Below are 115,343 nucleotides of genomic sequence, written 5' to 3' on the forward strand. Positions count from 1 at the left end.
CCGCCGCCCGTGCCAAGCCGATCATGGTGATCAAGGTCGGTCGGCATCCGTCCGGCTCGCGCGCCGCGCATTCGCACACCGGCTCCATCGTCGGCGAGGATGTGGTCTTCGACGCGGCCCTGCGACGTGCCGGCGTGATCCGGCTGAAGTACCTGACACAGATGTTTGCCGCCACGCAGGCGCTGTTTACCCGCTTCCGGCCGCGCGGCAACCGGCTGGCGATCATCACCAACGGTGGCGGCCCTGGCGTGATGGCCGCCGACCGCGCAGGTGACCTCGGCATCCCGCTGGCAGAGCTGTCGCCGCAGACGGTCGCGGCGCTCAACCGCGACCTGCCGCGCGCCTGGTCACACGACAACCCGATCGACATGGTCGGCGACGCAGACCCGGACCGTTACGCACGCACCCTCGAAACGGTGCTCGCCGACCCCGGCGTCGATGGCGTGCTGGCGATCCTCACGCCGCAGGCGATGACCAAACCGCTCGAAGTCGCGCAACGCGTCGTCGAGATCGACAAAAAGGCCGAGAAGCCGGTGCTCTGCTGCTGGATGGGCGAAGCCCTCGTCGCCTCGGCACGCGAACTCTTCGTTGCCAACGGGATCCCGAGCTACCGCACGCCGGAACCGGCGATCGACCTGTTTTCGCAGATCTCCGCCTACTACCAGAACCAGAAGCTGCTGACGCAGGTGCCTGCACCGCTCTCCAGCCTGGATCCGCCCAATGTCGACGCAGCCAAGCAAATCATCGATCGCGCCATCGATGATGGGCGCAACACCCTGACGCGCGAGGAAGCGCGCCAGGTGCTGGCCGCCTTCCATATCCCAGTTCGCCGCACGCTGGTGGCACATACCGCCGCGCAGGCGGTAACGATGTCGTACGAACTGGGCTTTCCGGTGACGATGCGCCCGAACGCGATGCTGCACCAGCGCGTGAGCACCGGGCCGAAGCGCTACCCGGCAAGCGCCGTGGCGGCCCATCTGGCCTTCGAAGAACTGATGGACGATCTGCGCAATCGCGACGAAGACAGCACCCATCATGGCGTTGCGATCGAACCGCGGATCGAGATCGCGACCGCGCGCGGCCTGCTGCTCGCGGTGTCGCGCGATCCGGTGTTCGGGCCGGTGATCTCGTTCGGCGAACACGGCGTCGACGCCGAGGGACTGGACGGCCGCACGGTCGCGCTGCCGCCACTCAACGACTTCCTTGCGAAGGATCTGATCCGCTCGCACCGCATCGCCAATCGCCTCGGTGCCTGGCGCGGACTCCCGGCCGTCGCGATGGAACGGCTCGAATTCGTGCTGCTGCGGCTCTCGGAAATGGTCTGCGAACTGCCCTGGGTGCGCTCGGTCGATATCCAGCCGCTGGTGGCCGATGAAAATGACGTCATCGCGGTGGATGTGCGCATCGTCGTCGGCCGTGTGCCGAAGAGCGCCGGTCGCTACGACCACATGGCGATCCACCCCTACCCCGGGAATCTGGTGCACCACATCGAATTGTTCGACGGACGCGAGGTGCTGGTGCGGCCGATCATGCCGGAGGACGCCACGCTGGAGCAGGAATTCGTGCGACGCCTCTCGCCGGAGACCAAGTACTACCGCTTCATGAGCGCGCTCTCCGAACTGCCGCCGCAGATGCTCGCCAAGCTCACCCAGATCGATTACGACCGCGAGATGGCCTTCGTGGCGACGATCGATCGCGACGGGATCGAGTACGAATTGGGCGTCTGCCGCTACGCCGCCAACCCCGACGGCAAGAGCTGCGAGTTCGCCATCGTCGTGTCGGACGATGCCAAGGGCACCGGCCTTGCGCAGAACATGATGGATATCCTGATCCTGTGCGCGAAGGAACGCGGGCTGCTCGAAATGAAGGGCATGTTCCTCACCGACAACGACCGCATGCTCAGATTCGTGCGCAAGATCGGCTTCGTGCTGACTAACGACCCGGAAGACAACTCGATTAAACTCGGCTCCCTCGACATTCAAGCCTACAAACCTGTCGGAGCACGCGGATGAGCAAGCCACCCATTCACGTCATCACCCTGGCGGAAGTGGTACCCCAACACGAAGCGGAAGTGGTGCGTGTTCTGCGCCAGGTCGCGGAGCTGACTCGCCAGGAAGAAGGCTGTCTGCGCTACGACCTGTACCGCGACAGCGGCACGCCGATGCGCATCAACACGATTGAAGTATGGGCCGATGAGGCCTCGCTCAACCGACACATGAACGCCCCGCACGTCAAGACTGCAATCATGGCGCTGATCGGCAAGCTCGCCGGGATTCCGCAGTTCCGCGTGCTGCAGGCGATCGACGAGTTCGAAGTCTCCTGAACATGTGTGGTCCCCTCACACGGTGCCACTGGGTCACGCAGGATCCTGAATACCTCGACTACCACGACACCGAATGGGGCGTGCCGGTCACCGATGAGCACAGCCTGTTCGAATGTCTGACGCTGGAAGGTGCTCAGGCGGGCCTTTCATGGCTGACGATCCTTCGCAAGCGCGAAGGCTACCGGCGTGCGTTTGCCGCTTTCGACCCCGCGCGCGTTGCGCGATTCGACAGCGCCGACGTCGAACGACTGGTGGGCGACGCCGCAATCGTACGGCACCGCGGCAAGATCGAAGCGACGATCGGTAACGCGCGCGCCTGGCTGGCACTTCACGAACGCGGCATTGATCCGGTAGTGTGGCTTTGGTCGTTTGTGGATGGCTATCCGCGCCAGGCAACAGGCCCCACACAAAGCAGCACAGCGGCATCTGAACAGATGAGCCGCGCCCTGCAACGCGCCGGCTTCCGTTTCGTCGGCAGCACCACCTGCCACGCTTTCATGCAGGCGACGGGCATGGTCAATGACCATGCCGAAGCTTGTTTCCGCCGCGCCCAGGTCGCACAATCCGCGGCCAGCTTCAGTCTCAGGAAATCCGCGCCATGAGCGACGCAGTCCAGCACCTCGACTTCAACGGCCTGCCGGCCATCCGAATCACCGCGCCGAACGGCGCACAGGCGACCATCCTGCAACATGGCGCCCAGGTGGTCAGCTGGATTCCCGCGGGCGGCGAGGAGCGGCTGTTCCTCAGCGAACGTGCCCGCTTTGAACCGGGCGTACCGGTGCGCGGCGGCATCCCGATCTGTTTCCCCCAATTCGGCTCGCGCGGCCCCCTGCCCAAACACGGTTTCGTCCGCACCGTCAGCTGGGACATTGAAAGTGCCCGCGCGGGCAGCGACTTCGCCACTGCCACCCTCGTCCTGAACGATGACGATGTGTCCCGCGCGATCTGGCCGCACGCGTTCCGCGCCGAGTTGACGGTGCTCATCTCTGGTCAGCGCATGGACGTCGAACTCGGCGTCAGCAATCCGGGCGATGAGCCGCTGCGGTTTACCTGCGCACTTCACAGCTATCTGGCCACGCGTGAGGTCGAAGAGGCGCGCGTTGAAGGCCTGCGCGGCCTGCGCTACCTCGATGCGGTGCGCGGCACCGAGCACAAGGAATCCGGCACCGAACTGATGATCGAAGCCGAAACCGATCGCATCTACTTCGAGGCCGCCAAGCCGATCATGCTGGCGGAACCCCGGCGCGCGCTCGGCATTTCCGGCGAGAACCTGCCTGACGTGGTGGTCTGGAACCCTTGGGAACACCTGTCGGCAACCTTGCCGGACATGACACCCCTCGGCTTTCGCCGCATGCTCTGTATCGAGCACGGTGCAATCGGCCGCCCGGTCGAACTGGCGCCTGGCGCAGAGTGGTGGGGCCGTCAGAGTCTGGTCGTTCTCTGACCCGCGCAGCGGGTCGTGTGGTCGCGAATGCTAGAATTCGCGGTTTATCCGACCCGTCGCGTCGATGCCTGACACTCTAGCGCCCGCCCGGCGCGACAAGCTCGCCTATCACCTCCTCGTCTGGGGCCCCGCAGCAGTGCTGCTGGCCTGCGCCGTTGCGGTCGCGCTGACAGATACCAACGCCTCGTTCTTCATTGCGTTGAACCACGCTGCCGGAACGCTGCCGGAGGTCTTCTGGTCGTCGGCAACGGCCCTGGGCACAGGGGCCTGCGCCTTTGCGCTGGTCGCTCCGACCTTGCGTGCTGCGCCGCGCCTGCTGGCGGCAGCCCTCATCACTGGCGTGTTCGGTGGCCTCTATACCCATGCCCTCAAACCGCTGGTGGATTCGGCCAGGCCGGCCGGCGTGCTCGCGGCCGAACAGATCCATATCATCGGCGAGAAGCTGACCAGCCACTCCTTCCCTTCCGGGCACTCGGTCACCGCCTTTGCGCTTGCCGCCACCATCGTTTTCTTTTGCCGTCAGCGCGCACGCGCTGCCGCGCTGCTTTTGCCACTCGCAGCGCTGGTTGCGTTTTCGCGCATCGCCGTCGGTGCGCACTGGCCGCTCGATGTGCTGGCCGGGTCGGCCGGCGGCTGGCTATGCGGTGCGGCCGGCGAAGCGCTGTCGCGGCGCTGGCTCGTCTGGCAGAAACCGTCTGCGCAGATGGCGATGGCGGTGGCTCTAATAGTGATGGGCGCGACGCTGGCCGGCACCGATCTGGGCTACCCGCAAGCCGACCCGCTCAAATGGCTGCTCGCCGGCGTCGCCTGCTTTGGTGGCTTGCTGGCGCTGCACGCGAAGTGGCTGGCGAGGGAGCACGCACAGTGAAACGCGTTCTCGCGCTCGTCATCTCGCTCGCGCTGCTCGGCTGGCTCGCCGCGAGCGGCAACTGGCGCGACGTCGGCGCCCGCCTTGCTGCGATCCCGCCGACCACGTTGCTGGCCGCGCTGGGGGGTTTCCTGCTCAGCTACCTGCTGCGTGCCGCGCGCATCCGCGATGAGTTTGCGGACGTGGCGCGCGGCCATTTCTGGGCCATGGCACGGGTCACCACCGCCCATAACGCTGCCATCAACGTGGTCCCCTTTCGCGGCGGTGAAATCGCTTTGCCGGTGCTGCTGCAGCGGGAGTTCGGGGTGCCGATGGGCCGCGCGCTTGTCTCGCTGCTTTGGTTGCGCATGCAGGACGCCTTCGTCGTGATGTTGCTCGCGGCCTGGGTCTGGCCGGGTCTGCCGCTGTGGTTGCGCAGCCTCTGGAGCCTCGGTGTGCTGTTCGCGGCCTGGGCGATCCCGGCCTGGGCGCGTAGCCACCCTGTCGGCGCCGAAGCGCCCGCGGGCTGGCAGGGCAAGCTGTTCAAGGTGCGCGCCGCTTTGGCCCATTCGACTCGCGGCGCCGTCAAGAGCTGGGCATGGACCCTGTCGAACTGGATCGTCAAACTCACGGCGCAGACGCTGCTGCTCGGCGCGCTGATCGGCCAGGCCGGCTTGCTCGCCAGCGCCGGCGTGCTCGGCGGCGAACTCGCGGCGATTCTGCCGGTACAGGGTGTCGCCGGATTCGGCACCTACGAAGCCGGCGTCGCTGCCGCGCTGACGCCGCATGGCATTACACTCGCGAGCGGGCTGCAAGCCGCGCTTGCACTGCATCTGGTCATTATTGCGGCTGCGGTAAGCGCCGGCGCGCTGGCGTTCGTCGCGCTGCCCGCCGGGCCCAAAGCCAAGGGAAACACACCATGAACTCAGTCGTACCTTCGTCCGCTAACGCGGTCATTCCAGCGATGCCGCCGCATCGCCTGTCGGTCGTCGTACCAATGTACAACGAGGCCGAAAACGTCGAACCACTGGCCAAGCGGGTGCACGAAGCGCTGAGCGACTATCCGCACCCCTGGGAGTTGCTGCTGGTCGATGACGGCAGTTCCGACGACACACCGCTTGCGCTCGAAGCCGCCACGAAACACTACGGCCCGCATGTGCGGGTGGTCTCGCTGATGCGCAACTTCAAGCAGACCGCGGCAATGCAGGCGGGCGTCGATGCGGCGCGCGGCGACGTCATCGTGACCATGGACGGCGACCTGCAGAACGACCCGATCGACATTCCGCGTCTGGTGGGCCGCCTGCTCAACGAGAATCTCGATCTGGTCGCCGGCTGGCGCAAGGACCGCAAGGACGGCATGGTGTTGCGCAAGATCCCCTCGCGCATCGCCAATCGCCTGATCGCACGTATCACTGGCGTGAAGCTCAACGATTACGGCTGCAGTCTCAAGGCCTTCCGCGCCGACGTGATCAAGAACGTGCGCCTTTACGGTGAGATGCACCGCTTCATTCCGGCGTGGCTCGCCACCGTCACGACTCCGCGCCGAATCGCCGAAGAAGTGGTGACGCACCATGCGCGCCAGTTCGGCCAGAGCAAGTACGGCATCTCGCGCACCTTCCGCGTGATCCTCGACCTGATTTCGGTGTTCTTCTTCATGCGCTACCGGGCCCGCCCGGGCCACTTCTTCGGTGGTCTGGGCCTGATCTTCGGCGTGATCGGCAGCCTGATCCTCACCTGGCTCGGCGCCCTCAAACTGTTCACCGGCGCTTCGATCGGACAGCGGCCGCTGCTGCAATTGGGCTTCTTCCTGATCATCGCGTCCTTCCAGTTCATCTCCACCGGTGTGCTCGCCGAAACCCTGGCGCGCATCTACTTCGAATCCGGCGCTGCGTCGCAGTACCGGGTGCGCAACCCGGACGAACCCGGCGACAGCGACTCCTGGCACCAGCCGGGACAGGCCACCGGCGCATGATCGGGAGCGGCGCCACGCCCAGCCTGCGGGAACGCCTGGTACTGTTCCTGGTACCGGCAGTCCTGCTCCTGCTGAATCTCGGCGGCGCACCGCTGTTCGACGTCGACGAAGGGGCCTTCTCGGAAGCCACGCGCGAGATGTTCGAGCGCCACGACTTCCTGTCGACCTGGCTCAACGGCGAACCGCGCTTCGACAAGCCGATCATGATCTACTGGCTGCAGGCGATTCCGGTCGGGCTGTTCGGTGTATCGGAGTGGGCCTTCCGCTTGCCCTCGGCGCTCGCTGCGGCGCTGTGGTGCTTCGTGATCGGCAATTTCGCCTGGCCACGTTTTGGCCGTGAAGCCGCCCAACTGGCGACCCTTGTCGCAGCCACCAGCCTGGGCGTATTCGTGATCGGGCGCGCGGCTACAGCCGATGCGCTGCTCAACCTGCTGCTCGCGCTGGCGCTCACCGATGCGTGGCGGCATCTGGAATCGGGCAATCGATCGGCGCTTCGGCGCATGTACCTGTGGATCGCGCTTGGCGTGCTGACCAAGGGCCCGATCGCGCTGGCGATACCCGGCGCGGTGACGCTCGCGTATTGCGCCAGCCGCCGCAATTTCGGCGCCTGGCTGCGCGCGGCCTTCGACCCGATCGGTTGGTTGATCCTGATCGCCGTCGCCGCTCCATGGTACGCAGCCGCCTTGTCGATCCACGGCCAAGCCTTCATCGACGGCTTCATCATGAAGCACAACGTCGGCCGCTTCTCCGGCCCGATGGAAGGCCATGGCGGCAGCCTGTTCTACTACCTGATCATCGTGCCGGTACTGCTGCTGCCCTGGATGGCGGTGCTGTTCCGTGCGGTTGGCCAGGCGCGGCAGGATAGCCACGACCCTCTGCGACGTTTCCTCTGGATCTGGTTCGGCTTCGTGCTGGTGTTCTTCTCGCTCTCCGGCACCAAGCTGCCGCACTACGCGCTCTACGGCTGCAGCCCGCTCTTCCTGCTCGTCGCGCTGCACCGCGAGCGCTTGAGAACTGCTGCGCTGGGCACCCTGCCCGCGTTGCTCGCGCTCGCGTTCTATGTCGGTCTGCCACTACTCGTCGATATGCTGGTTGCGCAGGGTCGGGTCGGTGATCCCTATTACGCGGCTCAGCTTGCACGTGCGAGCCAAGCCGCCGGTATCGGCTACTACGCCGTGACGATTGGCGCCTTTGTTGTTGCGATGGCACTCGTGATGCTGTGGCGGGTCCCGCCGTGGCGACGCCTGTCGGCGATTGCGGCGCTGCAAGGCGTGGTGCTGGCCGCGGTTGTTGCACCCTACGTCGGCGACTTGTTGCAGGGCCCGGTGAAGCGTGCGGCGCTGGTCGCCAAGGCGCGGCCCGAACCCGGCGTGCAGTGGAACTTCTTCCAGCCAAGCTTCGCGGTGTATCGCGAGCAGCAGGCGCCCGTGCGCGCCCCGAAATCCGGTGAAATCGCCCTGACCCGCGAAGACCGCATACCGGCCGACGCGCAGATCGACATCCTCTACAGCGAAGGCGGCGTCCGCCTCGTCCGGCAACGATGAGCGAACGCCGCATCTTCTCCGCCTCGTCACCGCGCGAACCCGCCGCCGGCGCGTGGCTGATCCTGCTCGGCGTGATCGCGCTGCTCACGCTCTGGCGCGTATGGGTGATCCAGCATTCAGGGATCAGCCTCTATGTGGATGAGGCCTACTACTGGACCTGGGCACACGCCCTCGATTGGGGTTACTTCTCCAAACCGCCGATGGTCGCGGCCGTCATCGCGGCAACCACCCAACTGTTCGGCGACGGGCTGGTCGGCGTCAAGGCCGGTTCGCTGATCCTCTACCCGGCGACCGCGATGCTTTTGTTCGGACTGGGGCGCCGGCTCTACGACAATCGCACCGGGCTGCTCGCTGCGATCGCCTTCCTCACGCTGCCGATCACCTCGGCATTGGGCATCTTCATTTCCACCGATGCGCTGTTGCTGTTCTTCTGGACGGCTTCGCTGTGGCTATTGCAGCGCGCGATGACGCGCGACCGGGTTGGCGACTGGCTGCTGCTTGGCCTGACATGCGGTCTCGGACTGATGTCCAAGTACACCATGGCCGCCTTTGCCTTGACGCCGGCACTGCTCCTGCTCAGCAGCCCGGAGGGCCGGCGCATGCTGGTGCGTCCGGGGCCGTGGCTGTGTGCGCTGGTTGCACTCGTGGTGCTGGCGCCGAACCTGTGGTGGAACTGGGCCAACGATTTCCCGACCTTCCGCCACACTGCCGAAATCACGCAGGAACGAGAGCGTTCGAACCTGCTCGAATTCATCGGCGCACAAATCGGCTCGATCGGTCCGCTGCTGGCGCTCGGCCTCGGCGGGGCCCTGCTGCAGTTGCGCAGCGCCTGGCGGGAACCGGCCGACCGCCTGCTTATCGCCGGGACGCTCCCGCTACTCTGTCTGGTGATCGTGCAGGCCAGCATCCACGAGGCAAACGCCAACTGGGCGGGCCCGATCTTCACCGCGGGCACCCTGCTCGCCACCGCCTGGCTCTGCCGCACGCAAGCTCGCCGACGCTGGCTGGCCGCAGGGCTGGCGCTCAACCTGGCGATCACGGTGCTGGTCTATCAATGGCCGCAAATCCTCTCGCTGGTCGGCCGGCCACTCACCGCGAAGATCGATCCGCTCAAGCGCATGAAGGGTTGGGATAGCCTCGCCGCGGGGGTCGCACCGTGGGTCGCCCAGCATCCCGACGCCTACCTCGTTAACGACGAGCGCACGCTCCTCGCGCAGATGGCCTACGGTCTGCGCGACCTGCATCCGCGTATCGCCAGCTGGAATCCCGATCACGCAGTGCGTGACCAGTACAACCTGACGCATTCGCTGCCCAACACACCCGGGATCGACATCCTTTACATCAGCAGCGACGGCTCGGCGCCGAGCTCACGCTTTACGTCGGCGCAGAAGCTCGGCGAAGTGAGCGTCGCCACGCATCCGGATGCCGCGCTGCACGCCACTGTCTGGCTGCTCAAGGGGTTCAAGGGCTACTGATGCCGGGCCGCATCGAACGCATCATTGTTGCGCTGGTGTTCGCGATCGCCGCACTGCTGTTCAGCCTGTGGCCACAACTGGATACCTCGCTCAGTGCGATGTTCTATTCCCCCGGCGAGGGTTTCGCGCTCGATCATCTTGCCATCGTGCAGGCGGTGTATTGGGGCGTCTGGTATGGCTCACGCATCGCGATCATCAGCGTCGTGCTGCTGTGGCTCGCAGGTTTCGCGATGCGTGGCGGCTGGCTGGAGTCGCGCCGTCGCTGGTTCGGCTTTCTAGCGCTGGCGATTGCGATCGGACCCGGTCTGATCACCGATGCCGGGCTCAAGAACCACTGGGGACGCGCCCGCCCCAATCAGATCCAGGCCTTCGGTGGAGACAAGCAATTCACGCCGGCCTTGTTGCCCTCTGACCAGTGCGATCGCAACTGCTCCTTCGTTAGCGGGCATGCCACCGGCGCGTTCGCGATCATGGCCTTCGGCTGGCTGGCCGCCCCGCGCCGCCGCGCGCGCTGGCTGGCAGGCGCAACCCTTGCTGGTGCGCTCGTCGGCTTGGTGCGGATCGTCCAGGGCGGGCATTTCCTCAGTGATGTGATCTTCGCGTTTCTCGCAGTGTGGCTGGGCTGCTGGCTCGCGGCCGCAATCCTGAACCGCTTCGGGCTGCTGCCAAGGTCCGATCAGCTGCCTGTAGCGCTACGTTGAAGCGGTTTTCCCGATCGATCCGCCCTGCTCGCCGCACCCGCCCCAGCCATACCGATTCGGCGCCTTGAGCAGAATCATTCGCCGCGTGCCGGTCGCATCGCTAGACTTGCTACGTGTAGCACCGATGCACGCTGACTGAACCGCGAGCCAATGAACGCCCGACCGCCCACTTCGATCATCCCGATCCAGCCCATCGCCAGCGCCGCGGCAGCACCGCTGCCTGTCGACGACGGTGCGACTCCAGCGGGCGATCGCCTAGGCCGGACGATGCACGACCTGCGTATATCCGTGACCGATCGCTGCAATTTCCGCTGCACCTACTGCATGCCGAAGGACGTGTTCGATCGTGACCACGCCTTCCTGCCGCGCTCGGAACTGCTCTCCTTCGAAGAAATCGTGCGCATCGCTCGTCTGTTCGTCGAACAGGGGGTACGCAAGATCCGAATTACCGGCGGCGAGCCACTGCTGCGCAAACAGCTCGAACGCCTGATCGAACAACTGGCCCGCCTCGACGTCGAGATCACGCTGACCACCAATGGCGCGCTGCTGGCGCAGCAGGCACGCAAGCTCGCCGATGCCGGCTTGCGCCGCGTCACCGTCAGCCTTGATGCGCTGGACGATGCGGTCTTCCAGCGCATGAACGACGTCGGCTTCCCGGTCGGCCGCGTGCTCGAAGGCATCGCGGCGGCTGCGGACGCCGGGCTTGGGCCTGTCAAGGTGAACTGCGTGGTCAAGCGCGGCGTCAACGATGGCGAGATCCTGCCCCTCGCGCGCCATTTCCGTGGCAGTCCGCACATCCTGCGTTTCATCGAATTCATGGACGTCGGCAGCCACAACGGCTGGAACCTGGATGCGGTGCTGGCCTCGCGCGAGGTCATTGCGCGCATCTCAGACGCCTTTCCGCTCGACCCCATCGAGCCGGGCTACCGCGGCGAGGTGGCCGAGCGCTGGCGGTACCGCGACGGGCAGGGCGAGATCGGTGTGATCTCCTCGGTCACCCACGCCTTCTGCCGCGACTGCACCCGCATGCGCCTCTCGCCGGAAGGCCAACTCTTCACCTGCCTGTTCGCCGATCGTGGCCACGACCTGCGCGGCACCCTGCGCGGCGGCAGCGATGATGCCGCACTCACCTCGCTGATCCGCGCGATCTGGCGCAATCGCGATGACCGCTATTCGGAACTGCGTGGCGAGGCAACGCGCGCGGCCAAGGTCGAGATGTCCTACATCGGCGGATGAGCGGCGACACTATTACCGGTCTGATTCTCGCCGGCGGCGCTGGCAGCCGGGTCGGCGGCGTGGACAAGGGCTGGATCGAATGGCAGGGGCGACCGCTGATCGAATGGGTGATCGATGCGATCGCGCCGCAGGTCGGCCCTATCATCATCAGCGCCAACCGCAACCTCGATCGCTATCGCGCGCTTGGTTTTCCGGTCGTGACAGATCTGCGTCCCGGTTTCGCCGGCCCCCTGGCCGGTGTCGAAGCGGGACTCGCAGTTGCGACGACACCCGATGTGCTTGTCGTGCCGTGTGACGGGCCCACACTACCGACGAACCTCGTCGAACGTTTGCACAACACCCGTGGCGAGGCCCGCGCCGCGACCGTATCGCTCGACGGCCGCCTCAACCCGCTGCATTCATTGCTGGAACGCGCACTCGTCGCGAACCTCAGCGCCTGGCTCGACACTGGCGAACGCAAGGTTGCCACCTGGCTCGCTGCGATCGGCAGCGTACCGGTCCCATTCGATGACCCGTCGCAGTTCCAGAATCTGAACCACGGTGTCGATGTCAAACAGGGGCAGTCGCGTGTTTGACCCAGCACGCCACCTGAAGACCTGGGCGCGAATTGCACTGCTCGCTGTGCTGATGGCGGCGACGGCGCCGACCATTTCGCGCGCCCTCGCCTCGCTCGACCCCCGCTTTGATGCGGCATCTCTGTGCCGTGTCGCGAGCGACCGTAAAGGCGAATCCTCGCCCGCGTCGGACCAGGCAGCCTGTCCCTACTGTCTGGTCGCGAATCTCGGCCACGCGCTCGGCAGCCCGCCACCCACGCTGCCCGTCCCGACCACGCGGCATGGTGTCCCGCAGGCGGCGACCGCTGCGCCGCAAACCTCCAGCGCCCCGCATTGGGGCGACGCCCGCGCACCACCCATCCTGACTCTCTAAACCGCCGAGCGGCGCCAAGCCGCATCTGACAGCAGTCGTCCTCGCTTGGCCGGATGACTGCCGCCCCAATTACAGAGACAGGTTTTCACATGACACGATCCGCATTGCATCGCGTGCGCCGTCACGCCCTCTTTCGTCACGCCCCATTCCGGCATGCGCTGGTTCTGCCTGCGATCATCGCTTCGCACGCGGCCCTCGCATCCTGCGGCGGTGCTTTCTGCACCTTGCTGACCGACGACTTCGCGCCCGGCGCCTGGACGCACACCGGCTGGCGCGGCGAACTGCGCCTGGAGTATCTCGACCAGAAAACGCTGCGCTCAGGCACGCATTCACCCGATCCGGAAGCACTTTCGCAAGAAGAGGCAATCGAACGCGAATCGCGCAGCACCAATCTGATCGGCAGTCTGGACTACCGCTTCAACCCGAAATGGTCGGTCGCGCTGCAATTGCCGCTGATCAACCGCGCCCACAGCCACGACCTGCGAGCAGAAGGGTCGGATTCGGCCACGACGCCGGAATCCTGGGCCTACACGCGTATGGGCGATGCCAGGGTGCTGGCGCGCTATCAGCACATACCGTCAGACGACGCATCAACGCTTTTCGGCCTGGTCGCCGGCTTCAAGCTTCCGACCGGCAGCACCTCGGTCACCAATGCCGACGGCGCAGCCGCCGAGCGCACGCTGCAACCCGGCACCGGAACGCTCGATCTGATCCTCGGCGCGAACGCCCGTGCCGTCCTGACGCCTTCAGACGCGATGTTCGGCGCCTTCACCACCGCCGTCGCGACCAACAGCCACGACGACTACAAGCCCGGCAATCGCGTCGAACTGTCGGGCGGCTGGTCGCATGCCGTGTCGCCGAGTTGGGGCACCGCACTGCAACTCAACTACCTGCACAAGGGCCGCGACTCGGGCGAACAGGCCGAGCCGGACAACAGTGGCCTCGATACCGTGCAGTTGAGCCCCGGGCTGACGGTTGCACTGAGCGACAACACCAGCGCATACGGTTTCGTGCAACTGCCGCTGTACCAGCATGTCAATGGAATCCAGCTGGTACAGAAGTGGAGTCTCGCACTCGGACTGAGCAGTCACTTCTAGGCTGCAAACGCCGCACCATCACTGGCTCGCTCGCCGCGAGCCAGTGATGGCTGACTATTTCGCCGGCTTGGGCTCCGGCGGATTCAGCATGTCCTTCGCGGCGATGCCAAGCAGTTCTTCGGGCTTTTTCTTCGCCTCGGCGATGCCCTTGAGTGCGAGCGTAAATGACGTCCAGAACCGCCCCATTTCCGGGTTGGACGGCATCGGACGTCCGAAGGTGACGCCATCCATCGAGATGCGGATCTTCTCGTCGCTCATCAGCGCCCAGAAGAGTTTCTTGTTCAGCGGCACGCCGATCGGCTTGTCGGCATTCACCGTCTTCAAGCCTTCTTCGGTCATCAGGAATTCCTCGATGAACTTCACCGCGAGGTCCTTGTTGGGCGAGTTCGCGACGATCATCGCGCCGAGTACGCCGACAAACGGGCGCGCCGGCTTGCCCTGCAGGGTCGGCAGCGGTGCCACGCCGAAATCGATGCCGGCCTTGCGCAAAGCGTCCCACGCCCAGGGGCCGTTGATCCACATCGCCTGCTTGCCGCTCGTCATGGCCTTTTCCGCGTCACCGTAGGGCAGCCCGCCTTTGGGCAACACGCCGGCGGCGATGTAGTCGGCGAGCAGCTTGCCGCCAGCCAGGGCGCCCGGCGTCGCGACGCCGACCTCGGCCGCGTTGTAGCTGCCATTGCTTTCGCGCTTGAAAACATAGCCACCGTTGGCGGCCATCAAAGGCCAGGTGAAATAGGAATTGGTGTAGTCCCAGCCGATTGCCTTCACGTCCTTGGCGGCAAGTTCCTTGTCGAGGGCAATGATTTCCTCAAAGGTGGCCGGCGGCTTGGGCACCAGCTTCTTGTTGTAGAGCAGCATGATCGCCTCGGCCCCGACCGGGTAGCCCCACACCTTGCCGTTCACGGTGAAGGCATCCCAACCGACCGACACCAGCTCCTTGCGCAGTGCTTCCGGGGGGGTGACTTCGCTGATCAGGCCCTTGCTGATCCAGTCGCCGATGCGGTCGTGCGCCCACAGGAATACGTCGGGTCCGTCGTTTCCTTTCGCTGATTCCTCGAACTTCTTGGTCGGGTCTTCCGGGTGTTCCACCTTGGCGGCGACGCCGTACTTCTTGCCGAAGGCATCGGCAACCTGCTGCAGGCCTGTGTAGCCCTTGTCCCCGTTGATCCAGATGAGCAGCTTGCCCTTCTCGCCGGCACACGCCGGCGCCGCGAGGAACACTGCGAGCACTGCGGTGACGATCTGCGTACGCATGGCAGGCTCCTCAGTAGCGGTAACGGGAAATCGCGCCGACCATCTTCTCGGCCAGCGCGTTGAGGTCGGACGCCGCCGACGCGGTATGCCGCGCGCTGGCAGTGGATTCCTCGGTCATCGTGGCGATGCGCTCGACCTGCTGCGCAATCGCGTTGCTGGCCGCACTTTGCTCGCGGATCGAATCGGTGATGTCGCTGACCATATCGACCGCCTGATCCGACGAACCCTTGATCGTGTGGATCGCCTCGCCCGCCGCAACCGCTTCGCTCGCGCCCTCCTTCACCGTTGCCACGGTTTGTTGCATGCGCTGCACCACCTGCTGCGCGCCGGACTGGATGCGCCCGACCAGTTGCGTGATTTCGCTGGTGGACTTGGCGGTGCGCTCGGCGAGTCCGCGCACTTCGTCGGCAACCACCGCAAAGCCACGCCCCTGCTCGCCTGCCCGCGCCGCTTCGATCGCGGCGTTCAAGGCCAGCAAGTTGGTCTGCTCCGCCACTTCGCGGATCACGCCGACCACCGACGAGATCCGCGCCGTTTCGCTCTGCAGGGCGTCGAGGCTCGCGGCGGTCTGGTCGACTTCGGTCGCAATCGTGCTGAAGCGTTGCACCGTAGCGCCCACCACCTGCGCGCCCGAACCCGCGCTGCGACTGGCGTCAGCGGAAAGCGTCGCCGCTTCCTGCGCGCGGTCGGCAACGTGATTGATGCTGACCGTCACCTCTTCCACCGCTGCGGCCATCGCCGAGGCGGAATCGGCCTGCACCCCTGCGCTCTGGGCAAGCTGCTGCGAGGTGTGCTGCATGCCGCGCGCCGCTTCGCCGACACGGCCCGCGCTTTGCGCAAGTTCAGCGAACGAAGCCTGTACCGATTCGACCATGGTGTTGAAGGCAGCCACCGTCTGGCCGATTTCGTCGCGACCGCGCGAAGGGATGCGCCGCGTGAAATCGAGCGAGCTGCCGATCTCCACCACCGTATTGCGCAGCGAGGTCAAGGGTCGGGTGATCGAGGCCGCGAGCAGCCACCCCAGTACGACCATGGCTGCCATCGCGACCACGATCAGTGCCGCGAGCACGCCGAATGCGGTCTTGTAGGTCGATGCAGACGCCTCGCGGGTGCTCGCCACCCGGTCGCCGGCCTCCTTGGCGAGCGCACCCAGGATCTCGTCGCTGAGCACAGCGGCGTCTTCGATGAATGGGCTCACCGCAAGTTCCATTGCGGCTTCGGTCTGGTTCTGGCGTGAGCGTGTCAGCGCGGTCTCGCAGACCAGGAAATACGCCGCCACCGTCTTGCGGAATTCAGCGACGCGGGCCTTCGCGGCGGGGTCTTCGAGACGCGCCTCGAAGCGCTGCACATCCTGATCGAGCGCGCCGACCTTGGTCTTCAGCTCCGCGTCGATCGCCGATTTGCGTTGCAGATCGGGGTCGGCGATGTGGCGGAAGACCAGCGTGCGCAACTCGTGATAACGGGATTCGAAGCCCTTGATGGCCTCAAGGGCCGGGACTTCCTGCTCGGTCACCTGGCGCACCGAGGCATTCAGGCGCCCCAGCTGAACCAGTCCGATCGCGCCCACCACCAGCAACGCGAGAATGGCTCCGCCAATCAGGCTGGCGAGGCGCGCGGTTATCGTCATGTGACTTCTCCCCGATCGCCGCCCGCATCCGACGCAGGTGCGCCGGTGCCCAAAGGCACGATGGGAAAGCTAACGGCAGCGCGCGCGCCAACTTGAATCAAGCAGCCCGGGCAGCGAATCGCCGCCCGTCAGTCGTCACACGTCGCCGATGAAGTCCCGCTTGCCGATCGCAACGCCCTTGTGGCGCAGCAGGTCGTAGGCCGTGGTGTAGTGGAAGTAGAAATTCGGCAGCGCAAAGTCGACGAGGTAGGTCGCCCCATCCATCCGCAGCGTGCGATCGCGCAGCGGAATCACCACCGTGCGGGTATCGGCACCTACAAAATCGGCCTGAGCGAGGCTGCGCAGGAAGCCCATCGTCTTGTTGACCCGCACCCGCAGGTCTTCGAAGCTCTTCTCGTCGTCCTCGTATTTCGGCACTTCAACGCCGGCGAGACGCGCGCCGGTGCCCTTGGCGAAATCGCAGGCGATCTGCACCTGGCGCTTGAAGTCGAACATGTCCGGCGCCAGACGCGCGCTCAACAGCTCCTGGGGATCGACTGCATGCTCGGCGCAATGCGTCAGCGCACGGCTCAGCAGGGCGTCGATGTGTTCGAGGTGGCGCTGGAAGGTGCCGACCGAAAGGCGGTAGAGATCAATGGACATCGTCTGACTCCTCGTAGGAACAGGTTGAATTCAGCTTTCGTCGGATTCAATCAGCGCGCGCGGTACATCTTCAAGTTGCACCTGCTCGATCCGGGTGAAGTGGCCGGATATCTTCTTGCTTGATGTATGTACTTCCTGCACGTCTTCGTGCGCTTGCCGGATGTGGGTGGCGAGCTTCTGCATGCGTTCGTCAAAACGCGAGAAGTCTTTCGCCAGTTTGCCGAGTGCATCCTTGATCACATGGATCTGCTTGCGCGTCTCCACATCCTTGAGCACCGCGCGTGCGGTATTCAGCACCGCCATCAGCGTCGTCGGCGACACGATCCAGACCCGGCGCTCCTGCGCGAACTGCACGACTTCCGGGTGGTAGGCATGAATCTCGGCGAACACCGCCTCGGCCGGCACGAACATCACCGCACCATCCGAGGTTTCGCCGGCGATGATGTACTTGGAAGCGATCGCCTCGACATGGCGTTTGACGTCGGCGCGGAAGGCCGACTGGGCACCCTTGCGCTCGGCCTCGCCGGCCGACGCGTCGAACATGCGGTGGTAGTTCTCGAGCGGGAATTTGGCGTCGACGGCCACGCGGCCGGTCGGCTCCGGCAGGTTCAGCACGCAGTCAGCACGCACGCCGCTCGCAAGCTGTACCTGGAAGCCGTAGCCATCGGGCGGCAAGGCGTTCTTCACCAGCGCTTCGAGCTGCACTTCGCCAAAGGCGCCTCGCGAGCGTTTATCGCCCAGCAGTTCCTGCAGGCTGACCACATTGGTTGTGAGGCCGTCGATCTTCTTCTGCGCCTCGTCGATGGTCGCCAGCCGTGCCATCACGCTGGCAAAGGTCTCGTTGGTCTTCTTGAAGCCCTCGTCCAGGCGCTGATGCACGACGCCGGTGATTGCGTCCAGCCGCTCGCTTAGCACCCGCATCAAGGCTTCATTGCTGCCTGCCATCTGCAGCGACGCGGCCTTGAGCCCTTCCTGAAGCAATTCGCGGTCTGCCCGCGCCTGTTCCGCGACGCTCTTGAGCATCGCCTCGGTGAGCTGGCCCCGCAACTGTTCGTCACGGGTCGCCGCTGTCTGCGCAAGCCCGGTCAGGCGGGTCGCCAGATCCTCGCGCTGGGCGGCAACGCCCAGGTCCATGCAGCGCCGGGTCTCGGCGACGGCGTCATTGGTTGCCCTCAGCGCCTCGAAGACTTGAGCACGCAAGCGCTCGGCGCTGTCGGCCTGCGCGCCGGCCAGACGTTCTGCCTGGCGTTCGACACCCCCGGTGAGATCGTTCTCGGTCAGGCGAAGGGCCTGCACGATGGTGTTTTCGATCTGCTGCGCGCGCGCCTCTGCCGCGACCAGCGCCGCTGCCTGGTTCGACCGGATAGACAGTACCAACCAGAGCAGAACGCCGAGGTTCGTCACTCCAAGCAACACGGGAAGAAGCTGAGTCATGAGATTTCCTGAGTCCATGTAGCGAGTATACCGGCGACGCTTGCGCGGGCCGCCCCGCATCGACGCACGCAGTCAAAGCCGGATTTCTGCGCCAAGACCTGCGCCATGGCACTAAAGCTCGGTCCGGTTTGACCGTTAGCAGGCCATGAACCGCACGCCTTCGGATCCGGAAATGCCATCCGAACGGCCTCGCCTGCGCGACCGCGCCGCCTGGCCGTGGATCACTGCGCTCGTTCAAGCGATCGCAGTGATCAGCGTCGGCGAAGCCGGCGTACGCCTGGAACTGGCACGACAGGGCGAAGAACAAAGGGCGCTCGTCACCGCCCATGTCGCGGGCACGCGTGCCCGCCTCGAATCGGAACTCAACTCCACACTGTATTTGTCCAGCGGCCTGGTGGCGTTTGCGAGCAGCCGCGCCAGCCAGCTCGAAGAGTCGAACGTCAAGGATCTGCTCTCGACGCTCTACAAGACCGGGCGCAATGTACGCAACATCGTGGTGGCGCCGGGCAACCGCGTGAAGTGGGTCTACCCGCTGCAAGGCAATGAGCGTGTGCTCGGCTTGTACTACCCCGACAACCCGCAGCAATGGCCAGGCGTGAAGCGCGCCATGGAGCGGCGCCACACGATCGTGGTCGGGCCGGTGAACCTCGTGCAAGGTGGGCGCGGGCTGATTGCCCGGACGCCCGTGTTCGATACACATGGTGAGTACTGGGGCGTGGTCAGCCTGGTCGTCGATTGGGATGCCTTGCAACAAACCGCCAACCTGCAAGCGCGCACCTCGCAGTACAGGCTCGCCATCCGCGATGTCGAAGGCGATCGCGGGACGCCGATCTTCGGGGAATCTGCGGTGTTCGCCGAACGCCCGGTCACCGCTCGGCTCGATCTTCCGGGTGGAAGCTGGACGATCGGCGCAGTGCCTGCCGATGGTTGGGTGGCCCCGTCGAGCCGTATTCATGCCTTGCGCCTGCTCTATATCGCCGTGGCGGCCCTGATTGGAACACTTGCGTTTCGCCTGGTCACCGAAACGCAGCGCCGTCAGGCTGCGTTGAGGGACCTTGCGCGCCTCAACAGCGAACTCGAATCACGCATCGACGCCCGCACCCGTGAGCTGCGCAACGCCAACGACGAACTCGCGCGACTGGTCGAAACGCTGCGCAGAACCCAGGGCGAACTGGTGCGCAGCGAAAAGCTCTCTGCCCTCGGCGCGCTCGTTGCGGGTATCGCACATGAACTCAATACCCCCGTCGGCAACAGCCTGCTTGCCGCAAGCACGCTGGCCGACAAGCTGCGCACGCTGCTGCGTCCGGGCGTCGCGCTGCGGCGATCGGAATGGGAAGAGAGTCTCGCGCAGATGCACGAAGCCAGCGACATCATCACCCGCAGCCTCAGCCGCGCCGGCGAGTTGATCAGTAGCTTCAAACAGGTGGCGGCCGATCGCACTTCGGCACAACGCCGGCGCTTTGCGCTACAGCCGACACTCCACGATCTGGCCGTGACGATGCAGCCAAGCCTGAGGCACGCGGGGCTCACCATCGAAGAGGGCAGCATCCCGGAAGTGGAACTCGACAGCTATCCCGGCCCGCTGGATCAGGTCATGATGAACCTGATCCAGAACGTGGTGCAGCACGCCTATCCCGAGGGCGGGCCGGGCCGGATCAGGATTTCAGCGACAGCCGCCGGCGGTGAAGTGACGCTCGAAATCGCGGACTTCGGTGTGGGTATCCCCGCTGCGGATCTGCCGCGGATCTTCGACCCCTTCTTCACCACGCGGCTCGGTCAAGGCGGCACCGGACTCGGGCTGCATATCGTGCATAACATCGTCACCGGCACGCTGGGTGGAAAGATCGACGTCCAGTCAGAGCTGGGTGTCGGCACGCGTTTCATCATCTGCCTGCCGCTTCACGCGCCCAGACTGCCCGAAGACCCGGCCTGATCAACTGAATCAGGCAAGTGCGCGCAGGCTATCGAGCGGCGCTGCGCGCATGACCTTCCGGGTGCCGGCCCATCCGGTGATGACCACAGCACCTGCTGCGGCAAGGCCACCCGCAGCCAGCCCCAGCCAGCTGGGCTGGAAACCAAAACTGAAGACCTGGGTGGCCAGCGCCCAGGTGATCCCCACTGCACCGAGCAGGCCGAGCGCGCCGGCCACCAGACCGAGCGCCAGGAACTCCGCCAGCAAGGCACGACGCAACTGTGCATCGCGTGCCCCGAGGGTGCGCAGCAGCGCGAGTTCGTGCGCGCGCTCGTCATGGGTGGACTGCATTGCCGCGGCCATCACGACCAGGCCGGCGAGCAAGGCGAATCCGAAGACCAGCTTCACTGCGCCGATCAGGGTCTCCATGGTCTGCTGGAGTTGGCCGAGGATCGCCGACGCGTCGATCACCGTCAGGTTCGGAAAGGCGCGTGTCAGGCTCGCGCTGAATGTGGCGTGCCCGGGCGGCAAGTAAAAGCTGGTGATGTAGCTCGTGGGCTGGCCGGCCAGCATGGCGGGCGACCCGATGACGAAGAAGTTGACCCGCATCGAGTCCCACTCCAGCGCGCGCAGACTGGTCACCGGCGCTTCGACGCGGGTGCCGGCCACATCGAAAATCAGGCGGTCACCCACCTTCAAAGCCAGTGAGGTCGCGATGCCCTGCTCCACCGAAAACTCCGGCACTTTGCTGTTGCCATGCCAAGCACCGGCAACCACGCGGTTGCCCGCCTGCAGCCGGGCGCTGTGGCTGAGGTTGAACTCGCGTTCGACCAGCCGCTGCGCGCGGCTGTCGGCAAAGGACTGAGGCGCGATCGGACGGTCGTTGATCGCCACCAGACGGCCGCGGATCATCGGCAAGAGATCTGGCACCGGGAGTTTTTCGGCGACAAACAGCGCACGAATCGGCTCTAGCTGGTCGGGTTGCATGTTCAGCACGAAGCGGTTGGGCGCATCGGCGGGCAACTTGTGACGCCAGCCGTCGAGCAGGTCGGAATGTCCAACCGACAGCAAAAGCATCGCGGTAAGCCCCAGTGAGAGCGCCACCGCCTGGACGGTCGCACCGGCGGCGCGGCGCCCGAGAGCGGCGAGTCCGTACCGCCAGCCGGCACCCAGCGCGCCGGGAAAATGCCGCAGGCGTGCACAGACACCAATCAACACCCGCGCACAGGCGGCATACACCGCGATCGCCACCGCAAAACCGCCGGTCACCCAGGCGCCGAGCTTCATGTCCCCTGCCACCCACATCATCAGGGCGGCGAGGCCGATAGCCGCGGCCAGCCAGACCAGCCTGCCGCTCGTTTCCAAGCTCGCCCATTCGCGTCGCAGCACGCGCAATGTCGACACCTGCCCCAGCCGGAGAAGTTGCGGGAGAGCGAAGCCAATCAGCAGGATCAGACTTGCTGCGCCACCCTGCAGCGCCGGCCAGACCGATGGCAGCGGCAGCTCTGCCTCGATCAGCTTCGCGAGCATGGCCGCAAGCCCCAGATGCAGCAACAGGCCGAGCAGCGTCCCGAGCAGTGCTGCAAAGACACCCAGCAAGGCGAATTCGGTGAGGATCAGCCGCAGCAGGAAGCCTTGTGTCGCGCCGAAACAGCGCATGACCGCACAGGCATCGAGATGGCGCAGCACGAAGCGGCGCGTGGCAAGCCCGACCGCGACCGCCGACAGCACCACCGCCAGCAGCGCGGCCAGGCTCAGGAATCGGTGCGCACGGTCGAGCATGTCGCGCAACTCGGGGCGCGCGTTGCTGATCGATTCGACGGACTCGCCGCGCCCAAGGCGCGCCTTCACCGACGGCTCAACGTGCGCCACCGCGGCCGCATCACCCGCCAGGTGCAGCCTGTAGGTCACGCGGCTCCCCGGCTGCACGAGCCCGCTGGCTGCGACGTCGCCCAGATTCATCAACAGTCGTGGCGCAAGCGAAAAGAAATTGGCGCCGCGGTCCGGCTCATAGCTGAGGATTTCGGCAACCCGCAGCCGCAAGAGGCCGACACCGACCTGGTCGCCAACCCCCACGCCAAGCGCACCGGCCAAGCGCTCGTCGAGCCATGCTTCGCCGCGTGACGGCCCACCGCGGACAATGCGCTCCGGCCCGTCCATGCGATCCCGCACGCGCAGACTGCCGCGCAAGGGATACGCCGGGTCGGCGGCCTTCACACCGGCAAGTTCAGCCTGCTCGCCGGTGCTGATCATGCTTGAGAACAGCCAGGTCTCGGCGATTTGTAGCCCATGTTGGCGGGCTTCCTGAGCGAAGGACGGCGGCACAGGGTGATCAGCGGTAATCACCAGATCGCCGCCCAGCAACTGGTTGGCGTCGCGGTCAAGCGCGCGACCGATGCGGTCGGTCAGAAAGGCCACGCTGCACAAGCTGGCAACCGCGAGCACCAGTGCCAGCAGCAACAAGTTCAGTTCGCCGGCGCGCAGATCGCGACGCAGACTGGCCAGGGCCAGACGAAGGTCAGACATCCGGAAGTCCCGCAGAAGTATCGGTATGAGAGCCACAGACGGCAAAAACGTTCCGCCGCCGCGCCAAGCGTGACACACATCACGCTTGGCCGGGAGCGTCACAGGAATTAACAAGCCCGCAGCAAGGGGCTCACATAGCCTTGGCGGTGGAGCGCAAGCTCCAAGAACGGACAGGTGTCGCCCCCCCGCCTCAGGCGAACGACACCCGTCGGTTTCACACCAATCCGAGGAAACAAAACATGCAGAAGAAAATCGTTGCGGGCGTGCTGGCATTGTCAGCTGTCGCTTCGGGGAGCAGCTTTGCCGCCCCCATCAGCACGCTCCTGGGCAGTACCACCACTCCCCAGGTTCAAATGGGGCCCGAGTGGTTTAGCCGCTTTGATGCGTCGCTGATCACCAGCACGCAGTTCAACCAGCTCAAGACCAGCCCAAGCGTCAATCTGGGCCTTTACGCCACGTCCGACACGGTGAAGATCACCTACGTGGGAACCGGCGCATCGCGCGATTCAAACCTGTTCTTGGCCAGTGCTGGCGGCGCGCTCAACACCACCACCTTCTGGAATCCGATCTACGCCAGTGGTGGCACCAACAATCTGGGCACCTACAACCCGGTCAATGCCGCGAACGAACTCTTCGAAACCCGTGCGGGCTGCACCTACCCGACGGCGAAGGCCGGCAACACCTGTCTCGCGTCCCAGGTGGGCAAGTCGCGCGAAATCACAGGGCTGAGCACAGGCACACAACTGGTTTTCGGCCTGCAGACCATTCCGCTGGTGTACGACGGCATCAATCTGCCCAACGTCGAATACTTCTTCACCGGCCCCGGCACCAACAACGACGACCCCAAGGGCTGGAACGACGACGCCGTACACGCACATGTGTTCGCGCTGGACGCCTCGGCAAACAAGTTCCTCGTTGGCTTCGAGGACACCTGGCTGGGGCGCGGCAGCAAGAGCGACCGCGATTTCAACGACATGGTCTTCATTTTCGAAGGCGTGGCGGTTGATAACCCCGAGCCGGTTGATCACCCGGTGCCGGCACCTTCCACCGCCGCACTGGTCGCGCTGGGCCTCGGCCTGATGGGCTGGCGTCAGCGCAAGCAGCCGCGCTGAGCGCATTGAGTCGCCTTGATCCGACCCGGATCAAGGCGACCAGGTCGCATCCTGCCGACAATGCGCGGGATGCACGAACCTTTCCCCTCCCACCCCTTCGGCAAGCGCCGTTACAACGCCTACAACGACTGGGTTGCACGCAATTGCGGTGGCCGCATCCAGAAAGTGTCGGTCTCTGCGGGTTTCACCTGCCCCAATCGTGATGGCACGCTCGGCACCGGCGGCTGTACCTTTTGCAACAACGCGGGCTTCACGCCCGGTTACCTCGATCCGCGCGCCGATGTGCTCGCCCAGATCGACACCGGTATCGGTTTCCTTCGGCGTCGCTACCCGAACACCCGACGCTTCATCGCCTATTTCCAGGCCTACAGCAACACCTATGGCGAGCTCGACCGCCTGCGAGCCAGCTACGAAGCCGCGCTGTCGCATCCCGCGATTGACGGGCTGGCGATCGGCACCCGCCCGGATTGTCTGCCAGACGCGGTGCTGGACTATCTCGCCGAACTGGCACAGCACAAGCACATCGAGCTCGAGATCGGCATTGAATCGGTGTCGGATGCAGCGCTGGCGCGCGTCAATCGCGGCCATGACTTCGCCTGCAGCGCCGATGCAGTGTCGCGCGCCGCATCTCGTGGACTGTTCGTGACCGGGCACCTGATCCTCGGACTGCCCGGAGAAGCGCGGCAAGACCTGCTCGACGGCGCTTTTCGCCTTTCCGCCTTGCCACTGCGCGCGCTCAAATTCCATCAACTCCAGCTGGTACGCGGCACGGCGCTCGCGCGCGACTGGCAAAACGATCCGTCGGCGGTGCCGCTCTTCGACGAAGCCGGATACCTGGCCTTGTTGGCGGACTACATCGAACGCCTGACCCCCGACATCCTGATCCAGCGTCTCGGCAGCGAGGTCCCGCCGCGCCTGAAACTGGCGCCGCACTGGAACATGCGCCTTTCCGAACTGGCGCCTAAGCTTCAAGCCGAACTGGAAGCACGCGCGTCGTTCCAGGGGATGCGCTGGCAGAAGTCCTGAGCGCGCCAAAAGCACAAAAACCGACAAGACGGAAGGCTGGCTTGCGCCTACGGTTCTGCCCACACGAACAGAAGCGTTCCGCACACGACCGACGACAGGAACGCCGGGATTCACCTGACCCCTTGGTCAGGGTCCGCATCATCCAGGAGCAACAAACCCATGCGTAGTTCATTCCTCAAGCGCAAACCGCTCGCGCTCCTCCTCGCCTGCTTGCTAACAGCCTGTGGCGGCGGTGGTTCATCCGGCAGCGGCGCTGGCACCGGCGTAACGCCCGCGCCCACGCCTACACCGACGCCGGTGCCTCCGGTCGACAGTTCCATCGCCATCACCAGTGCCGCCGGCAGCGTCGAAAACCGCCTTGCGTGCAACAAGGGCGCGGTGGTTGCCGAGTGCGGCCTGCGCATCTACCAGGTGATGGTGGAATCCTTTGTCGACGGGAACCCTAGCGCCGACTACAACGCCGGTTATGGCACCAGCCAGCACAAGGGCGACTTGCAAGGCATCATCAATTCGCTGGACTACATCAAGAGCACAGGTTCGAACGCCTTGTGGCTGACGCCCGTGTTCGAGTCGACGCCGAAAGCGGGTCAGGACATCTGGACCACTCGCCTGGACGCAACCGGCTACTTCACCAGCAACTACTTCAACATCGACCCGAAGTTCGGCACCCTGGCGCAGGCCAAGACGCTGGTTGCTGAAGCGCACAAACGCGGCATCTACGTGTTCTTCGATGGCGTGTTCGGGCATCACAAGGACAACCTGGCCCCTTCCCCCACCGGAAAACTGCCGGTCACGACATCAACGTGTCTGAGCGATTCGGGCACCTACAAAGCGGGCTCCAATCAGCAGTGCGACGACTACTCAAGCACGGCGACGGTCGACTTCTACAAGGAAGTCGTGCGCTACTGGATCACGCAGGTTGGCATCGATGGCTGGCGCCTTGATCAGGCCTACCAGATCCCGACGAGCGCCTGGCAAACCCTGCGCGCTGAAGTCAAATCCGCCTCGCAGGCGGTGACCTATACGAACGCGGCCGGTACCTCGGTCAATCCGCTTGGCTACATGGTCGCCGAGGTCTGGAGCGGCGAGAGCACGATTCAGTCGAAGGCCTATGGTCCGACGTCGAGCCCGGCGCTCGCGTCAGCATTCGATTTCCCCGCCCGCTATCGTGTCGTCCAGACCCTTGCCGTTGAAGAAAGCGGCTACGGCAAGCAGCCGGCGACGAAACTCAAGGAGGTCTTCAGCACCCATTCGGTGTATGCAGACCACGCCATGCCGAACCTGATGCTGACCAACCACGATCTGGTTCGCTTCGGTGACCTGCTGCAGCGTGGCGGTATTGCGGAACCGACGAACGATGCCTACTGGGCGCGCCACAAGCTCGCGTTCTCGTTCATGGCAGCGTACAGCGGCCCAGTAACGCTGTACTACGGTGATGAAATCGGCCAGGAAGTCGCCAATTTCTCTACGCAGCAGTCCAGCAACACCTGCGCCGCAGCCGGCCTGTGCGACGACCACGTCAGCCGCAGCCCGGCGCTGGTCGAAGGGGTCGCAACCTCCTTCGGTGGCGCGGTCGGCGTACTCAATGCGCGCCAGGCGGATCTGAAGGCCTACGTCGCCAAACTCTGGGCATTGCGCGACGCCAACCCGGCGCTGGCCTACGGTTCGCGGACCCATGTCTACGCCGACTCGACCCTCTACGTCGACCGCAAGGATGCAGGCAGCAACCGCGTCCTGTTGATCATGAACACCGGAACCAGCGCTGCAAGCATCAAGCTTGACACGGCCGCGATCGGCGCCGACACCGGGCTGACCGATCTGGTTGCCGGCGACAGCATCGCCGCGGCGAGCGGCAGCTACGCAATCACGGTCCCCGCTCTGAGCGCCCGCTTCCTGAAGTTCTGATCGGGCAGGCGTCCCGAAGAAAAGGGCCGGTTCAGACCGGCCCTTTATCGTTCACACCTGCAGTGCGAGGTGCCGGCGCTCCCAGGCGCCCACTTCCGCCATGAAGGCATCGAACTCGGTTTGCTTGACGCCGCAGTAGGCGCGCACAAACCCGGCCCCCAACATCTCGGCCGCAGGCACGCTGGCGCCCAGGGTGAGCAAGGCCGCTTCAATTCCCAGCGGCAACTCACGCGGGAAGGTATAGCCCGAGCGGTCGCCGATCGACGGCCTGCGCGCGAGACCTTCCTCGATGCCGCGCAAGCCGCAGGCGAGCGAAGCCGCGATTGCGAGATACGGATTGGCATCACTGCCGGCAAGGCGGTTCTCGACACGCCGCGCCACCGGTCCCGAACTCGGCACGCGCAACGCCACGGTACGGTTGTCTTCCGCCCATTCCAGATTCACAGGGGCCTGCGAACCATGGACGTAACGTCGCCATGAATTGATGAAGGGCGCGAAGATCAGCATGAAATCCGGCATGTAGCGCTGCAACCCGCCGATGTAGGCAGAAAACGCCTCGGTGTCCGCACCACTGGCCGGATCGGCGAAGATGTTCCGGCCCGCCGCATCGACGACGCTCTGGTGCAGGTGCATGGAACTGCCCGGCTGCCCTGCAACCGGTTTGGCCATGAACACCGCCAAAAGGCCATGGCGCGCGGCGACTTCCCGCAGGGCCATCTTGAAGTAGATCACCTGGTCGGCGACGTCCAGCGGATCACCGTGCAAGAGGTTCAGTTCGTACTGCGACTGACCGACTTCATGCAGCCACGTATCGGTGCGCACGCCCAGCCCTTCCAGCGCAACGCCCAGCTCATCCCAGAAGGCTGCGTGCTCGTCGGCCGCCGCGAGGCTATAGCCGGCCGGGCTTTGCTCGATGACCCCACCGCGACCGCGCGGCGCTTCGAAGCCCGCTTCAATCCGATCGTTCCGTTCGAACAGGTAGAACTCGATCTCGGGCGCCACCACCGCATGCAAACCGCGCGCCTCGAATGCCTCCAGCACCCGCAACAAGACGGAACGCGCGGCGAAATCCGACGGGCGTCCATCGAAGTGAACGGCATCGTGTATCGCAATCGCCCTGCTCGGACGCCACGGCAGCAGGCGCAGACTGCGCAGATCCGGAACGAGCCGTACATCCTGATCGGAATCGCCGGTAATGTCGTCATCCGGGTAATTGCCGTCGACCGTGTGAAGCCCGATGGCCTCGGCAATCCGCAGTTCTGCACCGGCCTTGAAGTCACGCGCGGGCCGGATCTTGCCGCGCGGAATTGCGTTCACATCCGGGAACACGCAGGCCACGTCGCGCGCAGCAGATAGGTCCGTCACCGGGGTCCGGTACGACATGTCAGTATCCTCGACCGTCAGTGCGGTCATCGAAACAAACGCGCAAGGCTACGCGCCATTCGGCTCCAAATCGAGGTCCAATCCCGCCCGGCGCGCTAGTCCACTGGGTCGCCGGCCTCCGCGCCGACCACCAATAAAAACGGCCGGGGGATACCCGGCCGTTGCGCGCTGCGGTGTGCTTGGATCAGTCGAACTTGCGACGCGGACGCTCACTGCCGAAGGGCTTCGCGTCGCCCCATGACTTGCGCGGTGCATCCGGACGACGATCACCGAAACTACGTTCGCCTGTCGGGCGCGCATCGCGTTGCGGGCGGTCGCCATACGGTGCGGCGTCACGGGCGGGACGGTCGCCAAAGCTGCGCGGGGCGCTTTCATCGCGGCGGAAGCCCTCACGCACACCAAACCCTTCGCGATTGCCAGCGTTTTCGCGATTGCCGAAGGTTTCGCCACGCGGCGCACGGTCGCCAAAACTGCGCGGCTCGCTGGCAAACGGGCGGCGATCACCAAAACTGCGCTCACCCTGCGGGCGGCGGTCGCCAAAGCTGCGCTCGCCCTGCGGACGACGATCGCCGAAATTGCGATCGCCAAACGGGCGGCCTTCGCGGCGCTCGCCTTGCGGGCGACGCTCATCCCACTTGCGCGGCGCCGGGCGACGACCGTCACCACGGGCACCCGGCTTGAACTCGGCAACCATGCCTTCGACTTCGGTGATCTTCACCGGGCGACCGATGAAGCGTTCGATGCCGCGCAGCGCGCCGACGTCGTCACGACCCACGAAAGACACCGCGGTACCCGTGGCGCCAGCGCGGCCGGTACGGCCGATACGGTGCACGTAGTCTTCGGCAAACTTCGGCAGATCGAAGTTGAACACATGCGTGATGGCCGGCACGTCGATGCCGCGCGCGGCCACGTCGGTAGCCACCAGCACGCGCACTTCACCGCGGCGCAGCTGGTTGAGCATGCGGGTACGCTGACGCTGCTGCAGGTCGCCATGCAAGGCAGCCGTGGCATGGCCTTCAGCATCCAGTGCGGCGGCGAGTTCGTCAGCGCTGCGCTTGGTCGAGGTGAACACGACGGCCTGGCCGTTCGCCTCACCATTGAGCCAATGGCTCAGCAGGCGGCGCTTGTGGCCGAAGTTGTCGACGAAAACGATGTGCTGGTCGATCGCGTCAGTGCGAGCGACTTCGGCCTTCACTTCGATCGTCTGCGGATTCTTCTGCAGTTGCGACGACAGCGACATCACGGTGCGCGACATGGTGGCGGTGAAGCACACGGTCTGGCGATCGGTCGGCAGCTTGGCGGCAATCGCCATCACGTCGTCCGAGAACCCCATGTCGAGCATGCGGTCGGCTTCGTCGAGCACGAAGACTTCGATGCGCGAGAAGTCCAGACGGCCCGATTGCATCTGGTCCATCAGGCGGCCCGGCGTCGCGACGAGGATTTCGTGCGGCGTCGAGATGGCGCGGTTCTGTTCGCGGTAGGACTCACCACCCGTCACGCAGATCGTCTTGACGCGGTTGAGCTGGCGCGAGAACTGCTTCGCCGCGTTGGCAACCTGTTGCGCCAGTTCGCGGGTCGGTGTCAGCACGAGGACGCGCGGACCGATGCTCTTGGTCTTCGGGGGCTGGGTGAGGCGCGCCAGGGCGGGAAGCAGGAAGGCGGCAGTCTTGCCGGTTCCGGTCGGCGCAGACGCGATCAGGTCAGCGCCTTGCAGCAGCAGCGGGATGGCTTTCTGCTGCACGGGTGTCGGTTGGGTCAAGCCTTGCGAAGCAAGGGTGGACTCAAGGGTTTGGCCAAGGCCAAGGTCGGCGAAGCCGATATCGGACATTCAATTCTCCAGTTCGGGCAAACAAAAGCCGCCTCGGCGCATGAATCGAACATTCGATTCAGTGGCGCAGAGCCAATGAGGGCTTGCTTGGGAGCAACCCGGGATGGCGCATCGCAATAAACATCGATGCCAACCGGGTATGTCGAACGGGAAAGTCCGGAAACGACGGGAAGCTGGAAATCGATGCGTGCCGGACAAAAAACCAACCGGCAGCCGAGACGAAGGGGCGGATTATGCCACAACCCCCAAAAAACACCAGAAATGTTTTCGGACCGGGCCAAAAACCCCTGAAATCATCAACCCCCGCGAAGGCGCGTGGTTTGTCCGGGGAGCAGCCCGCGCAAGCCCGGGCTCTTGAGCTCGATTTCGCCACGCACGAAGACGTTGTCGCGCACAAGCTCGAAACCGAGCGCACGCGCGAGGGAAGTCATCGGTTGATTGGAGGCAAGGCAGCACAGTCGAACGCGCCGCACGCCCTGCGCGGCGAGCATGCGCATCAAACGCTCGCCGAGGCGCTTGGCCAACCCCTTGCGCTGGACACCCGGCAGCACAGAGAAGCTCAATTCCCACGCGCCGTCCCACTCTGGCGCTGCCTGAGCGAGACCGACAAGCAGGCCGTCGGGAGAGAAAGTGCCGCAGAAAAGATCCGACGAAAAATCCAGATCATCGGCGAAGCGGTCAAGTGTCGCATCGGGAAGGATGTGACCGAAACGGTTGTAGCGCAATCCCGCCGGCAATGCGCGCCAGTGCTCGGCGACGGCATCGACATCGTTGCGGGAGAGGCGACGCAGTTCCCAATCCCTGCGCGGAGGAGTCTGACCAGGCCAATTCATGGTGTCGTGGATCATGCGCCAAATCACCCCGCCTGGCCACCGGGGGATACCCGCGCTCTGACCCACGTCATGAGCCACGCAGTGCAACCGACCGCGACACGCGCCAAGCAGGTGGCCATACCGGGGTTGCTTGCGCTACGCTCGCCGACCTTGGGGAGGGGAAACCATGACAGCAATACCGACAACTGATGGCGGCGCTCGGGAAGTCGATCGCCTGCTCGCGCACTACGCCGAAAGCCACCGCAATCCGACCAACGAGAAGATTCACCTGGTCTGCATTCCGCTGATCCTGCTGAGTCTCGTGGGCATGTTGTGGGCGGCGTCCCCGTGGGTCGCACTCGGCTTCATAGGAGCAAGCCTCGTCTATTACGCCCGCTTGTCGCCGAGCTTTCTGGTCGCGATGGCGCTTGTCAGCGCGCTGATTCTGGGCTGCGTGGCGATGCTCGGAGCCCAGACGTTCCGGGTTTCTCTGGCTGTCTTCGTCGTGGCGTGGATCGGCCAATTCATCGGCCATAAGATCGAGGGCAAGAAGCCTTCGTTCTTCGAAGACATCCGCTACCTTTGGGTGGGCCCGCTGTTCTGCCTGACTTTTGCCTTCCGGGCGCTCAAGCTGCGCTGGTAGGCAGAACCCTTTGCGGCGCGCCATCCACAGAAGATGTGCGCGGGCTTGTGGATAAGCCCTGTACCGGCGCGCCAACTCACTGAATCATCGACTGAATTCAGGATTGCTCAATAAAGAGGCACGACTTCAGACCGCCAGCATCGGGATCTGTGCCATCCATGCCACGTAGTCCTCTGTCACCCAGCGCGCGCCAGAAGCCTGTGCAGCATCCGCCGACATTCCGCTGAGAATGGCCGCAACAGCAGCCCCCGCAGCAACGCCGGCCTTGATGCCCAATTGTGAGTCTTCATGCACCAGGGCTTCGCGCGGCGCCACGCCAAGTCGCCGGCAAGCCTCGATGAACGGGTCCGGATGCGGTTTGCCGCGCACGACGTCTTCGGCGCCGAGCGTGATGCCGAACGCGTCGATCAGCCCGAGCTCCTGCAGTGAAAAGTCGATGTTCATGCGCGGCGCGTTGGTCACCAGTGCGGTCGCGACCCCCTGCCCGGCGAGCCATTCGAGGTAGTCGCGCAAACCGTCGATCGGGCGCATCCGCCCGCGTGCGATCGCGTGAAAGCGTTGCTCCTTGTCGTCGTGCAGACGCTGCGCCTCATCGCCTTCGACATGCCTGCCGAGCACGGCTCGCACAACATCCAGCGTCCGACCGGGCACGAGTCTCGGGTCGCCCGGCGCAAGGCCGCTGCCAAGGTGTGCGCGTGCAAACGCATCCCAAGCCGCGTCATGCAGTGCAGTGCTGTCGGTGATGGTGCCATCCATGTCGAACAGCACCGCCTTGAAAGGGAAAGACATCGATCCTCCTATTGGCCGGCGACTTGCCAGCGCTCTGCGTTGGCACGATCGGTTGCAAGTTGGTCGAGCAAAGCCGCTTTCGACATGCCTGCGTCGTGCCAGAACAGTGCATCGAGTTGTGTCAGCGCATCGAAGTGCTTGCCTGCCGCTTCGATCAGCCAGTCCGTGCGCGCCAGTGTTCGGCGGGTACAAGTCTGGCCGCGAAGATCGTCGTCGAGGTCGAGCCGGTGCGACCGCCAGCCTTCCGCAAGATACAGGGCCGCCGGGTCGCTCGCCATCGCATTCCGCCAGCGCAATACGATGGCCGACAACCAGTCGAGCACATCCTGCGAGGCGCCGCGTGCCCGCAGGGTCGTCAGCAGGCGATCATAGGCATCAAGGGCGATCCGCTTTTCGAGCATGAAGGCCCGCAGCGCCTCGTCCTGCCCTGACGCGCGCTCCAGTTCCAGCAGCACTGCGAAGAAGTTGCGAGTTTCGAAGCGCTCGGCAGGATGGAACAACGGGGCCGCGAGACCATTCGAGTTGAGGTCGACCAGCGGATCAAAGCGGTACATGTAGCCGAAGTCGAACATCCAAAGGCGATCGCCGTCGTCGACAAGGTTCCCCGGCGACACATCCCATTCGAAGAAACCATGCAGATACAGATCAATCAGAAGATCGAACAGGCTTCCGAGGGTCCGTTCATTCCAAGTCTTCGCAACCGTTCCGGGGATCCAGTCAGACACGATCAACCCGCTGCGGAACGAGGCGTATCGGGTGCGTACGACACCGGCGGGGCAACTGTCGCCAAGCGCCTCCAGCTCGCAGCGGCGCTGAACTTCGTTGAGGAACGAAGTCTGGCCGTCAGGGTTCTGCACCAGACTCTGGCTCCGCGCGCGCTTGATGTTCCAGTCGCCACGGTCGTTACGCAGGCGGAACACGAAACCCGTAAGACCGCCGGTATGTGCCTCGACGACATCGGGATGCGATGCATCGAGGGCCAACAATTGGGCCAGCGGAAGCGGCAGTTCATCGACCGCGCCGCACGCGACCTCCTGACCACTTGCCACGAAGGCCAGCTGCGCAGCCTGTCGAAGTTCATCCCGTGTCATGGTGCACTCCTCCTCAAACTCGATGCCCGCATCCTCCGCCCTGCGCGTCACCAAGTCGTCAAACCCCAAGGTTGATTGTCGCGGTACGATGCCGCCCATGCAGATGGACACCTTCAGCCCCCCCGCCCCGTATCAACCCGATCAGGCACGACCTAGGGTAAGCGCGGCCTTGCATGCCGCCATGCAGCGCCCGCTGGTGGTGGTATTCGCCCCCGGCGGTTATGGCAAGACCTGCGCGCTGCGAGGCTTCTGGAACGCATGGCGCGGCGCCCGCGCCTGGGTCGATTGCGCTCTGTTCTCGGAAGGCTTCGCGCAAGTGTTGGCAGGTGCCATCGCGGCGGCAGGAGATGATGGTCTGCTGATCTTCGACGCGGTAGAACGCCTCGACAACGACGCGGCGCTCGCCCTTGCCGCGGTACTCGAACACATTCCGCGCAGCGTGCGAACGATACTGGCCGGGCGCAACGCCGGACACCTCCCCGTATCCTTATGGCGTTCGCAAGGCAGGCTCGCAGCCATCAACGCACACCATCTTGCCCTGTCACAGGACGAATGGCGCGAGGCCGGCCTTGATGGCACTGCAGACAGTTGGGCCGGCTGGTGGGGGGCCCGACAGGCTGCGCTGCATGCTGATGCACCCTGGGATGCGGAACTGGCAATTTGGCTGGATCTCGCCTGGCTCGATGCGCTCGGCGACGCGCAGATCGCCGAACTCGGCCGAGCGGCCCTGCTGCCCGAATCGCGCCCTGAATGGCTCATGGCGCTGGGCATAGGCGGGCGCGCGCAAGCCGATGCAGCGATCCTCGCGATCGCCACGCTCGCCGGCCCGCTCTGCGATGCCGGCGGCGGCGTGCGGCTCGCGACACGATTCCGGCCTTACCTCGTCGCCGCCTGGCGTCGACGCGATCCTTCCGCATGGGACTCGGCGCTGCATCAGGGGACCAAAGCCCTGTTGGCGCGAGGCGAACACGCCCCCGCCGCCCTGCTGGCCCTGGATGCCGGCGAGACATCACTGTGCCTTGAAGTCATTGCCACGGCCGGCTGGCGCATGCTGTTCGACCGTAACCGGACTCTTTTGCGCACACTCCTGGACGCGACAGCGACCGAGACCTCCCACGGAGGGCGAGCGGTACTTGAAGCAGCCTGGAAGGTGGAAGTTGCCAAGCTGCCCCACGAAGCCGACGCACAGGTTTCCTTGCTTTCCGAGCACGCCGATGCGGCCATTGCGGCGCAGGCGCTCGCGCTGGCAGCTTCGATCTCGTTCCAGTACGACGGATTTGAGTGCGCAGCAAAACACGCGGCCGATGCGATGCATGCCCTGGGCGAGGACCTTCACCCCGCCTACGCCCTTGCCGAGCATGTTGCCGCAGGATGCGCACTTGCCAACGGCGATCTGGATATTGGCGAGCAGCGTCTCGTGCATATGCTCGCCTGCGCCGACCGCGACCGGCTCGACTGGCTGCAGTTCGAAGCACTGCACCGCCGTGCATCGATTGCACTGGAACGCGGCGAACTGGACGTCGCCCTGCGCTGGTCGATCGAACGGCGCAAACGCATCCGCGCCGCGGGCCTCGAATCCGCTGCCGCGCTGGACCCCAGTGTCAGGCTCGAAGCGATAATCCACCTGCGTCGACTCGATCCTCAGTCGGCTCGGCGCCTGATCGAAGCCGGCACTGATGCCGCATGCACCTACGGCGAATACTGGAGCTTCACCTACGGGACCCTGCAAACGGTCTGCTCCCTGCTCGAAGGCGACGGCAACTCAACCTCGGAAGGCGTGCGCTGGCTCGAAACCCAGCTCGCGGAACGCTTTCTTTGCCTGAAGTGGCGCGCCGAGGCGCTGCTGCCACGCCTGTGGCACCGCGCCCGAGAAGCCGACAACGACGGTCTGCTCGAACTCGCGGCGCGCACCGAGGCAGAGACCTGGCCCGCCTGCATCTACCGGGATCGTCGCGACATTCTCTGTGTCGCAGCCCGCATGCTCACGGGCGAGTCGATCGATCCAGAGCCACTTGCCGCCATCATTGGCCGTCTGGAATCCGGCAACGCGCGCGACCTGGCCGCGCTGGGCAAGCGCGTGCTGGCCTTGCACAGCGCCGATCCGCAGGATCTGCTCGCTGCCGTGCGGGTTTCAGCGGCGCAGCAGGACCGGCTCGACTGGATGTGGCTGGCGCCGCGCGCACTCGGGCCGCTGGAGGCAATGCTGTCCGACACCTCGTTGGCCTCAGACACCGTGACCCGCAACTTCCTGCGCGAACTCGTGCAACGGATGCTGGAACGTCGCCGTGCCGTAGCCGACGACAGCGCAGAAATCACCGAAACCGCACCGCCCGCCGGTCTCACGAGCAAGGAATGGAAGATCCTGCAACTGATTGGCGATCAGCTCACCAACGAGCAGATCAGCGCGCACATGCATGTTTCATTGGCGACGGTGAAGACGCACATCAACCACATCTATTCGAAGCTTGGCATCCGCTCGCGCAGCGAGGCGGTCCATCGCGCGCGGACACTGTAAGAATCCTGATCGTCGGCTACAGTGAAGCGAACGCAACGGAGACGCAGACGCCTTGTGAAGGCGCATCAAGCGCAAGCTGAACAGGTATCGAGCGACTACCGCTTGACGGCAACCAGCAATGAAAAGGAGCGTGGCGAATGGCTGGATCGCGAGTCCCCGGGCCGGCAGGCCTGACCGACGCAACACCTGTCGTCGAAGACGGCACCGCACCTCGCACGCCCACACCACCACCGGGCCCGGTAGGCGTTGCACCGCAGCCGCAGCCTGCAGCGGCTGCAGCAACGCCGGAAACTGACAGCGCGATCGAGGCGCTCAATCTTGCGCCGACGGCGCGACTGGCAGCCTATGCGCTGAAGAAGGCGCACCCGTCGGTCACGTTTACGAGCGGCCGCCGCGGCAAGGAAGATCAGGCGCGCGCGATGGCAAGCAATGTCGTCAAGAACCGCAAGTGGATCGAAGAGACTTACGCCAACAGCCCCTTGCGGAAGAAGTGTCAGGACTGGGTCGACAACAACCCGGGCAAGAAAACCCAGGCGGAGATCCAGGAAGGCCTGCTCTCCGTGTTCAACGAAGCCACCGATGAAGATCTCGGCAAGTTCAGCAAACACCTCTCAGGCATGGCGTTCGACGTACAGCCGGTCGATGACGACGCCGAGGCGATCAAGAAAACGATCCGCGGGCTTGAAGGCCTGGACAAGTTTCTCGACAAGGAAGGCGGCCTGGTTCGCTGGCATGCACAATTCTGAGATCTCCATGACCCGAAATCGCATGCGTCGGCACGCGCCCTTTCTGGCGGTTCTGTTGTTCGTGTGCTCCGGAGCGCTTGCGGACGGCATGGCGCCACCGGTGATACCCGCTTCGGCTGGCTGCGAGGCCACGATGCGCTCGCTATCGAAGGACGCGCGGGCAGCGGCCATTGCACTGCGAGACGCAACCGAAAAAGGCCCCCTGTTCGTCACCCTGGCGAGACACTCGGCGCTGCGCAGCTGCGAGACCCGATCAAATGGTGCTGCTGCGCTCACGCTGCGCTATCGATTCGCCAACGGCGACCGCCTGATCGTCCAGCGCGACGCAACGATCGAGTTTCTCGACCAGTCCGCACAGTTGAAGAACGGCATGACGGAACCGCCCGAATCCGTGCTCTCTGCCGCGGAGATCGCAGCCTTCGGTGAAGGCGGTTGCGGCATAGACTGGAAGTCGCCCGAGTCCTCGGCATCGGCCGATCATCCGGCGGAGGTGACCTACATCTATCGCGGCGAGACCTGCAATTGCCAAGCCCGCATCCGACGCGCCGCCAACGGCAGGCTCATCGCACTGACGCTCCGCAGCGCCTGTTGAAGCCTGGCCCGATAGCGAATCAGGGCGTCGCCGTCGGCGACGCCGAGGCGACCTTCCCCGCCAGTACGCGATGCACGATTAACCTTTACACCGAGATCCAGGTGCGTCGTGCGTCCGGCCTCACCATGCCGGCTTCGACAGGTGCAGATCAGAAACCGATCGACAACAGCGCCGCAGCGATGATGACGGTGGCGGTAGCGGGCAGGCCGTAGCACAACGCGCGCGCAAAACTTCCGGCGTGGATGCCGAAGTCGTGCAGGCTGTGGAAGATGCGATGACCCGCGTGCCACAGGAAGAGCGACACCACGCCAAAGAGTACCCCCTTGCCAAGCCAGTGCTGTGCGAGCGCATGTGCGTTGTCATAGCGCAGCGCATCTGGGCCGAGCAAGCCAAGCGGAACGGCGATTCCAGTGATCAGGATCAGCGCCGGCCCAATCAGCGCAGCAAGCATGCCACCCGCGCCGAACAGCGCCCAGAAGATCGGCTCGTTTGAACGACGGCTCATCTCAGCACTCCCCAGGCCACAACGATCACGATCAAGCTCGCAATGGCGGTCGCAGCAAGGCCACCGGCAAAGATCGCCGAGGCTCCGACACGTTCGCCCCGAACGCGAATCGGCGGCAAGGTCTTCGGCATGATCTTGAACCAGCTCCAGCTGTGGTAGCCCACCGCAACCAGCATGACCAGGTGCACCGCGATCGACAGGGGATGCCGTAGCACCGCAAGCCACGCATTCCACGCCCCCTCGCCCTGCATCACGCAAAGCACCCCGCTCAGCAGCACCAATGCGTAGGCCGCCACAAAGCAGGCTGTCGCCTCATGGATCACATACTCGACAAAGTAGGGATTCCGGCGCCACCAGCCTTGCATCGGGCGCTTGTAGGGGCGCCGCGGATTCGCGCTCATTTGCAGTCTCCCTTCGGCCGCACGAAGCGCAGGAAATAGTCCTGCGCCACCTTGGTCTTGTTCACGTTCACCGCGTTGGCCGGGTCGACGCCCTTCGGGCACACCTCGGAGCAATAGCCCACCGCCGTGCAGTTGAAGACCCCCTCATGGCCGTGGATTTCCTGCATCCGCTCGGCCTCGCCACCATCCCGCGAATCGGCGTTGTAACGGTGCAGCAGCGCGATGATGCCAGGGCCGAGGAATTCGTCATTGAGCCCGTACTGCGGGCAGGCGGCGTAGCAAAGCATGCAGTTGATGCACGACGAGAACTGCTCATACACATCCAGCTCCGCCGGCGTCTGGATGTATTCCCCTTGCTCCAGCGTGCGAGCCTCTTTCGGAATGATCCAGGGTTTGATGCGCTGCAACTTCTCGATGAAGTCGTCCGCCACAACGACCAGGTCGCGCTCGATCGGAAAGTGCGCAAGTGCCTCGACGCGAATCCGTTGCGGGTAATAGTCGCGCAGGAAGGTTTTGCAGGCGAGCTTCGGCACGCCATTGACCATCATCCCGCAACTGCCGCAGATCGCCATGCGGCAAGACCAGCGAAAGCTGAGCGTGCCATCGAGCCAGTCCTTGATGTGCTGGATCCCCTGCAGCACCGACATGTCGTCCGCATAGGGCACGACATACACCTGCGGTACCGGATGCGCATCCTGCTCTGGCCGGTAGCGCAGCACTTCGATCTCGATCGTCTTCTGCTGTTCAGACACCGGCGGCGCTCCTTTCCTGCTCTGCCCGCTCGCCTTCCGCTCCGTAGGCGCGAACCCCCGGCGGCAAACGTGTGATCTTCACCGCGCCGTACTCGATGCGTGGCGCATCGCGACCCGCACGGATCGCGAGCGAGTGCTTGAGGTAGTTAGCGTCGTCGCGTGCCTCGAAACCATCGAGCCGCTGATGCGCACCGCGCGATTCGCGCCGTTGCAGCGCCGAATGCGCCATCGCCTGCGCGACTTCGAGCTGGTAGCCCAACTCTATCGCGAGCAGCCATTCCGAATTCCACACCCGCGAACGATCGTCGAGCTTCACACGCGCAAAACGCTCACGCAGTTCCGCGAGCTTGTCGCAGGTCGCCTGCATTTCATTGCCCAAGCGATAGATGCCGCAGCCCTGCTCCATCGTCTGCGCCATCTCGGTCCGCAATGTGGCGATTCGCTCCGTGCCGTTCTGGGTGACGACACCGCGAACACGCTGCTCGACGTCTGCCGCTTGCTCCGCCAACACATGTGGCCGCATCGGTGCGGCTTCCTGAGCGAAACGCGCAGCCTCTTCACCGGCCACTTTGCCGAACACGCACAACTCGGCCAGCGAATTCGAACCAAGCCGGTTCGCGCCATGGATGCCGACGCTGGAGCACTCGCCTGCCGCATACAGCCCGCGCAGCGGTGCTGCGCAGCGACCGTCGACCAGTATGCCGCCCATCGTGTAGTGCACCGCCGGGCGCACCGGAATCGGCGCCTTGGCGGGGTCTATGCCGAGAAACTCTTCGGCCAGCTCGCAGATCTGCGGCAGCCGCTCGCGCAGCTTCTTCTCGCCCAGGTGCCGCAGGTCGAGATTTACGGCCGATCCCCAGCGAGTCTCCAAAGTGCGCCCCTTGCGCTCTTCATGCCAGAACGCCTGAGAAAGCCTGTCGCGAGGCCCGAGCTCCATCGCCTTCTTGCGCGGCCAAGGGTCAGCCGGACCGAGTCCGTAATCCTGCAGGTAGCGATAGCCATCCCGGTTGGTCAGAATCCCGCCTTCGCCACGACACCCTTCGGTAAACAGCAGACCGGTTCCGGGCATGCAGGTCGGGTGGTACTGCACGAACTCCATGTCGCGCAGCGGTACGCCGTGGCGGTACGCCAGCGCCATGCCGTCGCCGGTGACGATGCCGCCATTGGTGTTTTCGCGGAACACCCGCCCTGCGCCGCCGGTGGCAAGCACCACCGCCGACGCCTGGATCTGGATGCATTCACCGCTGGCGATCTCGATCGCGACCACGCCGCCACAGCGCCCTTCGTCGACCAGCAGGTCGGCGCAGAAATGCTCGTCGAAGCGCTTGATCGACGGATACTTCATCGAGGTCTGGAACAAGGTGTGCAGCATGTGGAAGCCGGTCTTGTCAGCGGCGAACCACGTGCGCTCGATCTTCATGCCGCCGAAGGCGCGCACATTGATGTGGCCGTCTTCCTTGCGGCTCCAGGGGCAACCCCAGTGTTCGAGTTGCACCATCTCTTCGACACAACGGGCGACGAAGAAGTCCACCACGTCCTGTTCGCAGAGCCAGTCGCCACCCGCGACGGTGTCGTGGAAATGGTGATCGAGGCTGTCGTGTGCCTGCACCACCGCCGCCGAACCGCCTTCGGCCGCCACCGTGTGGCTGCGCATCGGGTAGACCTTCGACACCAATGCCACTCGCAAGCGCGGATCGCACTCTGCCACCGCAATGGCGGCACGCAAGCCCGCCCCCCCAGCTCCGACGACCACGACGTCAGCCTGATGAATCTGCATGCCCCCTCCCGCGGTACGCGGCCGAATCCCCGCGACGTTCGGCCAACCGACGCCGAGTGTGCGCGTACGGATTGCGAGAGTTCTTCGCCTAAATCAAACCGGAGCCAGCCTGCACGATTTACCGGCAGGCAGAGTCTGGGTCATGTCTTGGGCCACAGGATCATCTGCGTACAGCGAAACAAGGCGATTTTCGTACCGTCGGCACGCCGCACTTCGGCATCCCACACCTGCGTGGTGCGGCCCAGATGCACCGCGCGCGCCTCGCACAGCACCTCGCCTTCCTTCGCGGTAGAAAGGAAGTTGGTCTTGAGTTCGATCGTCGTGAAGTTGCTCGCACCCTCCGGCAGATGCGCGATCGCACCATAGCCACAGGCGGAATCGGCGAGCAGTACGACACTCGCCGCATGCAGGAACCCATTCGGCGCCATCACCTCGGGGCCAAGGGGCAGCTTGGCGATCAGGCGACCTTGCTCAAGCTCCAGCACTTCGAATCCGTGGTGCCCGGGCAGGCAACCGGGGCTCCACGCGTTGAGTTTGGCCACCGACATGTCCGCGCGCAGCGTGCTCATGCTCACTCTCCAGAAATGAAAAGGGCCGCCCGAAGGCGGCCCCGCAATCTCACCCGGATCAGAGTTTCGACTCTAGCAACTGCATGACAGTCGCGAACGCGTCCGGCAACTTCTCCGGAAGCGTGCCGCCGGCCTGTGCCATGTCGGGCCGGCCGCCACCCTTGCCGCCGACGACCTGCGCCGCGGCGCCGACGATTTCGCCCGCCTTGAGCTTGTCGGTCAGCGACTTGGTCACCATCGCGACCAGCGACACCTTGCCATCGGTCACCCCCGCAGCGAGCACGACACCTTCGCCCAGACGATCGCGTGCCTTGTCGGCGACATCGCGCAGGCTGGCGGCATCGACGTTCTCCAGTCGCAAGGCCACAATCTTCACACCCTTGATGGTGCGCATGCCGGCGGCCACAAGCTCGTCGAGCTGCATCACGACCATTTCGCTCTTGAGCTTGGCCAGTTCTTTCTCAACCGCCTTGAGATGCTCCTGCAGTTGGGCCACACGTGCCACAGCCTCGGCCGCGGGTGCCTTTAGGGTTGCCGACAGTTCGCCAAGCAGCGCGTCCTGCTGCTGGACGATCGCGAACGCGGCCTCGCCGGTGGTCGCTTCCACCCGGCGGATGCCGGCCGCCACGCCGCCTTGCGCCACAATCTTGAAGAGGCCGATATCGCCCGTTCTGCTGACGTGGGTTCCGCCACACAGCTCGCGCGACGAACCGATATCGAGCACACGCACCTCGTCGCCGTACTTCTCGCCGAACAGCATCATCGCGCCCGTCTTCTGCGCTTCTGCGATCGGCAACACACGCGCCTGGGTGGCGGCGTTGGCGAGGATCTCGCGATTGACGATGGCCTCGACCTTGCGGATCTCTTCGTCGGTCATCGGACCGTTGTGGGCAAAGTCGAAACGGGTCTTCTCCGCGTCGACCTGCGAACCCTTCTGCTGCACATGCGCGCCAAGGACCTCGCGCAGCGCCTTGTGCATCAGATGGGTTGCCGAGTGGTTGCGCATGATGCGGGCCCGCGACTCACCATCGACCTTGGCATTCAGCAAGTCGCCGACGCGCACCGTGCCTTCGACGACCTGACCGTGGTGGCCGAAGACGTCTGCCTGGATTTTCTGCGTATCCTCGATCACAACGCGCGTGGTGCCGTTCTGCAGCACGCCCGCATCGCCGACCTGACCGCCGGACTCGGAATAGAACGGCGTGTTGTCGAGCACGATCACCGCATCCTGCCCGGCCACGGCGACGTCGACGGCAGCGCCATCCACATACACCGCAGTCACGCGTGCGCCATCCACGTTGAGCCTGTCGTAGCCGTGGAAGGTCGTTGCGCTGCCGCTGTATTCGAGCGCCGCTGCCATCTTGAACTTGCCGGCAGCACGTGCCTGTTCGCGCTGGCGCGCCATCGCGGCATCAAAGCCCGCCGCATCGACGGTGTAGTTGCGTTCGCGGCAAATGTCCGCCGTCAGGTCGAGCGGGAAGCCGTAGGTGTCGTGCAGCTTGAAGGCGACCTCGCCATCGAGCTCCTTGCGGCCATTCGAGTCCATCACCGCCAGCGTGGCATCAAGGATTTCCATGCCGTTCTGGATGGTGCGGAAGAAGCTGTCTTCCTCTTCCTTCAGGATCGCGGTGACCTTCGCCTGTTCCTTGACCAGCTCGGGATACGCCTCGCCCATTTCGGCGACGAGATCCGGCACCATCTTGTGGAAGAACGCGGCACGGGCGCCCAGCTTGTAGCCGTGGCGGATCGCGCGGCGGATGATCCGGCGCAGCACATAGCCGCGGCCGGCGTTACCCGGGATCACGCCATCGGCGATCAGGAACGAGCAGGCACGGATGTGATCGGCCAGCACCTTCAGCGACGGGCTGTCCATGTCGCTGCTGCGGGTTTCGCGCGCGGCAGCCTTGATCAGGCTCTGGAACAGGTCGATCTCATAGTTGGCATGCACATGCTGCAGCACTGCCGAGATCCGCTCGAGGCCCATGCCGGTATCCACGCTGGGCTTGGGCAGCGGGTGCATCACGCCGGCCTCGTCGCGGTTGAACTGCATGAACACGTTGTTCCAGATCTCGATGTAACGGTCGCCGTCTTCGTCCGGGCTTCCCGGCGGGCCGCCCCAGATCTGCTCGCCGTGGTCGTAGAAGATCTCGGTGCAGGGGCCGCACGGCCCGGTGTCACCCATCATCCAGAAGTTGTCGGATGCGTAGCGCGCGCCCTTGTTGTCGCCGATGCGGATCACCCGCTCGGCCGGCACGCCGACTTCCTTGGTCCAGATGTCGTAGGCCTCGTCGTCCTCGGCATACACCGTGACCCACAGCTTCTCGGTCGGCAGCTTGTAGACCTCGGTCAGCAACTCCCAGGCGTACTTGATCGCGTCGCGCTTGAAGTAGTCGCCGAAGCTGAAGTTGCCCAGCATCTCGAAGAAGGTGTGGTGGCGGGCGGTGTAGCCGACGTTTTCAAGGTCGTTATGCTTGCCGCCAGCGCGCACGCACTTCTGCGAGGTGGTCGCGCGGGTATAGGGGCGCTTGTCGAAACCGAGGAACACGTCCTTGAACTGGTTCATCCCCGCGTTGGTGAACAACAACGTCGGATCGTCGCCTGGCACCAGCGAACTGGAATCGACGATCTGGTGCCCCTTGGAGGCGAAGAATTCAAGGAACTGGCGGCGGATCTCTGCGCTTTTCATGACGGTCCGGTCAGTGCTCGCGCAATGAGCGCGAATGGGTCAATGGAAACGCGAGATTGTAACTGAAAGCCCTGTCGCGCCATGCGGCGCGGCCGATCAGGCAAGTACCGCGAGCAGATCTGGCCGATCGGTGATGACAGAGTCGACGCCCCAGCCGAGCAGGGCTCGGGCGCATTCGGGATCATTTTCGGTGTAAACGCCGAGCATGAGATCAGCTTGCTTTACCGAGGCAGCCACTGCAGGCGTCAGCCGTTTGGCATTGCAGACCAGCCCGGCGGCGCCAAGGCGCCGCACGTGCAGCGCCCAATCCGCCGGGATCGTGTCGAACAGGATCGCTCGTGGCAGGGTCGGTGCCGCCGCTGCTGCGGCTTCGAGGGCATCGAGGCTGAACGACGACAATACCGGCAGCCGATCGTCGCCAGCCCAGCCGCGCGCGGCGACCTCCGCCGCGATGCGCCCGGTCTCCCGCTCAAAGCCTGCCGCCGGCTTGATTTCGACGTTGGCGGCGATGCCGAGCGCGCGACAGCGCCGGATCGCGTCGGCGAAGAAAGGAATCCGTTCGCCGGCGAACCGTTCTGCGCGCCATGCGCCTGCGTCCAAAGCGTGGAGTGTCGCATCGGAAGTCTCACAGACTCGACCGCGGCCGTTGGTGGTGCGTTCGAGCGTCTCGTCGTGAATCAGGATCGGGGTGCGGTCAACGCTGAGCATGACGTCGAACTCCACGCCGCGGCATCCATGCGCCAGCGCGAATTCCAGTCCGATCAGCGTGTTTTCGGGGGCCAGCGTGCCGCCGCAGCGATGCGCGACAATGCGCGGCAGCGACCACTGGCCCATGGTGCGCTTTCAGCGGATTCCGAGGGCGCGGATACGCGAAACGGCCTCGTCGAGCGCGAGCTTGGCCGCCTTGCCCTGGTTCCAGACGCCGTCGAGTTCTTCTTCCAGCACCTTGAGCACACGCGGGCTGTGGCCCATCGCGGTGGCGCGCGAATTCGCCGTCGCCGGCGTGGCCACGAGCTGATCGACCGCCACCTTGATGTAGTTCAGTTCGCTGCCGAAGGACCGACTGCTGGCCGCGAAGGCGCCGGAGCGGTTGAGCGGCAGATAGCCGGTCGCACGCATCCAGTCGATCTGCTGCGTGGGCTCAAGCCAGAACGCAACGAACTTCGCGATCGTCTTGTACTCGTTTGCGTTGCGGCCGGCCGACACCCACAGCACGGGTCCATCGGCCAGCGTGTTCTGGCGTGCGCCCTGCACGTCCTGATAATACGGAAGCGCGCTCACGCCAACCGCGAAGCTACCCTTCGACGCAACCGGCATGGCGGACTGCCCGGCGATCAGCATGGCGCATTCGCCACTTGCAAAGCGATCCACCGCCTCGTCGCCATGACCGAAGATCTGCAGGTAGCGCGATTTTTGCCAGGAGGCCATGCGCGCCAGATGGCGCACATAGTTAAGCCCATTCACCGCGAGGTCGCCCTTGGCGTTCACGAACGGTTCGTTGTGCCACGCGGCAGTATTTTCAAGCAACGCGGTCGCCGGGCGCGCGACCGTCAGCGGGCAGGCAACGCCGCCATCGACCAGTTTGCCGGCAGCGTCCTGCACTTCCGCCCATGTCTTGGGCGGGCTCGCCGGATCAAGCCCGTTTTTGCGGAACACGTCTTGGTTCACGAAGAACACCGGAGTCGCCAGCGCGACTGGCAGGCCGAGCAAGCGGCCCTTCGCGTCGACCGAAATCGGTGCAACCACCGGTGCTCCCCGCTCTGCCAGGTCGAGCTTGACCCCCGCGTCCTTGGCAACCGCATACAGCGGCTTGTAGCGCTGCTTGCCTGCGAGGAAGGCCTCTTCGCTGACCGGATCCAGAATCTGGGCAGTCAGCGGCGCGCCGGCGTCCCAAGCGCGATCGACCAGCACGATTCGGCTACCCTTGTTCGCATCGTTGAAGCGCGAAATCAGCGTCTGCAGCGCTTCCTGTTTGTCCTTGGGCAACTGGCTGGCAATCTCGACATCGGCCGCTGCCGGCGCCGGGGGATTTGCGGGCGCTTTGCCTTTTGCCGCCAGCACAGGGTTGCAAATCAGGCTCAGGGCAAGCGCGACGGGCGTAATCAGAAACTGGATTTTCATGGGGCTGCGGCTCGATGAAGGATGCATGGAGAGCGCGGATTATAGGCATCTGCCCGCCTCCGGGAGTAACCGTCCGTCCGATTCGGGTCAAGTTCCGTCCGCGGGGGACGTAATCATTACTGGAACGAATATCGTCGGAGTCCCCGCCATGCAATGCCCTCGACCGCTTCGCCTCGTCATTCCGGCGCTCTGCCTGCTCGCACTGGCCGCCTGCGAACAACTCGGCATCGAAGACGGCAAAGCCATCGAAGCAGAAGGCAAGGCGGTCGGCGCAGCGTGCCGGCACTCGGGGCGTGCGCTGGAAGACTGCTACCAGCTCAATCCGAAGGCGCCCAAGGCTGCGGTGTTTGCCGGCTGGAAAGAAATGAACGACTACATGACCGAGCAGAAGCTGGAGGTCATCAAACCGACCTTGCCCCCAGCGCTTCCGAAACAGAAGAAGAAAGCCGAAGCTGACACGGAAGCTGAACCCGGCAACGATGCCGCTGACGCCGAACACGAAACCAATGCGTCGGCTCCGAACGGGCATGACAAGGAAGCCGACGCCAAGGCAAAAAAGGCAAACGAAAAGACTGACGGGAAGTCCGAGGCAAAGGCCGAGAAACCCGGCACGCACAAGTCAAATGCCGGGGGCCATTGATCAAACGCCAAGCTGGCTTCGCGCTTCCCTTCGGGCCGGATTACCAGACCATCATTGCCGCGACGCCCAGTAGCCACCCCGGCCGCCGCGCTCCCACTCCGTCCACCATGCAATGAATTCGGCAATCGCCATCGGGCGCGCGATGAGGAATCCCTGTGCCGCATCGCAGCCCATCGCCATCAACATCCGCAACTGCTCTTCACGCTCCACACCCTCGGCAACCACACGCAGCCCAAGCCCTTGGGCAAGCTGGATCACGGAACTGACGATGGCGCGATCCTGCGGCGTCTCTGGCATTTTCTGCACGAACATGCGGTCGATCTTCAGCCGGGTGGCCGGCAATCGGCGCAACCAGGCGAGGGACGAATAGCCGGTGCCAAAATCGTCCAGCGCGACGCCATAACCCGCACTGCGAAGGCGCGCGATGAGTTCAAGCGTGTGCGCATCGTCGGCAATCATCGACCCCTCGGTGAGCTCCAGCGTCAGCCGGTCGGGCGGTACACGCCAGGTCGCGAGGGCCTGCGCGATGAATTCGGGCAATTCCGGGTCGCGAAGGTCACCTCCGGCGAGGTTCACCGCGATGCCAACCGCGACGCCTTCTCGCTGCAGTTCGGAGAGCATTGCAGCAGCGCGCTGCAACACCAGCCGCGTCAGTTGCTGCATCAGTCCGAACTGCTCGGCCATTGAAACGATTTGGGGCGGCGGCACCCACTGCCCGCTGCTGCGCTGCCAGCGCAGCAGTGCCTCACCCCCCAGGCATCCACCGTCCGACACCTGGATGATCGGTTGCAGGTGCAGGCCGAATTCGTTGTTTCTCATCGCTTCGATGAACTCACGCTCAAGCAAGACGCGCTCGTTACGTTCGAGTTCGATCTCCGGTCCCGCGATTCCAATTGAGCGACCAATGCGCGATGCAGCCACCCGCGCACGCCGTGCTGCATTGAGCACCGCGTCGATCGAATCGCCGTCGCGTGGCGTCACCGCCGCGCCAACCGACAAGCTCGCATGGGAAGCCAGTCCCACTTTTCGCAACGCCTGCTCGCCCGCCTCGAGCAGCGCAGCGGCAGCCAGTTCCAGCCGCGGACCATCACCGACTCCCGGCGCCCACAGCACCCAGTCGTCGTCACTGACGCGAAAGAGCGAGTCATCCGCACGCCCCCGTCCAAGCAAGGCACGCCCCAACTCATTCCGGGCCCGATCGCGATCCGCAGTGTTGAGCAGGACCGCACTCTCGCCCCATTGCAGCCCGACCACCAGAAGGCCTGTTGGCTTGCCGTCGGCCCCAGCCGGTTCAAAGCGTGAAATCAAGGCAACTCGATTCGGCAATCCGGATGTCGGTTCGACATGCTCCGCGAGCCACCGCGCATGCGCCTCCGCCTCGTTTGACACTTTCGCGAGCAGGCCGGCTATGAGCAAGCCCACACGCATGATGATCTGCAGCAACGCGGCATCCAGCCGTGAAACGCTGCTGCGTTCGTGGATCAGTTCGCCCTGGAGCACTGTCATTGCAACAGCGGCAGCACGCGCTGGCATGTCCGGCGCGCCCCCGGCTTCATACAAGGCAAGCCAGGAAGCGCTCAGTCGCAGCGGCCAGTCCGGGTCCAGCTCCCAGCCAATAATCCCCTGGAAGGCCTGCACAAACACATCGCCACACGTCGGACTTACGTCGGCCGCCTCGGCACGAAGCACCGTCAGACCGTCCGCAAGCGAATCACCCAGCCTTGCAAGGTCCGCGCTGTGCCAGAAAGCGCGAAGCGCCGCCCGTTCAGTCTCGCCAAATCCATGCGCTGCCAGCGCCGCCCGCACGGCGAGCACCTTGTCCTGCGGCTCCTCGAATTGCACGTTCCGGACTGTCATGCGAGGTAGAACTGCGCCGGATCGATTCCGAACGCGTTTTCGGGGAGCGAACGCACGATGCGGTATGGCTCACTGCCGCCAGGGATCGGCGGGTCATAAAGGAGGTCAAGCGTATGGGGATTCGAATTGGGTGAATGGTCGCTCGACAGCAGCACCATCACCCTGGGCTTGAGTCGGCGCACCCGGTTCTGCGCGATCACCACAGCGACCTCGCCGGAATTGAGCTCAACCAGTGTTCCGGCTGGATAGATGCCGATGCACTGGATGAACTGATCAATCAGTTCAGGGCTGAAGCGCTTTCCCCGCAGCGTGATCAGCGACTCAAGACCCTGCTGGGTAGAGACAGCGGGGCGCCATGAACGATGCCGCGTCATGGCGCAGAAGCTATCGACAATGCCGGCCATCTCCGCAAACACGCCAATCACGTCGCCCACCAAGCCGGCGGGATATCCGCTGCCGTCAATACGTTCATGGTGTCGCGCCACAATTTCGACTATCAGTGGATCGGTATCCGGGTCTGCGCGCAGGATGTGTACCGCGCTGTCCACATGCGTGCGGAAGATCTCATACTCCAGTGGCGTCAGCGGTCCATCCTTTGCCAGCAGGCGTGCCGACAGCCGCAACTTGCCGACATCCCACAGCAACCCTGCCATTCCGAGCATTGCGATTCGCTCCTCGGGCAGACCAAGATGCCGCGCAAACACCATTGCGTAGGTGCAGCAATCGAGTGCGTGGTCGTACGTGTAGCGATCGGTGCGCTTGAGGCGGGTCAACCAGAGCAGCGCATCGGGGTGCCGGGTCACGCTGCGCATCATGTCCTGCACCACTTCGCGCGCCTGCCCCAGATTGGGGGGCAATTGGCGTTCGACATCCCGCATGATGTCCCGCACCACCCCCATGGCCGCAGCGTGGATCGGGGCAGCAGTCAGGAGTTCCTGCTCCAGCGGCACGTCGATTGGATAAGGCAGGTCCGGTGCGAGCTCGGCCGCATCCCCTTCTTGATGATCCTCTCGGCGCGTTCGTCGGCCAAAGGCCTTGCGGCCAAGCCATCCCAACAGCGTCTCGCCACGTTCGCCTTTGGGCGCCTTTACCGCCCCCAACTCGCCGTCGCCATGTTTTGGCGCCACCCAGGCCAGGACGGGACCCTCGCGCGGGCCAGCGCCATCCTTTTGTGGCTCGTACGATTTGAGCAGGCGCAGGAGTTGAAAGAAATCCGGTGGCGGCGAATCGCCGCGCACCATTGTCAGAGGCGTGGGTCGTGGCGCCGTGGGTTGTTCCGGCGCAACGGGCTGCCGGTCTTGGTGGTGGCGCGCATCGGAACGCTCGCGGTCGATCATGACGATACGGCAGAGCGCCCTGATCTGCTGCAACTGTTCTTCGCTCTCAAGCACGAAGCCCTGCAGCAGAAAAGGGGTTTCGATCCATGGCCGATCGAGTTCGGCAACGAACATGCCGAGTTCGAGATCCGATGCGGCGAGAAATTCCTTCAACGACCGACCTCCGCTAAAGCACCCGATGCATCGGGTAACATGGCCGACCCGATTCTGGATTCGACCCGCCATGGACTTCACCAGCCGCGCCCTCGCCTATTGCCGACCCGGCTTCGAGAAAGACCTTGCCGCCGAGTTCGCGACCAGGAGCGCCCGCTCCAGCGTTGCCGGCCACGCCCTCGCGACCCCTGACAGCGGATTCGTCCTGTATGAATTCGACGCCCCGCTGGACGAAGCACAACGGATCATTTCGTACGACCAACTGATTTTCGCACGGCAACTGGTCTGGGTACGCGAGACGCTTGAAGATCTTCCCGAGAAAGATCGCCTCGCGCCGATCCTCGCCGCCATAAATCGTATCCACGGTCGATTTGGCAGGGTGTGGGCCGAGACGGCCGACACCAATGAAGCGAAGACGCTGTCGTCTTTCCTGAAGCGTTTCATGCCGCATGTCGAGCGCGCGCTCAACGACAGTCGCCGCCTGATCGACAAGAACGACGCCTTGAATCTGCACCTGTTCTTCATCGACTCGTCCCGCGTATTCATCGGCACGTCCGACCCCGCCAGTGCATCGCCCTGGCCGATGGGGATTGCACGCCTGCGCATGCCACGCGAAGCGCCGAGCCGCTCGACGTTGAAGCTCGCCGAGGCTTTTTTCGGCCTGCTCAGCGAAGACGAACGCAACGCGACGCTGCGCGCGGGGCTCCGTGCGGTCGATCTCGGTGCTGCGCCGGGCGGTTGGACTTGGCAATTTGCGAGCCGTGGATTGTTGGTCACTGCAGTTGATAACGGCCCGATGAGCGAAATCGTTAGGGCAACCGGACTGGTCGAGCATGTGCGCGCCGATGGTTTCGTGTGGAAACCCTCGAAACCGGTCGAATGGATGGTCTGCGACATGGTCGAACAGCCCTCACGCGTCGCCCAGCTGGTGGCCGAATGGGTGGCATCCGGGCGCTGCCGCCGTTCGATGTTCAACTTGAAACTGCCGATGAAGAAACGCCACGACGCCATCGAGCAGGCACGCAACCTGATCTACAAGCGCATGTCGGTATCCGGCCGCGACTGGACGCTACGTTTCAAGCACCTCTATCACGACCGCGAAGAGGTGACCGGCTACCTCGCAGCGCTAAAGCAAGCGTGAAGCCACCGCGAGACTGCCCCTGCGGAGGCGGCCCATATGCCGAGTGCTGCGGGCGCTGGCACGGCGGCGAGCGTGCGCCGCGGGCCGAGGCGCTGATGCGATCGCGTTACGCCGCGTACGTACTGGGACTCGAAGACTACCTCGCCGAGACCTGGGCGCCGGAGACGCGCCCGGCAACCCTCGATCTGGAGGAAGCCCCCAAACCAAAGTGGATCGGGCTTGAGATACGTTCCGCGCGGGAAGACGGCGACACCGCTACTGTCGAGTTCGTCGCCCGCTACCGCGTCGGCGGCCGCGCACAGCGCTTGCACGAAACCAGCCGATTCGAGCGTCGAGACGGGTGCTGGCTTTACGTCGACGGCACACTTCACGACGCCTGACGCGCAGCAGTCCGCTGGTCGCCGGACCAAGGGCCCGAACATCGCACCGCAACCCGGCAGGCAGGCAATATGGGCGCGCCAAAGGAGGACGTCCTCCTGTCTAATGCTCAAGTTTCAGAAATCGCTGCCGTGAAAGCAAACACAGGCGATCGTGAATTGCCTGACAAATAGACGGAAACGGAAGCGAATTGCCGGGCAACACCGGCGAAATAAAAAAGGGGCCGCGGGCATTGCTCGCGGCCCCTTCACTTTCAGGCTTGGGAGTGGCGGTCGCCTTATCGACCCCGCGTCTCCGGCTCGAACTGGTCAGGCAATGCGACCCAGGCGTGCGATCACCCGATCGCGCCCGATCACTTCCAGCACCGCATCGATCGCGGGCGTCTGAGTGACGCCCAGAAGGGCCACGCGCAGCGGAATCGCGACCTGCGGCATCTTCAGCGCGTGCTCGGTGCACGTTTCCTTGATCGCTGCACTCAGCGTCGCCTTGTCCCAGGCAACTTCGGCAAGCCGTGCGCGCAGCGAGGCCAGCGCCGCCTTCGCTGCATCGGTGAAATGCTGCGCCGCCAGTTCCTCCGAGGGGGTAACGTCGATGTAATACGGCTCCACCGAATCGGCCAGTTGCACCAGGGTGTTTACCCGTTCGTGATACAGCGCGATCACGGCCTCGAGCGCGGGACCATCTGCCAGCGACACGCCACGCTGCGTGAGGCGACGCGACGCGTCCGCCGCAAGGCGAGCGGGATCGGCCTGCTTGATGTAGTGCGCATTGAGCCAATCAAGCTTTTCGAAATTGAATTGCGCGGCCGACGGGGTGATGCGATCAAGGTCGAACCATTCGACAAACTGCTCGCGCGAGAAAATCTCGTCGTCGCCATGGCTCCAGCCCAGACGCGCCAGATAGTTGATGACCGCTTCGACGAGGTAGCCATCGTCGTCGTACTGCATCACGCTGACCGCGCCATGGCGCTTCGAGAGCTTCTGCCCATCGGAGCCAAGGATCATCGACAGATGCCCATATTCCGGCACCTCGGCACCCAAGGCGCGCAGGATGTTGATCTGGCGCGGCGTGTTGTTCACATGGTCGTCGCCACGAATCACGTGGGTGATGCCCATGTCCCAATCGTCCACCACCACGCAGAAGTTGTAGGTCGGCGTGCCATCGGGGCGCGCAATGATCAGGTCGTCGAGTTCCGCGTTGTCGAATTCGATGTCACCCTTGACCACGTCCTTCCAGGCCACTTTGCCGGACGTCGGATTCTTGAAGCGCACCACCGGCTTCACGCCCTCCGGGGGCGTTGGCAAAACCTTGCCAGCCTCCGGGCGCCAGCGGCCGTCGTAGCGCGGCTTGTCGCCGCGGTCGCGCTGCGCCTCGCGGATCGCCTCCAGTTCTTCGGGCGTCGTGTAGCAGTAGTAGGCCGTGCCCGCTTCCAGCATCTGGCCGATCACCTGTTTGTAACGATCCATGCGCTGCATCTGGTAGAAGGGACCCTCGTCCCATTCGAGGCCCAGCCAGTTCATGCCGTCAAGAATCGCCTGCACCGCCTCGGGCGTCGAACGCGCGACGTCGGTGTCCTCGATCCGCAGGATGAAATCGCCGCCATGATGGCGGGCATACGCCCACGAAAACAGCGCGGTGCGCGCACCACCAATGTGAAGGAAACCCGTCGGGCTGGGAGCAAAGCGAGTGCGGATGCGTCGAGTCATGGCAAAGGTCGGCCGGAATCGGAAAAGTCCGCCATTCTACCGGACCCGCCCCACGAACGCCCCGCAGTATTGACCCCAAAGTCCGCCCACGGTATAGTTGCGGACTCCGCTGCACGTTGGGCAGTTAGCTCAGCGGTAGAGCACTGCCTTCACACGGCAGGGGTCACTGGTTCGATCCCAGTACTGCCCACCACCAACCTGCACGAAACGCAAAGCCCAGCCTCGCTGGGCTTTTTGCTTTTCTGCACGCAGCTTCCGCGTGCCACACCGTCTCCTGGTCCGCGAGAAAAAGAAAAACGGCAGCACAAAGGCTGCCGTTTTTGACCGAGCAGTGCGCGCTCAGGCGCCGACCGATCCGAGCAAGGTTTCGAAGGCCTGCTCGAACAGCACCAGACCCTCGTTCTGCAACTGCTCACCCACGGCGTTGATGTCGACGCCCGCTTCCGCCAGCGCCTTCAGCGTCGCACGCGCCTCCGCCGGATCCTGTGCCAGCGTCGCAGCCGCATTGCCGTGATCGCGGAACGCGTTGAGCGTCGCCTCGGGCACGGTGTTCACCGTATCGGGCCCGATCAGCGTCTCGACGTAAAGCACATCGGAATACGCCGGATTCTTGGTGCCGGTGCTCGCCCACAGCAACCATTGCGGATGCGCGCCGGCCGCCGCCAACGCAGCGAAGCGGTCGCCCGTTGCGCTCCAGTGCGCCTGCCAATCAGCATAGGCGGCACGGGCGGATGCAATCGCCACCTTGCCCTTCAGCGCATCGCTTACCTGCGGGTCGATCTTGCTGTCGACGCGCGAGATGAAGACGCTGGCCACCGAGCGGATCTGACCCACCGGCAGGCCGGCGGCCACACGATCAGCCAGGCCCGACGCATGCGCCTGCGCCACCGCTTCGACATGGGCAGGCGAGAACATCAGCGTGACGTTGATGTTGATGCCGGCGGCGATCGACTTGCGAATCGCGACCAAGCCTTCAGGCGTGGCCGGGATCTTGATCATCACGTTTGGCCGAGCGATCGCATTCCACAGACGCTGCGCAGCCGCGAAGGTGCCTTCCGCATCGCGCGACAGGCGCGGCGACACTTCGAAACTGACGAAGCCCTTGTTGCCGTGGCTTGCGTCGAACAGCGGCAGGAAGGCATCGCAGGCGGCCTGGATGTCCGGCAACGCGAGCGCCTCGAAACGCGCTTCGGCATCGGTCAGCGTTGCCGGCAGAGCCGCCTTGGCCGCCGCATACGCCGGGTCCTTCGCGAGTGCCTGCTGGAAGATCGCCGGATTGGAGGTCACGCCCGAGATGCCATCCTCGGCAATCAATCGGGCCAGTTCGCCGCTTTCGATCAGCTTGCGCGAGATCGAATCGAGCCAGACCTGCTGGCCGAGGGCACTAATCGCTTTCAGACGACTCATGCTGCTTCCTTGACGAGTGAGAGCACCACCTCGACCACGCGGGCCGAGGTAATGCCGAAGTGTTCGTACAAAACGGGCGCCGGCGCCGATTCGCCGAAGGTGTCGATACCGATCACCGCCCCCTCGAGGCCGACATACTTGCGCCAGCCGTCGGTGACACCGGCCTCCACCGCCACCCGCGGCACGCCGCGCGGCAGAACGGAGGCACGATAGTCTGCACTTTGCCGGTCGAACGCAAACGTCGATGGCATGGATACGACACGCACAGCGACGCCTTGTTCCTGCAATCGCCGCTGGGCCTCCACCGCCAGCGCCACTTCCGAGCCGGTCGCGATCAGCACGGCCTGCGGTGCACCGTCGCAGTCACTCAGCACATAACCGCCCCGCGCGATCGCGTCGATCTGCGCCGCACTGCGCAGTTGATGCGGCAGGTTCTGGCGCGACAGGATCAGGCAGGTCGGCGATTCACGATGCTCGACAGCGGTACGCCACGCGACAAAGGTCTCCACCGCATCGCAGGGGCGCCAGACGTCAAGGTTGGGCACCATGCGCAGCGTGGCGGTTTGCTCCACCGGCTGATGCGTCGGGCCATCCTCGCCGAGGCCGATCGAGTCGTGGGTGAACACCCAGATCGGGTTGGCCTTCATCAGCGCCGCCATGCGGATCGCGTTGCGGGCGTATTCGCTGAACATCAGGAAGGTGCCGGCAAAGGGGCGGAAGCCGCCGTGCAGGGCGATGCCGTTCATGATCGCGCCCATGCCGAACTCGCGCACGCCGTAGTTCAGGTAATTGCCGCCCGCCTCGCGCACCGGCACGCAGCCCTTCCACATCGTCAGATTGGACGGCGCCAGATCCGCCGAGCCGCCGAGGAATTCCGGCAGCAGCGGCGCGAGCGCCTGGATCGCATTCTGTGAGGCCTTGCGGCTGGCGATTGTCTCGGCCTTGGCGTCGATCTCTTTCAGCGCTGCGTCGGCACGCGCGGCGAAGTCGGCCGGCAATGCGCCACTGGTACGGCGCAGGAATTCCGCAGCCTCGGCCGGATAGGCCGCCTGATAGCGCGCGAACAGATCGGCCCACGCCGCCTGTGCTGCGCCACCCTGCTCCCGCGCATTCCAGATCGCGCGCACTGAATCCGACACCTCGAAGGGGCCGGCGGTGATACCCAAAGCAGCACGCGTCGCCGCGATTTCGTCGGCACCGAGCGGCGAGCCATGCACATCATGCGTGCCGGCCTTGTTCGGCGAGCCCTTGCCAATCACGGTCTTGCAGCAGATCAGTGTCGGCCGTTCGTCCTGCACGCGCGCTTGGCGCAACGCGAGGTCCACTGCGTCAATGCTGTGCCCGTCCACATCGCGGATCACGTTCCAGCCGTAGGCTTCGAAACGCTTGGGCGTGTCATCCGAGAACCACGGTTCGACGTGGCCGTCGATCGAGATGCCGTTGTCGTCGTAGAGCGCGATCAGCTTGCCGAGCTTCCAGGTGCCAGCCAGCGCACAGGCTTCGTGCGACACACCTTCCATCATGCAACCGTCGCCGAGGAACACGTAAGTGCGGTGATCGACGACCGGGAAGCCCTCGCGGTTGAACTCCGCCGCGAGCAGGCGTTCGGCCATCGCAAAGCCAACTGCGTTGGCAATCCCCTGCCCCAGCGGGCCGGTGGTCGTTTCAACACCCGGTGTGTAGCCGTACTCGGGGTGACCGGGGGTCTTGCTGTGCAACTGCCGGAAACGCTTGAGCTCATCCAGCGGCAGGTCGTAGCCGCTCAGGTGCAGCAGCGCGTAGAGCAGCATCGAGCCATGGCCGTTCGAGAGCACGAAGCGATCGCGGTTGGCCCACTTCGGGTCAGCGGGGTTATGGCGCAGATGGCGGTGCCACAGCGCAACGGCCACCTCTGCCATGCCCATCGGCATGCCGGGGTGGCCCGAGTTGGCGGCCTGCACGCCGTCCATCGCGAGGATGCGAAGGGCGTCGGCGAGAGATTGGGATGTAATCATCGGGAGCGTCTTTTCAGGTTCGGCGACAGAAGCGTAGCGCAGCCCCACCCGCCGGAAACGCCGCCCAGCCGGGATCAGCTTTTCCGTCCATCGATTCGGGAAAGGAATGCAGCCAACATCGTTGGCGGCGGGCCGAGGAACCCCGGCCCGCCCCTTCACGCGGCCGCTAGCCGCGCGAGGCTCAGATGTAGCTGTTGAGCAGGTTTTCGATCAGTTCCTGACGGCCAGACTTCGGCGCGACGTCGACATTGCGGTCGATCACGCGCTGCGCCACGGCATCCAGCCCCAGCTTGCCCGCCAGCACTTGCTGGCCGAACTCGTCGCGCCAGCCGGCGTAACGATCCTGGGTGATCTGCGCGAACTTGCCATCGGTGATCATCTTCTCGGCGATCAGCAGCGCGCGGGCCGACACGTCCATGCCGCCGATATGGCCGTAGAACAGATCCTCGGCATCGATCGACTGACGGCGCACCTTGGCGTCAAAGTTCAAACCACCGGTCGTGAAGCCGCCGCCCTGCAGGATGTAATACATCGCCAGCGCCGTTTCCGGGATGTTGTTCGGGAACTGATCAGTATCCCAACCGCACTGCATGTCACCACGGTTCATGTCGATCGAGCCGAAGATGCCCAGCGCGATCGCGGTGCTGATTTCATGCTCGAAGCTGTGGCCCGACAGCGTGGCGTGGTTGGCTTCGATGTTGACCTTGACGTCGTTCTCCAGGCCGTACTGCTTCAGGAAACCGTACACCGTCGCGGTGTCGAAATCGTACTGGTGCTTCGACGGCTCGCGCGGCTTCGGCTCGATCAGGATCGGGCCCTTGAGGCCGATCTTGTGCTTGTAGTCGACCGCCATGCTGAGGAAGCGACCCATCTGCGCCAGTTCGCTCTTCAGATCGGTATTGAGCAGGGTCTCGTAACCTTCACGGCCGCCCCACATCACATAGTTGGCGCCACCCAGCTTCACCGTGGCGTCCATCGCCTCCTTCACCTGCAGCGCGGCCATCGCGAAGATTTCGGGATCCGGGTTGGTCGAGGCGCCGGACATGAAACGACGGTGGCTGAACAGGTTGGCCGTGCCCCACAGCAGCTTCATGCCGGTCTCTTCCTGCTTCTGGCCGAGGATGTCGACGATGCGATGCAGGTTCGAAACGCTTTCGCGCGGGGTCGCGCCTTCCGGGGCCACGTCGCGGTCGTGGAAGCAGTAGAACGGCACGCCCACCTTCGAGAAAAAGTCGAAGGCGACGTCGGCCTTCACCATCGCTGCTTCCATGGCGTTCGGGATCTGGTGCCAGGGGCGCTGGAAGGTGTCACCGCCGAACGGGTCAAGCCCGTTCCAGCAGAAGGTGTGCCAGTAGCAAGCGGCAAAACGCAGGTGGTCTTCCATGCGCTTGCCAAGCACCAGGCGGTCCTTGTCGTAGTACTTGAACGCCAGCGGGTTCTGCGAATCCGGGCCTTCGTATTTGATCTTGTCGATGTTCTGGAAGTAGGCAGCCATTTTGAGTCTCCTTTTGCTTTGGTGTAGGGGGCCGCGTCAGCGTGCGAAGAGGTCGCGAATACGCGGATAGAGCTGAGTGAATCGTTGATAACGCGGCAGCAAGCGCGCGCGTTGTTCCGTGTTCGAGGTATAGCGTGCGCGGATCGCCGGCGCGCGGCAGACTTCCGCCTCAACACCGCCAGCGGCAAGCCAGCCCAGACGTGCCGCGCCGAGCGCACCACCGGTTTCGCTGCCTTCGAGGGTGACAATTTCGGTATCGAGCAGGCTTGCAAGCAACTGGGCCCATTCGGCGCTGCGCGAACCGCCGCCGACCAGCGCAAGCCGGCCAACCTGGGTGCCGGCTGCTTGCAGCGCGGCAAGGCCATCCATGGTGCCGAAGGCCACGCCTTCGATCACCGAGTAGGCCAGGTGGGCGGCCGTCGTGTCGTGATTGAGGCCGAAGAACACGCCCTGCGCCTGGGCGTCGTTGTGCGGCGTACGTTCGCCCGACAGATATGGCAGGAAGATCGGTGCAGCGTCGCGCTGCGCATCGGTCAGCGCATTGGCCTGCGCGAGCAGTTCGCCTTCGTTGGCCGCACCCACCAGATGCGTGACCCAGCTCAGGCAGCTCGCCGCCGACAGCATCACGCTCATCTGGTGCCAGCGCCCTGGCACCGCATGGCAGAAGGCATGCACGGCGGAGGCCGGATTCGGGCGGAACTTGTCGGTGACGACAAACAGCACGCCGCTGGTGCCGAGCGACAGGAAGCCGTCCCCCGGTGCTACCGCGCCGATGCCGACCGCACTGGCCGCATTGTCACCACCGCCGCCGGCGACGATCACGTCGCGCGAAAGGCCCCACGCTTCGGCCACCGCGGGCGTCAGCTTGCCTGAGGCCTCGCTGCCTTCCACGAGGCGCGGCATCTGCGCGCGAGTCAGGCCGGTCGCAGCGAGCAGTTCATCGGACCAATCCCGCTTGGCCACATCCAGCCACAGCGTGCCGGCCGCGTCGGACATTTCCGACACTTTCTCGCCGGTCATCAGCAGCCGCAGGTAGTCCTTCGGCAGCAGCACGCTGGCCACTTTCTTGAATACGTCGGGCTCATGTTTCGCAACCCACAGCAACTTGGGCGCGGTGAAGCCCGGCATCGCGAGGTTGCCGGCGATCTGCGGCAGCGCCGGCAAGCGGCTCGTCAGCTCGGCGCATTCGGCTGCGGAACGGGTGTCGTTCCACAGGATGGCTGGGCGCAGCACCTGGTCTTCGGCACCCAGCAGCGTCGCGCCATGCATCTGGCCCGACAGGCCGATCGCCTTGACCGCGGCATATTCATTCGGCACGAGTTTGCGCAGTGCCGCCATCGCGCGGCCGGTGGCCGACCACCACTCCGCCGGATCTTGCTCCGACCAATGGGGTTGCGGGCGTGAAAGCCCGATCTTCTCGCCTGCCGTGGCCACGATGCGGTGATCTTCGGCGAGCAGCAGCACCTTGACTTCAGATGTACCCAGATCAATTCCCAGAAACATGTGCAAACCAGCCTTTCTTGCAATCCTGTGCCGTTCAATCGAGCCTGATAGAAATCTAGACTTCTTTTGTTCGGCCGTCAAACTAATTACGCAAAGCACTCCTGAAAAGTGCGTCTCCGAAAAATGATGCGCCCAATTTGATGACGCGCGCATTGCCATGGCTCAGCAAGCATCCATCGGAATTCCATACGGCTGGCTGCCACGGCATCCGCCGCGATAGAATCGCGCCCTCTTTTTCGCAGGACCCGCCATGAGCCAGACCCCACTCGATTACACCGCCGCCGGCGTCGACTACAGCAAGATCGACCCGCTCAAGATTCTTGCCCAACAGGCCGCCAGCGCCACCAAGGGCAACCTCGCGGCGCACGGCGTGAGCGAGATCCCGGCTTCGCGCGGCGAATCCGCATACGTCATGGACGTGGGCGGCGTGCTGATCGCCTCCATCACCGAATGCCTCGGCACCAAGGCCCTGGTCGCCGATGCCGTGCGTCCTATCACCGGCCGCACCCACTACGACAGCATCGCGCAGGACACGATTGCGATGGCCGTAAACGATCTGATCACCGTCGGCGCCACGCCGATGTCGGTGCACGCCTATTGGTCAGCCGGCGGTAGCGACTGGTTCGCCGACGAACAACGCATGCGAGACCTGGTGAACGGCTGGCAGCGCGCCTGCGACGTCTGCAAGGTGAGTTGGGGCGGAGGCGAAACCCCGGCGCTGGCTGGCGTGGTGGAAGCCGGCCGCATCGATCTGGCCGCTTCGTCGGTCGGCATCGTGCGCTCCCGCGAACACCTGACGCTGGGCGACAAGCTGGCGGATGGCGATGCGATCGTCTTCCTTGCATCCAGTGGCATCCACGCCAACGGCGTGAGCCTCGCGCGCAAGCTGGTCGAGCGCCTGCCGGACGGCTACGCAAGCAAACTGTCGGATGGCCGCCTCTACGGCGAAGCGCTGCTGGACCCAACCGCGCTGTATGTGCCGGTGACCGAAGCGCTGTTCGCGGCCGGCATCATCCCGCACTACTGCGCCAACATCACCGGCCACGGCTGGCGCAAGATCATGCGTCACCCCGGCAGCTTCACTTACCGCATCCATACGCTGCCGCCGGTTCCCCCGGTGCTCGCCTTCATCCAGGAAAAGGCCGGTATCGATGACCGTGAGGCCTACGGCAGCCTGAACATGGGCGCTGGCTTCGCCTTCTATGTCGCAGCGGAGGATGCCGAGCGCACCGCCGAGATCGCCCGTGCCGCTGGCATCGAGGCCTGGGTGGCTGGTCGAGTTGAGGCAGGGCCGAAGCAGGTCGTCATCGAGCCGCTCTCGCTCACCTACGCGGCCGACGAACTGCACCTGCGCGCCTGAGCCTCAATCGCCGCAGTCCAGACCGAGGGCGCTGCGCGCAAGCAGCGCCCTCATCGTTTCCGCTGCACGCATCGGGAAGCGGTACTGCACGTAGGGACTGATCTGCGTGGTCGCGGGATTGATTTCGACCGTCGGCACCCCCGAGCGAATCGCCCAGGCGACCGGCTCGACGATGTACGGGAAGGTGCTGGTGGTGCCGATGCTGAACACCAGATCGAAGCCTTCCACCATTTCGCTGTAGAGGCGCACCAGGTTAGCCTCGGCCAGTCGCTCGCCAAACAGAACGACGTCAGGCCGCATCACGGACTGACATTCCGGGCACACCGGCGGGAGCACACGCCCCTCCAGCGACACGATCTCTTCATCCAGCCCGCAATGTGTGCAGCGCAGGTGGTGGAGGCTGCCGTGGATTTCGATCAGGTTTTCACTGCCGGCGGCGCGATGCAGGCCGTCGACGTTCTGCGTCAGCACCAAGACGTAGGGGGCGCCGCGTTCGATCGCGCGAAGCGCACGGTGCGCATCGTTCGGTGCCGCCCCCCGGCAAGCGCGCTCGATCTGGGCGAGGTACTTCCAGGTCAGGTCTGGGCGCGACCGCAGCATCTCGCCAGAGAGCGCTTCCTCGATGTCAATGCCTTCGTCGGTCGCCTGATCGTTGTACAGGCCGTTGATGCCGCGGTAAGTCGGCAAACCGGAATCGGCCGAGATGCCGGCGCCAGTGATGAACAGGATCCGCCGTGCCCGGTCGAGCGCCGACGCAACGGCATCGAGTTCGCTTGCCACGTCCATTCTGTGCCTTTCCTCTATCAGTCGAAGGAGCTTTCCCGTTCCGGCTGAAACCTGCACTACCAAGGCAATCGACGCGTATTAGCACGCCATGCGGCGGCTCTAGCCGAACCGCCGCAGAACCTCGGGACCGAGGCGCCCTCTGCTGTGGCCGCGCATCAGGACCGGAAATCACGGTTGAGTCGCAGCAGGCGGGCGTCTACAGTTACGGGTTCGCCGGCGCCACGCGACGGCCACACTTTCAATTTTGCACCCCGCCCGGTCCGACGCCACGTCGTGAGACAACTTACCCTCAAATTGCGGCCCGAGCGCACGCAGCGCTTCGATAATTTCATCGTCGGCGACAACCGCGAGGCCTTCGACACCATTCGCCTGCAGGCGCGCTTCGGGCAACCTGCAGCGGTGTACCTGTGGGGCGAAGCTGGCGCCGGACGCAGCCACTTGCTTGCCGCCGCGGCGGCAGAGTGTCGGGCGGAGGGACGCGCGTCCGCCACAGCGGATTCGCTGCCTGCGCAAGGTGATTACGATCTTCCGTCGCACGGACTGCTCTGCGTCGACGATGTCGACCAGCTCGACGAAACGGGCCAGGCCGCGCTGTTTCGGGCTTTCATCCGAGCAGGCGCCGCGCAATGCGGGCTTCTGATAGCCGGCAGCGTTCCGCCAGCAGCGCTGTCGCTGCGGGAGGATGTGCGGACGCGGATCGGGCAATGCCTGGTTTTCGAACTCAAGTCGCTCGGCGACGACCATAAACAGGAAATGCTGGCGCTGTACGGTCTGAGCCGTGGCCTGATGCTCGAGCCGGACCTGATCGGCTGGCTGTTGCGTCACGGGCGACGCGATCTGCCGTCGCTGCTCGCCGCCATCGATGCGCTGGACGACGAATCGCTGGCCCGTCATCGCCCACCTACCCTGCCCTTGCTGCGCGAACTCGTGCAAGGGGAACTGCTTGCCCCGGAGGCTTGATGAATCTCGCCCTGTTCGATCTGGACAACACCCTGCTCAAAGGCGATAGCGACTATGAGTGGGGCCGCTTCATCGTGGACCACGGCCTTGTCGACCGTAACGAATACGAATCACGCAATGCCGCGTTCTACGAGCAGTACAAGTCCGGCACCATGAACATCTTTGAATACCTCCGCTTCGCGCTCGCGCCACTCGCGCAGCGCCCGCGCGCCGAACTCGAGACCCTGCACGAGCAGTTCATGCGCGAGCGGGTCGAGGGAATGTGGCTGCCAGCAGCGCAGGCACTCGTCGATCGCCACCTCGGCGCAGGCGACCTGTGTGCGGTTGTGACGGCAACGAACGCCTTTGTCACCGGGCCCATCGTTCGCAAACTCGGTGTGCCGCACATGGTCGCCACCACGCCGGCGCAGGAAGCCGGGGAATTCACGGGCGCGCCGCGCGGAACGCCCGCCTTCCAGGCCGGCAAGATCGAACGGGTGGAACATTGGCTGGAGTCTCTGGGCCTGCACTGGGGCAGCTTCGACCAGACCTGGTTCTATAGCGACTCACTGAACGACCTGCCGCTGCTCGAATGCGTCAGCAACCCGGTGGCGGTCGACCCTGACCCAACCCTGAATGCCGAAGCGCGGCGGCGCGGCTGGCCAATCCTGAGCCTGCGCGGATAGCGGCGGTCACCTGTTACACTTGTGTGATTTTTCAAAGAAAGAACCGCAGCCACCCCAATGATCCGCAAGCTCCTGCGCCGTGTTTTCCGCCGCGACCCGGTTTCCGCGACGGCTGTCAGTGCCATCGAACCGGCCATCATTCCGCTCGCCCAGCACGGCATTTCGCGCGACCACATTTCACCGGCGTCCCGCCGTGTCTGCGGCACGCTGCAGGAAGCCGGATTCAAGGCTTTTGTGGTGGGCGGCGCGGTACGCGACCTGATTGCGGGCATCACGCCGAAGGACTACGACGTCGCGACCGATGCAACGCCAGAACAGGTACGCGAGTTGTTCCGCCGCTCGCGCATCATCGGTCGGCGCTTCCGCATCGTGCATGTGATGAGCGGCCCGGAAACGATTGAAGTCTCGACCTTCCGCGCCCTGCAGAGCGAAGACACACACACCGACGAACATGGTCGCATCCTCGCCGACAACGTCTGGGGCTCGCAGGCTGAGGACGCCACGCGGCGGGACTTCACGATCAACGCGCTGTACTACGACCCGAGTACCGAGACGGTGATCGACTATCACCACGGCGTCGGCGATCTCAAACAGAAGACGCTTCGCATGATCGGGGACCCGGTCACGCGCTACCGCGAAGACCCGGTCCGCATGCTCCGTGCGGTGCGCATGGCCGCCAAGCTCGGCCTGATCATCGACCCAGCCGCCCGCAAACCGATTCTCGAACTCGCCGACCTGCTCGAAAACGTGCCGGCCGCGCGCTTGTTCGATGAAATGCTCAAGCTGCTGACCAGCGGCCACGCCGTCGCCTGCCTCAAGCAACTGCTGGCCGAAGGCCTGCACAAGGGTTTGCTGCCATTGCTTGACGTGATCCTTGAGCAGCCGATGGGTGAGCGCTTTGTGTGGCTCGCGCTCGAGAACACCGACGAGCGCGTGCGCGCAGGCAAGCCGATTTCGCCGGGCTTCCTGTTCGCGACCCTGCTCTGGCACCAGGTGCTGGCGAACTGGGAAGCGCGCAAAGCACGTGGCGAGACTTCGCAACCGGCACTGTTCGACGCGATGTCCGAAGTGCTCGACCAGCAAGCCGAAAAGCTTGCCATCACCCGCAAGATTTCCGCGGACATCAAGGAAATCTGGGCCTTGCAGCCCCGCTTCGACCGGCGCGCCGGCAAGGCTCCCCACCGTTTGCTCGAACAGCCGCGCTACCGCGCCAGCTATGACTTCCTGCGCCTGCGCGCCCTGAGCGGCGAGATTCCGATGGAGCTGGCGGACTGGTGGAACGACTTCGCCGACGCCAACCCGGATTCGCGCGAGACGATGCTGGTCCCCGATCGCGATGGCGCGGCGAAGAAGCGTCGCCGTCGTCGCCGCAAACCGGGCGGCGCGCCTTCCGCGGGTGGCGATTCAAGCGCGGAATGACGCCGCTTGTTCGCGCCTGGATCGCGCTCGGCGCCAATCTGGGCAACCCGCAGGCCACGCTGGATCGCGCCTTCGAATCGATCGCCCGACTGCCGCAGACCCGCCTGATTGCGCGATCCTCGCTTTACCGTACCGCACCGATCGACGCGCCGGATCAGCCTGACTACTGGAACGCCGTCGCAGCTGTCGACACTGCACTGGAACCGCTCGATCTGCTGCACGCCTTGCAGAAGATCGAAGCGAGCCACGGTCGCGTGCGGGAATTCCGCAACGCACCTCGCACGCTCGACCTCGACCTGCTGATGTTCGGCGGCATCACACTTGACGCTGACGAGCTGACGCTGCCGCACCCACGCATGCACTTGCGCGCATTCGTGCTGGCGCCGCTGGCCGAGATCGACCCCGACCTGGCAATTCCCGGCGTCGGCCGCGTCGCCTCCTTGTTGCCGGCGGTACGCGACCAGCGCATCGAGCGGGTCGAATAGCCACGCACGCGCACCACCCCTGCGGCTTGTGTATCCTTTGCCGCTGCAACTCAACTCCTCTGGAAGCACGAAAGCATGCTCGACAAGGCGCGCCACATCGTGGTGGAAGGTCCGATAGGCGCTGGCAAGACCAGCTTTGCACAACGACTCGCCCAGCGACTCGACGCAGATCTGATGCTCGAACAACCCGAGCTCAATCCCTTTCTCGAGCGCTTCTACGACAACATGGACCGCTGGGCACTCGCGACGCAAGTCGCTTTCCTTTACCAGCGCCACGACCTGTTGACGCGATTTTCCAGCCATCCACTTGAGCGTCGGGTCGTTTCCGATTTCCTGATCGAGAAAGACCCCCTGTTTGCAGGCCTCACGCTGGGCCCGGACGAAGAACGGCTCTACCAACGTCTGTACAGCACCTTGCAGCCACAGATTCCGCGGCCAGATCTTGTGATCTACCTGCAGGCACAACCTGAAATCCTGATGGATCGCGTGCGCAAGCGCGGCGTGGGCGCCGAACGCAACATCACCGAGAGCTACCTCGCAAGCGTCTCGGAACGCTACGCGAGCTTCTTCCACCAGTACGATGCGGCGCCACTGTTCATCGTGAATGCCGAAGTGCTGAACCCGATCGATCACGACGACGATTTCGAGCTTCTGGTCGATCGCCTGACGGCCATGCGCAGCTACCGGGAGTTCTTCGGCTACGCACAGTAAGCCAACGCCACATATTCACTGAAACCGCAACGCGAAGGCGGCATCACTGACCGGGCCCGCCCGAGGTGCAGGGCCAACCGCCCCGCAACCCCAATCGCGTGCAGCAAGGAAGTCGCACGATGACCTACCTCCAGAACGAACGCCCCGTCACCCTCACCGAGCTTGCAAAGATGCGCACCGAGCAACGCAAGATCGCGATGCTTACCGCGTACGATGCGAGCTTCGCGGCCTTGCTCGAGCGCAGCGGCGTCGACGTGATCCTCGTCGGTGACTCGCTCGGCAACGTACTTCAAGGGCATGGCAGCACACTGCCTGTGACCATCGAACAGATGGTCTATCACACCCAGTGTGTGGCGCGTGGCTGCAAGCGTCCGATGATCATCGCCGACATGCCTTTCGGCTCGTACCAGGAGAGCCCGGCGCAAGCCTTCCGCAATGCCGCGCTGCTCATGGCCGCCGGCGCACATATGGTCAAGCTCGAAGGCGGTGCCTACATGGCCGAGACCGTGCGTTTCCTGGTCGAACGCGGAATCCCGGTGTGCGCCCACATCGGCCTGACGCCGCAGGCGGTGAATCAGCTCGGCGGTTACCGCGTCCAGGGTCGCACCGAGGAGAGCGCACGGCGCCTCAAGGACGACGCGCTCGCACTCGAAGCCGCCGGCGCTGCACTCGTCGTACTCGAGATGGTGCCTGCGACGCTGGCATCGGAAGTCTCGGCAGCTTTGAAGTCGATGGCGACTATTGGCATCGGTGCCGGCAAGGACACCGACGGCCAGGTGCTCGTCTTGCACGATCTGCTCGGCGTCTTTCCTGGCAAGAAAGCCCGCTTTGTCCGCAATTTCATGGACGGCGCATCGTCAATCGAACAGGCGGTGACGAACTACGTCGTAGCGGTCAAGGACGGGAGTTTCCCGGCGGCCGAACACGTCTACTGATAGCCCGCGGGGTGACCATTCCCCAGACTTGGTCGGTCTGGTTAAAACCCCTTCATGGGATTTCGGCATGCCCAACAACGTTGGGCCCCGTCAGGCATGACTGGGGGTCAAGACCATGTCCTGTCGGTACGCCAACGCATGGCGGGCGTTGGTGGAGACAGATGCGCGACTGGCATGCGCCATGGCGGCCAGCAACGGTATTTGCCCGACGCTTCAGGACTCTCAGCACAAAGGCGGGTCTGGCGGGAAACGACTGCGAGTGCCAACCAGGTTCAGAAGCGAGCCGACTGTCGCTCGCGTAGCGTGGCAAGCTAAGATCGTCGCAGCAGTCCTGCGCATGCAAAGGCCCAGAACGCAGGACGCCCTGAATACCCCGAGGAGCGCAGCATGACCCAAGACCAATTCGACGCCTTCATCGCTGCCGGCAAGTCACTGGTCGTTGCCATCGATGAGCGCGACACCGTCACCAGCCGGCACCTCAATCGCGTCGCGACGCTTGCGGAATACCTTGCGCTGCACTGCGGCACCAGCGAAACGGATGCCCGCCGGGCGCGCGCGGCGGGACAACTCCACGATATCGGCAAGATCGCCATCCCCGACGCCGTCCTGTTCAAGGACGGCCCGCTCACGCACGAGGAATGGTCGATCATGCAAAGCCACTCGGCGATCGGCCAACGCATCCTGATCGCGTCGGAAAACCCGCACCTCGCATCGATCGCCGACATCGTGCGCAACCACCATGAGCACTTTGACGGCAGCGGCTATCCGGACGGGCTGGCTGGCGACGAAATCCCGCTGCTCGCGCGGATCGTGTCGCTGGCTGATGCCTACGATGCCATGGCATCACCCCGCCCCTATCGACCGTTGCAGGCCCACACGCGCATCATGAGCATCCTTTCGAGCGAAGTGGGCACCAAGTGGGATGCCTCGCTGTTCGACGCACTGACCGGCGTTTTCGACAACAACCCCTGGCTTGCCGCGCCGCTCGCCTGAAGCCCCCCCAAGGTTGTGCGCTTTCATGGCACCCGAACGCACCTGTGGACGCTGCCCACTTAAGGTCGCAACATGATGGGCGCAGCGTTCTGAATGCAGGTGCCGCATTTGCGGTTACTCGCGGCTGACTGGCCGCGCCCGTCATGCAATCAACTTCGGAGCCTTCATCATGCGACCGACAATAGCGAACCTTCTCGCCGCCAACCACGGCACCCTGACGATCAGCAACCTTCGTCACAACAACCGCAGCGCGGGCCTCGCAGAATGCAAATCGACGGTGGCCCTCGGGGGCGCCGGTAACGCGATCACGCTTGATGGTTCGGGCGGCGGTGACGAACCCGGCATGTGGGTGCACTACCTTGAGACCCGCGCCGCCTACGGGATTGCGTCGGGCGGTGAAACCTGGGCCGCAAGCGGCCCGTTCAGTGGCTGCCACATTGCGATCGGCAAATGCGACCAAGGGGTCTATCTCGCGCATATTGCGCAACAGTCCGGTTCGAACGCGGACGAGCAATGGCGGGGCCGCGCGTTGCGCAACGAGGTCACCTGGGGCCGCTGGAAAGTGCCGGTGCCCTCATTCGACTTCTTCTCCAACAGCGTTGTGTTTGTCGACTGGTCCCGCGGCAACAGCCCCGCCGCGATCAGCGTCGTGCGGGTCGACCTGCGCACGGTGCGCATGGGCGGTTTTGACGACGGCGCGATGGAAATCTTCAATGTCGTGCATCTGGTGAATCCCGACGGCTGAAGCCTCGCACCGACCTACCCGCCCGGATTTGCGCCCGCTACGAGGCGACGCCCGCCTTTGCAGGTGATTGGGCGGGGACACACCAAATAATCGGGGGCATTCCGAACGCCAAGGCGCTCAAGATCAAAGAACTTGCGTTCAATGTGGGCTAGCCTGAATCGGTTGAACCGCAAGCGTCGGCGCAAGGGGCATCATGGGATCTACATTCCTGAAGGCAGTGTCGAGCGCACTGATCGGCGTATTCCTGTCGTGTTCTCTGTCGGCAACCGCCGCCGGGCCAGCCGAGAGCAAGCGCCCACGAATCGGTCTGGTATTGGGTGGCGGCGGAGCACGCGGCCTTGCGCATATCGGCGTACTCGAGGAACTCGAACGCCTGCGGGTGCCGATCGACTGCATCGCCGGCACGAGCGCAGGCTCGCTGGTCGGCGGCGTGTATGCAAGCGGAATGCCACTTCCCGAGATCAAGAAACGCGTCGAGTCCGCTGACTGGGAAAAGCTCATCGGCGGACAGCCTGATCGGCGCAACCTGCCTTACTTGCGCAAGAAGGACGACTACCGGAACCTCGCCGCGATGACGCTGGGGCTGGATTCCGAGGGCGTCAAATTGCCGCGCAGCGTCGTCAATTCCCAGTTCATCGACGCGTTTCTGCGTGAGCTCACGCAGGATCTGTTCATCGATTCGTTCGCCAAGCTTCCGATTCCCTTTGTCGCAATCGCTACCGATCTGGAATCCGGCGACATGCGGGTCTTCAACGGTGGTGACCTTGCGATCGCGCTGCGGGCAAGCATGGCGGTGCCGGGCGCCTTCGACGTCGTGCATGACAACGGGCGCATGTACGTTGATGGCATGTTCGTGCGCAACCTTCCGGTCGAGAACGTCAAATACAAGGCGCCGCAAGGCTGTGGCGCCGACGTGGTGATCGTCGTCGATGTCGGCACGCCGATGCTCAAGGGCAACGAAATCAAGAGCTTTCTCGATGTTGCGGGGCAGGCGATGAACATCGCGACCGGGCGCAACGTGCTGGAATCCCGCAAGTTGATCGGGCCCGGCGACGTGCTGATCGAACCCGATCTCGAAGGCTACACGCCAGCCAGCTTCACCGACGCCAAAGACATCATCGAACGCGGCCGCAAGAGCGTTGCCCGGGTCGAAGCACAACTTGCAGTGCTGTCGGCCCCCGAGACGGAGTACGAGGCGTGGGCCAGCCGCATTTCGGGCAAGGCGCCAAAATCACTGATCCAGTATGAGCGCGTGGATGTTGCCAAGACCCGCTTCGTGCCCCCGCAGCGGGTCGAAGAAGTGCTTACTTCGCCGCCGGTCCCGAACAATCAGGGCGAATTGCTCGACCGCTTCGACCGACTTTATGACTCGGGTGACTTCGACGGGATCAACTACCGTCTGCAACAGGAAGGTGGCCAAACCGTTGCGACGGTGACCCCGATCGAGCGGCATGTGGGGCCGAATTACCTTCGCTTTGGCCTTGAGCTTTCGTTCGACACTTATCGGACCGCCGATGTCGCGCTGCTCGCCAACTACCAGATGACCTGGTTGAACCAGTGGGGCGCGCAGTGGCGCAACAATCTGAAGATTGGCAAAGGGGGGCAGATCGACAGCGAGATCTACCAGCCAATGTGGGGGTCACCCGTCTTCGCCTATGGAAGGGCGCTCGCGGCAAATACCGTCTTCCCGCTTTTCGACGGAAACGGTTCGAAGCTGATGGAGATCGATGTCAGACACGGCGGCTTCGAGGCCGGCGCAGGCTATTCCCTCGGGCGCTATGGCGAAGTCCGCGCAGGCATTTTTGCCGACAAGGTCCGCTTCACGTCGCTGACCGGGTTCCTGGGCAGCCTTGCTCAGGACGAAATCCGTTCCACCATGCGCGGCGGCCGTCTCTATGGCGTGATCGATCAGCTCGACAATCCGAAGTGGCCCCGCCGCGGCTACTACTTGCGCGCCGACTACGCTTACGCGCATCTCGATTCGGACACTTCGACGCAGAGCTCTTCGCAATTGCTGACAGTCGACGGTGACCTCGCCGGAACTTATGGAACCTATACCTGGCGAGGCTCGGCGCGACTACACGGCTCGCCGAAGCAAGAACTGGCCGGCATCACAACGCCCTATCAGCTCGGCGGGTTTCTCGATCTCTCCGGACTGAGGGCCGACCAGCTGAGTGGCGCGCAAACCGCCCTCGCCCGTTTGATGGTGTACAAGCAGATGACGACCCTGCTGCCACAACTCGGATCAGGTACCTACATCGGAGCATCGCTGGAGGCCGGGAAGGTCTGGAATCAGCTCATCAGCCATGCAGACACCCGGACGATTCCAGCGGCTTCTGTATTCCTCGGCGTCGACACGCTGCTGGGCCCGCTCTACTTTGCGGGGGGCTGGGCAGACTACATGGGGAGTCAGTGGGCCGGCTACCTTTACCTCGGGTACACGAAGTGAGTCGAAACCGCCTGTCGTGAAAGCCGGCGGGCTCATTCAGGGTCGATCCTGATCGGCCCACGGCCCACCAAACCTTCGGGATCACAGGCGCTCACATCCCCGCGCCCCAGCGCGTCTGCAATCCCAGCGAGACAAGGCTCATGTTGTTGCCGGTCCGGGCATAGACGCCGTTGCTGACAGCGAGCTTGATCGATTGATATCGGCTCAAGGGCACCGCCAAGGTTGCGCCAAGCCGCCAGTTCTCCTGCAGGTCGTCCCCCGGTTTGCCGCCAATGGTTGTCCGTCCCCCCTGGAAGTAGGTCGCGCTGAGCGACAGCCACGAGGCGAGAGAAAAGTTATACACACCATGGACTTGCACCGAATACAGCGGGTCCTGGGTGCGCGTGGCACCACCGTAGAAATCGTTGTTGGCGGTATAGAAGGTAACGGCGCCAGCCAATTCCAGCGAACAGGGGCCTAGCGTCTTCGACATCCCGACTTCCGGTTTGATCGTCCAGCGATTGCTACCGATGTTCACGATACGGCGATTGTCATAGACGCCGCTTGGCGCCGTCACCTCAAGACTCGCACCCACGATGAGGTCAGGCTTGTAGTTTCGGAATTCCGCCGCAGACACTGCGGGGGCGCCAATCAGGTTATAGGACACCCGAAATATCGAATCGGTAAGGCCCTGCTGCTGTCGCTCAACCGGCCGGCCCTGGTAATCAGCCGTGCCGGACAGCCATGCATACGGAGCGACCACATCCACCCTTCCGCTCTGGCCAGCCAGATCGAAGACCCGTGCGTAGGCCACGAAGGAACTCCACACGGCCAACTGCGGATTCTTCACTGGCAAGGCCGGATCAAAGGCCGCTCCGCCCTTTGAATGAGCCCCGCCCAGAATCAGGAAATTGACGTCGATCGGCGCATTCGAATAGTTGCGAGGCTCGATCGACTGCGCCGACGCGCTCGGGCATCCGGCCAAGCCGAGCAGCCAGAACAGGCACCCCATTTGCCACGTCCGTACCGCCACGGAAATCATGCGTATTGCTCTCCGATTCGATCGGCTGCACTGTTGCAGCAAGGCAAGCACGGCCACGCGCCGCCGCAAGGGTACGTGCGCTTCTGGCCACACCGACATCGCCGCCATTGTCCCCCAAACAAGGGAATACGCATTGACACGCGTGAGCGGCGGCGAAGTTCTCGGGGGTTGAAAACCTGGTGCGAGTTCGATTTCGGGACCGGGCTGCCGGTCTCGACGGATCGGGCGCGAACGCGGGCAAGCCTTGTCGGCATTGGCCAAGACCAGGCGTCATGCTCGACCGGACAGTCGCCAGAGGGGCGGGAGATTGGATGGCAGCGTGATCACGCTCACTGCACTCGGCGGGTCAGGCCGCGGCGCAGGGGCGACATCCTGTCTGCAGCGTCGCTGCCTGCCTCACGATTCAAACGATTGGGACCGCCGCCGGCGGCCTGTCGCCCGCCAATCCGGCACGCCCTCAGGCGCGGGCGTCGCCCTTGGCCGGCGTGCGCGCCCAGCGCCCGATGTCGGCGATCACCGCCTCCTGGGCCGACCGATCGACGGTCGCCTCGGTCAGGTAAGCCGTAACCACGATGGGCTTGCCAGCAGGGTTCCAGTACACGCCAACGTCACTGATCGTGCCGGTCGCAGCATCGCCGGTTCCGGTCTTGTCGGCGAGGCGCCAGCCTTCGGGCAGTCCGGCACGCAAACGCTGGCCACTGTACTTGGTCGCAAGCATCCACTGCGTGAGTTGTGCGCGCGAGCCCGCGCTGAGCTTGTCCTCAAGCAGCAGGCGCCGCAGGTTGACCGCCATGGCCGCCGGGGTGGTGGTATCGCGCACATCGCCGGGGCGCGACTCGTTCAATGCGGGTTCACCTCGGTCGAGCCGCGTCAAGGTGTCGCCTATTCCGCGCACATAGGCGTTCCACATCGGAATACCGCCAATCTCGCGGAGGATCAGGTTGGCCGCCGTGTTGTCGCTTTCGGTAATCGCCGCCTCACAAAGCGCCGCCAGGCTCATGCCTTCTCCACCCACATGCTGTTTCGTGGCCGGCGCCCACTCCATCAGATCGTCCGCCGATATGACGATGCGTCTCTCCAGACTGTCCTCGCCGGCATCAACACGGTGCAGAAGCGCCGCCGCCGCCAGCCATTTGAAGGTGCTGCACATCGGAAAACGCTCGCCTTCGCGGTAGCCGGTGATGCGACCGCTCGCGGTATCGATACAACAAACACCCAGCCGACCACCCATCTTGTCTTCGATCGCCTCGAAGCGGCTATGGCGCTGGTGTTTCTTCTTCCTGGCGCTGGCCGTGGTGGAAAAAGCCGCCAGGGCAATGCCCGCCACCTGCATGAATGTCCGTCTATCCATCTGCCCCGACCGGTCGAAAACTGGATCGAGCATGTTAGTCGCGCACGACGGCGAATCGGGCGACGAATTGTTTCGGAAGGTGAACGCTTGGCGCCGCCCCTCGCGCGAGTCATCAAAGCCTCACGCTCGCACGGGCTTGCGGTGGCGGGCCCCGACGCCGTGATGCGCCGCCAGCACGTCGCCGCTTCGGCCAGGTCGCGGCCTCGTCATGCACGCAAAGCGCGCGACGCGGAGGATCTGAAGCCACGGCGCACGCCGAAGCGCGCATGGCGGCCGGCAACGTGTATCGTTGCGCCCTTCGCTCCAGCTTCACCAAACGCTACCGCAATGTCCTCACCCCGTTTTACTGCGGACGCTTACGCCGCACAGCTTGCCCCCAAGGTCGAACAGTTCCGTCGCGACTTCGCGCCCTTCGCGGCGCCCGAACCGGCCGTATTTGAGTCTGCACCGCAGCATTACCGCATGCGCGCCGAATTCCGCATGTGGCACGAGGCTGACCGGATCGACTATGCGATGTTCGATCCGGCCGACCCGAAACGCCCGGTGTTGATGGATGACTTCCCGGTCGCGTCGGTCCTGATCTGCGAAGCGATGCCGCGCCTGCGCGCACACCTGCTCGCCAGCAGTGCGCTGCGGCACAAGCTGTTCCAGGTGAACTTCCTCTCGACGCTGAGCGGCGAGCTGCTGATCACCCTGCTCTACCACCGCAAGCTGGACGAGGCCTGGGAAGCCACCGCGCGCGCGCTGGCCGGTGCCATGAATGCGCAGGTAATCGGCCGCAGCCACAAGCAGAAGATCGTGCTTGAGCGCGACTGGGTGCTCGAAGCAATCGAGGTCGACGGCCGCGTGCTGCGCTACCAGCAGATCGAAGGCAGTTTCAGCCAGCCGAACGGCGGCATCAACCGCCAGATGCTCGGCTGGGCCTGTGCGCAGGCAGGTCAGCTCGGTGGAGACCTGCTTGAACTGTACTGCGGCAACGGTAACTTCACGATCGCCCTCGCCCCGCATTTTCGGCGTGTGCTGGCCACCGAGGTCAGCAAGTCCTCGGTGCGCGCTGCGCAATACAACCTGGCAGCCAACGCGGTCGAAAACGTCGTGATCGCCCGCCTGTCGAGTGACGAGATGAGCGATGCGCTTGCCCGCGTGCGCCCCTTCCAGCGCCTGCGTGAAATCGATCTGGACAGCTACCGCTTCAGCACGCTGTTCGTCGATCCGCCCCGCTGCGGCCTGGACGCTACCACCCTGCAGATGGCGCGCAATTTCGAGCGGATCCTCTACATTTCATGCAATCCACAGACGCTGCGCGACAACGTCGAGCAACTGCATGCGTCCCATCAGATCGCGTCGGCTGCGGTGTTTGACCAGTTTCCCTTCACGCACCACCTGGAGTGCGGTCTGCTGCTGACGCGGCGCGCCTGACCCACTGCGGACTCCAGGCCGCCGACGCAACGCAAAACGCCACTGCGGCGCCGTGCCACCGGGAGGCCGAACCGGCAAGAACTTTCGCTGGCGACAGCGGCGCCCTGCGCGCAGAATGGTCTTGAACCCCGTTTCGGGAAAAGGCCATGGGCGCAATCGACACTGCCCGACTTCACAAGCTGGAGCGCCTCTTGAGACTGGCGCGAGATCTGATGCAGGCCTCCGGCCAGATCGCCGCACTGGACTTGGTGGGTGAAGCCATCCACGAACTGCTGCAAGCCAGCCGCAGCTTGCTTGCGGTACCGGTCGCAGACAGCATGGTCTTACAAGGTTTCGATGCGTACGGCCGATTGACGGCCGAAGGCAGCGACCCACTGCTGCTGCACTTCGCGCGGCGCGCTACGAAGCACGGCCGCCCACTCTCAGTCACCGCGCTTGATCGTGATGCCCTGGCATGTGCTGGATCATCCGAATGGGCGCCTGATTCCGCACTCTCCGCCGTGCCGTTTCCCGGTATCGGACAGAGCGGCGCACTCTGCCTCATCTGGCGCGACGCGCGTGCCATGCGAGACGGCGACATCCCGTTGATCCGGCACATCGGCCAGTTGGCCACCGCCGCATTGGTCAACGCCAAACTTCGAGAAGGGCTGGAACAGCGCATCAAGGCCGACAGCGAGTCATCCGAGCGCACACATCATGCGCACGCCGAAGAAATCACCCGCCACAATCAGACTGAGCGCGAGCTCCATCGCCTGTCCGTCACGGACATCATGACCGGCCTGCTCAACCGCCGCGGCTTCGAGTTCTACGCTTCACAGAGTCTGAGCATCGCGCGCGAACAGTACCTTCAAGGACTACTGCTGTTCGCCGACATCAACGATCTGAAGCGAGTCAATGACGCGTACGGCCATGAACGGGGCGACGAACTGATTCAGGACTGTGCCGGCGTCCTGCGCGACGCGTTTCGCAAGAGCGACGTGGTCGCCCGACTGGGCGGCGACGAATTTGCGGTCTTCAGCGTCGATGCCGAATCCCCCGACGCGGTGCAGCAGCGTGTTGATCAACGCCTCAAGGCGTTCGCGGAAACGCATGCGCGGCCCTACCCGATTTCGATGAGTATCGGTGTACTGGAATGCCCATCGAGCAGCGATGAATCGCTCACTCAGATGCTGGCACAGGCCGATCGTCTGATGTACACCCAGAAACGCTCATCTGCACCGCGACGGGCCACCAATGTGCAGCAATGAACGTCGCAGCCAGGCCGCTGTTTGACCCATCAGCGCTGGATGAAGCGCACCGGAACGCCGCTGCATGGCGACAACACGCACTGGCCACCACTGGTTACGCGGCACAAAGAGCCGTCTCGCGGCCTTGCTGGGCAAGACACGGCGCGTCGTGATGCATGACCGGTGCCGCCCGCCGCCGCGGTCGCCATCCGGTGGCGCCACACCAACGACCGCGTACTGCGCGTCAGCGATGCACGCTCAGCGTCGCAAGCGCGCTTTGCATCGAATGGACGATTCGAAGTAGTTCAGGCGCGACGCTATCTTCCTTGCCAGCAAGGCTGGCGAGCGCGTCGACCTTGACGCTCAATTCGCGCAGCGCTTCTTGCTCCGCCTCGAATCGGCTTTCCTCGAACAAGGGCTTCCACGCCGGATGACGGCTGCCTGTCGGCTTTTCGAACTGGACACGACGCCCGGCGCCGGTCCACACCCATGCGACCGGCGCTGACCTAGCCATGATCCACCTCCTGCAGCAGGGCCTCGCCTGCCCGCAGCGCCTGATCACGCTGGTGCGCCATGGTGGCCGAACTCTCGGAAGTAAGGCGCAGCGCGTCGACGCACTGGCGCAGCACAGCCAGCATCCGCGCAGCATCCGTTAACGTCGCCGGGTGCTCGAAGAGCGGAATGATTTCGCAATCGAAGTCTTCGGCATGGGCAAACGCCTCGCGCTGCACATAGAAGGTACACGTCTCGACGTAGGCTTTGTTGCGTGGAACGAGCTTCCAGGCCGACGGCGCGTACATGCGTGTGGCGGGGTCGCTGGTGGGTGTTTCGTGGCCTTCGTGGGCGAGCACCGTGAATGCGGCGTTCGCTGGTTCGGTTGACCGGCGTTTGGCCAAGGTCTCAGCAGGCTGTTCTGCGCGCCCCTCGCGCCAGGTGTCTTGATGTTCAAACATGGTGCATCCTTGCTCCAAGCTCGGGAAAAGATACGTTCCCGTATCGCCGCCGACGCCCGCTTTTGGCCGGCGCCGGTATGTGGCAGTGCACAAGCAAGGAATGCGCCGCTCTGGCTGCTGCCGCAGCAAATCCAGCAATGAACCCAATTGCCATCGAATCGGTACGATGCGGACACCCGTCTGCCGGCCGCCGCGCAAACCGTTCCGCCAAAAGGAAACGGCCCGTTTTTCTCGAGCCGTTTCGTTCTTTTGACATCCGTGCGAAGCGCTAGGTCTTGTCGCCACCAAACTTCGAGACCAGCAACTGGAGTTTTTGCTGGCGAAGCTCTTCCGCTTTGCGCGCCTTCTCGGCCTCTTCTGCAGCCCTGCGCGCTTCAGCCCGCTTGCGCTGGATTTCGCCGATCTGTTCGCTCGCGTATTTGCGCTGCTGGTCGGTCACCTCGCCCGCGATCGAGCCATCCAGCGCGAATCGTTGAGTCGCCTTCGCCATGTTCCTGTAGTACGGCAGCGATCGCGTGTGGATCAACAGGGCTGTCTTCAAGGCCTTCACCGGAAACTCGGGATGCAAGGCGATAAGCTGTTTGTCGACGCCGATTGCAAGCGGCTGCCACGCGCGAAACACCGGATATCGTTCGCAGATCAGTTTCAGGAGTTCTCGGGGACTGGGCGTTGCAGCGGGGCTATTCATGTGACGGACAGAAATCGAATGGAGGCCGGATTATCGCCCGATAACGGGGTTTCCGATGCACTCGGGCTCGAATCAGCGACCTCGTGTCACGGCGCAGCGCGGTCTGCGCGCAACAAAGGGTCGATATCTCAGGTTCCGTAGTGCGCCTCGACCTGAATGCCGATCTTCTTGAGCATGGGCGTCGGCAGTTCGCCGCCGGCACAGATGATCACGTGTTGATTCGGCAGGGTATGCGTCGTGTCGCCTTGTTTCAGGACCACGTGATCGGCTTCGATCGAAGCGACCTGCGATTCCAACCGTACATCGATGCGCCCTTCTGCTTCCGCAGCGTCGATCAGGGTGCGGTTCTTGGGCTTCACCCGCCCGAAGGCGGAACCGCGATAGGAGAGCGTCACCGTGGTGCCGGGCTCGCGACTCAAGTCCAGTGCGGCTTCCAGCGCACTGTCGCCACCCCCGACGACCAGCACATGAGCACCCCGGTACTGTTCGGGATCGATGAGCCGATACACGACTTTCGCCTGGTCTTCACCCGCAGCGCCGAGCTTGCGGGGTGTGCCGCGGCGCCCGATCGCGAGCAGCACGCTCGCAGCCTGATACGTCGCGCGGTTGGTTCGGATAGTGAATCCGCCGTCCTGCGGGATCAGCTCTTCCATCCGCTCGCCGAACTGGATCTTGGGTTGGAAGCGGTCGAGGATGCCCTGCCAGATTTCCATCAGCGCCTCTTTGCTCACTTCCCGCACCTTGATTTGCCCGACCAGCGGCAGTTGCATCGGCGCGGTCATCACCAGTTTGTTGCGCGGGTAGTGGTAGGTCGTGCCCCCCAACGAATCCTCCTGTTCGATGGTGACGTAGCGCAGCTTGAGCTCCTCGGCGGCCAGCGAAGCGGAGATACCGGCCGGGCCGGCTCCGATGATGACCAGATCGAGCGCGTTGGCGCCGCGGGGGCGTTTCGAGATCGTTCCGACCGCAGCCGAACCTTGCCGCACGGCGTTGCGGATCAGCCCCATGCCGCCCAGTTCGCCGGCGATGAAGATGCCTGGCACGTTGGTTTCGAAGTCCGGCTTCACCTGCGGGATCTCGATGCCCCGCTTGGCGGTGCCGAACACGAGACGGATTGCGCCCACCGGACACGCCGGCGCGCAGGCGCCATGACCGATGCAGTGGGTCGGGTTGATCAGCACCGCCTTGCCCTTGATGACGCCGAGCGCCTTTTCAGGGCAGGACTTCACGCAGGCGCCAGAGCCCATGCACACCGACAGATCGACCACCGGGTGTAGCGAGGGCGGTTCGGTAAGCCCGGACTCTTCCGCCTCTTTGAGTACTTCGACGGCCTTGACGGTGGTTTTGCGGGCGGCGCGCAGGTGGAAGTAGAGGGCCACCCCAACGAGCAACACCGGGAAGGAATAGAAAATCAGGTCAGTCACGATCCAGGCCAGCCGTCCAGAACATCGATTTGTTTCGAGCCACTTACGCGTACTTGGCCGCAAGGCGCCGTTCGGCGCGCTCGACCATGCACATCGGATCCTCACCAGTGCAGTGCTGCTCGACGAGCACTTCGGCGATGCACGATGCCCCCTGCGCCGAACCTAACCCGTTTGCGCACGCGTCGATGTCGTCCGCGATCTGGCGCGCGCCTTCAAGTGTCGTATTCGGGAGCAGGAGGTAGAAATCGCCGCCACGGGCATGGCACACGGTGTCGGCCGTCCGGACCCGCCGATGCAATTGCGCCGCGAAAGCGACCAAGAGCGCGTCGCCGGGCACGGTGCGCGCAGCGCCGGCGTCCATCAGACGCACGAACAGCATCGTCACCGGCATGTCGTAACGATCCGAAATTGCGGTCAGTTGCGCCAGCTCCGATTCGAACGCCTGCAGTGACGCAACACCGGTTTTCGGATCGTGCATGCCGTCTTCACGTCGCTGCCGCTGTGCTGGCTGCGCCGGGCCAAAGCGTCGGACGCCCCAGCCAGCGGTCAGCGCGATGATGCCGACGAGCAAGCCCAACTGCAGGGCCTCATGCAAACCGTCGATTCCCAATATGCTCAGCACGCCGGTGAACACCAGCGCTCGGATGGATGCGCCCCACAGCGAATAGGTTGAATCGGCGAACCACCACAGTGCGAACGCCGGACTCCAGCGCGCGGCGTGATGGGCGAGGTGCACGGCTTCGTAAGCGCGTCCGCTCGCAAGCCCACCCAAGCAAGACAGCAGCAGCAAGGCCGCGACGGCGTCAACATAGGCGCCCACCAATGTGGGGGCGGATGGCGCCTGGCGTGCATGCCAGATGCCTGCCAAGGCAATCAGCGCGGACGCCATGAATGGTACGGATGCCGCGGTGCCGCGGGCTTCAGACAGCTCGAATACGGCCGTTAACACCAACGCGTATAGCGGCAAGGTTCGAGACGCCGATGGGTTCGCACTCATACAGCCGGCTCCTGAAAGTGTGCAAGGGGATGGTGAGGCGTCCGGGGTGGTGCAGGCAAGCACTTGTCGCGCGAATGACATGAGGGATATGGGAAAATATCCCAGTGTGATATTTTTCACATTGACGCCGGTCAGCGACGTTTCGAGTCGGCCATTTTCCGGAGCTGCGTGTGGTAGCCGTCCCTCTAGCCGAAAGCTCAAGTTCAAGCAAGGCAAACGCCCCAATGGCGCTGGTCTGGATTGCCGGCGGCGTCTTGTCGGCCCTGCTTGGCTGGCTTGTCTGGCTGGTGGTGGTCGAGCAGGCCTACACCGCCGGCTCTGATCTGGGCTACAACCTGGGCTTGGCGGGCGGCTTGCTGATGCTGAGCCTGTTGCTGTACCCGCTGCGCAAGCGTGTCCGTGCGCTCGAACGACTCGGCGAGATGACCTCGTGGTTCAAGTACCACATGGTGGCCGGGGTGCTTGGGCCGCTGCTGATCATGTTCCATTCGACCTTCCAGACGCATTCGATGAACGGCCGTGTCGCGCTGTACTCCATGCTGCTGGTCATGATCAGCGGGCTGGTCGGCCGCTTCGTCTATCGCCACGTTCACCGCGGCCTGTACGGCAAGCGCCTGACGCTGGAAGACGTGGAACGTGAGCTGAACAAGTCGAACGACAACATGCGCTCGGTGTTTGTCATGCGGCCGGATATCGAAGTCCGCCTGCAGGCCTTTCGCCGCGAGGCCAATGCGCCCAACCGCAGCGCCCTTCAGAAGACCTGGCAGTTTGTGACGCTGCGACATCGCGGCCGGGTGATCGCGCGCAGCGTGTGCGCCGACGCACGCAAGGCATTGCGCAAGCAGGCAAAGACCGACGCAAAGGCTGAGGGCGAGGTCAACCGGATGGCGGTGCGCCTCAATTACCTGCTGGCGAAACAGGGTATCGAGGCCTACGTCGAAGCCATCGTCGACGCGGTGCAGCTCTCGGTATGGGAGAAGCTGTTCTCGCTGTGGCATCTGGTGCACGTGCCCTTTTTGTACCTGCTTCTGGTCAGCGGCATCGTCCACGTGATCGCCGTGCACATGTACTGACATGCGGGCGCTGCTGCTTCTTTTCGCGCTATGGCTGTGTGGTGCGGCCCATGCGGAGTCGATCGAAAAGGCGATCATGCCGGGCGAGCTCGCCAAGGCGCACGCCAAGATCGAGGAAGAATGCAGCAAGTGCCATCAGCGCTTTGACCGCTCGGCGCAAGACAGGCTTTGTCAGGACTGCCACAAGGACATCCGCAAGGACATCGCGGGCAGGCAAGGCTTCCACGGTCACCTCGACAACACGACCTGTCGCACGTGCCACACCGACCACAAGGGCCGGGGCGCGTCGCTGATTGTCATCGACACCAAGAAGTTTGATCACGCCAAGACCGGCTTCCAGCTCAAGGGCAAGCACGCGGATATCGCAACCAAATGCGCGAGTTGCCATGTGGCCGGCAAGAAGTATCGCGATGCCGACACCGCGTGCGCGAGCTGCCACCGCAAGGACGACGTGCATAAGACCCGCCTCGGTGAGGACTGCCAGCGCTGCCACACGGAAAAGAACTGGAAGGAAACCAGCTTCGACCACGAGAAGACGAAGTTCTCACTGGTGGGCGGCAAGCATGCTGAGGTGAAGTGCAAGTCATGCCACGTCGATCAGACCTTCAAGGGCGCAGAGACGCAGTGCAACGCCTGCCACAAGAAGACCGACGACGAAAAGGGCCACAAGGGCCGTTTTGGCACGAAGTGCGAGACCTGCCACACCGATCGCGGCTGGAAAGACATCAAGTTCGACCACGACACCGACACGCACTACCTGCTGAAAGGCAAGCACCGCGCGGCCAAGTGTGTGAGCTGCCACCTGCCCGAGAAAGGCTCGCTCTACCAGCAGAAACTGCCGACCAAGTGCGTGGCCTGCCACAAGGCGGACGACGACGAAAAGGGGCACAAGGGCAAGCTCGGCGACAAGTGCGAGAGCTGCCATAACGAACGCGGCTGGAAGACCGGCACCTTCGATCACGACACGACGCACTTCCCGCTGCGCGGCGGGCATCGCGAAACGAAATGCGAGGCGTGTCACATCGGCGGGGTGTCGGGGAACAAGGCCAACGTCAAACTCGACACCGCGTGCGTCAGCTGTCACCGCAAGGACGACCAGAGCAAGGGCCACAAGGGCCGCTATGGTGACCGTTGCGAGACCTGCCACGCCGACACCAAGTGGAAGGACGCCCGCTTCGATCACAGCAAGACGGCCTACCCGCTGCGCGGCAAACACCTTGAGGTGCGCTGCGATGCCTGCCACCTGGTCGACTTCGGCCCCTTGAAGGGCAGCAAGATCCAGCAGACCTGTTTCGCCTGCCACCAGAAGGACGACAAGCACAAGGGCCAGCTCGGCAAGGACTGCGCGAAGTGCCACGACGAACGCCGCTGGCAGGGCACCGCCTTCGATCACGCGCGTTCGCGCTTCCCGCTGGTCGGCAGCCATACCAAGGTGGACTGCGCCAAGTGCCACACCACACCCGCCTTCCGCGACGCGCCAAGCGCGTGCATCGGCTGTCATGAGCGCGACGACGTGCACAAGAAACGCTTCGGTACGCGCTGCGAAACCTGCCACAGCGCGCGCAGCTGGGCGGCTTGGGACTTTGACCATGCGAGCACCGGATTCCTGCTCGATGGCGGACACGCCAAGGTTCAGTGCGACACCTGTCACGAGAAGGAAATGACGGGCAAGGCGACGCGGCGGCCCTGCGTCGCCTGCCACACGCGCGACGACGTTCATGAAGGCGGGTTTGGCGCGCAATGCGATCGCTGCCATGTCACCGCCAACTGGAAACGGCAGAAGCGATGACTGCGCCTCGTATTTGCAGATGGGAAAACCCCCCATTGCTCCGCGGGTTTTCGACTATAGTTTCCGAAAGTCCCTACTCGATAAAGGGACATGTATGACCCACAGAGCAGGAGGGGACGCGTTCGTCCAGACGCCGATGAAGGCATCCACACGCGACAAGCTGTATCGCCAGCCCTTCCAAGCCAAGGTTGTTTCTGCATCACACGCGTTCGCCAGAACGCTCGTTCAGCTGTTCGGTGCCCTCTTGCTGGTGTTTGCCGCGTCGACCGCGCTTGCACAGACGGCGAACTCACCCACGTTCGAGCATGCAAAAACCGGTTTCGCGTTGACCGGACAGCATGCCGTGGTTCGCTGCGAGGCCTGCCACCAGCAGGGGATCTTCAAGGGCACGCCGCGGGATTGTGGCGCCTGCCATCGTGCGGGTTCACGCTATGGCGCAGGTGCCATGCCTTCGACCCACATCCCGACCACGCAGGCATGCGCGACCTGTCACACCACCAACGCATGGAACATCACCACGTTCCGGCACCAGGGTGTGACGACTGGCACCTGTTCGACCTGCCACAACGGCATCTTCGCAAGCGGCAAGCCGCCGAGCCATGTCGTGACGACATCGTCCTGCGATTCCTGTCACAAGATGGCCGCCTGGACACCCGCGGGTTATGACCACGCGCGGGTCGTTCCCGGCACCTGTGAAACCTGCCACAACAACGTGCGGGCACCGGGCAAACCTGCGTCGCACATTCCAGTCACCCAGCCCTGCGACGCCTGCCACACCAACTATGTGGCCTTTTCTCCGGCGCAGATGGATCACAGCACATCGGCCGGCAAGTGCAGCACCTGCCATGGTGGTGCCTTTGTCAGCCAGAACGCGCAGACGAAGCCGGCCACCCACATTCCGACAACGGCGCAGTGCGACACCTGCCACACCTCCACCCGTACCTGGGCCACCGGCAGTTTCGATCACGCCACCGCGAGCCCGCCGGCAGCGGGTCGCTGCTCGACCTGCCACAACGGTACCTCAGCACTCGGCAAACCGACGAACCATGTGCCGACCGCCGGCCAGTGCGATACCTGTCATACGAACTTCAGCAGTTTCGCGCCGGCGAACATGGATCACACCGGCACCACCGGGCAGTGCGCCACCTGCCACAGCGGCGCATTCGGGTTTGCCAATGCCTTGGGCAAGCCGTCGACGCATATTCCGACCACGGCCCAGTGCGACACCTGCCACAAGAGCGGCTTCGTCGCTTTTGCGCCGGCAACAATGGATCACACCGGGTCGGCCGGCAAATGCAGCACCTGCCATGCAGGCGCGTTTGTGAGCCAGAACGCGCAAACGAAGCCGGCAACGCATGTGCCGACCACCGCGCAGTGCGACACCTGCCACAAGTCGACCAGCAGTTGGGCCACGCGGGCACTCGACCATAACAGTCTGACCCCGCCTGCGACCGGTCGCTGTTCGTCCTGCCATAACAGCGTCGCAGCGATCGGCAAACCCAGCAACCACATTCCGACCAGTGCGCAGTGCGACACCTGCCACACGAACTTCGTGGCCTTTGCGCCGGCCGCGATGAACCACGCCGGTACGGCCGGACGCTGCTCGACCTGCCACAACGGCTCCTACGCCTTCGCGAATGCCCTTGCGCGACCGACCGGGCACATCCCGTCGCTGTCGCAGTGCGACACCTGCCATGTGAACGGCTTCACCAGTTGGAACCCGGCCACGATGAACCACGCGGGCCTGGCAAACCAGTGTTCGACATGCCACAACGGAGCCTTCGCGTCGCAGAACGCACAGACGAAGCCACCGACCCACACGCCGACGACAGCACAGTGCGACAGCTGCCACAAATCCACAATCAGTTGGGCCACGGCGAAGTTCGACCACGCCAGCGCCTCGCCACCTGCGGTCGGGCGTTGTTCCACCTGCCACAACGGCACCACCGCGCTGGGCAAGCCGACCAACCACATCCCGACCACTGCGCAGTGCGACAGCTGCCACAACACCTTCGTCGCCTTCGCCCCGGCGTTGATGAATCACAGTGGCACCAGCGGACAGTGCACGACCTGCCACGGCGGCGCGTATCGCGCTGTGAATGCAGACGCCAAACCGGCAACCCATATTCCGACCACGCAGTCGTGCGACACCTGCCACAGCACCACCGCGTGGAAGCCGGCGACCTTCGCCCACACGGGGGTGGTGGCCGGTTCGTGCGCCACCTGCCACAACGGCGTGAATGCGATGGGCAAACCGGCCGCGCATATTCCGACGGCCCGTTCGTGCGATGCCTGCCATCTGACCTTCACCGCATTCGCGCCGGCGGTGATGGACCACACAGGCCTTTCGAGCCAGTGCTCGACATGCCACAACGGCAGCTACCTCGCGCAAAACGCGCAGACCAAGCCGACGACGCACATCGCAACGACAGCGCAATGCGACAGCTGCCACAGCTCGACGACAACCTGGGCTACTGCAACGTTCAATCACGCCACCGCTTCGCCGCCGGCGGCTGGCCGCTGCTCGGCATGCCACAACGGCACCGCTGCCTTGGGCAAGCCCACAAACCACGTTCCAACCACCGCGCAGTGCGACACCTGCCACACCAATTTCACGGCCTTTGCGCCCGCGTCGATGAACCATGCCGGAACGGCTGGCGCGTGTGCCACGTGCCACAACGGCACCTACACGTTTGCCAACGCGCTCGCCAAGTCTTCGACCCACATCCCGGTGACTTCGCAGTGCGATCTGTGCCACACCAACGGCTTCATCGCCTGGGCGCCATCGAACATGAACCACACCGGACTCGCCGGCCAGTGTTCGACCTGCCACAGCGGCGCCTACACATCTCAGAACGCGCAGACCAAGCCGCCCACCCACACGCCAACAACGGCACAGTGCGATAGCTGCCACAAGTCGACGGTAAGCTGGGCGACGGCGTCCTTCGACCATTCAACGGCTGTTCCAGCCGTTGCGGGACGTTGCGCCACTTGCCATAACGGCACCAGTGCCCTTGGCAAACCCGGCACACACATCCCGACCACGGCGCAGTGCGACACCTGCCACCTCAATTTTGTCGGGTTCGCGCCTGCGGTGATGAACCACAGTGGCACTACAGGCCAGTGCGCGACCTGCCACGGCGGCGGCTACACCAGCGTCAATGCGCAAACCAAGCCCGCAACGCACATCCCGACCACGCAGTCCTGCGATACCTGTCACGGCACCGCGGCCTGGAAGCCGGCGAGCTATGCGCACACCGGCGTCGCGCCGGGAACTTGCTCGACCTGTCACAACGGCACCAACGCGATGGGCAAGCCGGCCAAACACATACCGACCACGTCGCAGTGCGACACCTGCCACAAGAATTACACGGCCTTTGCTCCGGCCTCTATGAATCACGCCGGCCTGGCCGGGCAGTGTTCAACCTGCCACAACGGCAGTTACCTGGCGCAGAACGCACAGACCAAGCCGGCAACGCACATTGCGACAACTGCGCAATGCGACAGCTGCCACAACTCGACCACCACCTGGGCCACTGCAACGTTCAATCACGCCACCGCCTCGCCACCGGCGGCGGGCCGCTGCTCGGCCTGCCACAACGGCACGGCCGCATTGGGCAAGCCGACCAACCATGTGCCAACCACAGCGCAGTGCGATACCTGCCACAAGAACTACACCGCCTTCGCGCCTGCGACGATGAGCCATACCGGTACGACCGGTGCCTGTGCCACGTGCCACAACGGCACCTATACCTACGCCAATGCGCAGGCCAAGACGGCGACGCACATCCCGACCACGCAGTCGTGCGATGTGTGTCACGGCACGACCGCCTGGAAGCCAACCAGCTTCACGCACACCGGCGTCACACCGGGCTCTTGCGCCACCTGCCATAACGGGACGAATGCCACCGGCAAACCGTCGCTGCATATTCCAACGACGGCGGCCTGCGATGTCTGCCACAAGACGGCAAGCTGGCTGCCGCTGATCCTGCCCTACAGCCACACCGGTGTTGTCGCGGGCAGTTGTGCGAACTGCCATACCTCGGCCTATCCGAGCATGGACTTCAAACCCAGCAGCCATTTGCCGACGTCAGCGGCCTGCGATGCGTGCCACACGAAGACCGCCTGGCTTCCGCCAACCGCCTACTCACACTCGGGCGTCGCGGCCGGAACGTGTTCGACCTGTCACGGTGGCGCCTACACCAGCATCACGGTGAAACCGTCGAATCACATCCCCACCACCAGCTGGCCCTCGTGCGATGCCTGCCACAAGAGCTACACCTCTTTTGTCGGCGCGAAGATCCACAGGACGGCGTTCACCTCGGTTACGGCCTACCCGGGAACCTGTCTGAGCTGTCATCAGGTTGGTAACCCCTACGGTCTGAGCACTCGAACCTCCGAGCATGCAAAACCGACTTGGAAGAATTTCAGGGGCGCGGTTCAGAGCGGGCTGACCAGCTGTGATGCCTCGAATTGCCATACCAGCGTGACGAAGTGGAATTGATGGCATGACGTCAAGAAGCCGATACGAACTGTCAGCGACGCGCCCTGAACGCACGTACCCTGTGCCGTTTCCCGGCGTCTTTGCGGTGTTGATGCGGGTGCTTGTGTGTGCGTGCTTCGCCGCCTTTAGCCAGTTCGCATGCGCGCAGGTGATCGACCGCATCGACATCAACCGCGACGGCACCGAGGCCGAGACGGTGATCCGCTTTGCCAGCCGGATCCAGTACATCCGCCACGCGCCACCCAACAGCGGCCAGGTGCTGCGCGTCTTCATCCGGCTGATCAATCCGGCGCTGGACGAGGCGGACATGGTGCCGGAGACGGTTCAGTCGCCCAAGACGGACATGGTTCCCTCATTCTCGGTGACCTATCCGGAAATGAGCGGCAGCGTGTTGATTTCCTACCCGAAGCCGATGACCTACACGGTGCGTCAAGGCGCCGACGGTCGCAGCATCGTGATCCGCACGCCGCTCGAGCGCGACGCGCGTGACTTCGAAGTGTCGGTGACGCCCACCGCGGCGCCGTCGAAGAAGGCTGCGGTGCCGGCGAGCGCCACGCCTTCCGCCGCGCCGGGCGTCGCAGCTGCTGCCGCCACGGGTGTGGTTGCCGCGACGACGGTAGCGCCCCCCCCCGCCGCAACGGCTGCGCCCAAACCGGCGTCGCGGCCCGCGGCAGCCGCGCCGCCCGCGCCAGCCACGACCAAACCCGCACCGGTGGCGCCCGCTTCACCTGCACCTGCAGCACAAACGGCGCCAGCACCGGCAGCCGCTGCGTCACCGGCACCCCAGCAACAGGATCCCCAGAGCGACGAACCGGCACAGGTCTCGCCGCAAGACATTGAAACCCTCGCGCAGGAACAGTTCGCCAAGGCGCAGGGAGCGATCTCCAACCGCCAGTGGGGCGTCGCGGTCGCTGCGCTGAATCGTGTGCTGAGCCTGCCGGCAAACAAACACACCGAAGAGTCGCAGGCGCTGATCGGCAACGTGCGCGAGCAGAGCGGCGACCCGGGCAAGGCGCGGGCCGAATACCAGCTCTACCTCAAGCTTTACCCGCAGGGTCCGCACGCGGCCGATGTACAGGCGCGCCTTGCTGCCCTTTCCTCGAACGCACCGGTGGTGGCGGGGCGCAGCGCAAGTGGCGCAGCTGCCACCGCCGCCGCGATTGGCGCGGCGGGTGCCGCAGCAAGTTCGAATGCAGCGGAGACGCCCCCGCCGCGCAGCGCATCGCGCCCGCCACGTCCGACGGAATGGACGACCAGCGCGAGTCTTGCGCAGTCCTGGTACCGCGGTAAATCCCACATCGAGACAACGACGCCACCGCCACCGGGCGAGCTCACCTTCGCCAAGGACACCCTGTCGCTGGTCGATCAGGATGCGCTCATCTCCAATGCCAGCTTTACCACCCGGCGACGCGACGAAACCAGCGATACCCGTTTCGTGCTTCGCGATACCGATCAGCGCAACTTCCTGAGCTCTTCCAAGAGCTATAACCGGCTCTACGCGGCCTACGCCGAAAGAACCGACCGACAGGCCGGGTACTTCGTCAGGGCTGGTCGGCAGACCGCGACCGGTGGCGGCGTACTGGAACGTTTCGACGGGCTGCTGGCGGGCTACAACCTGAACAAGTCCTTCCGTGTCGATGCGGTCGCCGGCTCCACCGTCGAGTACTACGTTCCCTATCGCAAGAGCTTTGCGGGCATCAACCTCTCGCTATTAAGCGAGATGGGGCGGCCCAGTGTGAACGGCTACTTCCTCAGGCAGACGCTGGACGGCGCCGTGAACCGGGAGGCGGTCGGTACCGAGCTGCGCTACTTCGACGAACACACCAACGTCTATGGGACCATCGATTACGACGTCGCTTTTGGCAAGCTCAACATCGCGATGCTGCAGGCGAACTACCAGGGCGAAAACGGCAACAGCTTCTACCTGATTGCTGACCGCCGGCAGTCGCCGCCGCTCGGACTGACCAATGCCTTGATCGGCGACCCGACCAACACGGTCGGCTCACTGATCGCGCAATTCGGTGAAGAAGAGGTGCGGCGTCAGGCCGCGGCACTGACAGCCATGTCGACCATGGTTTCGGTCGGCCTGACACGGCAGATTGCCGAGCGCTGGCAACTCGGCGGCGATTACCGGCTTGCGTCGATCGGCTCGACCGAGACTGTGGGTCTGATCCCGGCCCAGCCCGGTACCGGCAACAACCATGTCTTCACGATCCAGGCGATCGGCAGCAACCTGTGGTTCGACAACGCGGTCGGTGTGATCAATGGTAGTTACATCCTTGCGCCGACCTTCGATGGCGTTGCATTGAACCTCAACTACGTGGTGCCGATCGGCGAAACTTGGCGCTTTGATGGCAGCCTGCGTTATTACGGCCAGAAGGACGATTCCGGTGAGCGCCAGCGCCGTCTCGCCCCAGTTCTGAAGGCGTCCTATCGCTGGAAGAACAGCATCAGCAACTGGAACGACTACATCTCGCTGGAAGCCGAAGGCGGGCTGGAGCGCGTTCATGCCGAGGGGCCGCTGCGCACGGAAGACAGCAACCGTTACTATTTCTTCGTTGGCTATCGGTGGGATCTGTAGCCCGGCGAGCTTGATGCGAGGCAGCGCTAACGCGATCCGCTGATTCATGGCCGGGCGATATCGGCAACATCCCGTCAAGCAACTCAATCCCGAACAATTCAACCGAAAGGCGATAAGTGAGCTGGTTCCCTACTGCCGTATGTGCGTTGATGGCACTTGTCGTGGTGTTGCTGTGGGCCGGAATCCTGCCGACGCGCCTTGCGACGAAGTCCTCGGATGGTTCACTCCAGCCAGTCTGGTTCCGCTGGACACCACCAATGCTCGCGCTGGGGCTGCTCGCAAGCTTTGCCCTGTCGATGAAGCCAGCAACCGAACCATCGCTCGCAACACCGCAATTGCCGCCGCCATCCCGCCCCGCGATATGGGGCGCGCCCGCACCTGCCGTTGCCCCCAATCCGACTCAAGGCGCCCAGGCTGGCGGCGATCTGAACGTGATGGTCGAGCGACTTGCCCAGAAGCTTGCCGCGTCACCCGATAACGGACAGGGCTGGCTGTTGATGGCGCGCACGCGCCTTGAACTGCACCAGTACCCAGAGGCAGTCGAGGCTTTCGGCAAGGCTGCCGCGCTGTTGCCACCCGATCCCAGCCTTCTCGCCGACTGGGCCGACGCGCAAGTCATCGCGAATTCCGGGAAATGGGATTCACACAGCCGGGACATCGTTCAGCGCGCCCTCAAGCTTGATTCCGCGCATCTCAAATCGCTGATGCTCGCTGGAAGTGAAGCCTTCGCGCGTAGCGCCGAAAAGGAAGCGGTCAGCTACTGGAAACGCGCTCGTGAGGCCGCGCAACCGGGATCGATGGAAGCAAAACTCGCGGAGACGAACATTGCTGAAGCCCAGACACGATTGAAATCGCGGTAAGCCAACGCAACACCATCGTGGCTGTGCTTGATGGTGGAAGCACGCCTTTTCTGTACCTCCGCGGCGCACCCCGCGAGGAGGTCGGATGCCGGTCGCAATCGAGCGAAGTCCGCTCGCAGAGTCGACCAACCCCCATACGGCCTGTCGTCCGCCCGTATGCCGAGCAGCCTTGTGTGCGCAGAGAGTCGCCCGAGGTCCATCAACATGAGTCTTGATGCGGAATCACCCGGCCTTCAAAGCAACACCCAGATCAAGCCTGCACGACCGCGTAAACGGACCGAGGGCCTACAAGCAAACGCTTATAGGCCCTCGATTTTATTGGTTGCGGGGACAGGATTTGAACCTGTGACCTTCGGGTTATGAGCCCGACGAGCTGCCAGACTGCTCCACCCCGCGTCAGAGAAGAAAGATTATGGTTTAAAAGAACTGCAATGTCAAGCCAAAATCTGAAATTTGGTGCCGACAGTAGGACTTGAACCCACGACCTTCGGTTTACAAAACCGCTGCTCTACCAACTGAGCTATGCCGGCGACGGAGCCGGCGGATTATACAGATTTGAAGTGCCCGCGCCAGCGCGCTCGTGCTATCTTTTTCCGACGCACACTTTCGCCTTCATGGCAGCACCGGAAAACGCACATCGATGACGCGCCAGGCACTACGAGTCTTGCTGGTTGAAGACAATGAAGACGACGCGATCCTGCTGGTATCGCGCTTGCGCCGTGCCGGCTACGAGGTGATGTCGGAGCGCGTCGACACGCCACAGTCGCTCGATGCCGCGCTCACGCGTGGCGGCTGGGACCTGATTCTGTCCGACTACAAGATCCCCGGTTTTTCGGGGATTGCAGCGCTCGAGCTGGTGCAGTCGCGCAAGATCGATGTGCCCTTCTTCATCATATCGGGAACAATCGACGATGAAACCGCGTCGGCCGTCATGCGCGCCGGCGCGCAGGACTATCTGAGCAAGGATCGCCTTGACCGCCTGATCCCCGCGGTGGAGCGGGAACTGCGCGAGGCGCGCATGCGTACCGAACGCTTGGCCGCGATCGAGGCAGCGCGTGACCATGAGGCCCGCCTTGCGGCGCTTGCGGCAAACATTCCCGGCGCGGCATTTCAGTTGCGACGCGCAACGAGCGGTGCGATCGAGATTGACTATCTGAGCGAAGGCGCCCTGCTGCTCTTCGAGGTTCCCCTCGACGAATTGCTCGGCGAAGGCGAACGCCTGCTCGGCATGATCCTTCCGGACGATCGCACGCGCTTTGATAACAAGCTCACGGACTGTTCGGAACGTTCGGCCACCTTGAACTGGGAGGGTCGCATCCGCGTGCCGGGTCGCGACACGAAGTGGATCAACGTTCGCGCAACACCGACCGCGCTGGCCGACGGCACCACACGCTGGGAAGGCGTGATGTGGAACATCACGCTCAGCAAACAAGCGCAGGCCGAGCTGTCGGAATCCCGCGCGCAACTGGCGGAACTCTCGAACCACCTGCAAAGCGTCAAGGAAGACGAACGCGAGCGCATCGCCCGCGACATCCACGACGTGCTGGGCGGGCTGCTGGTGGGGATCAAGATCGAGCTCTCGCTGCTCGCCACACGCCTGGAAGCCGACCCGGCACACGGCGCACGCGCCAAACGCATCGCCGATCTGGTCGACGATGCCATCACTACAGCGGGCCGCGTCGCGCGTGAGCTGCGCCCCGGCATCCTGAAGGAATTCGGCCTCGCCGCCGCGATCGAAAGCCACGCGGAAGACTTCGCGCAACGCACCGGGCTGAAGTGCAATGTATTGTGTGCCGACCACGACATCGAATGCGCAGAGGAAGCGGAAATCGCGATCTTCCGGATATTCCAGGAATCCCTGACCAATATCGCCAAGCACGCGCGCGCCAAGGAAGTGACGGTGCGCCTGATGCAGGAAGGTGACGAGGTCGTACTGCAAGTCACCGATGACGGCGTAGGCATTCGCAGCGCCGATCTCGCCAAACCCCGCTCTTTCGGCCTGCGCGGCATGCGGGAACGCGTGGCGAGCCTTGGCGGCAGTGTCGATATCACTGCTGTGCCCCCCCACGGTACGCAAATACTGCTGCGCGCCCCGATTGCCCAACCGACCCACCTGCCCCCCTCACTGGAAAGCACCCGAGGCTGACGATGAACGCTCCGACAATCCGCGTACTCATTGCAGACGACCACGCTATCGTGCGCCAGGGCCTGCGGGCGATTCTTTCCGACACCAGCGACATGGTGGTCGCCGGCGAAGCCGAGAACGGCATCCGCGCGCTGCAATTGCTCCGCGACGGCAGTTGGGATGTGGTGCTGATGGATGTGAACATGCCCGACCGCAACGGCATCGACACCCTGAAACTGGTGAAGAAGGAATTCCCCAAACTGCCGGTGCTGATGCTTTCCATGCATCCTGAGGAGCAGTACGCCGTGCGCGCCTTGAAGGCCGGCGCCTCAGGCTACCTGTCCAAACAGAGCGCACCGGAACAACTGGTGCTGGCGATCCGCCAGGTGGCATCCGGCAAGAAATACGTCAGCGCCGAGGTGGCGGAACAGTTGGCAACCGCCATAACCGAAGACGATCGCGCACCACACGAAAGGCTCTCCGATCGCGAATACCAGACGCTGTGCATGATCGCGTCCGGCAAGACGCTGACGCAGATTGGCGAGGAACTCAATCTCAGCGTCAAGACGGTGTCGGTGTATCGCGCCCGCTTGCTTGAGAAGATGAAGCTCAAGAACAACGCGGAACTGACGCATTACGGCCTCAAGCACGGTCTGGTCGAATAGACGGCGCTCAAGATGGGCGAGCGAATGCCGTAGGCAATCCTGTACCGCGAATCCATCCGGGTAAGCCATGAACCAGCCCACGCAAAGTCCGTCCGACATCGCCCGCGAGGTGCTCAAGCGCCTCGCCGTCAGCCGTGTTCCGCCGACGCCGGACAATTTCCGCTCGATCTACCACCAGATCGCCGGAACGCAGCCGGAAGAGACCTTCCCCACGCGTGAGTTCAAGAGCTTCTCGGCCGAACTGCCACGCGATCGGCCGGAGCAACTGCGGCTCGCCAGGCGTTTTGAAGGCGCGGTCGCGGAAGGCAACTGGGAGAGCTTCCACACGCGGATGCTGCAGTTGTTCCAGGAGATCACCGAAGAAACGCTGCCCTGGGGCAGCCTGATCCGCGATCTGCTCGCGCAACTGGAGCGGCGCCACGCCAACCTCACCCCAAAACGCAAGGCCGAAGCGCTCGACCACGTGCTCGGCGCCAGCCAGGCTGATCCGCAACAACTCTTCAACCGGCTGCAGGGCCTGATTCGCGGTTGGGCCGGCGAGGCAACGGCCGAAACCATCGTGCTGGTCGACACGCCACCTGACGCAGCCGAAACAACGGCTGTGGGGGCACCCGCCCCCGCTACATCGGAAGCCGAGGCCGCGCCGGTGAGCAGCGCGCGCAGCGAGGCAAGCCCGCTGAAAGGTTCGATCAGCGACAGTCTCGAAGTCCGCTCGCTGATCGCCCAGGTGCTCGAAGAAGCCATCGGCGGCCTGCTGATCGAGACGCCCGAGCTGAGCACGCTCGCGACGCAACTCGCCAATGAATTGCGCCAACCGAGCGCCCGCTTCGACACCGCCGGCTTCACCGAGCGCCTGCGCGGCTTCGCCTATAAGGTCGAATGGGTGGTGCGCGATCAGGCAGGTATCCGTCAGGCGCTGCTGCGCCTGTTGCAGTTGATCATCGAGAACATCAGCGACCTGGTCGCGGACGACAGCTGGGTGCATGGCCAGGTGGAAGGCGTGCTCAAGGTCACCGCAGGCCCGCTCGACCGCGACGCCATCGACGAGCTCGGCAAGCGCCTGCGCGACGTAATCCTCAAACAGGGCGTTCTCAAGAAAAGTCTGGTCGACGCGCAGGAGCGCCTCAAGGCGATGCTGTCGGGATTTGTCGATCACCTGTCGGATTTCTACGCGACCACCGGCGGCTATCGCGACCGCATGGAGCACTGCGCAGAGCAGGTCGCGCAGGCGCAGTCGATCGGCGAACTCGCCTCGGTGGTGGACGAGATCATCCAGGAGACGCGCAACATCCAGATCCGCGCCGAAAACTCGCAGAGCGAACTCAACACGCTCAAGCAGAAAGCCGACGCGGCCAATGCCGAGGTGCAGCGGCTGCAGAAGGAACTCGACGATGCTAGTGATCTGGTGAGGCACGACCCGCTCACTGGCGCGCTGAACCGCAAGGGTCTCGACGAGACGCTGGACCGTGAAGTCGGCCGCGCTGAACGCAGTGGCAAGCCCCTGTGTCTGGCGCTGATCGACGTGGACAATTTCAAGCAGCTGAACGACTCGCTCGGGCACACGGCCGGCGACGAAGCCCTGGTGCACCTTGCGCGGGTCATTGGCGACACGATCCGTCCGCAAGACTCGGTGGCCCGTTACGGTGGCGAGGAATTCATCGTCGTCTTGCCCGACACTGATCTCGAATCCGCGGTGGGCGTCATCCAGCGACTGCAGCGCGAACTGACCAAACGCTTCTTCCTGCACGACAACAGCAAGCGTCTGATCACCTTCAGCGCCGGCGTCAGCCAGCTCGATCCCAAGCAACCCGCAAAACGGACGATCGATCGCGCGGACGAAGCCATGTACCGCGCCAAACGCGCCGGCAAGAACCGGGTGGAGGCGGCGCGTTAGCGCATTCGCCTGTCGACGACAGGTTTTTCGCGCGCCGCGTGTTCAGTCCAGCAGGTCCCAGCTCACCGGCGTGCCGCGCGGAATGTCGCGCGCTGCGCGCCGGCCCAGTACCTGCGGCAGATGGCCCGGCAGCAGACCGAGCCCTGGCCGGATCGCGCGCACCGTCGCCGCGGTCAGACGTTCGCCTGCCGCCACATCCTCGACCACATACAGACTGCGGCGGAACTTCACCGAATCGGCCTCACGTTCGCCCGGGCCGTAGTGCACTGCGCCGAGCGAAGCCCTCGCCCGCTCGCATTCGGCCATCAGCTGACGCACCTCGGCGGGTTCAAGCGAAAACGCGCTATCCACGCCACCTTCCGCGCGCGACAAGGTCACATGCTTCTCGATCACGGTCGCGCCCATGGCCACCGCGGCAATGGCCGCACCGATGCCGAGCGTGTGGTCCGACAGCCCGACCTCGCAGCCAAATGCCTCCCGCATGTGCGGCAGCGTGCGCAGGTGGCTCTCTTCCGGCGGCGCCGGGTAACTGCTGGTGCATTTGAGCAGCACCAGATCGCGACACCCCGCATCGCGGGCCGCCTCAACCGCCTCCCCGATCTCGCGCAGCGTCGCCATGCCGGTGGACATGATGATCGGCTTGCCGGTGGCGGCGACCTTGCGAATCAGCGGCAAATCGACGTTTTCGAACGACGCCACCTTGTAGCAGGGCACGTCGAGCGTTTCGAGAAAGTCGACCGCCGTCGCATCGAAGGGCGTCGAGAATGCCAACATGCCGCGCGAACGTGCCCGTTCGAACAGCGGTTTGTGCCAAGCGCAGGGCGTGTGCGCTTCGTGGTACAGATCGTAAAGCGTGCGGCCCTTCCACAGGTTCTCCGCATCGGTAATCAGGAATTCGCGTTCGGCGATGTCCAGCGTCATCGTGTCCGCGGTGTACGTCTGCAACTTCAGCGCATGCGCACCCGCTTCCGCCATCGCATCGACAATCGCCAGCGCACGATCGAGCGAACCGCCGTGGTTGCCGCTCATCTCGGCGATGAAGAAGGGAGTCGAGTCCAACCCGACCCGGATATGCCCGATCTGAATCATGAAAATGCTCCCGGCGTTGCGATGACGCGGCGTTCCAAGGATCATCTTGCACGCCCGACCGGCGCAAGGTTAGCAATAAATGACGGGGTTTCCCGCGTCTTATCCGCCCACCACTTGCGCACCGTCGCGGCATCATCCACTTCGTAATGCTGCGCCCGGCACACGCTGGCGGCGCACACAGGACACGCGCATGAGCAATCTGGACCAACTCCGACAGACCTTCAGCGACGCGCTGGCGATTCCGCCCGATCAGGTGGTGAACGACCTGCGCTTCAACAGCATCCCGCAGTGGGATTCGGTGGCCCACATGGCACTCGTGGCCGCGATCGAATCTGCCTTCGACATCATGCTCGACACCGACGACGTGATCGACATGTCCAGCTTCGCCAAAGCGCAAGAGATCGTGCGCAAGTACAACGTCGCGCTCTGACTGAATGACGCCCAGGCCACGCACCCTCTTCGTGATCCATCGCTTTGACACCAAGTCGCTGGCGGACTCGGCGGGTGTACTTGAGGTCATGCGGCCGATGCTCGCATCTGGCCTGCTTGGCGAACACCGGCTTGTCTCCCTTGGGTGTGACACGGAGGACTACCGCCGTCTGCTCAAAAAACGGCTCGCCGACGTCGGATCGCAGGCCGACGGCGCTCCTGTCGTGGTGTACGGGGCCGGCGCGCACACCCGGCAGTTCTGGCCCGAGTTGCGGCATCTCAATGTCGTCGCGGTCGCGGACCGGGACGAGACCCTGCATGGCACTCTGTGCGTTGGACTGCCCGTCATCTCTCCGGCGCTGGTGGCAAGCCACGCGCGGCATGTGGTGATATCCAGCCGTGCCTACGAATCAGCCATCGAGCGCGAACTCGGCGCCCTGCACGGTGATGCGATCACCATCCACCCACTTTATGGCAGCAATCCCGACGGCGAACTTCGCCATGTCTGGGAAACGGAGATCCTCGACACGGTAAAGGATTTCCAGCCCGACTTGCTGGTCTACACCCCGGTGCATCCGCACGAGAACCTTCAGCCGTGGCTGTTCGAAGCAGCGCGAAAAGCGCAGCCAGCGCTCAAGATCCTCACGCTGTGGTGGGACTATGACGAAGCCGCGGAGCAGTCGAGCTACCTCGACTACGAACGAGACAGTCTGCTCTGGGCGGATCTCGTGATCGAGAACTCGAACGGAACGCGTCTGCAACGGATGGCGGCAGGCGCTCCGCCCTACGAACACCACCGTCACTGCGAACGCGTGATCTTTCACCCTACGCCGTTCGATCCGGCCCTCTTCTACCCGCAACCGGACGTCCCGCCCCTGTACGACATCGCGCTGTTCGGAAGCTCGGTCGGGCGTCGACGCTTCTGGATCGACGCGCTCAAGGCGCGATACGGCGAGCGTTTTCATCATCTGGGCGGCGTGTACGAACCGAATCGCCCGCCACTGCCTATCGCCGACTATGCCTTCGCGCTACGGCACACCAGGATCTGCATCAACACGCAGACCTACCCGTTCCGCAGCCAGTGCAAGGGCAAGGTCAGGGAAGCTCTCGGCTGCGGCGTGCTGCTGCTTGAAGAAGACAACCCCGAGACGCGACTGCTGCTCGCACCCGGCGAGGGCATTGACTACTTCAGCGACGTCGAAAGCCTGTTCGCGCTGATCGATCGCTATCTGGAGCACGATGACGAACGCCGATCCGTCGTCGAGCGCGGGCAGCAGGTGTGGGCTGAACGGATGAACCCCGGCACCTGGACGGCTAAGGTGCTGGCCCGCCTGGGGTTGAGTGGAGCCAGGCCATGAGCACCGCCATCAAGATCGTCTACGAGAATCACTGGAACTTCGGCATCCACCTGGCTGACACGCTCCCGCTCATCCGCTGCGGGCTGGAACTCGCCGGATTCCGTGCCGACATCGAGAAGCCGCTTTGCCCGGGTACGCTGAACATCGTCGTCGAGAACTTCGACGATAGCTTCGCGGATCGCCTGCTCGCAGCCGCTGACCATGGAACCCGGTTCATCATCGTCGCCACCGAGTTCATGACCGGTACGACTTTCAACGACTTCGGCAAGCCGGAGGATGTCGCGCCCGACAAGCACTACGACAACGTGCGTTACTGGGAATCCCGCTACCGGAACTTCATGCGGGTCGCAGAACGCGCAGTGGCGGTGTGGCACCTCTCCGAACAGCAGGTTGGCGTCTATCAGGCCACCCTTCCCTGCCCGGTCGGATATCTGCCCCACGGCTACGTGGAGGCACTTCGACGTATCGCATTCCGCCCGGATGCGGCGCGGGACATCGACTTCCTCTTCACCGGCACCTTGACCCCGTATCGCAGGGAGATCCTCGACACCCTCGGCCGGCTCGGCTACGAGGTCAAGGCCGCACCGATGCTCACCGCCCATTTCCATCGCGAGGATCTGGTCGCGCGCACTCGCGTCGCGCTGAACCTGCGGCAGCACGCCGGCTGGATGCACCCGTCGAACAACCGCATCCATTACCACCTGAACAATGGCTCGCTGCTTCTGAGCGAGCAGTGTGCCGTAGCGTGCGATCTTGACCCGTTCGTGGCGCGCAGCGACCAGATTGTCGAAGCCGCGGTCGCGACCCTTGAAAGCGGCAGCTTCGGTACTCGCGGCGAGGCGGCACGACAATCGTTCGCCACAGCCCGCCCGATGGGCCCGTTGATGGCAGAACTGGTCAGGCAGACATTGCCGCGAGAACTCGTCGACGCACTTGCCCGGACGATCCAGCACGCAGATCCGGGCGCCCCGCCGTCCAACAGGGAGACGATGCAATGACCCTCGCCAGCCCGGAAGTCCTGGACATCGAGCCGATCCACACCTGCAACCTGCGTTGCAAGATGTGCCATGTCAGCACCGAAACGCTGACGAACGAACGGATCGACATCGATCAACTTGAACGGAGCCTCGACGGCTGGGAAGGCGGATGGGCCTACGTCGGCAGCACCCATGAGCCGATGGCGCATCCGGAGTTCCCGAAACTCATCGAAGTGCTGGCGCGAAAGCGCGCCAGGATCGTGCTGACGACCAACGCGACGCTGGCCAAACCTGCCGCGTTGGAGGCACTCCGGGGCGCGGACGTCCGGAGGCTGTACATCTCCTTTGACGGCGTGACACCCTCGGTGTACGAGTCTGTCAGACGCGGGGCCTCCTTCGACAAGGCACTCGAAGGCGCCATGCGACTCATTGACGCCTGCCGGGACGCGATCATCGCCGTCAACTACACGGTCATGGCCTCGACCCTGGCCGACACGCGTGCGGCTGCGGCGTTCTGGGAAGCGCGGGGAGTGCACGGCGTCGGTTTCATTGTCGCGGTTCGCCGGAGCAACCACCCGGATGCGATCAGCGAGGTGCTTGCTGGCAGGCAGGCCGAGGTGACCTCGGCCATGGAAGATGTGGCCGAAGACATCATCCGCAACGGCCGCGCGATCTTCGCCTCTTCTCCGGTCTTCTCGGAATCCTGGTTCCTTGAGCGCTATGCGGGCTATTGTGACCCACCGGTGGTATTCAGCCATACGGGCGGCAAACGTCCGCTGAATGCGCGTACCGAGATCCTGACTGCCCCGCATCCCGAAATGCCGATCGCATGCAGTGCGCCATTTCGCGGCGCGAAGATCCGGTACAGCGGCGAAGTCGTGGTCTGCGACCGGGTCGTCATCGGCAACATCCACGACGCGCCTCTGCTCGAAATCTGGCGCAGCCCCGCTGCGGAATCGGTGCGGGCAACGGTACCAAGGCCCGGCAACGAACTCTGCGCATCCTGCGACTACTACAGGTTCTGCCTGCGCGCTGCGTCGATCAATCTGAAGGACGAGTCGGCCTACACATCGGAACGGGTTCGGCGTTCGGCTTGAGACCGGGCCTGAACTTGCGTTTCCCGGGGGGGGGGGGGGAGAGATGAACAAGTATTCTGCAAACGAGGCGTGGCAGAACCTCAACCAAGAGAATCCGAACGCACGCTGGAAGAACTTTGCCGCGCGCGCTCTGGATGGCGCCATCATGGCCGAAGCGCATGACCCGGTCCGGATGCATCCGGACGACCGGGTCTTCTGCATGGGGTCGTGCTTCGCGAAGAACATTGAACTGCGTCTGCTGGACGCAGGCCTGACCGTCCTGAGCCACCCGCGTTTCGCACCGAAAGACGGTTCGCCCTTCACTCCGCTGCCCAACATCTTCAACATCCAGTCGGTGCTCAACGAACTGTCGTGGGCCTTCGACGTCGCCCCCCATCCGCCGGAAGCGAACTTCGTCAACGACGATGAAGGCTTCTGCTACGACCCGCACAGCACCATCGATCTCTTCCGCTGCAAGCCGGAGGACGCACGGAAACGCCGCGCCGGCGTCACGGCGAACATGCGCCGGCTCGCAAGTTGCGACGTGCTGATCCTGACCCTGGGGCTGGTCGAGGTCTGGTTCGACAACAAGACGGGCACGTACCTGAATGCCACGTTACCGCAGCGCCTGCTCACCCGCGAACCGGGCCGCTATGAGTTGCGGGTGCTCGACTATCAAGCCGTTCGCGACGGGCTGGAGAAGGCACTCGCCCTGCTGCGCCAGTTCGGCAAGCCTGATCTGGAACTGGTGATTTCGGTGTCGCCGGTACCACTGGCCGCGACCTTCCGCCCGATCGACGTCGTCATCGCCAACAACTACTCGAAAGCCACCCAGGTCGCTGCCGTACTCGATTTCGTCGGGCAGAACCCGGGCGTTCATTACGTCCCGAGCTTCGAAACGGTGACGATGTCTGCACGGCGCTTCGTCTGGGAGGAAGACCTCCGTCACGTCACCCCTGACATCGTGGCGCGGATCACGCAGCGTTTCGTCGCCGCGATCCAGGATCGCGCGATTGCTGCGCCGGCTGCGGTGCCGACCGACTGGCCCGCACAACCCTATGAGGTCGCCCGCAACCCGGATACGCCGAATTTCACCTCGGCCACGCCGGGCGATCGGGACTTCCCGGCCGGGTTCCCGATCGTCACCGCGTCAAGCTGCATGGAGCCACGCTTCGACGCCAGCGGCTTCATGAGCACCTCACGGCGAATCTGGCATGCGGAGCGCTGCCCCGGATACCCGCAGTGGGTCGAGTTCAGTTTCGCCCGGCCGCTCACCGTGCGCAGGCTGTTGATCCAGAGCCAGGAGAAGCACCCGGAGCGCGCGCCGCGGCGATTCTCGTTTCACTGGTGGAACGGGGAATGCTGGGTCAGCGCTGCGACCGATGTGGTCGCGACATGGGACACCGGCGGTCAATGGCTCGGATGGGACCTCGGCCCGGTGACCTCGCAACGCTTCAAGCTCGAGATTTTCGAGAACAGCGGCGATCCGACCTACCTCACGATCCACAACGTCTACCTGAAGCCATGACGAGAAAGTCGGTGCTGGTCACGAGGGAGTGCACAGCCGAAGGCCTGTCCGGCATCGGCTGCCTGCTTGCAGCCGGGCACATTGTCATCCTGCGGCAGGTACCGGCGATTGCTGCAATCCGGGAAAGCCTGCTGCAGCGCGCGGCCGGGCACTCGCCCGCGAGTCTTCCGGCACTGCACGCGTTCTACGCGCAAGGCAAAACACCTCCGCTCGACGCTGTCGAAGCGCTCAGCCATGCAATTCACGAGGTCCGACGCACACATGGCGTCAGCCGGGAGCTCGCTCCCCTGATTGAACGGATGGGGTTCGGCAGGCCTACCCGTATCGACGGCGGCATCCCTCGGCTGGTACTGCCTGCGGCCCTCGTCGATGCGGCACGCGAATCGGGCCGCTTCCAGGCGACGGACTTCAAGCGCGAGCGAGCAGACGGGATGACCGAGATCTTCATGCCGGGCCCTGCGAACATCCATCGCGACTACAACCGACGGCACCGGCTGCTGCAATGCAACCTGTGGTTCCCTCTTCACGATCTGGCAGAAGATGAGACGATCCGAATCTGGCCGGAACGCTATCGCGAAGACGTGACCGACATGCCACTGACGGACGAGAACCTCGCCTCGCTCGGAAGCCCTGCATCCTTCAGGCTCGCCTTCGGCGATGCCGTGCTCTTTCACGGAGAACACCTCCACACATCGCCACCGCATCTCGCCGACGGCTATCGGCGACACACGTACGACGTGCGGATCGCCGCGTTCTGCCCGGACGACACCGCGCACTACCGCCTGGGGTTCTCCGATCTGAGGAACTTCGCGCAAGAAGACCTGGCAAGTACCGGAGAATGCGGCTTCGATGTAATGCTCGCGGCCGGCGAGCCGCTGACCCGGGTCGACGCAGAGTCCCTTTACCAGCGACATCGCGCCTGCCGCTTCAGCGAAGATCGACAACTTCAGCTTGCAGAGCGTTTCGCGCCACTCGCGCCCGACCTCGCAACGACGCTGCTGGTCGACCTGATCCAGACGACGGGCCACTGGTTCTGGGCGCAGCGCGCGCTCGAGGCTCTCGCACGAATCGACATCCCTGCTGCACGCGTGGCTGCTGACAGAGTGTCTGATCTGCAGAGAAACACTCCAGAGCCGCTGGACTTCACTCCAATCGCGTTCCGCCGCGCCTCCAATGAACCGCAACCAGACACACACCGGGTTGCGGCGATTCGCGCAGGCACAGAGGGCTAATCAACTTTGAGGCACGATATGCAGACCATTGAGTCGATCGCCAAGTTGCTCGATGAGACCTTCTCCATCTCTGTCGATGGGTTTTCGGGCTGGCACAACGATCAGGCTGCGCGCCATCTCAAAGAGCATGAACGCGCAGCCGACTTGTATCGTCCGGCGATACAGCAGGATCGCGCCGAGTTTCTACTGTTTCTCGAAGACTGCAAGAACCTCATCGAAACCCGCAGGGAAGCAAGCAGCATCCTGCAGATCGGGCTCGGAATCAGTGGAGGATCGCATTTCGCCTTCGAGCAGATATTCCGCACCGTCTGCACGGTTGACTCCAGCCGGGCGAACATTGAGCGCTTCTGCAGACGGTTTGGCCGTCGTCCAGAAGAGGTCGTAGTCGAACCCCAGAACACAGGCACTCCGAAAGGGAGCGCGGTCATATGCGGGAACAGCCTTGATCCAAGGGTTCATGGATATATCGCCGCTCATTATGGGCAGTTCGACGTCTGCTTCATCGACGGCGATCACACATTTGAAGGAGTAAGGAGGGACTGGCAGCTCTATGCACCGATGGTGAAACCGGGCGGCTGGGTGGTCTTTCATGATCATGTTCCAACCCCGGCCAGACTGCATGAGCGCGCTGTGGACGTCTTCCTGACGTGGCTTCGTCACCAACAGGACGCGCCCATGAAGTTCGTCGAGATCGGACACTCGCTCGGTATCACCTACTACGTGCAGAGAGATCCTGCAACGTATCCGTACTCAACCGCATCGTGAGGGTCCGACAGCGATGGAATTCAAGATCATCTACGGCAACCATCACCACGGCGCGGTCCAGATCTACGACACGCTGATGCTGCTCAAGCACGGCCTGGAGGCCGCTGGCCACAAGGCGGACCTGGAAGCGAACCTCTGCCCCGGCAAGACCAACATCCTGATCGAGTTCTTCACCTGGGACTTCGTGGATGTACTGCGCGACGTCGCCAGGGTGCCCGGTACGGAATTCATCGTCATCGCGACCGAGTACCTGACCGGCGAGACCTTCAACAATTTCGACGCCCTGCCCCTCGATCAGATCACGCCCCAGCACAGCCACTACGACGATCTGCGCCACTGGCGCAAACGCTACCGCACCTTCAGGGAGGTCGTATCCATGGCGCGTGCGGTGTGGCACCTCTCTGAGCTGCAGGTCCCCGCTTACCGCGAGAAACTTGCTTTGCCGAATGTGCATTACCTGCCGCATGGCTACATGCCTGCGATGGAGCGCGTCGTGCAGAAACCGGTTGCTCACAAGGACATCGACGTGATCTTCACCGGCACCCGGACGCCGTACCGCGACGCCGTACTCCGCGATCTGGAGGCGCGGGGGCTTGTCGTTCGCCAGCTGCCGATCCTGACCAGCGAGTTCCTGCGCGAGGACATGGTGGCGCGCGCCAAGATCGCGATCAATGTGAGGCAGCACGCGAACTGGAAGTATCCATCCAACTCGCGCTTCTACTATCACCTGATGAACCGCTCGATGCTGGTATCGGAGCGCTGCGAAGCCCAGTGCGACCTGACACCGTTCATCCATGAAGCGCCGCCGGAAGCACTGACCGAGACCTGCAGCAGCCTGATCGCCGAAGGTACCTATCAGGCCGAGGCCGATCGTCGCCTTGCGACGTTCCGCGACGCCATGCCGATGGCCCCACGCATGGCAGCCCTGCTGGAGGCGACCTATGCCTGAACATGGCCCGCGTCCGCACCGGGCGCGCAACCCTTTGAACGCGCAGCACACCCGCGCTGCCGCCACCTCATACCACTGGAGCATGTGATGAGCCGAGATTTCTGCGTGACCTGTTATGGCCTCGCCGCGAGCAGGTGGGTCAGCTTCGTGCTGGCCTCGCACCCGAAGGTCTTCGTCGCCCACGGTACCTATGAACTGGATTCGATCATGCGGGGCAGCTTCGATTCCGAGCGCACGATCGGCAAGGAAAGCGACAATCTCGACGCCCTCGAACGCGGCCGCGAACTCCATCGCCTGATCAAGCGTTCGCCGCTCAAAGCACTGTATGACCAGTACCGGGCGCTATGGCCGCAGGCCGAGGTCTACGGAAACGTCCACAGCTTTGTGCCGGTAGAGCTCTACGCCAAACCGGACATCTCCGAGATGGATCTCAATGTGGTGAATCTCCTGCGCCACCCGGTCAGCTTCGTGGACTGCCATAACACGATCGTGCTGCAGGCCCAGCAGACCGAGGAGCTCAAACAGCACTACGAGACGATGTATGCGCGTCAGGTACTGCCGGCACTCGAACGAGACGGCGCCCTCGACCCATCGGCATATGTCTCCCTGGAAGACAAGGCCTTCCTGATCAGTTGCTTCTCGGTGGTCGGCCAGGCAAAGGATCTGATCGCTCACCCGATGCCGGCCTTCCGCATGGAACAGCTGACTACCGATGGCGACGCACTCGCCGGGTTCTGCCGGACGGTCACGGGCTTCGAATACGACCCCGCGGCGCTTGCCGCATTCATCGCGAAGGGCAGCATCAACAACCATCGCAAGAAGGAAGCTCTGCGCCAGCCAGCCGAGATCTACGCCGCCTGGTCGCCGCGATACCAGCGGGCCTTCGAGATGCTGATTGCACGACCCTACCGCGAGGTCTTCGGCGAGGTCGGCTATCCGCTCGCCTGATCACCGATCATAGCCCTGGCGAGGAGCAGGATCATGCGCACACTCGACATCCAGCCACTGGTCGTCGGAACACCCCGTTCCGGCTTCTCGCTTCTGATCGCCATGATCCAGCGGATCATGGATTACCGGAAGGTGAGCTTTGCCCGTACACCGCAGCAAGAGGCCATCACCCGCTTGATGCCGCTCTTCTCGTATGCGCTGAACAAGTCCTATGAGGATGTGTTCGTGGCGCACGGACTCGGCGAGCGTTTGCTGTACAACGGTGAATTCCAGTTACTAGTAGGTGGGCCGAAGTGGCTCGTGCCCGGCGAGCCATGGATGGGCGTACGCAAGTACATCGGCTGCCTCGGACACGCCGACTTCCTGCTGGTGACAAAGCACCCCCGCATCCTGTTCGATTATCACGGCGTCCGCCACTCGCACGACGCGCCGCAGCGCTGGGCCGAAGACCCGGGTTTCTCCGCCTGTCACCGATTCGCGACGATCCGTCACCCGCTCGACATGTTCAACTCGGCGGTGCATTCGATCAATGCGCTTGCCAGCGAATACCTGCAGCGATTCCGCCCCGGCGCGGATGAATCGGCCCTTCGCCGCGAGATCGCGCTCAACAAGCTCTCCGATCCGCGCATCTGCAAGGGCCTGATGTCGCACCAGCTCAAGTACTGGAAGGAGTATCTGCCGTGTCGGCCGCGCTACGCCGAACTGCGCTGGGAAGACGTGATCGCCGATCCGGTGGCCAGCCTGCAGTGGGTCGCCACGCAACTCGGACTGGAACTCTCGGCAACGGAGGCGGAGGCCGTCTGGAAGCCGATGGATCACCGCAATCTGCTCGTCTACCACCAGCACAACTACCGCAAGGGTCACGGCATCGTCGGCGACTGGCTGACGCATCTGCGGCCTGCGCATGTCAGGATGGCTCGGGAGATGGGCCTGCTCGAGGTAGCCGAAACGCTCGGATACTCGCTTGACGACTGGTCGGAGGACGCGCCGGCCAATGAGTTCCAGCAGGTGCTGGACGACTGCCTGAATCGCGGCGAGGTCTTTCCGATGACGGACCCGGAACTGGCCGGCTTCTGTTTCAACAAGTCGAATATCGACGCAAGCGCATTCAACTTCAAGAGCTTTGCCGGACGCAAATGGGCCTATGTCGAGCGCTCCACCCTGTCCGACGACGCGATCGTTCAGGCGGTGCTTGAACGGGCGGAAGAAGGCTGCGAGGCAGTCAATGCCATTGCCTTGCAAATCGAAGCTTCGCCGGGCGGGAGCGTGGAGAAAATACTCTCGCAGGTGGCTGATGCCTGCGCCGGGCTCGTTCGCGACGATGCAGGCCAGGCGCTCCTGGATCAGGCGCTCATGACCGACGGCGCCAGGAACGGCAACCTCCTGAACGCCCTGCAGGGTATGTCACCCGGAAGTATCATCTGGGGACTGGGCAAGGATCTGCTTCAACTGCGCGCACAGAACGAGGCCGGCTTCGACGCGCTGCTCCGCCAGAAGGCGGCCCGACTGGCCGATGCCGCCCTGGCTGGCCGGAGCTTTGCCGGCCTGGAGGTGAAGCGTTTTGAAGACTGCGTGACGGACCAGATGCCAGACGTGGTAATGACACCCTTCTCTGCCCAGACGCGCATCCAGATGCGCCGTTCGGCCGCAGCCCGCTGCCCGCAGGCGCGTATCATCGACCCCTACAGGACTGCGTCCGCGGAACACTGATCGCCTGACAGCCGGACATTCAAATCGTGAGCATCCATCCCACAACACACTCACCTGCACCACGCACCCTCTGGTTCACCGGCCTCTCGGGTGCCGGCAAGTCCACGCTGGCGCGCACCCTGGAACGTGAATTGCAGGCCGCGGGGCATGCTGCCTACGTACTCGACGGAGACGAGTTGCGGACCGGCCTGTGTCGTGACCTGGGCTTTTCACCGGCCGACCGCGCCGAGAACATCCGGCGCGTCGCCGAGGTCGCGCGCATCATGAACCATGCCGGCCTGACCGTACTCGTGGCGCTGGTCAGCCCCTTCGAACGCGATCGCCAGAATGCACGCTCGATCATCGGCGAAGCAGCCTTCCGCGAGATTCACGTGTCGACGCCACTCGGCGTATGCGAAGCGCGGGATCCCAAATCGCTTTATCGCAAGGCACGGGCCGGCCAGATCCCGGAGTTCACCGGCGTCAGCTCGCCCTACGAACCGCCGAGCTCACCCGAGCTCGTCCTCGACACGACGAGCGTTTCGCTCGACGACGCGATGAAGCAGCTTCGGGAACTGCTGGCCTGAAAGGCGAACAAGACGACGCGGCCGATTTCGATCCAGATCGGAAATTGGCGCAGAAAAACCAGACCATGACCAACGATCGCCTATACATCAGCGGACATACCGGACTACTGGGCAGCGCTCTCCACCGCCTTGTGCCTGCCGGGCGGCACCTGATACTACGCACGCACCGCGAACTGGATCTTCGCCACGCGGAGCCGACGAGCGCGCTGTTCGAAACAGAACGCCCCGGCACTGCAATCCTGGCCGCCGCCCGGGTGGGCGGCATTCATGCCAACAACACCTTTCCGGTCCAATTCCTTGCTGACAACTTGGCGATCTACAGCAGTTGCATAAAGGCAGCTCATCAGGCGGGCGTCGGGCGGCTGATCGTCGTTGGTTCGAACTGCTCGTACCCGCGCGGAGCGGCTCATCCCATAGGCGAAGCGGCCTTGTTCCAGGGAGAGGTCGAGCCAACCAACTCCGCGTTCGCGATGGCCAAGCTGGCCGCGATCGAACTGTGCCGCGCCTATAACGCCGAATTCGGTACCCGCTTCCTGGTGGTGATGCCAACCAGTCTCTACGGCCCTGGCGACAACTACGACCCGGCGAACTCGCATGTCGCCGCAGCGATGATCCGGCGCTTCGTGAAAGCGGCGAAAGACCGCACGCCGGTGGAAACCATCTGGGGGTCCGGTACGCCTTTGCGCGAACTCCTCTACGTGGATGACTGCGCCGCTGCGATTCACCTTCTTGCCAATCTGCCGGACGCTCAATTCGACGCATTGCTCGCCGCCAGCCGCTACCCGGTGATCAACATCGGCGGCGGCACGGAAGTCTCCATCCTCAAGCTGGCGCAAAAAGTTGCCGATATCGTGGGTTATACGGGCGAGATTCGTACCGACCCTGCGAAACCGGACGGCGTGCCGCGCAAGCTGCTCGACAATTCCCGGATGGCTGCGCTGGGTTGGCAAGCGAAAGTCTCGCTCGATGAGGGACTGCGACTTGCGCTGGCGGACTATCGGGCCCGCTACCCGGCAAACGACTGATCCCCGAACAAACGGAACGCGACATGTATTACGAACTGGCAGCAAGCACCTGGGGCGCCGAGGAAATCGCGGCGCTCCACCGCGTCATCGACAGCGGCATGTTCACGATGGGCGAGAACGTGCGCCGCTTCGAGGAGGCTTTCGCCGCGCGCTTTGGCAAGCGCCATGCGGTGATGGTCAACTCGGGCTCGTCGGCCAATCTGGTCGGCGTGGCGGCGCTCTCGTTCAAGCAACACAAACCGCTGCAGCGTGGCGACGAAATCATCGTACCCGCGATCTCGTGGTCGACCACCTTCCACCCGCTGCAGCAGTACGGCCTCAAGCTGCGTTTCGTCGACGTCGATCTGCAGACGCTGAACATCGACGTCAGCCAGCTCGAAGCCGCGCTGACACCGCAGACCCGCGCAGTAATGGCGGTGAGCATTCTGGGCAACCCAGCCGAGCTGCCCACCTTGCGCGCCTTCTGCGACAAGCATGGCCTCTACCTGTTCGAGGACAACTGCGAATCGATGGACGCCAAGGTGGACGGCCGCTACACCGGCACCTTCGGCGATATCAACACATTCAGCTTCTTCTTCTCGCACCACATCTCGACGATGGAAGGCGGGATGATCCTGACCGACGACGACGAGTTGTTCGCGCTGTGCCGTGCGATCCGCAACCACGGCTGGACGCGCGACCAGCCGCCCGGCAGCCCCTTGTACGAGAAGCGCGACGACGACTTCTTCGAGGCCTACCGCTTCATCGTGCCGGGCTACAACGTGCGCCCGCTGGAGCTTTCCGGCGCCGTTGGTCTCGAACAACTGAACAAGCTGGACGACTTCACCGCCGCGCGCCGCGCCAACGCGCGCCACTTCCAGGCGCTGTTCGCGAACGACCCGCGCTTCATCATCCAGCGCGAGAACGGCGAATCGAGCTGGTTCTCCTTCACGCTGATCCTGAACCCTGCGATGGACCTCGACCGGCGCCACGTGATGCGCTCGATGAAGGACGCGGACATCGGCTTCCGCATCATCACCGGCGGCAACTTCCTGCGCCACGACGCAATCAAGTACTACGACTACGACTGCGTTGGCGAAATCATCAACGCGAATACCGCCCATGATCGGGGCTTTTTCGTCGGTAACCATCCCTTCGATTTGCGCGATCGTATCGACACACTGCAGCGTGTGCTCGACACCGCAACCCGCTAACGCGTAAAGGCTTAGACACACCATGAAGATTCTGGTCACCGGCGGCGCCGGCTACATCGGCTCCGTCCTCGTCCCCGAACTGCTGGCGGCTGGCCACGAAGTCACCGTGGTCGACAATTTCATGTACAAGCAGGCCAGCCTCGGCCATGTCTGCGCGCACCCGAAGTTCGACCTGGTGCGTGGTGATGTGCGCATCGAGAACGTGATGAAGCCGCTCATCGCCCAGGCCGACGCGATCATCCCGCTCGCCGCCTATGTCGGCGCCCCGCTCTGCGCGCGCGACCCGGTCGGCGCCTCGAGCACCAACCACGATGCGATCGAGATGATGCTGCGGCACGTGAGCCAGGAGCAGCGCATCGTGATGCCGACGACGAACTCGGCCTACGGCACCGGCGACGAGAACAACTACTGCGACGAGAACTCACCACTGAAGCCGATCTCGCTCTACGCGATCGAGAAGGTGAAGGTGGAGCAGATGCTGCTGCAACACCCGAATGCGATCAGCTTCCGCCTCGCCACCGTGTTCGGCATGTCGCCGCGCATGCGCATCGACCTGCTGGTGAACGACTTCACCTACCGCGCCGTGAACGATCGTTTCATCGTGCTGTTCGAAGCCCACTTCAAGCGCAACTACATTCACGTTCGCGATGTGGTGCGTGCCTTCATCCACGGCTTCGACAATTTCGAAACGATGCGCGGCCAGATCTACAACATGGGGCTTTCCAGCGCGAACATTTCCAAGCTGGAACTCTGCCAGCGCATCGCCCTTCAGGTGCCGGACTTCACCTTCCTCGAAGCGCCGCTCGGCAAAGACCCGGATCAGCGCAACTACATCGTCTCGAACGAAAAGGTCGAGGCCACCGGTTACCGCACCGCCTATACACTCGACGACGGCATCCGCGAGCTGATCAAGGGCTACCAGATGCTGAAGAACACGCAGTACGGCAATGTCTGACACGCCGATCACCCTCCTCGCTCGCAAGGAGATCGCGCAGAACACGGTGTACCGCGTCTGCTTCGATCACATCCGCAGCTCCAACGGGGAGGAGGTCGGCAGTTTTCTGGCGGTGGTACCCAAGGCGCTCGGCGCCGACCAGCTCGGCGGCGTGTGCGTGCTGCCGCTGGCGGTTGGCAAGGTAGGCCTGCTGAAGGTGTGGCGCCACCCGCTCGGTCGCAGCGGTTACGAAATTCCCCGCGGCTTCATCGACGAAGGCGAATCGGCACTCGCCGCCGCGCAGCGCGAACTGGTGGAAGAAACCGGCATCGTCATCGACGCCGCACACCTGGAACCGCTCGGCCACTTCACACCCGAGGCCGCGCTGCTGCAGGCGCGCGTGGCGCTATTCGTGGCGCACCTGCCGGGAGCCTTCGGCGCGGCCGGCCCGGAAATGGGCCACACCGGGTTCGACTGGCTGCCCGAAGCCGAGGTACGCGAAATGCTCGCCCGTGGCGAGATTGAAGACCCAGCCACCAACATCGCGTGGCTGCGCTACTCGCTGAACAAGGGAGGCCAGCATGGCTGACACCATCGACGTCCTGCTGATCAACCCGGGCGATCATCGCGGCACCTATCAGGGCTTGGGCGAGACTATCGCCGCGATCGAGCCGCCGGTATTCGCCGGCCTGTTTGCGACCTACCTGCGCAAGAAAGGCAAGCGCGTCGCGATCTACGATGTGCCGGCCACCCGCGAATCGGCCGAGCAGGCGGTCACGAACATGCTGGCGCAGTACGCGCCGAAGCTGGTGGTGCTCGTGGTGTACGGCCTGCAGCCCTCCGCCTCGACGCAGAACATGCCGTCGGCCGGCAAGATCGCGCGGCTGATCAAGGCACAGTCGGCGGTGCCGGTGATGATGACCGGCACGCACCCGGCCGCCCTGCCTGACCTGACGATGCGTGAAGAGCAGGTCGACTTTGTCTGCAGTCTGGAAGGCCCGGTCACAATCCTGAAGACCATCGACGCGCTCGATGCGGGCATGACCGACTTCTCGGACATCCCCTCGCTGTGGTGGAAGCGAGGCAAGCTGGTGATGGCGCCGCAATCGGCTGAAGCCCTGGTGGCTGACCTCGATACAGAGATGCCCGGCATCGCCTGGGATCTGCTCGACATGTCGCGCTACCGCGCACACAACTGGCACTGCTTCGACCACATCGACCAGCGCACGCCCTACGCGTCGATCCATACCAGCCTCGGTTGCCCCTTCAAGTGCAACTTCTGCTGCATCAACGCACCCTTCGGCAAGAACGCCTACCGCATGTGGAGCCCCGAAACGGTAGTCGCCGAAATCGACCATCTGGTGAAGACCTACGGGGTGAAGAACATCAAGTTCGTCGACGAGATGTTCGTGCTCAACCGTCGTCACGTCGAAGGGATCTGCGACCTGCTGATCGAACGCGGCTACGACCTCAATATCTGGGCCTATGCCCGTGTCGACACGGTGAAGGACGACATGCTCGGCAAGTTGCGCGCCGCCGGCTTCAACTGGCTTTGCCTGGGCATCGAGAGCGGCAGCGAGCATGTGCGCGACGGCGCCGAGAAGTCTTTCGGCTCAGACGAGATCATCGACATCGTGCGCAAGATCCAGGCGCACGGCATCCGCGTGATGGGCAACTACATCTTCGGCCTGCCCGACGACACGCACGAATCGATGCAGGCCACGCTGGACCTGGCGCTCGAACTCAACTGCGAGTTCGCCAACTTCTACTCGGCGATGGCCTACCCCGGCTCGCAGCTCTACACCATGGCCAAGCGCGAAGGCATCGCCCTGCCGCCTCACTGGGGCGCCTACTCGCAGCACGCTTGGGACACCATGCCGCTCGCCAACAAGGCACTGAGTGCGGCCGAGATCCTCGCCTTCCGCGACCATGCGTTCAACACCTATTTCAGCTCGTCGCGCTACCGCGACATGGTGCTGGAGAAGTTCGGCCAGCCGGTGCTCGACCACCTCGACGAAGTGCTTTCGATCAAGCTGCGTCGCAAGCTGCTCGAAGAAGCGCCGGTGACGGCCTGAGGAGATGCAGATGAACGCTCGAGCCGAATTCCACGATCCCGCCACGCGGGCGCAGCTGCTCGCCGACAAGGCACGCTGGGTGCGTGAGCAAACCCTGGCGATCCACCGCCGCGCACCGGAAACCCGCGTCGCATCCTCGCTGTCGGCCGTCGAGTTGCTGACAGTGCTTTACTACAGCGGCATCGCCCGAATCACGCCCGACGAACCGCTCCACGCCGAGCGCGATCGAATCATCATCAGCAAGGGCCACGGATCGATCTGCATGTACCCGATCCTCGCCGATTGCGGCTACTTCCCGCTCGAGGCGCTGGAAACTGTGTGCAAGCCGGGCAGCTTCCTCGGCGGCATTCCGGATCCGATCATTCCCGGCTACGAGACGATCAACGGATCGCTCGGCCACGGCCTCGGCGTGGGTAGCGGCACCGCGCTGGCACTGCGCACCAAGGGCAAGCCACAGCGGACCTTTGTGCTGCTTGGCGACGGCGAACTCAACGAAGGCGCGGTGTGGGAAGCAGTGATGTTCGCCGCGCACCACCAGCTGAAGAACCTGATCGCGATGGTCGATTGCAACGGCCGCCAGATGCTCGGCTACACCGACAACGTCGTGAACCTGAACCCGCTCGATGCCAAGTTCGCCGCCTTCGGCTGGCAAACACATACCGTCGATGACGGCCACGACGTCGCACAGCTGCTCGCCGGTTTCGAGGCGCTGCTCGCCTCCGATTCGCCCAAGCCGAAAGTGCTGATCGCCAATACGCTCAAGGGCAAGGGCGTCGCATCGCTCGAAGGCGCAGCACTGGCCCATGTGATGGGGGTCGGCCGCGCGGAGATCGACGCGATCCTCGGCGATGGAGGTGCGCCATGAAGACCACGATGCGCGACACCTTCCTTGCGACGGTGCTCGAAGAAATGCGGGCTTCGCCCGATATCGTGCTGCTGTCGGCCGACTTCGGCGCCCCGGCGATCGACGCAATCCGCGCCGAGTTCCCGGACCGCTTCGTCAACGTCGGCATCGCCGAACAGAACCTGATCAACCTCGCGACCGGCTTCGCGCTCGAGGGCTTCCGGGTGATCGGCTACGCCATCGCCCCTTTCATCACGATGCGCTGCTTCGAGCAGATCCGCGTGAGCCTCGCGATCCTGTCGCAACTGCGGCCGATGAACGTGACGCTGGTGGGTGTTGGCGCCGGCTTCAGCTATGACGTCTCCGGCCCGACACATCACTGCATCGAAGACCTCGCGGTGATGTCGGCGCTGCCGAACCTGTCGGTGTATTCGCTTAGCGACCACACCCAGGCGCCACTGTTTGCAAAGCACTGCCTCGCCACGCCAGGCATCAAATACTTGCGCTTCGACGCCAAGCCGCACGAGCCGGTGTGCGACGCTGGCAACGATGGCCTGATCGAGCGCGGCTTCCGGGTGCTGAACGCCGGTCGCGATCTGGCCATCGTCAGCACCGGCTACATGAGCCATGTCGCATGGAGCCTGCTGCCCGAACTCCGCGAAGAAGGCATCGATCCGCTGCTGATCGATCTCGTCGCCTACAACTGCGTTGACACCGCGGCGCTGGAAGCCGAGCTTGCGCA

At 64.0% G+C, this 115,343-nt stretch carries 97 protein-coding genes and 3 tRNA genes (2 of these 100 only partly in view); 64 read left to right on the forward strand and 36 right to left on the reverse strand.

What is annotated here, in order from left to right:
- From GGR36_RS05595 to GGR36_RS05660, 14 genes are all read left to right on the forward strand, one after another.
- Nucleotides 1-2,012: the 3' portion of a bifunctional acetate--CoA ligase family protein/GNAT family N-acetyltransferase gene (locus GGR36_RS05595; RefSeq protein ID WP_183632758.1), read on the forward strand. 694 nt of this gene lie to the left of the window's left edge; 2,012 of the gene's 2,706 nt are visible here — the last part of the coding sequence; the start codon falls outside the window, past its left edge; its stop codon occupies nt 2,010-2,012.
- Nucleotides 2,009-2,323: a putative quinol monooxygenase gene (locus GGR36_RS05600; RefSeq protein ID WP_183632759.1), complete on the forward strand. Its 315-nt coding sequence runs from the start codon at nt 2,009-2,011 to the stop codon at nt 2,321-2,323. The genes GGR36_RS05595 and GGR36_RS05600 overlap by 4 nt, the downstream gene beginning before the upstream one ends.
- A 2-nt stretch (nt 2,324-2,325) precedes the next feature.
- Nucleotides 2,326-2,925 (forward strand): DNA-3-methyladenine glycosylase I, encoded by a 600-nt coding sequence (locus GGR36_RS05605; RefSeq protein WP_183632760.1) that lies wholly within the window; start codon nt 2,326-2,328, stop codon nt 2,923-2,925.
- Nucleotides 2,922-3,767, forward strand: a complete 846-nt coding sequence (locus tag GGR36_RS05610; protein WP_183632761.1) for a D-hexose-6-phosphate mutarotase — start codon at nt 2,922-2,924, stop codon at nt 3,765-3,767. Before GGR36_RS05605 ends, GGR36_RS05610 begins: the two co-directional genes overlap by 4 nt.
- A gap of 64 nt (nt 3,768-3,831) precedes the next feature.
- Nucleotides 3,832-4,635, forward strand: coding sequence for a phosphatase PAP2 family protein (locus GGR36_RS05615; RefSeq protein WP_183632764.1), 804 nt, complete (start codon nt 3,832-3,834; stop codon nt 4,633-4,635).
- Nucleotides 4,632-5,537: a lysylphosphatidylglycerol synthase domain-containing protein gene (locus GGR36_RS05620; RefSeq protein WP_183632766.1), complete on the forward strand. Its 906-nt coding sequence runs from the start codon at nt 4,632-4,634 to the stop codon at nt 5,535-5,537. The genes GGR36_RS05615 and GGR36_RS05620 overlap by 4 nt, the downstream gene beginning before the upstream one ends.
- A complete protein-coding gene (locus GGR36_RS05625; protein ID WP_183632768.1) occupies nt 5,534-6,586 on the forward strand; it encodes a glycosyltransferase family 2 protein in 1,053 nt (350 codons plus the stop codon). Before GGR36_RS05620 ends, GGR36_RS05625 begins: the two co-directional genes overlap by 4 nt.
- Nucleotides 6,583-8,130 (forward strand): ArnT family glycosyltransferase, encoded by a 1,548-nt coding sequence (locus GGR36_RS05630; protein WP_183632770.1) that lies wholly within the window; start codon nt 6,583-6,585, stop codon nt 8,128-8,130. The genes GGR36_RS05625 and GGR36_RS05630 overlap by 4 nt, the downstream gene beginning before the upstream one ends.
- Nucleotides 8,127-9,605 (forward strand): ArnT family glycosyltransferase, encoded by a 1,479-nt coding sequence (locus GGR36_RS05635; protein ID WP_183632772.1) that lies wholly within the window; start codon nt 8,127-8,129, stop codon nt 9,603-9,605. Before GGR36_RS05630 ends, GGR36_RS05635 begins: the two co-directional genes overlap by 4 nt.
- Complete coding sequence (locus GGR36_RS05640; RefSeq protein ID WP_183632775.1) at nt 9,605-10,306, forward strand: phosphatase PAP2 family protein; 702 nt, start codon at nt 9,605-9,607, stop codon at nt 10,304-10,306. Before GGR36_RS05635 ends, GGR36_RS05640 begins: the two co-directional genes overlap by 1 nt.
- Nucleotides 10,307-10,456: 150 nt before the next feature.
- On the forward strand, nt 10,457-11,542 hold the full coding sequence (gene moaA / locus GGR36_RS05645) for a GTP 3',8-cyclase MoaA (protein ID WP_183632777.1): 1,086 nt from the start codon (nt 10,457-10,459) through the stop codon (nt 11,540-11,542).
- Nucleotides 11,539-12,117, forward strand: a complete 579-nt coding sequence (gene mobA / locus GGR36_RS05650) for a molybdenum cofactor guanylyltransferase MobA (protein ID WP_183632780.1) — start codon at nt 11,539-11,541, stop codon at nt 12,115-12,117. The genes moaA and mobA overlap by 4 nt, the downstream gene beginning before the upstream one ends.
- Entirely contained in the window at nt 12,110-12,469 is a 360-nt protein-coding gene (locus GGR36_RS05655; RefSeq protein ID WP_183632782.1) for a DUF2946 family protein, read from the forward strand. Before mobA ends, GGR36_RS05655 begins: the two co-directional genes overlap by 8 nt.
- Before the next feature lie 89 nt (nt 12,470-12,558).
- Nucleotides 12,559-13,566: a transporter gene (locus GGR36_RS05660; RefSeq protein WP_183632783.1), complete on the forward strand. Its 1,008-nt coding sequence runs from the start codon at nt 12,559-12,561 to the stop codon at nt 13,564-13,566.
- Between the two features lie 54 nt (nt 13,567-13,620).
- Here GGR36_RS05660 and malE read toward each other — a convergent pair whose 3' ends face one another.
- The 4 genes from malE to GGR36_RS05680 all read right to left on the reverse strand — a co-directional run bounded on the left by malE (nt 13,621) and on the right by GGR36_RS05680 (nt 18,223).
- Nucleotides 13,621-14,820, reverse strand: coding sequence for a maltose/maltodextrin ABC transporter substrate-binding protein MalE (malE, locus tag GGR36_RS05665; protein ID WP_183632790.1), 1,200 nt, complete (start codon nt 14,818-14,820; stop codon nt 13,621-13,623).
- 10 nt (nt 14,821-14,830) lie between these two features.
- Nucleotides 14,831-16,447 (reverse strand): methyl-accepting chemotaxis protein, encoded by a 1,617-nt coding sequence (locus tag GGR36_RS05670; protein ID WP_183632792.1) that lies wholly within the window; start codon nt 16,445-16,447, stop codon nt 14,831-14,833.
- A gap of 135 nt (nt 16,448-16,582) precedes the next feature.
- Nucleotides 16,583-17,089: a DUF1993 domain-containing protein gene (locus tag GGR36_RS05675; protein ID WP_183632794.1), complete on the reverse strand. Its 507-nt coding sequence runs from the start codon at nt 17,087-17,089 to the stop codon at nt 16,583-16,585.
- Between the two features lie 30 nt (nt 17,090-17,119).
- Nucleotides 17,120-18,223 (reverse strand): DNA recombination protein RmuC, encoded by a 1,104-nt coding sequence (locus GGR36_RS05680; protein WP_420847488.1) that lies wholly within the window; start codon nt 18,221-18,223, stop codon nt 17,120-17,122.
- Nucleotides 18,224-18,695: 472 nt separating this feature from the next.
- Between GGR36_RS05680 and GGR36_RS05685 the strand changes: the two genes are divergently transcribed.
- The gene (locus GGR36_RS05685; RefSeq protein ID WP_207064299.1) at nt 18,696-20,456 is read left to right on the forward strand and encodes a sensor histidine kinase; all 1,761 of its coding nucleotides are present in this window, start codon (nt 18,696-18,698) and stop codon (nt 20,454-20,456) included.
- Between the two features lie 9 nt (nt 20,457-20,465).
- Here GGR36_RS05685 and GGR36_RS05690 read toward each other — a convergent pair whose 3' ends face one another.
- Complete coding sequence (locus GGR36_RS05690; RefSeq protein ID WP_183632800.1) at nt 20,466-22,961, reverse strand: ABC transporter permease; 2,496 nt, start codon at nt 22,959-22,961, stop codon at nt 20,466-20,468.
- 239 nt (nt 22,962-23,200) lie between these two features.
- Here GGR36_RS05690 and GGR36_RS05695 point away from each other — a divergent pair, with 239 nt between their 5' ends.
- From GGR36_RS05695 to GGR36_RS05705, 3 genes are all read left to right on the forward strand, one after another.
- Nucleotides 23,201-24,073, forward strand: a complete 873-nt coding sequence (locus GGR36_RS05695; protein WP_183634911.1) for a DUF4114 domain-containing protein — start codon at nt 23,201-23,203, stop codon at nt 24,071-24,073.
- A 69-nt stretch (nt 24,074-24,142) separates the two neighbouring features.
- Nucleotides 24,143-25,099, forward strand: coding sequence for a tRNA modification radical SAM protein MnmL/YtqA (gene mnmL / locus GGR36_RS05700; protein ID WP_242533085.1), 957 nt, complete (start codon nt 24,143-24,145; stop codon nt 25,097-25,099).
- A gap of 159 nt (nt 25,100-25,258) precedes the next feature.
- Nucleotides 25,259-27,004, forward strand: a complete 1,746-nt coding sequence (locus tag GGR36_RS05705) for an alpha-amylase family glycosyl hydrolase (RefSeq protein WP_183632804.1) — start codon at nt 25,259-25,261, stop codon at nt 27,002-27,004.
- Nucleotides 27,005-27,055: 51 nt separating this feature from the next.
- Here GGR36_RS05705 and GGR36_RS05710 read toward each other — a convergent pair whose 3' ends face one another.
- The 3 genes from GGR36_RS05710 to GGR36_RS05720 all read right to left on the reverse strand — a co-directional run bounded on the left by GGR36_RS05710 (nt 27,056) and on the right by GGR36_RS05720 (nt 31,063).
- The gene (locus tag GGR36_RS05710; protein ID WP_221229492.1) at nt 27,056-28,417 is read right to left on the reverse strand and encodes a glutamine synthetase family protein; all 1,362 of its coding nucleotides are present in this window, start codon (nt 28,415-28,417) and stop codon (nt 27,056-27,058) included.
- A gap of 154 nt (nt 28,418-28,571) precedes the next feature.
- A complete protein-coding gene (locus GGR36_RS05715; protein WP_183632808.1) occupies nt 28,572-30,215 on the reverse strand; it encodes a DEAD/DEAH box helicase in 1,644 nt (547 codons plus the stop codon).
- A 296-nt stretch (nt 30,216-30,511) separates the two neighbouring features.
- Complete coding sequence (locus GGR36_RS05720; RefSeq protein WP_183632810.1) at nt 30,512-31,063, reverse strand: GNAT family N-acetyltransferase; 552 nt, start codon at nt 31,061-31,063, stop codon at nt 30,512-30,514.
- A 151-nt stretch (nt 31,064-31,214) separates the two neighbouring features.
- Here GGR36_RS05720 and GGR36_RS05725 point away from each other — a divergent pair, with 151 nt between their 5' ends.
- Nucleotides 31,215-31,670: an Mpo1 family 2-hydroxy fatty acid dioxygenase gene (locus tag GGR36_RS05725; protein WP_183632812.1), complete on the forward strand. Its 456-nt coding sequence runs from the start codon at nt 31,215-31,217 to the stop codon at nt 31,668-31,670.
- A 126-nt stretch (nt 31,671-31,796) separates the two neighbouring features.
- Here the strand turns inward: GGR36_RS05725 and GGR36_RS05730 are convergent, their stop codons facing one another.
- The gene (locus tag GGR36_RS05730; RefSeq protein WP_183632814.1) at nt 31,797-32,459 is read right to left on the reverse strand and encodes an HAD family hydrolase; all 663 of its coding nucleotides are present in this window, start codon (nt 32,457-32,459) and stop codon (nt 31,797-31,799) included.
- An 8-nt stretch (nt 32,460-32,467) separates the two neighbouring features.
- Complete coding sequence (locus tag GGR36_RS05735; protein ID WP_183632816.1) at nt 32,468-33,550, reverse strand: protein kinase family protein; 1,083 nt, start codon at nt 33,548-33,550, stop codon at nt 32,468-32,470.
- Nucleotides 33,551-33,731: 181 nt separating this feature from the next.
- Here GGR36_RS05735 and GGR36_RS05740 point away from each other — a divergent pair, with 181 nt between their 5' ends.
- The 3 genes from GGR36_RS05740 (at nt 33,732) to GGR36_RS05750 (ending at nt 37,403) form a co-directional block, all read left to right on the forward strand.
- Complete coding sequence (locus tag GGR36_RS05740) at nt 33,732-36,065, forward strand: helix-turn-helix transcriptional regulator (RefSeq protein ID WP_183632818.1); 2,334 nt, start codon at nt 33,732-33,734, stop codon at nt 36,063-36,065.
- A 137-nt stretch (nt 36,066-36,202) separates the two neighbouring features.
- The gene (locus GGR36_RS05745) at nt 36,203-36,811 is read left to right on the forward strand and encodes a hypothetical protein (protein ID WP_183632820.1); all 609 of its coding nucleotides are present in this window, start codon (nt 36,203-36,205) and stop codon (nt 36,809-36,811) included.
- A 7-nt stretch (nt 36,812-36,818) separates the two neighbouring features.
- Nucleotides 36,819-37,403: a hypothetical protein gene (locus tag GGR36_RS05750; protein WP_183632822.1), complete on the forward strand. Its 585-nt coding sequence runs from the start codon at nt 36,819-36,821 to the stop codon at nt 37,401-37,403.
- A 148-nt stretch (nt 37,404-37,551) separates the two neighbouring features.
- On the opposite strand, the gene frdD is transcribed toward GGR36_RS05750, so the two are convergent.
- From frdD to GGR36_RS05790, 8 genes are all read right to left on the reverse strand, one after another.
- Complete coding sequence (gene frdD, locus GGR36_RS05755) at nt 37,552-37,908, reverse strand: fumarate reductase subunit FrdD (RefSeq protein WP_183632824.1); 357 nt, start codon at nt 37,906-37,908, stop codon at nt 37,552-37,554.
- Nucleotides 37,905-38,309: a fumarate reductase subunit C gene (locus GGR36_RS05760; RefSeq protein ID WP_183632826.1), complete on the reverse strand. Its 405-nt coding sequence runs from the start codon at nt 38,307-38,309 to the stop codon at nt 37,905-37,907. The genes frdD and GGR36_RS05760 overlap by 4 nt, the downstream gene beginning before the upstream one ends.
- Nucleotides 38,306-39,061 (reverse strand): succinate dehydrogenase/fumarate reductase iron-sulfur subunit, encoded by a 756-nt coding sequence (locus tag GGR36_RS05765; RefSeq protein ID WP_183632833.1) that lies wholly within the window; start codon nt 39,059-39,061, stop codon nt 38,306-38,308. Before GGR36_RS05765 ends, GGR36_RS05760 begins: the two co-directional genes overlap by 4 nt.
- Nucleotides 39,054-40,838: a fumarate reductase (quinol) flavoprotein subunit gene (gene frdA / locus GGR36_RS05770; protein ID WP_183632835.1), complete on the reverse strand. Its 1,785-nt coding sequence runs from the start codon at nt 40,836-40,838 to the stop codon at nt 39,054-39,056. The genes GGR36_RS05765 and frdA overlap by 8 nt, the downstream gene beginning before the upstream one ends.
- 140 nt (nt 40,839-40,978) lie before the next feature.
- Entirely contained in the window at nt 40,979-41,407 is a 429-nt protein-coding gene (locus GGR36_RS05775; RefSeq protein WP_183632837.1) for a PaaI family thioesterase, read from the reverse strand.
- Between the two features lie 58 nt (nt 41,408-41,465).
- Nucleotides 41,466-44,093 carry an alanine--tRNA ligase gene (gene alaS, locus GGR36_RS05780; protein ID WP_183632839.1) on the reverse strand — a complete coding sequence of 876 codons (2,628 nt, stop codon included), beginning with the start codon at nt 44,091-44,093 and terminating at the stop codon, nt 41,466-41,468.
- A 96-nt stretch (nt 44,094-44,189) separates the two neighbouring features.
- Nucleotides 44,190-44,927: a glycerophosphodiester phosphodiesterase gene (gene ugpQ / locus GGR36_RS05785; RefSeq protein ID WP_183632841.1), complete on the reverse strand. Its 738-nt coding sequence runs from the start codon at nt 44,925-44,927 to the stop codon at nt 44,190-44,192.
- 9 nt (nt 44,928-44,936) lie between these two features.
- A complete protein-coding gene (locus tag GGR36_RS05790) occupies nt 44,937-46,214 on the reverse strand; it encodes an extracellular solute-binding protein (protein WP_183632843.1) in 1,278 nt (425 codons plus the stop codon).
- A gap of 148 nt (nt 46,215-46,362) precedes the next feature.
- On the opposite strand from GGR36_RS05790, the gene GGR36_RS22225 reads away from it, so the two are divergent.
- Nucleotides 46,363-46,854, forward strand: a complete 492-nt coding sequence (locus GGR36_RS22225) for a hypothetical protein (RefSeq protein ID WP_338086627.1) — start codon at nt 46,363-46,365, stop codon at nt 46,852-46,854.
- A gap of 51 nt (nt 46,855-46,905) precedes the next feature.
- Here the strand turns inward: GGR36_RS22225 and GGR36_RS05800 are convergent, their stop codons facing one another.
- Both GGR36_RS05800 and GGR36_RS05805 read right to left on the reverse strand, forming a co-directional pair.
- Nucleotides 46,906-48,711: a putative bifunctional diguanylate cyclase/phosphodiesterase gene (locus GGR36_RS05800; protein ID WP_183632845.1), complete on the reverse strand. Its 1,806-nt coding sequence runs from the start codon at nt 48,709-48,711 to the stop codon at nt 46,906-46,908.
- Entirely contained in the window at nt 48,708-50,201 is a 1,494-nt protein-coding gene (locus GGR36_RS05805; protein WP_242533084.1) for a cyclic di-GMP phosphodiesterase, read from the reverse strand. The genes GGR36_RS05800 and GGR36_RS05805 overlap by 4 nt, the downstream gene beginning before the upstream one ends.
- Before the next feature lie 70 nt (nt 50,202-50,271).
- On the opposite strand from GGR36_RS05805, the gene rlmM reads away from it, so the two are divergent.
- Both rlmM and GGR36_RS05815 read left to right on the forward strand, forming a co-directional pair.
- Entirely contained in the window at nt 50,272-51,342 is a 1,071-nt protein-coding gene (rlmM, locus tag GGR36_RS05810) for a 23S rRNA (cytidine(2498)-2'-O)-methyltransferase RlmM (protein WP_183632847.1), read from the forward strand.
- Nucleotides 51,343-51,437: 95 nt separating this feature from the next.
- Nucleotides 51,438-51,722 carry a YchJ family protein gene (locus tag GGR36_RS05815; protein ID WP_183632849.1) on the forward strand — a complete coding sequence of 95 codons (285 nt, stop codon included), beginning with the start codon at nt 51,438-51,440 and terminating at the stop codon, nt 51,720-51,722.
- Between the two features lie 306 nt (nt 51,723-52,028).
- On the opposite strand, the gene gltX is transcribed toward GGR36_RS05815, so the two are convergent.
- On the reverse strand, nt 52,029-53,426 hold the full coding sequence (gene gltX, locus GGR36_RS05820) for a glutamate--tRNA ligase (protein WP_183632851.1): 1,398 nt from the start codon (nt 53,424-53,426) through the stop codon (nt 52,029-52,031).
- 118 nt (nt 53,427-53,544) lie between these two features.
- Here gltX and GGR36_RS05825 point away from each other — a divergent pair.
- Nucleotides 53,545-53,619 (forward strand) — tRNA-Val (locus tag GGR36_RS05825).
- 146 nt (nt 53,620-53,765) lie between these two features.
- Here the strand turns inward: GGR36_RS05825 and tal are convergent.
- From tal to xylB, 4 genes are all read right to left on the reverse strand, one after another.
- Nucleotides 53,766-54,833, reverse strand: coding sequence for a transaldolase (gene tal, locus GGR36_RS05830; protein ID WP_183632853.1), 1,068 nt, complete (start codon nt 54,831-54,833; stop codon nt 53,766-53,768).
- The gene (gene tkt, locus GGR36_RS05835; RefSeq protein WP_183632856.1) at nt 54,830-56,827 is read right to left on the reverse strand and encodes a transketolase; all 1,998 of its coding nucleotides are present in this window, start codon (nt 56,825-56,827) and stop codon (nt 54,830-54,832) included. The genes tal and tkt overlap by 4 nt, the downstream gene beginning before the upstream one ends.
- A 181-nt stretch (nt 56,828-57,008) precedes the next feature.
- Complete coding sequence (gene xylA / locus GGR36_RS05840) at nt 57,009-58,322, reverse strand: xylose isomerase (RefSeq protein ID WP_183632858.1); 1,314 nt, start codon at nt 58,320-58,322, stop codon at nt 57,009-57,011.
- 36 nt (nt 58,323-58,358) lie between these two features.
- Nucleotides 58,359-59,825, reverse strand: a complete 1,467-nt coding sequence (gene xylB / locus GGR36_RS05845) for a xylulokinase (RefSeq protein ID WP_183632860.1) — start codon at nt 59,823-59,825, stop codon at nt 58,359-58,361.
- A gap of 250 nt (nt 59,826-60,075) precedes the next feature.
- Here xylB and GGR36_RS05850 point away from each other — a divergent pair, with 250 nt between their 5' ends.
- Entirely contained in the window at nt 60,076-61,185 is a 1,110-nt protein-coding gene (locus tag GGR36_RS05850) for an AIR synthase-related protein (RefSeq protein WP_183632863.1), read from the forward strand.
- Between the two features lie 3 nt (nt 61,186-61,188).
- Here GGR36_RS05850 and GGR36_RS05855 read toward each other — a convergent pair whose 3' ends face one another.
- The gene (locus GGR36_RS05855) at nt 61,189-61,971 is read right to left on the reverse strand and encodes an SIR2 family NAD-dependent protein deacylase (RefSeq protein ID WP_183632865.1); all 783 of its coding nucleotides are present in this window, start codon (nt 61,969-61,971) and stop codon (nt 61,189-61,191) included.
- A 273-nt stretch (nt 61,972-62,244) separates the two neighbouring features.
- Here GGR36_RS05855 and GGR36_RS05860 point away from each other — a divergent pair, with 273 nt between their 5' ends.
- The 9 genes from GGR36_RS05860 to GGR36_RS05900 all read left to right on the forward strand — a co-directional run bounded on the left by GGR36_RS05860 (nt 62,245) and on the right by GGR36_RS05900 (nt 71,333).
- Nucleotides 62,245-62,931, forward strand: a complete 687-nt coding sequence (locus GGR36_RS05860) for an HdaA/DnaA family protein (RefSeq protein WP_183634913.1) — start codon at nt 62,245-62,247, stop codon at nt 62,929-62,931.
- Nucleotides 62,931-63,596 carry a histidinol-phosphatase gene (locus GGR36_RS05865; RefSeq protein ID WP_183632871.1) on the forward strand — a complete coding sequence of 222 codons (666 nt, stop codon included), beginning with the start codon at nt 62,931-62,933 and terminating at the stop codon, nt 63,594-63,596. The genes GGR36_RS05860 and GGR36_RS05865 overlap by 1 nt, the downstream gene beginning before the upstream one ends.
- 57 nt (nt 63,597-63,653) lie before the next feature.
- Nucleotides 63,654-65,015, forward strand: coding sequence for a polynucleotide adenylyltransferase PcnB (pcnB, locus tag GGR36_RS05870; RefSeq protein WP_183632873.1), 1,362 nt, complete (start codon nt 63,654-63,656; stop codon nt 65,013-65,015).
- Complete coding sequence (gene folK / locus GGR36_RS05875) at nt 65,012-65,500, forward strand: 2-amino-4-hydroxy-6-hydroxymethyldihydropteridine diphosphokinase (RefSeq protein WP_183632875.1); 489 nt, start codon at nt 65,012-65,014, stop codon at nt 65,498-65,500. Before pcnB ends, folK begins: the two co-directional genes overlap by 4 nt.
- A 75-nt stretch (nt 65,501-65,575) precedes the next feature.
- The gene (locus tag GGR36_RS05880; RefSeq protein WP_183632877.1) at nt 65,576-66,211 is read left to right on the forward strand and encodes a deoxynucleoside kinase; all 636 of its coding nucleotides are present in this window, start codon (nt 65,576-65,578) and stop codon (nt 66,209-66,211) included.
- A 119-nt stretch (nt 66,212-66,330) separates the two neighbouring features.
- The gene (panB, locus tag GGR36_RS05885; RefSeq protein WP_183632879.1) at nt 66,331-67,146 is read left to right on the forward strand and encodes a 3-methyl-2-oxobutanoate hydroxymethyltransferase; all 816 of its coding nucleotides are present in this window, start codon (nt 66,331-66,333) and stop codon (nt 67,144-67,146) included.
- A 387-nt stretch (nt 67,147-67,533) separates the two neighbouring features.
- Entirely contained in the window at nt 67,534-68,139 is a 606-nt protein-coding gene (locus tag GGR36_RS05890; RefSeq protein ID WP_207064298.1) for an HD-GYP domain-containing protein, read from the forward strand.
- 169 nt (nt 68,140-68,308) lie between these two features.
- Complete coding sequence (locus tag GGR36_RS05895; RefSeq protein WP_183632881.1) at nt 68,309-68,884, forward strand: hypothetical protein; 576 nt, start codon at nt 68,309-68,311, stop codon at nt 68,882-68,884.
- Nucleotides 68,885-69,077: 193 nt separating this feature from the next.
- The gene (locus GGR36_RS05900) at nt 69,078-71,333 is read left to right on the forward strand and encodes a patatin-like phospholipase family protein (RefSeq protein ID WP_183632882.1); all 2,256 of its coding nucleotides are present in this window, start codon (nt 69,078-69,080) and stop codon (nt 71,331-71,333) included.
- Between the two features lie 91 nt (nt 71,334-71,424).
- Here GGR36_RS05900 and GGR36_RS05905 read toward each other — a convergent pair whose 3' ends face one another.
- Nucleotides 71,425-72,324, reverse strand: coding sequence for a transporter (locus tag GGR36_RS05905; protein WP_183632884.1), 900 nt, complete (start codon nt 72,322-72,324; stop codon nt 71,425-71,427).
- A 487-nt stretch (nt 72,325-72,811) separates the two neighbouring features.
- Nucleotides 72,812-73,705 carry a class A beta-lactamase gene (gene bla / locus GGR36_RS05910; protein WP_183632886.1) on the reverse strand — a complete coding sequence of 298 codons (894 nt, stop codon included), beginning with the start codon at nt 73,703-73,705 and terminating at the stop codon, nt 72,812-72,814.
- A 327-nt stretch (nt 73,706-74,032) separates the two neighbouring features.
- Here bla and trmA point away from each other — a divergent pair, with 327 nt between their 5' ends.
- Nucleotides 74,033-75,124 carry a tRNA (uridine(54)-C5)-methyltransferase TrmA gene (gene trmA / locus GGR36_RS05915; RefSeq protein WP_183632888.1) on the forward strand — a complete coding sequence of 364 codons (1,092 nt, stop codon included), beginning with the start codon at nt 74,033-74,035 and terminating at the stop codon, nt 75,122-75,124.
- 212 nt (nt 75,125-75,336) lie between these two features.
- A complete protein-coding gene (locus GGR36_RS05920; RefSeq protein WP_183632889.1) occupies nt 75,337-76,371 on the forward strand; it encodes a GGDEF domain-containing protein in 1,035 nt (344 codons plus the stop codon).
- 223 nt (nt 76,372-76,594) lie between these two features.
- On the opposite strand, the gene GGR36_RS05925 is transcribed toward GGR36_RS05920, so the two are convergent.
- From GGR36_RS05925 to GGR36_RS05945, 5 genes are all read right to left on the reverse strand, one after another.
- On the reverse strand, nt 76,595-76,864 hold the full coding sequence (locus tag GGR36_RS05925; RefSeq protein WP_183632929.1) for a hypothetical protein: 270 nt from the start codon (nt 76,862-76,864) through the stop codon (nt 76,595-76,597).
- Entirely contained in the window at nt 76,857-77,303 is a 447-nt protein-coding gene (locus GGR36_RS05930) for a hypothetical protein (protein ID WP_183632931.1), read from the reverse strand. Before GGR36_RS05930 ends, GGR36_RS05925 begins: the two co-directional genes overlap by 8 nt.
- Nucleotides 77,304-77,571: 268 nt before the next feature.
- Nucleotides 77,572-77,991, reverse strand: coding sequence for a ProQ/FINO family protein (locus GGR36_RS05935; protein WP_183632933.1), 420 nt, complete (start codon nt 77,989-77,991; stop codon nt 77,572-77,574).
- Nucleotides 77,992-78,119: 128 nt separating this feature from the next.
- Complete coding sequence (locus tag GGR36_RS05940) at nt 78,120-79,415, reverse strand: NAD(P)-binding domain-containing protein (RefSeq protein WP_183632935.1); 1,296 nt, start codon at nt 79,413-79,415, stop codon at nt 78,120-78,122.
- A 43-nt stretch (nt 79,416-79,458) separates the two neighbouring features.
- Nucleotides 79,459-80,619, reverse strand: a complete 1,161-nt coding sequence (locus GGR36_RS05945; protein WP_183632943.1) for a GGDEF domain-containing protein — start codon at nt 80,617-80,619, stop codon at nt 79,459-79,461.
- A gap of 17 nt (nt 80,620-80,636) precedes the next feature.
- On the opposite strand from GGR36_RS05945, the gene GGR36_RS05950 reads away from it, so the two are divergent.
- From GGR36_RS05950 to GGR36_RS05970, 5 genes are all read left to right on the forward strand, one after another.
- Nucleotides 80,637-81,485 carry a hypothetical protein gene (locus tag GGR36_RS05950; RefSeq protein WP_183632945.1) on the forward strand — a complete coding sequence of 283 codons (849 nt, stop codon included), beginning with the start codon at nt 80,637-80,639 and terminating at the stop codon, nt 81,483-81,485.
- Between the two features lies 1 nt (nt 81,486).
- A complete protein-coding gene (locus tag GGR36_RS05955) occupies nt 81,487-83,274 on the forward strand; it encodes a cytochrome C (protein ID WP_183632947.1) in 1,788 nt (595 codons plus the stop codon).
- A 94-nt stretch (nt 83,275-83,368) separates the two neighbouring features.
- Nucleotides 83,369-87,778 (forward strand): cytochrome c3 family protein, encoded by a 4,410-nt coding sequence (locus GGR36_RS05960; RefSeq protein ID WP_183632949.1) that lies wholly within the window; start codon nt 83,369-83,371, stop codon nt 87,776-87,778.
- 4 nt (nt 87,779-87,782) lie between these two features.
- Complete coding sequence (locus GGR36_RS05965; protein WP_183632950.1) at nt 87,783-90,359, forward strand: tetratricopeptide repeat protein; 2,577 nt, start codon at nt 87,783-87,785, stop codon at nt 90,357-90,359.
- A gap of 116 nt (nt 90,360-90,475) precedes the next feature.
- Nucleotides 90,476-91,219, forward strand: coding sequence for a tetratricopeptide repeat protein (locus GGR36_RS05970; RefSeq protein WP_221229493.1), 744 nt, complete (start codon nt 90,476-90,478; stop codon nt 91,217-91,219).
- Between the two features lie 319 nt (nt 91,220-91,538).
- Here the strand turns inward: GGR36_RS05970 and GGR36_RS05975 are convergent.
- Nucleotides 91,539-91,615: transfer RNA gene (locus GGR36_RS05975), tRNA-Met, on the reverse strand.
- A 58-nt stretch (nt 91,616-91,673) separates the two neighbouring features.
- Nucleotides 91,674-91,749: transfer RNA gene (locus GGR36_RS05980), tRNA-Thr, on the reverse strand.
- Between the two features lie 110 nt (nt 91,750-91,859).
- Here GGR36_RS05980 and GGR36_RS05985 point away from each other — a divergent pair.
- From GGR36_RS05985 to GGR36_RS05995, 3 genes are all read left to right on the forward strand, one after another.
- A complete protein-coding gene (locus tag GGR36_RS05985; RefSeq protein WP_183632959.1) occupies nt 91,860-93,365 on the forward strand; it encodes a hybrid sensor histidine kinase/response regulator in 1,506 nt (501 codons plus the stop codon).
- 2 nt (nt 93,366-93,367) lie between these two features.
- Nucleotides 93,368-94,009 (forward strand): response regulator, encoded by a 642-nt coding sequence (locus tag GGR36_RS05990; RefSeq protein WP_183632961.1) that lies wholly within the window; start codon nt 93,368-93,370, stop codon nt 94,007-94,009.
- Between the two features lie 67 nt (nt 94,010-94,076).
- Nucleotides 94,077-95,903 carry a GGDEF domain-containing protein gene (locus GGR36_RS05995; RefSeq protein WP_183632968.1) on the forward strand — a complete coding sequence of 609 codons (1,827 nt, stop codon included), beginning with the start codon at nt 94,077-94,079 and terminating at the stop codon, nt 95,901-95,903.
- Nucleotides 95,904-95,945: 42 nt separating this feature from the next.
- On the opposite strand, the gene pseI is transcribed toward GGR36_RS05995, so the two are convergent.
- The gene (gene pseI, locus GGR36_RS06000) at nt 95,946-96,992 is read right to left on the reverse strand and encodes a pseudaminic acid synthase (RefSeq protein WP_183632970.1); all 1,047 of its coding nucleotides are present in this window, start codon (nt 96,990-96,992) and stop codon (nt 95,946-95,948) included.
- Between the two features lie 190 nt (nt 96,993-97,182).
- On the opposite strand from pseI, the gene GGR36_RS06005 reads away from it, so the two are divergent.
- The 18 genes from GGR36_RS06005 to GGR36_RS06090 form a co-directional block, all read left to right on the forward strand.
- Complete coding sequence (locus tag GGR36_RS06005; protein WP_183632972.1) at nt 97,183-97,422, forward strand: acyl carrier protein; 240 nt, start codon at nt 97,183-97,185, stop codon at nt 97,420-97,422.
- A 31-nt stretch (nt 97,423-97,453) separates the two neighbouring features.
- Nucleotides 97,454-98,779, forward strand: a complete 1,326-nt coding sequence (locus GGR36_RS22230) for a glycosyltransferase family protein (protein WP_183632974.1) — start codon at nt 97,454-97,456, stop codon at nt 98,777-98,779.
- Nucleotides 98,776-99,777 carry a hypothetical protein gene (locus tag GGR36_RS06015; RefSeq protein WP_183632976.1) on the forward strand — a complete coding sequence of 334 codons (1,002 nt, stop codon included), beginning with the start codon at nt 98,776-98,778 and terminating at the stop codon, nt 99,775-99,777. Before GGR36_RS22230 ends, GGR36_RS06015 begins: the two co-directional genes overlap by 4 nt.
- Nucleotides 99,774-100,853: a radical SAM protein gene (locus GGR36_RS06020; RefSeq protein WP_183632978.1), complete on the forward strand. Its 1,080-nt coding sequence runs from the start codon at nt 99,774-99,776 to the stop codon at nt 100,851-100,853. Before GGR36_RS06015 ends, GGR36_RS06020 begins: the two co-directional genes overlap by 4 nt.
- A gap of 43 nt (nt 100,854-100,896) precedes the next feature.
- Nucleotides 100,897-102,360 (forward strand): GSCFA domain-containing protein, encoded by a 1,464-nt coding sequence (locus GGR36_RS06025; protein ID WP_183632980.1) that lies wholly within the window; start codon nt 100,897-100,899, stop codon nt 102,358-102,360.
- Complete coding sequence (locus GGR36_RS06030) at nt 102,255-103,592, forward strand: hypothetical protein (RefSeq protein WP_183632982.1); 1,338 nt, start codon at nt 102,255-102,257, stop codon at nt 103,590-103,592. Before GGR36_RS06025 ends, GGR36_RS06030 begins: the two co-directional genes overlap by 106 nt.
- 18 nt (nt 103,593-103,610) lie before the next feature.
- Nucleotides 103,611-104,357: a class I SAM-dependent methyltransferase gene (locus GGR36_RS06035; protein WP_183632984.1), complete on the forward strand. Its 747-nt coding sequence runs from the start codon at nt 103,611-103,613 to the stop codon at nt 104,355-104,357.
- Nucleotides 104,358-104,370: 13 nt separating this feature from the next.
- Nucleotides 104,371-105,306: a CgeB family protein gene (locus GGR36_RS06040; protein ID WP_183632986.1), complete on the forward strand. Its 936-nt coding sequence runs from the start codon at nt 104,371-104,373 to the stop codon at nt 105,304-105,306.
- Between the two features lie 87 nt (nt 105,307-105,393).
- On the forward strand, nt 105,394-106,254 hold the full coding sequence (locus tag GGR36_RS06045) for a hypothetical protein (RefSeq protein WP_183632988.1): 861 nt from the start codon (nt 105,394-105,396) through the stop codon (nt 106,252-106,254).
- Nucleotides 106,255-106,287: 33 nt separating this feature from the next.
- Nucleotides 106,288-107,964 carry a sulfotransferase family protein gene (locus GGR36_RS06050; protein ID WP_183632990.1) on the forward strand — a complete coding sequence of 559 codons (1,677 nt, stop codon included), beginning with the start codon at nt 106,288-106,290 and terminating at the stop codon, nt 107,962-107,964.
- Nucleotides 107,965-107,990: 26 nt separating this feature from the next.
- Nucleotides 107,991-108,530, forward strand: coding sequence for an adenylyl-sulfate kinase (gene cysC, locus GGR36_RS06055; protein ID WP_338086629.1), 540 nt, complete (start codon nt 107,991-107,993; stop codon nt 108,528-108,530).
- 65 nt (nt 108,531-108,595) lie between these two features.
- A complete protein-coding gene (locus GGR36_RS06060; protein ID WP_183632992.1) occupies nt 108,596-109,555 on the forward strand; it encodes a GDP-L-fucose synthase family protein in 960 nt (319 codons plus the stop codon).
- Nucleotides 109,556-109,578: 23 nt separating this feature from the next.
- Nucleotides 109,579-110,748 carry a DegT/DnrJ/EryC1/StrS family aminotransferase gene (locus GGR36_RS06065; protein ID WP_183632994.1) on the forward strand — a complete coding sequence of 390 codons (1,170 nt, stop codon included), beginning with the start codon at nt 109,579-109,581 and terminating at the stop codon, nt 110,746-110,748.
- A 22-nt stretch (nt 110,749-110,770) separates the two neighbouring features.
- The gene (locus GGR36_RS06070) at nt 110,771-111,703 is read left to right on the forward strand and encodes an NAD-dependent epimerase/dehydratase family protein (RefSeq protein ID WP_183632996.1); all 933 of its coding nucleotides are present in this window, start codon (nt 110,771-110,773) and stop codon (nt 111,701-111,703) included.
- Nucleotides 111,696-112,271 (forward strand): NUDIX hydrolase, encoded by a 576-nt coding sequence (locus GGR36_RS06075; RefSeq protein WP_183632998.1) that lies wholly within the window; start codon nt 111,696-111,698, stop codon nt 112,269-112,271. Before GGR36_RS06070 ends, GGR36_RS06075 begins: the two co-directional genes overlap by 8 nt.
- Complete coding sequence (locus GGR36_RS06080) at nt 112,264-113,757, forward strand: B12-binding domain-containing radical SAM protein (protein ID WP_183633044.1); 1,494 nt, start codon at nt 112,264-112,266, stop codon at nt 113,755-113,757. Before GGR36_RS06075 ends, GGR36_RS06080 begins: the two co-directional genes overlap by 8 nt.
- Nucleotides 113,758-113,767: 10 nt before the next feature.
- Nucleotides 113,768-114,622 carry a transketolase gene (locus GGR36_RS06085; RefSeq protein ID WP_183633046.1) on the forward strand — a complete coding sequence of 285 codons (855 nt, stop codon included), beginning with the start codon at nt 113,768-113,770 and terminating at the stop codon, nt 114,620-114,622.
- Nucleotides 114,619-115,343, forward strand: partial view of a transketolase family protein gene (locus tag GGR36_RS06090; protein WP_183633047.1) — the 5' portion only. It continues 214 nt past the right edge of the window; the window shows 725 of its 939 coding nt (coding positions 1-725); it begins with the start codon at nt 114,619-114,621; its stop codon lies off the right edge, out of view. The genes GGR36_RS06085 and GGR36_RS06090 overlap by 4 nt, the downstream gene beginning before the upstream one ends.

The sequence above is a fragment of the Niveibacterium umoris genome (assembly GCF_014197015.1).
Lineage (GTDB): Bacteria > Pseudomonadota > Gammaproteobacteria > Burkholderiales > Rhodocyclaceae > Niveibacterium > Niveibacterium umoris.

What these genes read in the sequence shown, in the direction of transcription:
- GGR36_RS05900 (WP_183632882.1), top strand. Translation starts at nt 69,078, where the DNA reads ATGGGATCTACATTCCTGAAGGCAGTGTCGAGCGCACTGATCGGCGTA.
- GGR36_RS05815 (WP_183632849.1), top strand. Translation starts at nt 51,438, where the DNA reads ATGCGATCGCGTTACGCCGCGTACGTACTGGGACTCGAAGACTACCTC.
- GGR36_RS05640 (WP_183632775.1), top strand. Translation starts at nt 9,605, where the DNA reads ATGCCGGGCCGCATCGAACGCATCATTGTTGCGCTGGTGTTCGCGATC.
- xylA (WP_183632858.1), bottom strand. Translation starts at nt 58,322, where the DNA reads ATGGCTGCCTACTTCCAGAACATCGACAAGATCAAATACGAAGGCCCG.
- moaA (WP_183632777.1), top strand. Translation starts at nt 10,457, where the DNA reads ATGAACGCCCGACCGCCCACTTCGATCATCCCGATCCAGCCCATCGCC.
- GGR36_RS05615 (WP_183632764.1), top strand. Translation starts at nt 3,832, where the DNA reads ATGCCTGACACTCTAGCGCCCGCCCGGCGCGACAAGCTCGCCTATCAC.
- GGR36_RS06060 (WP_183632992.1), top strand. Translation starts at nt 108,596, where the DNA reads ATGACCAACGATCGCCTATACATCAGCGGACATACCGGACTACTGGGC.
- GGR36_RS05745 (WP_183632820.1), top strand. Translation starts at nt 36,203, where the DNA reads ATGGCTGGATCGCGAGTCCCCGGGCCGGCAGGCCTGACCGACGCAACA.
- tkt (WP_183632856.1), bottom strand. Translation starts at nt 56,827, where the DNA reads ATGATTACATCCCAATCTCTCGCCGACGCCCTTCGCATCCTCGCGATG.
- frdD (WP_183632824.1), bottom strand. Translation starts at nt 37,908, where the DNA reads ATGAGCCGTCGTTCAAACGAGCCGATCTTCTGGGCGCTGTTCGGCGCG.
- GGR36_RS05685 (WP_207064299.1), top strand. Translation starts at nt 18,696, where the DNA reads ATGCCATCCGAACGGCCTCGCCTGCGCGACCGCGCCGCCTGGCCGTGG.
- GGR36_RS05850 (WP_183632863.1), top strand. Translation starts at nt 60,076, where the DNA reads ATGAGCCAGACCCCACTCGATTACACCGCCGCCGGCGTCGACTACAGC.
- GGR36_RS06040 (WP_183632986.1), top strand. Translation starts at nt 104,371, where the DNA reads ATGGAATTCAAGATCATCTACGGCAACCATCACCACGGCGCGGTCCAG.
- ugpQ (WP_183632841.1), bottom strand. Translation starts at nt 44,927, where the DNA reads ATGGGCCAGTGGTCGCTGCCGCGCATTGTCGCGCATCGCTGCGGCGGC.
- GGR36_RS05775 (WP_183632837.1), bottom strand. Translation starts at nt 41,407, where the DNA reads ATGAGCACGCTGCGCGCGGACATGTCGGTGGCCAAACTCAACGCGTGG.
- GGR36_RS05985 (WP_183632959.1), top strand. Translation starts at nt 91,860, where the DNA reads ATGACGCGCCAGGCACTACGAGTCTTGCTGGTTGAAGACAATGAAGAC.
- trmA (WP_183632888.1), top strand. Translation starts at nt 74,033, where the DNA reads ATGTCCTCACCCCGTTTTACTGCGGACGCTTACGCCGCACAGCTTGCC.
- GGR36_RS22225 (WP_338086627.1), top strand. Translation starts at nt 46,363, where the DNA reads ATGCAATGCCCTCGACCGCTTCGCCTCGTCATTCCGGCGCTCTGCCTG.
- GGR36_RS06075 (WP_183632998.1), top strand. Translation starts at nt 111,696, where the DNA reads ATGTCTGACACGCCGATCACCCTCCTCGCTCGCAAGGAGATCGCGCAG.
- tal (WP_183632853.1), bottom strand. Translation starts at nt 54,833, where the DNA reads ATGAGTCGTCTGAAAGCGATTAGTGCCCTCGGCCAGCAGGTCTGGCTC.
- GGR36_RS05675 (WP_183632794.1), bottom strand. Translation starts at nt 17,089, where the DNA reads ATGTCCATTGATCTCTACCGCCTTTCGGTCGGCACCTTCCAGCGCCAC.
- GGR36_RS05635 (WP_183632772.1), top strand. Translation starts at nt 8,127, where the DNA reads ATGAGCGAACGCCGCATCTTCTCCGCCTCGTCACCGCGCGAACCCGCC.
- GGR36_RS05630 (WP_183632770.1), top strand. Translation starts at nt 6,583, where the DNA reads ATGATCGGGAGCGGCGCCACGCCCAGCCTGCGGGAACGCCTGGTACTG.
- GGR36_RS05935 (WP_183632933.1), bottom strand. Translation starts at nt 77,991, where the DNA reads ATGAATAGCCCCGCTGCAACGCCCAGTCCCCGAGAACTCCTGAAACTG.
- GGR36_RS05950 (WP_183632945.1), top strand. Translation starts at nt 80,637, where the DNA reads ATGGCGCTGGTCTGGATTGCCGGCGGCGTCTTGTCGGCCCTGCTTGGC.
- GGR36_RS05670 (WP_183632792.1), bottom strand. Translation starts at nt 16,447, where the DNA reads ATGACGATAACCGCGCGCCTCGCCAGCCTGATTGGCGGAGCCATTCTC.
- GGR36_RS05725 (WP_183632812.1), top strand. Translation starts at nt 31,215, where the DNA reads ATGACAGCAATACCGACAACTGATGGCGGCGCTCGGGAAGTCGATCGC.
- GGR36_RS05625 (WP_183632768.1), top strand. Translation starts at nt 5,534, where the DNA reads ATGAACTCAGTCGTACCTTCGTCCGCTAACGCGGTCATTCCAGCGATG.
- GGR36_RS05710 (WP_221229492.1), bottom strand. Translation starts at nt 28,417, where the DNA reads ATGACCGCACTGACGGTCGAGGATACTGACATGTCGTACCGGACCCCG.
- xylB (WP_183632860.1), bottom strand. Translation starts at nt 59,825, where the DNA reads ATGTTTCTGGGAATTGATCTGGGTACATCTGAAGTCAAGGTGCTGCTG.
- GGR36_RS05995 (WP_183632968.1), top strand. Translation starts at nt 94,077, where the DNA reads ATGAACCAGCCCACGCAAAGTCCGTCCGACATCGCCCGCGAGGTGCTC.
- GGR36_RS05600 (WP_183632759.1), top strand. Translation starts at nt 2,009, where the DNA reads ATGAGCAAGCCACCCATTCACGTCATCACCCTGGCGGAAGTGGTACCC.
- GGR36_RS06045 (WP_183632988.1), top strand. Translation starts at nt 105,394, where the DNA reads ATGAGCCGAGATTTCTGCGTGACCTGTTATGGCCTCGCCGCGAGCAGG.
- GGR36_RS06020 (WP_183632978.1), top strand. Translation starts at nt 99,774, where the DNA reads ATGACCCTCGCCAGCCCGGAAGTCCTGGACATCGAGCCGATCCACACC.
- alaS (WP_183632839.1), bottom strand. Translation starts at nt 44,093, where the DNA reads ATGAAAAGCGCAGAGATCCGCCGCCAGTTCCTTGAATTCTTCGCCTCC.
- GGR36_RS05865 (WP_183632871.1), top strand. Translation starts at nt 62,931, where the DNA reads ATGAATCTCGCCCTGTTCGATCTGGACAACACCCTGCTCAAAGGCGAT.
- GGR36_RS05855 (WP_183632865.1), bottom strand. Translation starts at nt 61,971, where the DNA reads ATGGACGTGGCAAGCGAACTCGATGCCGTTGCGTCGGCGCTCGACCGG.
- pseI (WP_183632970.1), bottom strand. Translation starts at nt 96,992, where the DNA reads ATGATTCAGATCGGGCATATCCGGGTCGGGTTGGACTCGACTCCCTTC.
- malE (WP_183632790.1), bottom strand. Translation starts at nt 14,820, where the DNA reads ATGCGTACGCAGATCGTCACCGCAGTGCTCGCAGTGTTCCTCGCGGCG.
- GGR36_RS05660 (WP_183632783.1), top strand. Translation starts at nt 12,559, where the DNA reads ATGACACGATCCGCATTGCATCGCGTGCGCCGTCACGCCCTCTTTCGT.
- GGR36_RS06050 (WP_183632990.1), top strand. Translation starts at nt 106,288, where the DNA reads ATGCGCACACTCGACATCCAGCCACTGGTCGTCGGAACACCCCGTTCC.
- GGR36_RS05610 (WP_183632761.1), top strand. Translation starts at nt 2,922, where the DNA reads ATGAGCGACGCAGTCCAGCACCTCGACTTCAACGGCCTGCCGGCCATC.
- GGR36_RS05800 (WP_183632845.1), bottom strand. Translation starts at nt 48,711, where the DNA reads ATGACAGTCCGGAACGTGCAATTCGAGGAGCCGCAGGACAAGGTGCTC.
- GGR36_RS05690 (WP_183632800.1), bottom strand. Translation starts at nt 22,961, where the DNA reads ATGTCTGACCTTCGTCTGGCCCTGGCCAGTCTGCGTCGCGATCTGCGC.
- GGR36_RS05730 (WP_183632814.1), bottom strand. Translation starts at nt 32,459, where the DNA reads ATGTCTTTCCCTTTCAAGGCGGTGCTGTTCGACATGGATGGCACCATC.
- GGR36_RS05890 (WP_207064298.1), top strand. Translation starts at nt 67,534, where the DNA reads ATGACCCAAGACCAATTCGACGCCTTCATCGCTGCCGGCAAGTCACTG.
- GGR36_RS05925 (WP_183632929.1), bottom strand. Translation starts at nt 76,864, where the DNA reads ATGGCTAGGTCAGCGCCGGTCGCATGGGTGTGGACCGGCGCCGGGCGT.
- GGR36_RS06070 (WP_183632996.1), top strand. Translation starts at nt 110,771, where the DNA reads ATGAAGATTCTGGTCACCGGCGGCGCCGGCTACATCGGCTCCGTCCTC.
- bla (WP_183632886.1), bottom strand. Translation starts at nt 73,705, where the DNA reads ATGGATAGACGGACATTCATGCAGGTGGCGGGCATTGCCCTGGCGGCT.
- mnmL (WP_242533085.1), top strand. Translation starts at nt 24,143, where the DNA reads ATGCACGAACCTTTCCCCTCCCACCCCTTCGGCAAGCGCCGTTACAAC.
- GGR36_RS05790 (WP_183632843.1), bottom strand. Translation starts at nt 46,214, where the DNA reads ATGAAAATCCAGTTTCTGATTACGCCCGTCGCGCTTGCCCTGAGCCTG.
- GGR36_RS05895 (WP_183632881.1), top strand. Translation starts at nt 68,309, where the DNA reads ATGCGACCGACAATAGCGAACCTTCTCGCCGCCAACCACGGCACCCTG.
- GGR36_RS05720 (WP_183632810.1), bottom strand. Translation starts at nt 31,063, where the DNA reads ATGATCCACGACACCATGAATTGGCCTGGTCAGACTCCTCCGCGCAGG.
- GGR36_RS05715 (WP_183632808.1), bottom strand. Translation starts at nt 30,215, where the DNA reads ATGTCCGATATCGGCTTCGCCGACCTTGGCCTTGGCCAAACCCTTGAG.
- GGR36_RS06065 (WP_183632994.1), top strand. Translation starts at nt 109,579, where the DNA reads ATGTATTACGAACTGGCAGCAAGCACCTGGGGCGCCGAGGAAATCGCG.
- mobA (WP_183632780.1), top strand. Translation starts at nt 11,539, where the DNA reads ATGAGCGGCGACACTATTACCGGTCTGATTCTCGCCGGCGGCGCTGGC.
- GGR36_RS05965 (WP_183632950.1), top strand. Translation starts at nt 87,783, where the DNA reads ATGACGTCAAGAAGCCGATACGAACTGTCAGCGACGCGCCCTGAACGC.
- GGR36_RS05760 (WP_183632826.1), bottom strand. Translation starts at nt 38,309, where the DNA reads ATGAGCGCGAATCCGCGGCGCCCCTACAAGCGCCCGATGCAAGGCTGG.
- GGR36_RS05740 (WP_183632818.1), top strand. Translation starts at nt 33,732, where the DNA reads ATGCAGCGCCCGCTGGTGGTGGTATTCGCCCCCGGCGGTTATGGCAAG.
- GGR36_RS05705 (WP_183632804.1), top strand. Translation starts at nt 25,259, where the DNA reads ATGCGTAGTTCATTCCTCAAGCGCAAACCGCTCGCGCTCCTCCTCGCC.
- panB (WP_183632879.1), top strand. Translation starts at nt 66,331, where the DNA reads ATGACCTACCTCCAGAACGAACGCCCCGTCACCCTCACCGAGCTTGCA.
- GGR36_RS06025 (WP_183632980.1), top strand. Translation starts at nt 100,897, where the DNA reads ATGAACAAGTATTCTGCAAACGAGGCGTGGCAGAACCTCAACCAAGAG.
- GGR36_RS05955 (WP_183632947.1), top strand. Translation starts at nt 81,487, where the DNA reads ATGCGGGCGCTGCTGCTTCTTTTCGCGCTATGGCTGTGTGGTGCGGCC.
- GGR36_RS06080 (WP_183633044.1), top strand. Translation starts at nt 112,264, where the DNA reads ATGGCTGACACCATCGACGTCCTGCTGATCAACCCGGGCGATCATCGC.
- GGR36_RS05605 (WP_183632760.1), top strand. Translation starts at nt 2,326, where the DNA reads ATGTGTGGTCCCCTCACACGGTGCCACTGGGTCACGCAGGATCCTGAA.
- GGR36_RS05905 (WP_183632884.1), bottom strand. Translation starts at nt 72,324, where the DNA reads ATGGGGTGCCTGTTCTGGCTGCTCGGCTTGGCCGGATGCCCGAGCGCG.
- GGR36_RS06085 (WP_183633046.1), top strand. Translation starts at nt 113,768, where the DNA reads ATGAACGCTCGAGCCGAATTCCACGATCCCGCCACGCGGGCGCAGCTG.
- frdA (WP_183632835.1), bottom strand. Translation starts at nt 40,838, where the DNA reads ATGCAGATTCATCAGGCTGACGTCGTGGTCGTCGGAGCTGGGGGGGCG.
- GGR36_RS05990 (WP_183632961.1), top strand. Translation starts at nt 93,368, where the DNA reads ATGAACGCTCCGACAATCCGCGTACTCATTGCAGACGACCACGCTATC.
- GGR36_RS06015 (WP_183632976.1), top strand. Translation starts at nt 98,776, where the DNA reads ATGAGCACCGCCATCAAGATCGTCTACGAGAATCACTGGAACTTCGGC.
- GGR36_RS05880 (WP_183632877.1), top strand. Translation starts at nt 65,576, where the DNA reads ATGCTCGACAAGGCGCGCCACATCGTGGTGGAAGGTCCGATAGGCGCT.
- gltX (WP_183632851.1), bottom strand. Translation starts at nt 53,426, where the DNA reads ATGACTCGACGCATCCGCACTCGCTTTGCTCCCAGCCCGACGGGTTTC.
- GGR36_RS05920 (WP_183632889.1), top strand. Translation starts at nt 75,337, where the DNA reads ATGCAGGCCTCCGGCCAGATCGCCGCACTGGACTTGGTGGGTGAAGCC.
- GGR36_RS05695 (WP_183634911.1), top strand. Translation starts at nt 23,201, where the DNA reads ATGCAGAAGAAAATCGTTGCGGGCGTGCTGGCATTGTCAGCTGTCGCT.
- GGR36_RS05680 (WP_420847488.1), bottom strand. Translation starts at nt 18,223, where the DNA reads ATGGACCTGGGCGTTGCCGCCCAGCGCGAGGATCTGGCGACCCGCCTG.
- GGR36_RS06035 (WP_183632984.1), top strand. Translation starts at nt 103,611, where the DNA reads ATGCAGACCATTGAGTCGATCGCCAAGTTGCTCGATGAGACCTTCTCC.
- pcnB (WP_183632873.1), top strand. Translation starts at nt 63,654, where the DNA reads ATGATCCGCAAGCTCCTGCGCCGTGTTTTCCGCCGCGACCCGGTTTCC.
- GGR36_RS05930 (WP_183632931.1), bottom strand. Translation starts at nt 77,303, where the DNA reads ATGTTTGAACATCAAGACACCTGGCGCGAGGGGCGCGCAGAACAGCCT.
- GGR36_RS05960 (WP_183632949.1), top strand. Translation starts at nt 83,369, where the DNA reads ATGACCCACAGAGCAGGAGGGGACGCGTTCGTCCAGACGCCGATGAAG.
- GGR36_RS06030 (WP_183632982.1), top strand. Translation starts at nt 102,255, where the DNA reads ATGGGACCTCGGCCCGGTGACCTCGCAACGCTTCAAGCTCGAGATTTT.
- rlmM (WP_183632847.1), top strand. Translation starts at nt 50,272, where the DNA reads ATGGACTTCACCAGCCGCGCCCTCGCCTATTGCCGACCCGGCTTCGAG.
- GGR36_RS05750 (WP_183632822.1), top strand. Translation starts at nt 36,819, where the DNA reads ATGACCCGAAATCGCATGCGTCGGCACGCGCCCTTTCTGGCGGTTCTG.
- GGR36_RS05735 (WP_183632816.1), bottom strand. Translation starts at nt 33,550, where the DNA reads ATGACACGGGATGAACTTCGACAGGCTGCGCAGCTGGCCTTCGTGGCA.
- folK (WP_183632875.1), top strand. Translation starts at nt 65,012, where the DNA reads ATGACGCCGCTTGTTCGCGCCTGGATCGCGCTCGGCGCCAATCTGGGC.
- GGR36_RS06005 (WP_183632972.1), top strand. Translation starts at nt 97,183, where the DNA reads ATGAGCAATCTGGACCAACTCCGACAGACCTTCAGCGACGCGCTGGCG.